110 protein-coding genes and 4 tRNA genes (2 of these 114 cut by a window edge) are annotated in these 112,035 nt (G+C 65.6%); 53 read left to right on the forward strand and 61 right to left on the reverse strand.

The annotated features are described in order from the left end of the window. Positions 1 to 502: the 5' portion of a tRNA (guanine(26)-N(2))-dimethyltransferase gene (locus HALRU_RS13035; RefSeq protein ID WP_015301855.1), read on the reverse strand. Its footprint begins 644 nt before the window's first position; the window shows 502 of its 1,146 coding nt (coding positions 1-502); the start codon lies at positions 500 to 502; its stop codon lies beyond the left edge, outside the window. A gap of 84 nt (positions 503 to 586) precedes the next feature. Between HALRU_RS13035 and HALRU_RS13040 the strand changes: the two genes are divergently transcribed. Continuing rightward, positions 587 to 943 carry a metal-binding protein gene (locus HALRU_RS13040; protein ID WP_015301856.1) on the forward strand — a complete coding sequence of 119 codons (357 nt, stop codon included), beginning with the start codon at positions 587 to 589 and terminating at the stop codon, positions 941 to 943. A gap of 57 nt (positions 944 to 1,000) precedes the next feature. On the opposite strand, the gene HALRU_RS13045 is transcribed toward HALRU_RS13040, so the two are convergent. From HALRU_RS13045 to HALRU_RS13070, 7 genes are all read right to left on the reverse strand, one after another. Continuing rightward, positions 1,001 to 1,462, reverse strand: a complete 462-nt coding sequence (locus tag HALRU_RS13045; RefSeq protein WP_015301857.1) for a phage tail protein — start codon at positions 1,460 to 1,462, stop codon at positions 1,001 to 1,003. Between the two features lie 37 nt (positions 1,463 to 1,499). Next, a complete protein-coding gene (locus HALRU_RS13050) occupies positions 1,500 to 1,769 on the reverse strand; it encodes a DUF6760 family protein (RefSeq protein ID WP_015301858.1) in 270 nt (89 codons plus the stop codon). Further along, positions 1,766 to 2,293 (reverse strand): hypothetical protein, encoded by a 528-nt coding sequence (locus HALRU_RS13055; protein ID WP_015301859.1) that lies wholly within the window; start codon positions 2,291 to 2,293, stop codon positions 1,766 to 1,768. The genes HALRU_RS13050 and HALRU_RS13055 overlap by 4 nt, the downstream gene beginning before the upstream one ends. Continuing rightward, positions 2,290 to 2,457, reverse strand: coding sequence for a hypothetical protein (locus HALRU_RS15760; RefSeq protein WP_015301860.1), 168 nt, complete (start codon positions 2,455 to 2,457; stop codon positions 2,290 to 2,292). The genes HALRU_RS13055 and HALRU_RS15760 overlap by 4 nt, the downstream gene beginning before the upstream one ends. Further along, on the reverse strand, positions 2,454 to 2,906 hold the full coding sequence (locus HALRU_RS13060; RefSeq protein ID WP_007702220.1) for a phage tail protein: 453 nt from the start codon (positions 2,904 to 2,906) through the stop codon (positions 2,454 to 2,456). The genes HALRU_RS15760 and HALRU_RS13060 overlap by 4 nt, the downstream gene beginning before the upstream one ends. A gap of 42 nt (positions 2,907 to 2,948) precedes the next feature. Next, positions 2,949 to 4,673, reverse strand: a complete 1,725-nt coding sequence (locus HALRU_RS13065; protein ID WP_015301861.1) for a phage tail sheath family protein — start codon at positions 4,671 to 4,673, stop codon at positions 2,949 to 2,951. Between the two features lie 307 nt (positions 4,674 to 4,980). Further along, the gene (locus tag HALRU_RS13070) at positions 4,981 to 6,225 is read right to left on the reverse strand and encodes a hypothetical protein (RefSeq protein WP_015301862.1); all 1,245 of its coding nucleotides are present in this window, start codon (positions 6,223 to 6,225) and stop codon (positions 4,981 to 4,983) included. Between the two features lie 304 nt (positions 6,226 to 6,529). On the opposite strand from HALRU_RS13070, the gene HALRU_RS13075 reads away from it, so the two are divergent. Both HALRU_RS13075 and HALRU_RS13080 read left to right on the forward strand, forming a co-directional pair. After that, positions 6,530 to 7,540: a hypothetical protein gene (locus HALRU_RS13075; RefSeq protein WP_015301863.1), complete on the forward strand. Its 1,011-nt coding sequence runs from the start codon at positions 6,530 to 6,532 to the stop codon at positions 7,538 to 7,540. Positions 7,541 to 7,666: 126 nt separating this feature from the next. After that, positions 7,667 to 8,659: an alanine dehydrogenase gene (locus HALRU_RS13080; protein ID WP_015301864.1), complete on the forward strand. Its 993-nt coding sequence runs from the start codon at positions 7,667 to 7,669 to the stop codon at positions 8,657 to 8,659. Between the two features lie 50 nt (positions 8,660 to 8,709). On the opposite strand, the gene HALRU_RS13085 is transcribed toward HALRU_RS13080, so the two are convergent. From HALRU_RS13085 to HALRU_RS13115, 7 genes are all read right to left on the reverse strand, one after another. Beyond that, positions 8,710 to 9,189 (reverse strand): cupin domain-containing protein, encoded by a 480-nt coding sequence (locus HALRU_RS13085; protein WP_015301865.1) that lies wholly within the window; start codon positions 9,187 to 9,189, stop codon positions 8,710 to 8,712. Between the two features lie 82 nt (positions 9,190 to 9,271). Further along, on the reverse strand, positions 9,272 to 10,120 hold the full coding sequence (locus HALRU_RS13090; protein WP_015301866.1) for a YqjF family protein: 849 nt from the start codon (positions 10,118 to 10,120) through the stop codon (positions 9,272 to 9,274). A gap of 53 nt (positions 10,121 to 10,173) precedes the next feature. Next, positions 10,174 to 10,710 (reverse strand): GNAT family N-acetyltransferase, encoded by a 537-nt coding sequence (locus tag HALRU_RS13095; protein ID WP_015301867.1) that lies wholly within the window; start codon positions 10,708 to 10,710, stop codon positions 10,174 to 10,176. Positions 10,711 to 10,834: 124 nt separating this feature from the next. After that, on the reverse strand, positions 10,835 to 13,486 hold the full coding sequence (gene leuS / locus HALRU_RS13100; RefSeq protein ID WP_015301868.1) for a leucine--tRNA ligase: 2,652 nt from the start codon (positions 13,484 to 13,486) through the stop codon (positions 10,835 to 10,837). A gap of 202 nt (positions 13,487 to 13,688) precedes the next feature. Continuing rightward, entirely contained in the window at positions 13,689 to 14,114 is a 426-nt protein-coding gene (locus HALRU_RS13105) for an Hsp20/alpha crystallin family protein (protein WP_015301869.1), read from the reverse strand. A 115-nt stretch (positions 14,115 to 14,229) separates the two neighbouring features. Then, complete coding sequence (gene pheA, locus HALRU_RS13110; RefSeq protein WP_015301870.1) at positions 14,230 to 15,036, reverse strand: prephenate dehydratase; 807 nt, start codon at positions 15,034 to 15,036, stop codon at positions 14,230 to 14,232. A 186-nt stretch (positions 15,037 to 15,222) separates the two neighbouring features. Further along, a complete protein-coding gene (locus HALRU_RS13115; protein WP_148680698.1) occupies positions 15,223 to 15,531 on the reverse strand; it encodes a non-histone chromosomal MC1 family protein in 309 nt (102 codons plus the stop codon). Between the two features lie 412 nt (positions 15,532 to 15,943). On the opposite strand from HALRU_RS13115, the gene HALRU_RS13120 reads away from it, so the two are divergent. Then, positions 15,944 to 16,141: a hypothetical protein gene (locus HALRU_RS13120; protein WP_007702190.1), complete on the forward strand. Its 198-nt coding sequence runs from the start codon at positions 15,944 to 15,946 to the stop codon at positions 16,139 to 16,141. Positions 16,142 to 16,320: 179 nt separating this feature from the next. Beyond that, positions 16,321 to 17,529 (forward strand): carboxylate--amine ligase, encoded by a 1,209-nt coding sequence (locus HALRU_RS13125; protein WP_015301872.1) that lies wholly within the window; start codon positions 16,321 to 16,323, stop codon positions 17,527 to 17,529. A gap of 55 nt (positions 17,530 to 17,584) precedes the next feature. Here HALRU_RS13125 and HALRU_RS13130 read toward each other — a convergent pair whose 3' ends face one another. After that, positions 17,585 to 19,453, reverse strand: coding sequence for a phenylalanine--tRNA ligase beta subunit-related protein (locus tag HALRU_RS13130; protein WP_015301873.1), 1,869 nt, complete (start codon positions 19,451 to 19,453; stop codon positions 17,585 to 17,587). Continuing rightward, the gene (gene pheS, locus HALRU_RS13135; protein ID WP_015301874.1) at positions 19,453 to 20,988 is read right to left on the reverse strand and encodes a phenylalanine--tRNA ligase subunit alpha; all 1,536 of its coding nucleotides are present in this window, start codon (positions 20,986 to 20,988) and stop codon (positions 19,453 to 19,455) included. The genes HALRU_RS13130 and pheS overlap by 1 nt, the downstream gene beginning before the upstream one ends. A gap of 353 nt (positions 20,989 to 21,341) precedes the next feature. On the opposite strand from pheS, the gene rimI reads away from it, so the two are divergent. From rimI to HALRU_RS13155, 4 genes are all read left to right on the forward strand, one after another. Further along, positions 21,342 to 21,818 carry a ribosomal protein S18-alanine N-acetyltransferase gene (gene rimI / locus HALRU_RS13140; protein WP_015301875.1) on the forward strand — a complete coding sequence of 159 codons (477 nt, stop codon included), beginning with the start codon at positions 21,342 to 21,344 and terminating at the stop codon, positions 21,816 to 21,818. Between the two features lie 101 nt (positions 21,819 to 21,919). Beyond that, the gene (locus tag HALRU_RS13145) at positions 21,920 to 22,423 is read left to right on the forward strand and encodes a DUF5810 domain-containing protein (protein WP_015301876.1); all 504 of its coding nucleotides are present in this window, start codon (positions 21,920 to 21,922) and stop codon (positions 22,421 to 22,423) included. Positions 22,424 to 22,448: 25 nt separating this feature from the next. After that, positions 22,449 to 22,865: a DUF5809 family protein gene (locus HALRU_RS13150; RefSeq protein ID WP_015301877.1), complete on the forward strand. Its 417-nt coding sequence runs from the start codon at positions 22,449 to 22,451 to the stop codon at positions 22,863 to 22,865. A gap of 57 nt (positions 22,866 to 22,922) precedes the next feature. After that, the gene (locus HALRU_RS13155; protein ID WP_015301878.1) at positions 22,923 to 23,483 is read left to right on the forward strand and encodes an NUDIX hydrolase; all 561 of its coding nucleotides are present in this window, start codon (positions 22,923 to 22,925) and stop codon (positions 23,481 to 23,483) included. Positions 23,484 to 23,546: 63 nt separating this feature from the next. Here HALRU_RS13155 and HALRU_RS13160 read toward each other — a convergent pair whose 3' ends face one another. Continuing rightward, positions 23,547 to 24,167 carry a hypothetical protein gene (locus HALRU_RS13160; protein WP_015301879.1) on the reverse strand — a complete coding sequence of 207 codons (621 nt, stop codon included), beginning with the start codon at positions 24,165 to 24,167 and terminating at the stop codon, positions 23,547 to 23,549. A 148-nt stretch (positions 24,168 to 24,315) separates the two neighbouring features. Here HALRU_RS13160 and HALRU_RS13165 point away from each other — a divergent pair, with 148 nt between their 5' ends. Beyond that, positions 24,316 to 24,669: a rhodanese-like domain-containing protein gene (locus tag HALRU_RS13165; protein WP_015301880.1), complete on the forward strand. Its 354-nt coding sequence runs from the start codon at positions 24,316 to 24,318 to the stop codon at positions 24,667 to 24,669. A 203-nt stretch (positions 24,670 to 24,872) separates the two neighbouring features. Here the strand turns inward: HALRU_RS13165 and yciH are convergent, their stop codons facing one another. The 6 genes from yciH to HALRU_RS13195 form a co-directional block, all read right to left on the reverse strand. Further along, positions 24,873 to 25,166 (reverse strand): stress response translation initiation inhibitor YciH, encoded by a 294-nt coding sequence (yciH, locus tag HALRU_RS13170; RefSeq protein ID WP_015301881.1) that lies wholly within the window; start codon positions 25,164 to 25,166, stop codon positions 24,873 to 24,875. Positions 25,167 to 25,254: 88 nt separating this feature from the next. Continuing rightward, a complete protein-coding gene (locus HALRU_RS13175; protein WP_015301882.1) occupies positions 25,255 to 27,504 on the reverse strand; it encodes a transglutaminase TgpA family protein in 2,250 nt (749 codons plus the stop codon). After that, positions 27,501 to 28,565 (reverse strand): DUF58 domain-containing protein, encoded by a 1,065-nt coding sequence (locus HALRU_RS13180; protein WP_015301883.1) that lies wholly within the window; start codon positions 28,563 to 28,565, stop codon positions 27,501 to 27,503. The genes HALRU_RS13175 and HALRU_RS13180 overlap by 4 nt, the downstream gene beginning before the upstream one ends. Further along, on the reverse strand, positions 28,562 to 29,560 hold the full coding sequence (locus HALRU_RS13185; protein WP_015301884.1) for an AAA family ATPase: 999 nt from the start codon (positions 29,558 to 29,560) through the stop codon (positions 28,562 to 28,564). The genes HALRU_RS13180 and HALRU_RS13185 overlap by 4 nt, the downstream gene beginning before the upstream one ends. 238 nt (positions 29,561 to 29,798) lie before the next feature. Then, entirely contained in the window at positions 29,799 to 29,993 is a 195-nt protein-coding gene (locus HALRU_RS13190) for a cold-shock protein (RefSeq protein WP_015301885.1), read from the reverse strand. Between the two features lie 170 nt (positions 29,994 to 30,163). Further along, positions 30,164 to 30,556, reverse strand: a complete 393-nt coding sequence (locus tag HALRU_RS13195) for a DUF7573 domain-containing protein (protein ID WP_015301886.1) — start codon at positions 30,554 to 30,556, stop codon at positions 30,164 to 30,166. Positions 30,557 to 30,658: 102 nt separating this feature from the next. Here HALRU_RS13195 and HALRU_RS13200 point away from each other — a divergent pair, with 102 nt between their 5' ends. Beyond that, positions 30,659 to 30,853, forward strand: a complete 195-nt coding sequence (locus HALRU_RS13200; RefSeq protein ID WP_015301887.1) for a hypothetical protein — start codon at positions 30,659 to 30,661, stop codon at positions 30,851 to 30,853. 14 nt (positions 30,854 to 30,867) lie between these two features. On the opposite strand, the gene HALRU_RS13205 is transcribed toward HALRU_RS13200, so the two are convergent. Together HALRU_RS13205 and HALRU_RS13210 are read right to left on the reverse strand one after the other, a co-directional pair. Next, positions 30,868 to 31,935, reverse strand: coding sequence for a 5,10-methylenetetrahydromethanopterin reductase (locus HALRU_RS13205; protein WP_015301888.1), 1,068 nt, complete (start codon positions 31,933 to 31,935; stop codon positions 30,868 to 30,870). Further along, positions 31,932 to 32,768 carry a coenzyme F420-0:L-glutamate ligase gene (locus HALRU_RS13210; RefSeq protein ID WP_015301889.1) on the reverse strand — a complete coding sequence of 279 codons (837 nt, stop codon included), beginning with the start codon at positions 32,766 to 32,768 and terminating at the stop codon, positions 31,932 to 31,934. The genes HALRU_RS13205 and HALRU_RS13210 overlap by 4 nt, the downstream gene beginning before the upstream one ends. Before the next feature lie 136 nt (positions 32,769 to 32,904). Between HALRU_RS13210 and HALRU_RS13215 the strand changes: the two genes are divergently transcribed. The 3 genes from HALRU_RS13215 to HALRU_RS13225 are packed head-to-tail and all read left to right on the forward strand — an operon-like array spanning position 32,905 to position 34,961. Beyond that, positions 32,905 to 33,150, forward strand: coding sequence for an antitoxin VapB family protein (locus HALRU_RS13215; RefSeq protein ID WP_015301890.1), 246 nt, complete (start codon positions 32,905 to 32,907; stop codon positions 33,148 to 33,150). Continuing rightward, the gene (locus tag HALRU_RS13220) at positions 33,147 to 33,539 is read left to right on the forward strand and encodes a PIN domain-containing protein (RefSeq protein ID WP_015301891.1); all 393 of its coding nucleotides are present in this window, start codon (positions 33,147 to 33,149) and stop codon (positions 33,537 to 33,539) included. The genes HALRU_RS13215 and HALRU_RS13220 overlap by 4 nt, the downstream gene beginning before the upstream one ends. 30 nt (positions 33,540 to 33,569) lie before the next feature. After that, entirely contained in the window at positions 33,570 to 34,961 is a 1,392-nt protein-coding gene (locus HALRU_RS13225; RefSeq protein ID WP_015301892.1) for an NUDIX domain-containing protein, read from the forward strand. 216 nt (positions 34,962 to 35,177) lie between these two features. Here HALRU_RS13225 and HALRU_RS13230 read toward each other — a convergent pair whose 3' ends face one another. Further along, positions 35,178 to 36,095 (reverse strand): DMT family transporter, encoded by a 918-nt coding sequence (locus HALRU_RS13230; protein WP_015301893.1) that lies wholly within the window; start codon positions 36,093 to 36,095, stop codon positions 35,178 to 35,180. 233 nt (positions 36,096 to 36,328) lie between these two features. On the opposite strand from HALRU_RS13230, the gene HALRU_RS13235 reads away from it, so the two are divergent. Together HALRU_RS13235 and HALRU_RS13240 are read left to right on the forward strand one after the other, a co-directional pair. Continuing rightward, the gene (locus HALRU_RS13235) at positions 36,329 to 37,183 is read left to right on the forward strand and encodes a hypothetical protein (protein WP_015301894.1); all 855 of its coding nucleotides are present in this window, start codon (positions 36,329 to 36,331) and stop codon (positions 37,181 to 37,183) included. Positions 37,184 to 37,187: 4 nt separating this feature from the next. Then, positions 37,188 to 37,901, forward strand: a complete 714-nt coding sequence (locus HALRU_RS13240) for an HAD family hydrolase (RefSeq protein ID WP_015301895.1) — start codon at positions 37,188 to 37,190, stop codon at positions 37,899 to 37,901. Between the two features lie 185 nt (positions 37,902 to 38,086). On the opposite strand, the gene HALRU_RS13245 is transcribed toward HALRU_RS13240, so the two are convergent. Next, on the reverse strand, positions 38,087 to 38,500 hold the full coding sequence (locus HALRU_RS13245; RefSeq protein ID WP_015301896.1) for a DoxX family protein: 414 nt from the start codon (positions 38,498 to 38,500) through the stop codon (positions 38,087 to 38,089). A gap of 271 nt (positions 38,501 to 38,771) precedes the next feature. Then, a complete protein-coding gene (gene engB, locus HALRU_RS13250; RefSeq protein ID WP_015301897.1) occupies positions 38,772 to 39,389 on the reverse strand; it encodes a GTP-binding protein EngB in 618 nt (205 codons plus the stop codon). Between the two features lie 170 nt (positions 39,390 to 39,559). Between engB and HALRU_RS13255 the strand changes: the two genes are divergently transcribed. Beyond that, positions 39,560 to 40,981: a TIGR00341 family protein gene (locus tag HALRU_RS13255; RefSeq protein ID WP_015301898.1), complete on the forward strand. Its 1,422-nt coding sequence runs from the start codon at positions 39,560 to 39,562 to the stop codon at positions 40,979 to 40,981. 45 nt (positions 40,982 to 41,026) lie between these two features. After that, entirely contained in the window at positions 41,027 to 41,476 is a 450-nt protein-coding gene (locus HALRU_RS13260) for a flagellar protein G (RefSeq protein ID WP_015301899.1), read from the forward strand. Positions 41,477 to 41,540: 64 nt separating this feature from the next. Here HALRU_RS13260 and HALRU_RS13265 read toward each other — a convergent pair whose 3' ends face one another. Beyond that, positions 41,541 to 42,593 carry a guanosine monophosphate reductase gene (locus tag HALRU_RS13265; protein WP_015301900.1) on the reverse strand — a complete coding sequence of 351 codons (1,053 nt, stop codon included), beginning with the start codon at positions 42,591 to 42,593 and terminating at the stop codon, positions 41,541 to 41,543. A 260-nt stretch (positions 42,594 to 42,853) separates the two neighbouring features. On the opposite strand from HALRU_RS13265, the gene HALRU_RS13270 reads away from it, so the two are divergent. Next, positions 42,854 to 43,354: an acyl-CoA thioesterase gene (locus HALRU_RS13270; RefSeq protein ID WP_015301901.1), complete on the forward strand. Its 501-nt coding sequence runs from the start codon at positions 42,854 to 42,856 to the stop codon at positions 43,352 to 43,354. A gap of 66 nt (positions 43,355 to 43,420) precedes the next feature. Here HALRU_RS13270 and HALRU_RS13275 read toward each other — a convergent pair whose 3' ends face one another. The 3 genes from HALRU_RS13275 to HALRU_RS13285 all read right to left on the reverse strand — a co-directional run bounded on the left by HALRU_RS13275 (position 43,421) and on the right by HALRU_RS13285 (position 48,445). Continuing rightward, a complete protein-coding gene (locus tag HALRU_RS13275; protein WP_281098742.1) occupies positions 43,421 to 44,452 on the reverse strand; it encodes a ribonucleotide-diphosphate reductase subunit beta in 1,032 nt (343 codons plus the stop codon). A gap of 9 nt (positions 44,453 to 44,461) precedes the next feature. Then, positions 44,462 to 46,978: a ribonucleoside-diphosphate reductase subunit alpha gene (locus tag HALRU_RS13280; RefSeq protein ID WP_015301903.1), complete on the reverse strand. Its 2,517-nt coding sequence runs from the start codon at positions 46,976 to 46,978 to the stop codon at positions 44,462 to 44,464. A 420-nt stretch (positions 46,979 to 47,398) separates the two neighbouring features. Beyond that, positions 47,399 to 48,445: an NOG1 family protein gene (locus HALRU_RS13285; RefSeq protein ID WP_015301904.1), complete on the reverse strand. Its 1,047-nt coding sequence runs from the start codon at positions 48,443 to 48,445 to the stop codon at positions 47,399 to 47,401. Between the two features lie 133 nt (positions 48,446 to 48,578). Here HALRU_RS13285 and HALRU_RS13290 point away from each other — a divergent pair, with 133 nt between their 5' ends. Together HALRU_RS13290 and HALRU_RS13295 are read left to right on the forward strand one after the other, a co-directional pair. Continuing rightward, a complete protein-coding gene (locus HALRU_RS13290) occupies positions 48,579 to 48,947 on the forward strand; it encodes a DUF5518 domain-containing protein (protein ID WP_015301905.1) in 369 nt (122 codons plus the stop codon). A gap of 53 nt (positions 48,948 to 49,000) precedes the next feature. Beyond that, positions 49,001 to 49,348: an SHOCT domain-containing protein gene (locus tag HALRU_RS13295; protein WP_015301906.1), complete on the forward strand. Its 348-nt coding sequence runs from the start codon at positions 49,001 to 49,003 to the stop codon at positions 49,346 to 49,348. 77 nt (positions 49,349 to 49,425) lie between these two features. On the opposite strand, the gene HALRU_RS13300 is transcribed toward HALRU_RS13295, so the two are convergent. The 4 genes from HALRU_RS13300 to HALRU_RS13315 all read right to left on the reverse strand — a co-directional run bounded on the left by HALRU_RS13300 (position 49,426) and on the right by HALRU_RS13315 (position 54,255). Further along, positions 49,426 to 50,529, reverse strand: a complete 1,104-nt coding sequence (locus HALRU_RS13300) for a glycosyltransferase (RefSeq protein WP_015301907.1) — start codon at positions 50,527 to 50,529, stop codon at positions 49,426 to 49,428. Further along, positions 50,526 to 51,527 carry a glycosyltransferase family 4 protein gene (locus HALRU_RS13305; RefSeq protein ID WP_015301908.1) on the reverse strand — a complete coding sequence of 334 codons (1,002 nt, stop codon included), beginning with the start codon at positions 51,525 to 51,527 and terminating at the stop codon, positions 50,526 to 50,528. Before HALRU_RS13305 ends, HALRU_RS13300 begins: the two co-directional genes overlap by 4 nt. 97 nt (positions 51,528 to 51,624) lie before the next feature. Beyond that, entirely contained in the window at positions 51,625 to 52,488 is an 864-nt protein-coding gene (locus HALRU_RS13310) for a hypothetical protein (RefSeq protein WP_015301909.1), read from the reverse strand. A gap of 138 nt (positions 52,489 to 52,626) precedes the next feature. Beyond that, the gene (locus HALRU_RS13315) at positions 52,627 to 54,255 is read right to left on the reverse strand and encodes a sulfatase (RefSeq protein ID WP_015301910.1); all 1,629 of its coding nucleotides are present in this window, start codon (positions 54,253 to 54,255) and stop codon (positions 52,627 to 52,629) included. Positions 54,256 to 54,558: 303 nt separating this feature from the next. On the opposite strand from HALRU_RS13315, the gene HALRU_RS13320 reads away from it, so the two are divergent. Both HALRU_RS13320 and HALRU_RS13325 read left to right on the forward strand, forming a co-directional pair. Continuing rightward, positions 54,559 to 55,578, forward strand: coding sequence for a lysylphosphatidylglycerol synthase transmembrane domain-containing protein (locus HALRU_RS13320; RefSeq protein WP_015301911.1), 1,020 nt, complete (start codon positions 54,559 to 54,561; stop codon positions 55,576 to 55,578). 192 nt (positions 55,579 to 55,770) lie between these two features. Then, complete coding sequence (locus tag HALRU_RS13325) at positions 55,771 to 56,247, forward strand: metal-dependent hydrolase (protein ID WP_015301912.1); 477 nt, start codon at positions 55,771 to 55,773, stop codon at positions 56,245 to 56,247. Between the two features lie 75 nt (positions 56,248 to 56,322). Here the strand turns inward: HALRU_RS13325 and HALRU_RS13330 are convergent, their stop codons facing one another. After that, positions 56,323 to 56,784 carry a metal-dependent hydrolase gene (locus HALRU_RS13330; RefSeq protein WP_015301913.1) on the reverse strand — a complete coding sequence of 154 codons (462 nt, stop codon included), beginning with the start codon at positions 56,782 to 56,784 and terminating at the stop codon, positions 56,323 to 56,325. A 169-nt stretch (positions 56,785 to 56,953) separates the two neighbouring features. Between HALRU_RS13330 and HALRU_RS13335 the strand changes: the two genes are divergently transcribed. Continuing rightward, positions 56,954 to 57,490 carry a DedA family protein gene (locus tag HALRU_RS13335; RefSeq protein WP_015301914.1) on the forward strand — a complete coding sequence of 179 codons (537 nt, stop codon included), beginning with the start codon at positions 56,954 to 56,956 and terminating at the stop codon, positions 57,488 to 57,490. An 80-nt stretch (positions 57,491 to 57,570) separates the two neighbouring features. Here the strand turns inward: HALRU_RS13335 and HALRU_RS13340 are convergent, their stop codons facing one another. Then, positions 57,571 to 58,986, reverse strand: a complete 1,416-nt coding sequence (locus HALRU_RS13340) for an aryl-sulfate sulfotransferase (protein ID WP_015301915.1) — start codon at positions 58,984 to 58,986, stop codon at positions 57,571 to 57,573. A 159-nt stretch (positions 58,987 to 59,145) separates the two neighbouring features. On the opposite strand from HALRU_RS13340, the gene HALRU_RS13345 reads away from it, so the two are divergent. After that, a complete protein-coding gene (locus HALRU_RS13345; protein WP_015301916.1) occupies positions 59,146 to 60,066 on the forward strand; it encodes an NAD-dependent epimerase/dehydratase family protein in 921 nt (306 codons plus the stop codon). 120 nt (positions 60,067 to 60,186) lie between these two features. On the opposite strand, the gene hisE is transcribed toward HALRU_RS13345, so the two are convergent. The 4 genes from hisE to HALRU_RS13365 form a co-directional block, all read right to left on the reverse strand. Next, complete coding sequence (gene hisE / locus HALRU_RS13350; RefSeq protein ID WP_015301917.1) at positions 60,187 to 60,528, reverse strand: phosphoribosyl-ATP diphosphatase; 342 nt, start codon at positions 60,526 to 60,528, stop codon at positions 60,187 to 60,189. Between the two features lie 40 nt (positions 60,529 to 60,568). Then, positions 60,569 to 61,036: a bifunctional nuclease family protein gene (locus HALRU_RS13355; protein WP_015301918.1), complete on the reverse strand. Its 468-nt coding sequence runs from the start codon at positions 61,034 to 61,036 to the stop codon at positions 60,569 to 60,571. A gap of 165 nt (positions 61,037 to 61,201) precedes the next feature. Further along, positions 61,202 to 61,807 carry a pyridoxal 5'-phosphate synthase glutaminase subunit PdxT gene (gene pdxT, locus HALRU_RS13360; RefSeq protein WP_015301919.1) on the reverse strand — a complete coding sequence of 202 codons (606 nt, stop codon included), beginning with the start codon at positions 61,805 to 61,807 and terminating at the stop codon, positions 61,202 to 61,204. 147 nt (positions 61,808 to 61,954) lie between these two features. After that, positions 61,955 to 62,116 carry a preprotein translocase subunit Sec61beta gene (locus HALRU_RS13365; RefSeq protein ID WP_015301920.1) on the reverse strand — a complete coding sequence of 54 codons (162 nt, stop codon included), beginning with the start codon at positions 62,114 to 62,116 and terminating at the stop codon, positions 61,955 to 61,957. Between the two features lie 283 nt (positions 62,117 to 62,399). Between HALRU_RS13365 and HALRU_RS13370 the strand changes: the two genes are divergently transcribed. Both HALRU_RS13370 and HALRU_RS13375 read left to right on the forward strand, forming a co-directional pair. After that, entirely contained in the window at positions 62,400 to 63,257 is an 858-nt protein-coding gene (locus tag HALRU_RS13370) for a hypothetical protein (RefSeq protein ID WP_015301921.1), read from the forward strand. A gap of 127 nt (positions 63,258 to 63,384) precedes the next feature. Continuing rightward, positions 63,385 to 64,632, forward strand: a complete 1,248-nt coding sequence (locus tag HALRU_RS13375; protein ID WP_015301922.1) for an aminotransferase class V-fold PLP-dependent enzyme — start codon at positions 63,385 to 63,387, stop codon at positions 64,630 to 64,632. A gap of 388 nt (positions 64,633 to 65,020) precedes the next feature. Here HALRU_RS13375 and HALRU_RS13380 read toward each other — a convergent pair whose 3' ends face one another. Next, positions 65,021 to 65,293 (reverse strand): hypothetical protein, encoded by a 273-nt coding sequence (locus HALRU_RS13380; RefSeq protein WP_148680537.1) that lies wholly within the window; start codon positions 65,291 to 65,293, stop codon positions 65,021 to 65,023. Between the two features lie 665 nt (positions 65,294 to 65,958). On the opposite strand from HALRU_RS13380, the gene HALRU_RS13385 reads away from it, so the two are divergent. Then, complete coding sequence (locus HALRU_RS13385; RefSeq protein ID WP_015301923.1) at positions 65,959 to 66,357, forward strand: FxLYD domain-containing protein; 399 nt, start codon at positions 65,959 to 65,961, stop codon at positions 66,355 to 66,357. A 126-nt stretch (positions 66,358 to 66,483) separates the two neighbouring features. On the opposite strand, the gene HALRU_RS13390 is transcribed toward HALRU_RS13385, so the two are convergent. Further along, positions 66,484 to 67,776, reverse strand: coding sequence for a hypothetical protein (locus HALRU_RS13390; RefSeq protein WP_015301924.1), 1,293 nt, complete (start codon positions 67,774 to 67,776; stop codon positions 66,484 to 66,486). A 184-nt stretch (positions 67,777 to 67,960) separates the two neighbouring features. Between HALRU_RS13390 and sufU the strand changes: the two genes are divergently transcribed. Continuing rightward, on the forward strand, positions 67,961 to 68,401 hold the full coding sequence (gene sufU / locus HALRU_RS13395) for a Fe-S cluster assembly sulfur transfer protein SufU (RefSeq protein WP_015301925.1): 441 nt from the start codon (positions 67,961 to 67,963) through the stop codon (positions 68,399 to 68,401). A gap of 118 nt (positions 68,402 to 68,519) precedes the next feature. Here sufU and HALRU_RS13400 read toward each other — a convergent pair whose 3' ends face one another. From HALRU_RS13400 to pspAB, 3 genes are all read right to left on the reverse strand, one after another. Further along, on the reverse strand, positions 68,520 to 68,915 hold the full coding sequence (locus HALRU_RS13400) for a hypothetical protein (RefSeq protein WP_015301926.1): 396 nt from the start codon (positions 68,913 to 68,915) through the stop codon (positions 68,520 to 68,522). Between the two features lie 181 nt (positions 68,916 to 69,096). Further along, the gene (gene radA, locus HALRU_RS13405; protein ID WP_015301927.1) at positions 69,097 to 70,131 is read right to left on the reverse strand and encodes a DNA repair and recombination protein RadA; all 1,035 of its coding nucleotides are present in this window, start codon (positions 70,129 to 70,131) and stop codon (positions 69,097 to 69,099) included. 205 nt (positions 70,132 to 70,336) lie between these two features. Continuing rightward, entirely contained in the window at positions 70,337 to 70,969 is a 633-nt protein-coding gene (gene pspAB / locus HALRU_RS13410) for a PspA-associated protein PspAB (protein ID WP_015301928.1), read from the reverse strand. A 247-nt stretch (positions 70,970 to 71,216) separates the two neighbouring features. On the opposite strand from pspAB, the gene HALRU_RS13415 reads away from it, so the two are divergent. Next, the gene (locus tag HALRU_RS13415; protein ID WP_015301929.1) at positions 71,217 to 72,506 is read left to right on the forward strand and encodes a glycosyltransferase; all 1,290 of its coding nucleotides are present in this window, start codon (positions 71,217 to 71,219) and stop codon (positions 72,504 to 72,506) included. A 123-nt stretch (positions 72,507 to 72,629) separates the two neighbouring features. Here HALRU_RS13415 and htpX read toward each other — a convergent pair whose 3' ends face one another. After that, on the reverse strand, positions 72,630 to 73,514 hold the full coding sequence (gene htpX / locus HALRU_RS13420; RefSeq protein ID WP_015301930.1) for a zinc metalloprotease HtpX: 885 nt from the start codon (positions 73,512 to 73,514) through the stop codon (positions 72,630 to 72,632). Between the two features lie 393 nt (positions 73,515 to 73,907). On the opposite strand from htpX, the gene HALRU_RS13425 reads away from it, so the two are divergent. Further along, on the forward strand, positions 73,908 to 75,056 hold the full coding sequence (locus tag HALRU_RS13425; protein WP_015301931.1) for a 60S ribosomal export protein NMD3: 1,149 nt from the start codon (positions 73,908 to 73,910) through the stop codon (positions 75,054 to 75,056). Between the two features lie 62 nt (positions 75,057 to 75,118). Next, the gene (locus HALRU_RS13430; RefSeq protein WP_015301932.1) at positions 75,119 to 76,312 is read left to right on the forward strand and encodes a class I SAM-dependent methyltransferase; all 1,194 of its coding nucleotides are present in this window, start codon (positions 75,119 to 75,121) and stop codon (positions 76,310 to 76,312) included. A 306-nt stretch (positions 76,313 to 76,618) separates the two neighbouring features. Here the strand turns inward: HALRU_RS13430 and HALRU_RS13435 are convergent, their stop codons facing one another. Then, the gene (locus HALRU_RS13435; protein WP_015301933.1) at positions 76,619 to 78,472 is read right to left on the reverse strand and encodes a helicase C-terminal domain-containing protein; all 1,854 of its coding nucleotides are present in this window, start codon (positions 78,470 to 78,472) and stop codon (positions 76,619 to 76,621) included. A gap of 171 nt (positions 78,473 to 78,643) precedes the next feature. Between HALRU_RS13435 and HALRU_RS13440 the strand changes: the two genes are divergently transcribed. After that, positions 78,644 to 78,733: transfer RNA gene (locus HALRU_RS13440), tRNA-Gly, on the forward strand. A gap of 442 nt (positions 78,734 to 79,175) precedes the next feature. Beyond that, positions 79,176 to 80,171, forward strand: a complete 996-nt coding sequence (locus HALRU_RS13445; RefSeq protein WP_015301934.1) for a YkgJ family cysteine cluster protein — start codon at positions 79,176 to 79,178, stop codon at positions 80,169 to 80,171. Positions 80,172 to 80,279: 108 nt separating this feature from the next. Here the strand turns inward: HALRU_RS13445 and HALRU_RS15765 are convergent, their stop codons facing one another. Continuing rightward, a complete protein-coding gene (locus tag HALRU_RS15765; protein WP_007702017.1) occupies positions 80,280 to 80,453 on the reverse strand; it encodes a DUF5786 family protein in 174 nt (57 codons plus the stop codon). Between the two features lie 188 nt (positions 80,454 to 80,641). Here HALRU_RS15765 and HALRU_RS13450 point away from each other — a divergent pair, with 188 nt between their 5' ends. Then, the gene (locus HALRU_RS13450; RefSeq protein WP_148680538.1) at positions 80,642 to 81,649 is read left to right on the forward strand and encodes a DUF5784 family protein; all 1,008 of its coding nucleotides are present in this window, start codon (positions 80,642 to 80,644) and stop codon (positions 81,647 to 81,649) included. A gap of 22 nt (positions 81,650 to 81,671) precedes the next feature. Here HALRU_RS13450 and HALRU_RS13455 read toward each other — a convergent pair whose 3' ends face one another. Both HALRU_RS13455 and HALRU_RS13460 read right to left on the reverse strand, forming a co-directional pair. Beyond that, positions 81,672 to 81,869, reverse strand: a complete 198-nt coding sequence (locus HALRU_RS13455) for a hypothetical protein (protein ID WP_015301936.1) — start codon at positions 81,867 to 81,869, stop codon at positions 81,672 to 81,674. A gap of 75 nt (positions 81,870 to 81,944) precedes the next feature. Next, a complete protein-coding gene (locus tag HALRU_RS13460; protein ID WP_015301937.1) occupies positions 81,945 to 82,232 on the reverse strand; it encodes a DUF5789 family protein in 288 nt (95 codons plus the stop codon). A gap of 229 nt (positions 82,233 to 82,461) precedes the next feature. On the opposite strand from HALRU_RS13460, the gene HALRU_RS13465 reads away from it, so the two are divergent. From HALRU_RS13465 to HALRU_RS13470, 3 genes are all read left to right on the forward strand, one after another. Next, positions 82,462 to 83,334 (forward strand): PHP domain-containing protein, encoded by an 873-nt coding sequence (locus tag HALRU_RS13465; protein ID WP_015301938.1) that lies wholly within the window; start codon positions 82,462 to 82,464, stop codon positions 83,332 to 83,334. 101 nt (positions 83,335 to 83,435) lie between these two features. Beyond that, entirely contained in the window at positions 83,436 to 83,600 is a 165-nt protein-coding gene (locus tag HALRU_RS15770; RefSeq protein WP_007702009.1) for a DUF6757 family protein, read from the forward strand. A gap of 244 nt (positions 83,601 to 83,844) precedes the next feature. Beyond that, positions 83,845 to 84,429 carry a peroxidase-related enzyme gene (locus tag HALRU_RS13470; protein WP_015301939.1) on the forward strand — a complete coding sequence of 195 codons (585 nt, stop codon included), beginning with the start codon at positions 83,845 to 83,847 and terminating at the stop codon, positions 84,427 to 84,429. 12 nt (positions 84,430 to 84,441) lie between these two features. On the opposite strand, the gene HALRU_RS13475 is transcribed toward HALRU_RS13470, so the two are convergent. Then, a complete protein-coding gene (locus HALRU_RS13475) occupies positions 84,442 to 85,011 on the reverse strand; it encodes a hypothetical protein (RefSeq protein ID WP_216086538.1) in 570 nt (189 codons plus the stop codon). Between the two features lie 322 nt (positions 85,012 to 85,333). On the opposite strand from HALRU_RS13475, the gene HALRU_RS13480 reads away from it, so the two are divergent. Next, a complete protein-coding gene (locus HALRU_RS13480) occupies positions 85,334 to 85,516 on the forward strand; it encodes a hypothetical protein (protein WP_015301941.1) in 183 nt (60 codons plus the stop codon). A 20-nt stretch (positions 85,517 to 85,536) separates the two neighbouring features. Here the strand turns inward: HALRU_RS13480 and HALRU_RS13485 are convergent, their stop codons facing one another. After that, positions 85,537 to 87,183 carry a heme-binding protein gene (locus HALRU_RS13485; RefSeq protein ID WP_015301942.1) on the reverse strand — a complete coding sequence of 549 codons (1,647 nt, stop codon included), beginning with the start codon at positions 87,181 to 87,183 and terminating at the stop codon, positions 85,537 to 85,539. A 147-nt stretch (positions 87,184 to 87,330) separates the two neighbouring features. Between HALRU_RS13485 and HALRU_RS13490 the strand changes: the two genes are divergently transcribed. Continuing rightward, complete coding sequence (locus tag HALRU_RS13490) at positions 87,331 to 87,852, forward strand: PadR family transcriptional regulator (RefSeq protein ID WP_015301943.1); 522 nt, start codon at positions 87,331 to 87,333, stop codon at positions 87,850 to 87,852. Positions 87,853 to 87,984: 132 nt separating this feature from the next. On the opposite strand, the gene HALRU_RS13495 is transcribed toward HALRU_RS13490, so the two are convergent. The 3 genes from HALRU_RS13495 to pyrH form a co-directional block, all read right to left on the reverse strand. Next, positions 87,985 to 89,787 (reverse strand): site-2 protease family protein, encoded by a 1,803-nt coding sequence (locus HALRU_RS13495; RefSeq protein WP_015301944.1) that lies wholly within the window; start codon positions 89,785 to 89,787, stop codon positions 87,985 to 87,987. Between the two features lie 124 nt (positions 89,788 to 89,911). Then, positions 89,912 to 91,744 (reverse strand): lysine--tRNA ligase, encoded by a 1,833-nt coding sequence (gene lysS / locus HALRU_RS13500; protein WP_015301945.1) that lies wholly within the window; start codon positions 91,742 to 91,744, stop codon positions 89,912 to 89,914. Then, entirely contained in the window at positions 91,741 to 92,466 is a 726-nt protein-coding gene (gene pyrH, locus HALRU_RS13505) for a UMP kinase (RefSeq protein ID WP_015301946.1), read from the reverse strand. The genes lysS and pyrH overlap by 4 nt, the downstream gene beginning before the upstream one ends. A gap of 832 nt (positions 92,467 to 93,298) precedes the next feature. Between pyrH and HALRU_RS13510 the strand changes: the two genes are divergently transcribed. Together HALRU_RS13510 and HALRU_RS13515 are read left to right on the forward strand one after the other, a co-directional pair. Further along, positions 93,299 to 98,782: a S8 family serine peptidase gene (locus HALRU_RS13510; RefSeq protein WP_015301947.1), complete on the forward strand. Its 5,484-nt coding sequence runs from the start codon at positions 93,299 to 93,301 to the stop codon at positions 98,780 to 98,782. 96 nt (positions 98,783 to 98,878) lie between these two features. Beyond that, positions 98,879 to 99,520, forward strand: coding sequence for a PGF-CTERM sorting domain-containing protein (locus tag HALRU_RS13515; protein ID WP_015301948.1), 642 nt, complete (start codon positions 98,879 to 98,881; stop codon positions 99,518 to 99,520). Positions 99,521 to 99,643: 123 nt separating this feature from the next. Here the strand turns inward: HALRU_RS13515 and HALRU_RS13520 are convergent, their stop codons facing one another. After that, complete coding sequence (locus tag HALRU_RS13520; protein WP_015301949.1) at positions 99,644 to 100,360, reverse strand: DUF726 domain-containing protein; 717 nt, start codon at positions 100,358 to 100,360, stop codon at positions 99,644 to 99,646. 219 nt (positions 100,361 to 100,579) lie between these two features. Then, a tRNA-Arg gene (locus HALRU_RS13525) sits at positions 100,580 to 100,652 on the reverse strand. 176 nt (positions 100,653 to 100,828) lie between these two features. On the opposite strand from HALRU_RS13525, the gene HALRU_RS13530 reads away from it, so the two are divergent. The 4 genes from HALRU_RS13530 (at position 100,829) to HALRU_RS13545 (ending at position 104,527) form a co-directional block, all read left to right on the forward strand. After that, entirely contained in the window at positions 100,829 to 101,410 is a 582-nt protein-coding gene (locus HALRU_RS13530; protein ID WP_015301950.1) for a hypothetical protein, read from the forward strand. A gap of 161 nt (positions 101,411 to 101,571) precedes the next feature. Then, entirely contained in the window at positions 101,572 to 103,002 is a 1,431-nt protein-coding gene (locus HALRU_RS13535) for a single-stranded DNA binding protein (RefSeq protein WP_148680540.1), read from the forward strand. Between the two features lie 72 nt (positions 103,003 to 103,074). Next, positions 103,075 to 103,506 (forward strand): histone, encoded by a 432-nt coding sequence (locus HALRU_RS13540; protein WP_015301952.1) that lies wholly within the window; start codon positions 103,075 to 103,077, stop codon positions 103,504 to 103,506. Positions 103,507 to 103,513: 7 nt separating this feature from the next. Next, complete coding sequence (locus HALRU_RS13545) at positions 103,514 to 104,527, forward strand: histone deacetylase family protein (protein ID WP_015301953.1); 1,014 nt, start codon at positions 103,514 to 103,516, stop codon at positions 104,525 to 104,527. A 64-nt stretch (positions 104,528 to 104,591) separates the two neighbouring features. On the opposite strand, the gene cca is transcribed toward HALRU_RS13545, so the two are convergent. After that, the gene (gene cca, locus HALRU_RS13550) at positions 104,592 to 106,004 is read right to left on the reverse strand and encodes a CCA tRNA nucleotidyltransferase (RefSeq protein WP_015301954.1); all 1,413 of its coding nucleotides are present in this window, start codon (positions 106,002 to 106,004) and stop codon (positions 104,592 to 104,594) included. 133 nt (positions 106,005 to 106,137) lie between these two features. Here cca and HALRU_RS13555 point away from each other — a divergent pair. From HALRU_RS13555 to HALRU_RS13585, 7 genes are all read left to right on the forward strand, one after another. Then, positions 106,138 to 106,210, forward strand: a tRNA-Asn gene (locus HALRU_RS13555). Between the two features lie 422 nt (positions 106,211 to 106,632). Next, positions 106,633 to 108,207, forward strand: coding sequence for a hypothetical protein (locus HALRU_RS13560; RefSeq protein ID WP_148680541.1), 1,575 nt, complete (start codon positions 106,633 to 106,635; stop codon positions 108,205 to 108,207). A gap of 97 nt (positions 108,208 to 108,304) precedes the next feature. After that, the gene (locus HALRU_RS13565) at positions 108,305 to 108,895 is read left to right on the forward strand and encodes a MogA/MoaB family molybdenum cofactor biosynthesis protein (RefSeq protein ID WP_015301956.1); all 591 of its coding nucleotides are present in this window, start codon (positions 108,305 to 108,307) and stop codon (positions 108,893 to 108,895) included. Between the two features lie 56 nt (positions 108,896 to 108,951). Next, positions 108,952 to 109,056, forward strand: a tRNA-Ile gene (locus tag HALRU_RS13570). Between the two features lie 648 nt (positions 109,057 to 109,704). Continuing rightward, the gene (locus HALRU_RS13575) at positions 109,705 to 110,169 is read left to right on the forward strand and encodes a hypothetical protein (RefSeq protein ID WP_015301958.1); all 465 of its coding nucleotides are present in this window, start codon (positions 109,705 to 109,707) and stop codon (positions 110,167 to 110,169) included. Between the two features lie 184 nt (positions 110,170 to 110,353). Continuing rightward, positions 110,354 to 110,641: a hypothetical protein gene (locus tag HALRU_RS13580; RefSeq protein WP_015301959.1), complete on the forward strand. Its 288-nt coding sequence runs from the start codon at positions 110,354 to 110,356 to the stop codon at positions 110,639 to 110,641. Positions 110,642 to 110,644: 3 nt separating this feature from the next. Beyond that, a protein-coding gene (locus HALRU_RS13585; protein WP_015301960.1) for a DUF7845 domain-containing protein crosses the window boundary here: on the forward strand, positions 110,645 to 112,035 show its 5' portion. Its footprint extends 235 nt past the window's final position; the window shows 1,391 of its 1,626 coding nt (coding positions 1-1,391); the start codon lies at positions 110,645 to 110,647; the stop codon falls past the right edge of the window.

Consider the following 112,035-nt stretch of genomic DNA (forward strand, 5'->3'; position numbering starts at 1 on the left):
CACTCTGAAGGTGGGCACCACACAGCGGGGCAGTGTCGGTCGCCGTCACGCAGACCAGATTCCGTGCGTTCGCGAACGCGGCGTCCGCGAACGGCATCGGCGTCCCGTACGGATCGAGATCGATCACGTCGAGCGCCCGGTCCATGTCCCGCCCACAGCCGTACATGAACGCGTTCGCACCCTCCTGCACCACGTCGAACGTCTCCTCCACGTCGTTTCGCGCCGCGTTCTCCCGCGCCAGCGACACGGCCCGTTCGTCCGTGTCGACACCCATCGCCGTCCACCCGTTCGCCGCCGCTCGAATCCCGCGGACGCCGCTGGCCGTCATCGCGTCGAGATACGTCGCCGCACGCGGCTCGCACTCGTCACGGAACGCATCGAGGACGGCGATAGTCAGATCCCGGTTCAGTTCCTGACGCGGATTGTAGAAGACCGCCCCTTCGACACCGTCGGTCGATTCGGCCGGGACTGTCAGTTCGACGCCGCCCTCCGAGACGCGCATACCCGGGTTCGGGCCGCCCGGGCGAAAAACGCCGCGGTTCGGCCATCCCAAACCGATTTTACACCCCGGCCCAGATGACAGGGTGTGACGAAGCACGGACCCGTCGAGCGATGGCAGGCCGACCTCGCCGACGTCGGCGAACTCACTCCCGAGCTCGTCGAGCGCATCTCACGACTCCACGGCGACCGGGGCGTCCGCGCCATCGAGGCCGTCGCCGAGCGACGGGTCAAGGGCTACCGCGACTTCACCGTCGTCGTCGGCCACGCAGACGAGTACGTCGTCGAAGACGGCACCTGTACCTGTAAGGACGCCAGATACAACATCGATCCCGACGATCCCACCGACGAGTGCTGGCACGTCCTCGCCGTCCAGATCGCTCGGCGAATCGGGCACGTCGACGTCCACGACATGTGGTACTCGGACGTCCGCGAATTTCTGTAAGTCGATCAATAATACGACCAGGACTTCGTGCGCCGGCCACTCGATCGCAGTTCCCGGTTACTCCGGCAGTCCGGACATCCGAGCAAAGCGCTCGTAGGCGAGTTCGATCGTCTCGATCGCCATCCCCTGATTGGTGCTGACGAGGTCGGGGCCACGCCACATCGTCGGATAGGCGCGTTTGAACTCCCAACCCCAGACGCGATCCCCCTTGAACCCGTTCTGCAACTTGACGACCACGTTCTTCCGGGTCACGTTCCCGCTCATGACGTCCTGAATCCACTCCCAGAAGGCCACGTCGGTAGTCATGCCACGCTGGAGGACCAGGTCGGCGTGGGCGAACGTTCCCGGAAGCGTGTGGACGTGGTCGTTGACACCACCTTCGCGGTACTGAACGGTCTCGAGTTGCATCGTGATGCCGGAGACCTCGGCGAATCCGGCGACCGCCTCGCCGTCTACCTGCACCTCGAAGTTGTACTGTGAATATGGGTTGTCGTCTGCCGTATAGGGTTGCTCTGCCATTGTGTTCGTCTCCGTAGCGCCGTACTGACCGGCTCACTCACTCCGCGTCGAACGAGTTCTGGAGGATGATCCCCTCCCCGTCTCCGTCGATGAACGACCCCTGCGTCGACTCGGACGACCCACGGTCGGTGGGCTCGGCCAGTTCCGTCGGTTCGTTCATCCGTTCGTTGATCTCACTGATCTCCGCACACCACCGCCGCCGTTCCCAATGTGGGAGCGAGAGGACCTCCTCGTGACTCCACCCGAAGTGGTAGGCCACGAAGGCGACCTCCGCGAAGAGGTCCTCGGGATCGACGACGCCGGTCACTCGTTCGCGTTTCCCGCTTCGACCTCCGACGGTGACTCCAGATCGGCGTCGTCGGTCGCGCCGACGGCGTCGCCTTCGATCGGTTCGCCGTCGTCGGTCGTCCCGATGGGTGCGGCCTCGTCGGCCGCCGAACCCGCAGGCGGGTCGGCGAGTGAGACACCGGACGTCGCGTCGACGTCGAACGTCTCGCCACAGTCCGGACAGGTCGTCGTGACGGCATTTCTGCCCCGGTTGTTGACCCGCTCGTACATCGCCTGCAGGTACTCGAGGTCGGCGACGAACAGGTTCTCGACGACGTCGATATCGACGGTTTCGAGCGTCCCCAGTTCGGTCACGACCCGAGACAGGAGGACGATCGTCAGGTACGATGAGTTCGACTGCACGTGTGGTTCCGACAGGGGCTGAATCTCGTCGGCAGCAGTCGCGAGGCGCATTCGGCCCTCGCGATGGAGCGTCCCCTCGCCGTCGACGTACCCCCGCGGCAGGGTGAACTCGAACTCGGTCTGTAACGTCTGGTCGGTCATCGGTGAGCCTCCAGCTGGTCCGACAGCACGCGAAGTCGGCTCGATTCGACGAACGATCCGTTCGTCCCGGTGTGAAGGTACCCCTCCTCGTCGACTCGCCACGTCGTCTCGAGACGCGAGCGGGAGATGGCGAACGGCCGAAGCGGCTCACTCGATCGCATCATACGTTCTTGCGCTTCATCTCCTCGAACTCGACGGTGTAGGTCTCGACGGCGATGGCGTTCTGGCCACCGCTGGCCTGGGCGTTCAGCGTCGGCGGATCGTACTTGCGGATCCAGGCGTTCGTGAACTCGAATCGGATGACAGAAGTGCCGGCCTGGTCCTTGAGGACGACGGCGATGTTCTTTCTGGCATCCTCGCCTTTGCCCTCCTCGACGGCCTTCCGCCAGTCGTCGAGTCGCTTGTTGTCCTCCTCGGCGCCCCGAGCGAGAACGAGCGGCGAGTACCGCGTATCGCCGAAGAGCTTCCGGGAGTGTTTGGCCTCGTCACCCTCGCGGTAGTCGAGCTGGTCGGTCTCCTGTGTCGGGAGCTGTACCTCGAGGAATCCAGGGACGTCGACGCCGTCGAGCTCGACGGTGAATTCCGTGCTTGGCAGCGGTCCGTGTTCTGGCATGTATTATCGTGAATGTGAACTGTCGTCTGGTGGTCGGTGCGCTCAGGCCTCGCCGGTGTCCTGGCTGATGCGGAAGATGACGAACTCGGCCGGCTTGACCGGAGCGACGCCAATTTCGACGATGAGTCGACCGTTGTCGATGTCGTCTTCGGTCATCGTCTCCTCGCCACAGCGGACGTAGAAGGCCTCGTCTGCCGTCGATCCCTGCAGGCCACCCTCACGCCAGACGGTGGTCAGGAAGTTCTCGACGGACTGGCGGATCCGGGCCCACAGGTCCTGGTCGTTCGGCTCGAAGACCGACCACTGTGTTCCCTCGTCGATGGACTGTTCGATGAAGAGGAACAAACGGCGGACGTTCAGGTACTTCCACTCGGGGTCGCTCGAGGTCGTGCGGGCGCCCCAGACGCGGATGCCGCGGCCCTGGAAGCTCCGGATGCAGTTGATACCCTTCGGGTTGAGGACGTCCTGTTCGCCCTTGGTGACGTCGTGTTGCAGGCCGACGACACCGCGAACGGTCTCGTTCGCCGGAGCCTTGTGCACGCCGTGCTGGACGTCGCTTCGCGCGTAGATACCGGCGATGTGGCCGCCCGGCGGAGCGAGTTTCTCACGGTTGGTCACCGGATCGAGCACGGAGACCCACGGGTAGTAGTATGCCGCGTACGAGGAATCGACCGGCGTCTCCAGTTCGGAGACCGGACCGGGGTTCTGCTCGGCCTGCAGGACGGCAAAGCGATCGCCCATGTTCTCGCAGTGTGCGACGATCGAGTCCGTCAGTCCCTGCACGTCGTTCTCGTCGGGAACGCAGACGATCGAGATATCGTCGAGTGCGGTAAAGGCTGCGAGGCCGGTTCGGAGCCCCGGTTTGTCGATACCTTCGTAGTCGTTGAGCGACACTTCACCCTCGGCGTCGGGCTTGGTCGGCTCCTCGGTGACGACTTCGACATCCACGTCGACTTCGCCCGATCGGATGTCGTCGAGTTGCTCGATCAGGTCGTCCTTCGATGGGTTGCCCTCGGTCTCGAAGGGGCGAGCGATTCCCTTGAGATCGTTGTACTTCAGTTCGTCCAGATTGTCCGGGATGTAGACGACAGTTTCCTCCTCCGCAGCCTCCACGAGGCCACCGTCAGCCGCGGCTGTCGGCGTGTCGCGGTTCAACCAGGTGAGGCCGGGAACCGGGCGACCGTCCTCGACGTACTCGACGTCCACGAGGACGGAACTCGAGAGTTGCTTCTCGTAGAACTGGCTCGACTTCGGATCGGACGAGAGTCCGTCGAAAACCTCCTCGACGTCCGGGGCCGGTTCCGGACGCGCGGCGTCCGGCTGGCTGACCTCCTCGAGATCACACGACCAGTACCGGACGACCATATCGAACTGATCGCCACGCTGCCCGTCGCGAACGATCACGGCGACCGAGTTGCCCCAGGAGCCGGGGCCGTTTGCTTCGACGTTCAGGACGTTCGACTGATCGTCGGCAACCAGTGTCGTCGTCGCGACGTCGTTCGGATCGGCTGGAGTGACGCGGCCGACGTAACATCGGCCACCGCCGTTCTTGAAGTAGCCGTCGAGCGCGACATCGAGATTCGAGTGCTTCGGACTCGACCCGTAGAGTCGCTCGAACTCGGTGTAACTCGTGACGAGTTGTGGTTCGACGGGACCGCGATGGGTCTGCCCGAGGAACCCAGCCGTGCTCGTGCTGACACCTTCGACAGACTTGCTTCCGCTACTTACCTCTTCGACATACACGCCGGGGGATTGATATTCTGGCATTCCAGGTGACCTCCTAAATTTGTCTCCCTGTATCTGAGTTTTTACAGTGAATTAATATAAATCTTTCTTAGTGATAGTATTTTTGCATTGTTTAAACAGATGGCCGAATGGACCAAGGAAGATTAGATGCGGCAGCCAATAAGCAGAATATAATAAGATTGGGGACGGGTAAAGTGTAAATTTCCGATATATACGGTGATTGGATTACATCCCAGTCCCCGGCCAGCGTATCCGGCAGGGATGCAAGAAGCGACCACCGGACAGTGTCGGACCACGTCGATCTCGTCGAACAGTAGAGAGCGCAAATTCAGTCTTCAGGGACGACGTCGACGAGGATCTGGATCGAGTCCGCCGCCTCGCTGACCTGATCGTGGGCATCGATCAATTCGAGGAGCGGTTCGTCGGAGTCGAGTGCCGACTGGAGACGGGATACCGACTTGAGGTATCGTTCCAGGCTCTCCTCGGTCGTCACTTCCTCGAGGGGTTCACCCAGTTCGATCAGCAGATCGAGGAGTCGGTCGACCTGTTCGCGGTAGGATTGTTCGCGGTCGTCGGTCGATTTGAGATCCTCACGGGAGAGTTCCGCGATGTCGCGTGCAATACGTGCCCCCTCACCCGTGTGCGGTTCGAGTCGATCACTCAGCGCGGTAAAGAACCGAACACGGTCCTTGACCGTCTTTCGCAAGGCGTAGGTCACGAGTGTGCGCCGCTCGTGTTTCAGGTCGGTCACCGTCTCTTCGAGCGAGCCAACCCGTCGAGCGATTCCCTCGAGGCCGTCCGGGCGCTCTTCGGGTTCCTGTCTGACCGGTGTCCGGTGCGGGTTCTCGTCGTCCGTCAGGTGCTGAACGACGAGCGCGAACAGCAACTCGGGGTCGTACACGAACGAACGGCCGGGCTGGTCGTCAATCGTCTCCCAGCCCCCACCCGGCGTCCGCTCGAACGAGCCGAGAAACACCGCCGGATCGGCGTCGTCGGCCGGCTCGCTGCGGTGGGTCTCGTGATACTGTTCGGCCAGCTGGCTGGCCACTGCCTCGACGTCATCGTCGTCGGGATCGACGACGGAGAGATCGATCGACGGAACCGACGCGTCCGCTGGCGGCGTTTCCCGGTGTGTGAACTCGAACACTTCGACGGTTCGGTTCGCCACGGCGTCGCTGTCGATCGCACCGTCGGTGTCGGCGACGGGAACGGTCTCTACGGCCACCTCGCTGAACTGAATAAAGAGGTGTATCTCGTCGGTCGACGGGCTCGGAAGCGTCTTCGTGGTCACCTGCTCGACGACGATCGGCCGACCCCTGCCGTCGATCGCGAACCCGGCATCCACGGTGACGTCGAGTCCGTCGTCGGTTTCCGAGACGTCGTGGACCGCGAGCCCGCAGACGATTCCCGAGCCGTTCACGTAGCGAGTGAGCGTGTGCAACCGCTCGGCGTGGTAGGTCTGTTCGGCCTCCATGTCGCGGGGCGTCATCAGCTTGCCCTTGAAGAACCGGTTCTTCTCGAACTGGGAGAAGCCGGTCGCATCTCGTTTCGTATAGTCCGCTTCCGGAGTCATGGCGAGAGTGTAGATATATAATGAGTGTCCGTTAGTATAAAATATCCGATCAGCGGGTGCAAGGTCCCGGCACCGTCACGGGAGCGCAGCTGGTGGCCAACGGGTGGCACGAACCGGCGTCGAACGTCGCCGGCTCGCGGCGAACAACCGACAGAAACCAGCGAGAGAAGGCCACGGAGCGTCCGTGTCTCCCCAACATCGCCATAGTTATCACCCCCAGTTCCACATACATCGACACGAAAGACGTATCAATTATGGTAACGAGGTTCGAATCGTTTCGGCGGTCGAGGTGAACGGACGAGCGATGAAGGCAGCGATCGAATCCGAGACGGGAAACCAGCTGGTCGTCAGCGTGCTGGACAACGCCGACGAACACCATCGGATAACCCTCGACCGAACCGGCACACTGCACAGCCACTCGTGTGGCGACGAAGCGCGGAAGGCAGCCGCACTGTCGGGCGAACAGGCCATCCGTGCCCGTCGAAGCGTGCGATTCGCCAAGTACTACTGTTATCGCACGCACGAGATCGCGGCGATCGACGCGTACGGAGCCGACCAGATCACCTACCCTGAGCGGCTCGCTGCGACCGCGCTCGTTCTTGCCGCACTCACGCCGGAGACGATCGAGCGGCTGTTCGAGACGGTGTCGAACCGGTTCGAGGAGCCAGCCGACCACGTTGTCGAACCGCCGGCAGTAGACCCCGACGCCCAGTGGACGCGCATCGAACAGGACCTCCTGCTCGACGGAGCGCGCGAACGACTGCCGACCCTCGCCGACGCGACGATCGAACTCGAGGCGATCGGCGCCCTTCGCCAGCTACTCGATCGCTACCCCGACCGACGGAGCGACCGGCTCCCACGTCGGCTCGCCACGATACTGGGGTCGAACCACTCGGAAGATATCAACCACGACAGGACAACCGCTCCCGGGTGGTCGATCGTCGATACCGGAACCCCGCACGTGCACTGGGAGGGAGGCGAAGTGACGCCTGGACCGGATACTGACGGAGCCGACGACACTGGCGTAGCCAACGACACTGACTGGATCCACGGCGCGCGGATCCAGCTTCCGTGTCCCGAGCGACCGGTTCGGACGCCGGCAGGGTTGCAACGGCACCTGCTCGATCACCTCCGGTGCCAGCTTCGGGACTGCTACGTCGGTATGGGACTCGCGCCGCCCAGCGATTGCCGCGTGCGCGGTCCCGGGATCGCCCGGTGTACCGAGCTGTACGAGACACACCCGACCGAGCAGCGGTATCACGATCCCGACGCGGTCATCGACTGGACGCAGTTCGCGCCGGTCCCGCAGTTGTAAGAGCGACCGGACGGCGACGGGCGTGACCTGACGGACGGACTCCGCGCGATTGTGGAGACACGCGCCTCGCTCGCCTGAAGAAGGAATTCGGTACGTACTAAGTGTCCGCCCGCAAGAGTTGCCGCCATGAACACGTTGCTCTGTTCGAACGAAGACGTCGACGAGTACGCGCGCATGCCGGCCGTCATCGACGCGCTGGAAGCTGCCTTCGCTGCCTACGAACGCGGAGATGCGCTGATGCCGGCGAAGTCCTACGTCGACCTACCACAGTACAACGGCGACTTCCGGTCGATGCCGGCGTACCTCTCGACAGACGACTGGGACGCAGCCGGGCTGAAGTGGGTCAACGTCCATCCCGACAACCCCGACGACCACGGACTCCCGACGGTCATGGGGACGATGATCTACTCCGACCCGGAGACGGCCTACCCGCTCGCGGTCATGGACGGCACCGAACTGACGATGAAGCGCACCGGTGCAGCGGCAGCCGTCGCGACCGACCACCTCGCCGTCGAGGACGCCACCTCGATGGGCATCGTCGGTGCCGGCGTCCAGGCCTACACGCAACTCGAGGCGATCAGCGAGATCCGCCCCATCGAAGAAGTCGTCGTCAGCGACCTCGACGACGAACGCGTCGAGCGCTTCGTCGACACCTTCGCGGACGAGTTCGACATCCGCAGCGGTTCGATCTCGGAGGCCGGCCACTGTGACGTCCTCTCGACGGTGACGCCCGTCGAGAACCCCATCGTCGGTCCCGACGACGTCGGCGAGACCACCCACGTCAACGCGATGGGTGCCGACGCCGAGGGCAAGCACGAACTCGCCGACGACCTCCTGCTCGACGCGACGATCGTCATCGACGACCACGAGCAGTGCACCCACTCCGGCGAGATCAACGTCCCGTACCACGATGGGACACTCACGGACGACGACATTCACGCCGAGATCGGCCAGATCGTCGTCGGCGACGAGGTGGGTCGCACCGGCGATACGGGCGTGACGGTCTTCGACTCGACCGGGCTCGCGATTCAGGACGTGGCCGCCGCCCACGTCGTCTACGAGGAGGCGAGCGAGCACGAAGGCGGCAGTCCGTTCGACCTCGTCGGCACCGGCAACTGAGTTCCACCGTACGACACGCGCCGCACCGCCGCGTCGGACCTACTGTCCGCTCACGAGGGTTCGACTTCGACCGCGACCTCGCCGCACTCGGTGCAAATTCCCTCGAACACGCCCGTCTCGCGGTTTAATTCGAGTTCTTGCAGTGTTTCTTCCCCGCACGTGGGACAGTTCCGCTGGTACTGAATCTCGCGACTTCCCCGCGGCGCGCCGAGGGCGAGCAGCGTCGCTCGCTCGTCGTCCGCGTTGTGAGCGAGCTGGAACTCGTCGGGTGCGAAGCGGATCGCCTCGTTCTCACCGACGGCGACCTCGCCGGTTTCGGTCTCGAACGTCACCGTCCCGCTCGTGACGACGAAGAGCTCTTCCTGGTCGCGATGGCGGTGGTAGTCCATCCCCAGCTGTCCGCCCGGTTCGAGTTCGGCGTAGTTGATCGCCAGATCCTCGGTGCCGAGCGGTTTCGAGAGGCGGTTGTACACGTCGGCCGGAGAGATCGATGGTCCCCTGCCGTCTTCCTGCAGGTCGACTTTCTCCATGTCGTCTTCGCCATCGGGCCCCGAGTGAATAAATCTAGACGCCGGAGAGCGTTGCTCGCCCAGCACCCACCGACCGGGACGGTCACCGATCCCGGACCCGACGCGGAATCGACGCCGTCATCCGGAGTTCGGGACAGTACTGGGCGATCGGTTCCGCCTCCGGGGCTGGAAGGTCGTAGGCGGCGAAGAGGGTGTTCTCGTGGAGCGTCGCGGCTGCCGACTGGAGCGGCCAGGGCGCGTGGGCGATCTCGCCGACGAAGACGTTCGGGCGCCGCGTCGTCCTCGCCGTCCGAGCGCCGTCGGGTGCGTAGAATCGCCGGCGATCGGTCAACCACTCGGCGCGCGTCCCGGGTTCGGCGAAGGTGATGGCGTCGTCGGGTTCGTACGTCACCGCGAACCTGGCCGCGGACGTACCCGGCTCGTCCGGGCCAGACCGAACACCTGGTTCGGTCGTCCCGTCGCGCGTGCTCGCGAACGAAACCGAGTTCCCGCCGTGGGGCGCCGTTCCCTCCGTTCGCGAGACGTGCATCCGGGCGCACCGGACTGGCAATCGGGTGAAGCGACCGACCACGGACGCGATCGCGGCGCTGTCGACGTCGACGCCGAAGAAGTACAGCCCCGGCTCGCCGCGGTAGGTGACGTACGTCCTGACGTTCAGCTCCGCCGTCGTGTACCGCAGGAATCGTGGCGTGTATCTGATTCCGGCGTTCGACGCGACGAAGGGAACGACGCTCACCCAGGCCCGGCCCCTCCAGGTGTCGAGGGCCAGGGGGTCGGGGATATGGGGCCGCAACACGTCGGAATCGACTGGCCAGTGAAGGAAGAGACCGTCGCGCCAGGTGAGCGTGAACGGGTGCGGGAGGCGCCCGATGGGTCCGCCGGCACTCACCGGGAGCCGGTCCGTCTCGCGAACAGAATCACCGCGGCTCATGGCCGTGCTCCGACGACGACGGATAAAAAGGCGGGTTCCACACCTCGTGACCGTCACGCCTCGCTGGCTTCGAGTTCGAGGGAGTAGACGAGGGTCGGATACGCCTCGTCGCCGATCTCGTGTGACGCCTCGTCGGTCACCTCGAACCCCTTCGCCCGGTAGAACTCGTGGCCGATCTCGTTGCCCTCCAGCATCTCCAGCCTGAGCGTCTCGACGGCTTCCGGCAGGATCGAGATGCCGCGTTCGAGCAACGCCGTCCCCACCCCGTTCCCCCAGCTGTCGGGATCGACGTAGATCGACTTCAGACCGGCCTCGTTCTCGTCGACGAACGCCTTCGTCTCGGCGTCTCCCCACCGGAAGTCCGCGAACCCCAGGCGCTCGCCCGTCTCGTCGACGGCGAGCAGGACGCCCTGTCGATTCGCCGTGAGCGACTGGTGCCACCCGGCGACCGTCTCGTCGTCCGGATCGGGCGACTGGCTGGCGAGCACGTCGGCGGGAAGGAGATCGGCGTACGCGTCCATCCAGGCCCGCGCCTGGATTCGGGCGATCGCTCGGGCGTCTGATCGGTCCTCGTACTGCCGGACGTGCATGGCTGACCGATTATTACCTGGCAGCCACCTATAGTTTTCTCCGGTGGCGACACTGCGTTCGCGAAAACCGTCCGAAGACACTTCTGTTCCGAGCGAGACGGGCACAGCGTCCCGCGGTCGATGCTCACTCCACGATGTCGATACCGGGCCGACCGGGTTCGGCGTTTTTCACCGTCCCCTCGTCGGCCTCCGCAGCGTCGATCACCGTCACGGGCGTGTCGAACTCACGTTCGATCAACCACGCCGCCGCCTCCAGCGCCTCCCGTTCGGCGTCGGGTGCGAGTGGCTCCTGCAGTGCCTCGCGCTCGGCCTGTAAGTCCTGGCCGTAGCTCGCGGCGGCGTCACCCTGCTCACGGATGTGATCTTCGCCCATCAGCTCGCCGATCAGGTTGGGCGCGTCGCTCTCGATGGCGATCTCCAGGGCGTCGTACTTCCAGTCGGGAGCGACGACGACGTCGATCCGCTCGGGGTCGGCAATTCCGGCGACCTCGACGATGTCGCGGACGTCCTCGCGGGTGTTCTCGACCAGCCGGCGACGGCGTTCGACGCCCTCGCGGTCGACCGCGGCCGTCGGCCACTCGGCGTCGGCGACGAAGCCGTCGTGGCCCAGTTCGTCCCACAGCTCCTCGGCGAGGTGCGGGGCGACGGGTGCCAGTAGACGCACGACCGCGGTGAGGCCGCGTTCGAACGTCTCCGGGTCGGGGTCGGCGTACTCGGCGTACTGGCGAAGCGTCCGGACCAGCTCCTGTGCTTCTCTTAGTGCGCGATTGAACTGCAATTCCTCGTACTCCTCGCCGGCGATGGCGACTGCGGCGTCGATCTTACCGCCGACGTAGCGCGAGACGGCGTCCGCAGCCCCGGTCGGCGGCTCGGCGACGAACGACTCGACCATCCCTTGCAGACGCGTCAGGAATGCGTACGTCGAGCGGACACCCTCTTCGCTCCAGTCGAAGGCGGTGTCGGGCTGGGCGGCCTGCATCATGAACAGGCGAGCCGTGTCCGCGCCGTACTCGTCGACGATCCGCTGGGGCGAGACGACGTTGCCCTTCGACTTCGACATCGCAGAGCCGTCGAGCTGGACCATTCCCTGGGCGAGCAGGTCCTCGAACGGTTCGCGGAACTCGAGGCCCTCGTGGTCGGCGAGCACCTTCGTGAAGAATCGCGAGTACAGCAGGTGCATCACGGCGTGTTCTTCCCCGCCGACGTACTGGTCGACCGGCAGCCAGTCGTTGGTCCGGTCGACGTCGAACGGCGCCTCGTCCAGGTCGGGCGAGACGTACCGCAGGAAGTACCACGAAGAGTCGACGAACGTGTCCATCGTGTCCGTCTCGCGCTCGGCCGGGCCGCCACACGTGGGGCAGGTGGTCGCCTTCCACTCCTCGGCGGCGTCCAGCGGATTCCCCGTCGTGTTGATGAACTCGGGGAGTTCGACCGGCAGGTCCTCGGCGGGGACCGTGACGGGGCCGCAGTCGTCGCAGTGAACGATCGGGATCGGCGTCCCCCAGTAGCGCTGCCGGGAGATCCCCCAGTCGCGCAGCTGGTACTGGGTCGCTTGCTCGGCGCTCTCGATGTCCTGGGTCAGCCGGTCGCGTGCCGCCTCGCTGTCGAGGCCCGAGTACTCGCCGGAGTTGACGAGGACGCCGTCGTCGGTGTATGCAGATTCCGAAACGTCCGGTTCAGCCGGTTCCGAATCCTCATCCTCCGGCTCCTGTGCGATGACGGGGACGATGTCGACGCCCATCTTCTCGGCGAAGGCGTGGTCGCGGTCGTCGTGACCGGGAACGCCCATCAGCGCGCCCGTCCCGACGTCCGAGAGGACGAAATCGGCGACGAAGACCGGGATCTCCTCGCCGGTCGCTGGGTTGGTCGCCGTCAGGTCCGTCGCGACGCCGTTCGGCTCGTCGCCCTCGGGGTCGGCCTCGTTTTCGACGAAGTGGCGGACGTCCTCGTCTTCCTCGGCGAGCTGGTCGCTGATCGGGTGGTCCGGCGCCAGGGCGAAGAACGTCGCGCCGTAGATGGTGTCGACGCGGGTAGTGAAGGCCTCGACGGGGCCGTGCTCGGAGATGGAAAATTCCAGTTCCGTTCCGTACTGGCGGCCGATCCAGTTGCGCTGCATCTGGCGGACGGAGTCGGGCCAGCCCTCGAGGTCGTCGATGTCCTCGAGCAGTTCGTCCGCGTACTCAGTTATCTTCAGGAACCACTGCTCCAGTTCGCGCGTCTCGACAGGCGTGTCACACCGCCAGCAGAGTTCGGCCTCGCCCTCGACCTGTTCGTCGGCAAGCACGGTCTCGCACTCGGGACACCAGTTGACCTCGGCGGCCCGACGGTCGACCAGCCCCTCCTCGTGGAACCGGGAGAAGAGCCACTGGTTCCACCGGTAGTACTCGGGGACGCAGGTGGCGACCTCGCGGTCCCAGTCGAAGCCCAGCCCGATCGACTCCATCTGCTCGCGCATGCGATCGATGGAGTCGAACGTCCAGTCCCGCGGGTTGGTGTCGCGTTCCTTCGCAGCGTTCTCCGCGGGCAGGCCGAACGCGTCCCATCCCATCGGGTGGAGGACGTCATCGCCACGCATCCGACGGTAGCGGGCGTAGGCGTCCGTTATCGTGTAGTTTCGCACGTGGCCCATGTGGAGCTCACCCGAGGGATACGGGTACATTCCGAGGACGTACGTCGGATCGTCGACGTCGTCCGGAGTCCGATACACGTCCGCATCGTCCCACGCGTCCTGCCATCGCCGCTCGACGGCCGCGTGGTCGTATCCCTGGTCGCTCATCAGTATCTACACGTCGAGAGACGGGCGACCCTATAACTTTCCATGCAGGTGCCCGCGGGTGGATCTGGGCCGTGGGTTGTGCCCAACACACACACACACACACACACACCTATCGGTGGCAAACAGTCTCACAGGGTTAAAAACGCGAACGCGATCCGGGCCGCACCGCGGCTTCGTTCGCGACAGGCGCTCACTCGGATCGTCAGCTAATGTCGATCTCGTGGCCGCCGCCCTCGCTCCCGGCGAGTTTCGGGAGTGTCACGGTGAGAACGCCGTTGTTGTACGTGGCCTCGACGCCCTCCTCGTCGACCGGTTCCGGGATGCGGATGCGACGGTCGACCGTTCGCTGGGTCCGCTCGCGGCGGATGTAGTCACCATCCTCGGTGGTCTCCGTCCCGCTCCGACTGGCTTCGAGATGGAGCGCGCCGTCGACCAGCCGGAGATCGACGTCTTCCGTGTCGTAACCGGGCAGGTCGGCAGTGACGACGTACTCCTCACCTGTGTCGGCGACGTCCACGCCGATCGTTCCGGGAACGGCCAGTCCGCTCTCGCCGGCCATCGTGTCCTCGAACTGGTTGCTGAGACGGTCGAACAGTTCTTCGAGATCGTCGAACGGGTTTCGGCGCATACGCGGCTATAGGGGCCGAGCGGAGATAAGTTCCCCCCACGATCGTCGAACGCAACGCCGACTACCTGTCTCGGACAGTGCGCAGGGCTCCACCAATCCTGATCCGAGCTGCCGGTCACTCGACCGCGTGTTCCACGTCGTAGGAGCCGAGCCAGCGCACCCAGCCGTCGTCGAGGACGGCTTCGACCGCCTCGACGGCCGCCTCGATTCGCGGCTCGTACAGTCCACCCTCCAGGTCGAGATGAAAACGGTAGTCGCCCAGTTGCTTCCCGCTCGGTCGGGATTCGATTCGCGTGAGGTTGACGCCCCGCTCCTCGAACGGGCCGAGAAGTTCGTACAGCAGCCCCGGGTGGTTGGACGCCGGATAGATGACGATCGTCGTCTTTCCGCCGGCCGGCGAACGAGCCGACTCGGGCCCGAGCACGAAAAATCGCGTCTCGTTCGACGGACGATCCTGGATCTCGGTCGCGAGCACGCGAAGGGCCTGCTCGGCCGTACTCGGGTGTGCAATGGCCGCGACGGACGGATCCTCCCGGGCCAGTTCGACGGCCGCCGCCGTACTGGCGACGGATTCGCGCGCAACGTCTGGATACTGGTCGGCGAGAAACGACCGACACTGGGCGAGCGCCTGGGAGTGGCTCGTGACGGTCTCGAAATCCTCAGCCTGGGCGAGCAACGCGTGTGTGATCGGGGTGACGACCTCGCGAACGATCGAGACGTCCCGCGCCGCGAGTGCGTCGAGCGTCTCGGTGACGCTTCCCTCGATGCTGTTCTCGATCGGGACGACGCCGCGATCGAACGACCCGTCGGCGACCGCCTCGACGATCGCCGTCACCGACGGCCGGAACGCGACCGAATCGCTCACGGTGCGAGCGGCCCGGTGGGAGTACGTTCCTTCCGGACCGAGCGTGACGGTGTGCATACCCCTGCTAGGCCGTCCCCCGAGAAAAGACCGCGGATCGACCCATCGGGTATCGCCGAACGGAGGATGGTTGACGGGAGGGAGGAACTCCAGGCTGCAGCGTCGGCACACAGCGTACACAGTACGAGAAGCGTCGCTCGTCGCGAACTATCGGCGCAGTAGAAGGGGGCTCAGTACGCCGTCCGATTACTCCTCAATGTGTTCGATACCCTGCTTCGAGACGTTCGCTTCCGTGATCTCCTGGGGCATCCAGTCGGGCTTGTCGTCGGGAGCGGTCTCCTCCCACGCCCAGCCCTCGTAGATGTGTACCTTGTCGGTTCCCTTCTCCCGGAGTTTGAGTTCGACCCGGTCCGCACTCGATTCGCTCGAGCCCGGTTCGAGCCGGCGGGCCGCCTTCAGGGCGGCCTGTCTCGGCGTATTTCCGGAGAAAACACTCGATTCGTCACCGCTTCCTTCGCGAAGTGCGAAGTTTCGCTTACCATCTTCACGTACCATGGTTCCAGCCTCCATGCCAACTCAGCGCACAATATGACATAAAGATATCCCCGACAATCAGCCGACAGCGGCGGTACGTTTAAGTGACGGGCGCGACCACCCTCTTGGGTATCACCGGCTTCCCGCCGAAACCGGGCGACGACGTCGGCTGTACACGGTGTTTCAGGTGGATCGATGGACCCTGTTCGAGCCCGGTCGCCAGCACGGGGCGCCGCCCGATCGGGACACGGCCGGCGTGGACCACCCGTAGTCGATCCGACCACCAATGTGGATCGACCCGACGTCGATTCGCTCCCAGCGTGTCCCTCCTTGTCGTGAAACCCCTCACCGGCGAAAAAACCGGGACCGCCACGCCGTTGCGTAGAAAACACTTAAGTATATCCTACGGCGAACCTCTCAGTAGAACCCCGCGATGGTCCGGAAAAAGAAGCTGAGTCCGAGTGGTGCCAAAGACGAGGACGGCAACTATCACAACGTACACCTCAACTTGCACGAGGACGAACTCGCCGTCGCCGGCATGGACATTGGAGACGACGTGTTCGTGCGCGTCCGCGACGGCAAGATCATCATCCAGAAAGCAGACGAGGACCAGCTCGACCACGAATTCTAGCCGCTCCGAGAGATCCCGTCGCTGGCTCCCCGACCTGACCGGGACGGGCCGACCACTACGAGACCTCGCCGTCAGCGACAGTTAATCACCCGACGGCTCGCCGGTAGGCTCCTGCTAGGGCCATCGCGCGGCCGGCAGTCGCCGCATAACTACGCCGGGTTGTCGATTTTTGCTCGGTAATGGAGTCCGACGTGAGCGCCGACGACGAGTCGGCGTCGGTGGTCGTCCCCGCCATCGACGCACCGAGTAGTGTCGCGTGCCTGCGGTCGCTCGGTCGGCGCGGCGTCCGAACCGTCGTCGTCTCCGAGACGCCGACGGCGCCCGCCGTCCACTCGGCGTACTGCGACGAGGTAGTTCCGGTCCCGGCCCCGCAGGACGACCTGCTTGGGTATCGGGACGCACTGCTCGATCTGGCCCGTCGCGACGCAGTCCACGCGATCGTCCCCGTCCGGGAGGCCGACGTGTACGTCCTCTCGCGCTATCGCGAGGAGTTCGCCGCCGAGATCGAACCGCTCTGGCCGGCGCTCGAGACCCTCCGTCGCGTCCAGGATCGGTGTGCGCTCTTCGAGGCGGCCGAGACCGCTGGAATCGACGCACCGGAGACGCGCCTCGTCGGCGAGATCGACGACCCCGATCGCGAGTGGATCGTCAAGCCGCGCTACTCGATTCTGGCCGACGCCTACGTCGACTGCGACCCGGCTGACTGTACGGCACCGCCGACGACGACCTACCTGCCGCCAGGGACCGAGCCAGACGTCGCGGCGCTCACCGCCGAGATGGGCCACGAACCCATCTGTCAGGAGTACGTCCACACGCCCCACGAGTACGGTTTCTTCGCGCTCTACGACGAGGGCGAGCCCGTCGCGACCTTCCAGCACCGCCAGCGCCGCGGCTACAGCTACGCCGGCGGCCCGAGCGCCTTTCGCGAGTCGGTCGACATCCCTGCGCTCGAAACCGCCGGCCTCGCCCTGCTCGACGAACTCGACTGGCACGGCCTCGCCATGGTGGAGTTCCTGCGCGACGAGGAGACAGGCGAATTCAAACTCATGGAGATCAACCCGCGGTTCTGGTCGTCGCTGCCGTTCACCGTCCAGGCAGGCGTCGACTTCCCGTACTACTACTGGCAGCTGTGCAACGGCGGCGGCGAGATCGCCGCGGCGTACGACGTCGGCGTCGCCGGCCACCTCCTCCGCGGAGAACTGCTCTACCTCCACTCGATCCTCGCCGACGACGTCGACCTGGTCGACCGACCCTCCTTTCCGATCGCGGTCGGCTCAGTCGCCCGCTCGCTCGTCTCACATCCCCGGTTCGATTACCTGCAAAAAGACGATATCCGACCGTTCGTGCAAGACCTCCGAAACGCGGTCGGCTCGCTGCGAACACGATAACGGCGAGAGATCGACTTGTGCTAGAAACGAAAGCGTCCTGTCTCGAAATCGGCGCTCACTCGGCTCCGAATCCGGCCAGATCGAACTCGAACGCGGCGACGGGAACCTCGAGGTCGTGCTCGACGAGCACCGCGGGGTGCAGTTCCCCGATCACGCCCACCGTGTTGCCGTCGACGACGACGCTCGCGGCCCGGCCGTCGACGAACGACGGGTGGTCGGTCGGCGGCGTCTCCAGGTCGACGTCGAACGCGCGACAGAGTGCCTGGAGGCGGGACTTCGCGTCCTCGTAGGCGGCGTCGTGACGAGCGAGGACGCCCGCGACGTGGCGCGACTCGGCGACGCCGGTGGCGGCTGTCTCGTCGACCTCGGCGACGAAGCCGACCTCCGCCAGGTCCTGCGGGTACGCCCGGTGGGTGTTGTTCTCGAGCACCAGGAGGAGCGAGGGGAGCGCCCAGGGGCGGACGATCCCGAAGTCCTCGCTGTAGGGGTTCTTGATCCGGGCGGGTTCGCCGCCGCCGAGGACGTCAGTTCCGGGGTCGACGCCCATGCGGTCGTAGGCGTCGGCCTCGCCGATGAGGTGGAAGTCGAGCATGTCCTCGAACCCGAGCCCGACGAGCGTCTCGCGGACGGCCTCCTCACGCCGACTCCGCTCGTGACGGCCGCCGACGGTACCGATCTCGGGGTAGTTCGGCGCCAGTTCGTTGAAGCCGTAGGCCCGGCCGAGGTCGTCGATCACGTCCAGCGGGTGGAGGACGTCCACGCGGTACGGCGGGATCGTCACGTCGTAGGCGAGTCGACCGGTCGACTCGGCGTCAGTCCCGTTTCCGGTAGTCGATTCGTCGGCCTCGTCCTGGACAGTCGCCTCCAGGCCGGCCCGTTCGGCCAGATCCTGTACCTCCTCCGGGTCGAGTTCGATCCCGAGGATGGACTCGATCCGGTCGTGGGTCACGGTCTTGGTCTTCGTCGAGAGCTCCGGTCGGACGAGAACGGGCGACCCGGTGTCGGCCTCACTGGCTTCGGCGCGCCCGTTCTCGACTGCCTCGCTGTCGCCGGCCTCGTCGCGGCCGTCGCTCTCCTCGATGGCCGCCGCGGCGACCGACGGATCGGCGTACTCGACGGTGACGTCCTCGATAGTGGCGCCACGGGCGTCGAGCGCGTAGCAGATGATCGCACACATCCGGTCGATCGTCCACTGGTCGGTGCCGGTCAGTTCGACGAACAGGTCGCGCGAGTCCGTGGAGACCTCCGTCCGGCGACCGTTGATCACCGGCGGGAAGGAGAACAGCCCGATGTCGTCGTAGATCGCGGGCATCGCCTCGTAGTCGTCGACGACGGGGGCGTACTCGCGACCCGTCGGGTGCTCTTCTAAGACCTCGCCGGGCGTCAGTTCCCGATCCGAGTCGAGGGGGACGAAGCGCTCGCCATCGGGGGCGACGCCGGTGTAGCGGATCGTCGGGTTACCCTCGGTTGCGGGTGCGCCGCGGAGCATCGTCAGGTCGTGGATCCCGATCGCGCCCTTCACCCGGTTGCGGCCCATCGTCGCGTGGAGCTTCTCCTGGAGCTGGATGAGCGAGTCCAGCGACTCCTCGTCCAGATCGACGCCGCGGATCACCGCGCCGGTGACGTACGGCCGCTCGGCGGGGACGGCCTCGTCGACCCGGATCGTCCAGTCGGCCTCGGTCGTCGTCGGGACGTAGACGCCGCGGTCCTCGCCGTACTGGTAGCGCAGCGAGCGGGCGATTCCCTCGACGGAGAGCCGATCGAGGCGGTCAGGCGCGAACTCGAGTTCGAAGTCGCCGTCCTCGGTCTCGCCCTCGTACTCCAGGCCGAGCGCGAAGAGGTCGTCTTTGAGCTCGTCGTCGGCGACGTCCGTCACGTCGGCGAGCGTTCGCAGTTCGTCGGGATCGATGTCGACGGTTGGCATCAGTAAATCACCTCCGCGTTCCGCAGGAACTCGAGATCGGCCAGCGAGCCGTGGAGGTCGCGAATGTCCTCGGCGCCGGTGACCAGCATGGCCAGCCGTTCGAGGGCGAGCCCCCAGGCCATCACGTCGGCCTCGACGCCCAGCGGTTCGAGCATCTCCTCGCGGAAGATGCCCGAGTTGCCGATCTCGATCAGTTCGCCCGTCGTCGGGTGGGTGCCGAACAGTTCGAAGCTCGGCTCCGTGTAGGGGTTGTAGTGCGGTTTGAACTCGATGTCTGTGATCCCGAACTGGGCGTAGAACTCCTCGAACGTCCCCATCAGGTCGCGTACGGAGAGTTCGTCGGCCATCACCCAGCCCTCGATCTGGAAGAACTCGAGCAAGTGTGTCGAGTCGAGCGTGTCGTTGCGGTAGGCCTTCTCCACGCTGAAGAAGCGCGCAGGTGGCTCGATCTCACCAATCTGGTGGCCCGAGAGGTGCCGGGTCGAGAGCGACGTCGTGTGGCCCCGCAGCGCGAGCGCGCGGGCGAAGTCTTCGTCCCAGGGCGAGTGGTAGCCCTCACCGTCTTCACCGACACCCTCGCGGTGAGCGCGTTCGACCCGCTCGACGAGGTCGTCGGGCAGGTCGTCGATGTGACTCGGCTTCTCGAGGGCGAAGCGGTCCCAGTGAGTCCGCGCCGGGTGATCCTGGGGCATGAAGAGGCAATCGTTGATCCAGAAGTCGGCGTCGACGTGCGGCCCGTCCATCTCCTGGAAGCCCATCCCGACGAGGACCTCCTTGACGCGCTCGGCGGTCCGCCGGAGGACGTGCATCCGGCCGCCGTGTCTCTCCTCGGCGTCGGCTTCGACGTTGTACTCGGCGAACTCGGCGTCGCGCCAGTCGCCGCTCGTGAGCAGGTCAGGGGTGAGCTGGCCCACGGTCTCGGCCGTCTCGACGCCGGCCATGAGCTCGGTCACGCCGGCGTCGGTGAGCGTGGCCGACCGCGTCGTCGACTCCTGGCGCTCGAGCAGGTCCCGCCGTTCGAGCTGGTCGACCACCTCGTCGTCCAGCTCGAGGTCGTCAGCGGAGACGCCATCGTCCCCCTCCGCTGGGGCGATCGCCAACAGCGCGGCGGCCTCCGGATCGGAATCGGGATCTGCGTCCGAATCGGCGGTAAGTTCGCCGCTGTCGATCGCGCCATAGCCCTTCCGCGCGTAGTTCGAGAGGGCGATGTCGACCTGCGGACCCTCGAGCCCGGACGCGCCGATGACCTGGCCCATCTGGGCGGGTGTGTCGTCGGCGCCGGCGTCGAGGGCCGCTTCGTAGAGGCGCACCTCGGGGAGGCCGTCGGCCTCGTACGTTTCTCCCTCCTCGGTGAGGGTGATCGATTCCTCGACGTGCTCGGAGACAGCGACCAGGCCCTCCTCCTCGAGGGCGAACAGCGCACCCGTGACCGTCTCGGGCGGCAGGTCGGTCGCCGCCGCGAGGGCGTCGACGGACTGTGCATCGTCTGCGCTCGCAGCCTCCAGGACCGCGAGCTGTGCCTGTGGCAATTGCATTCGCTTGTGTAGTAGCGTGCTCGTCTGTCAGTTAGCGCTTCCGACTCCCGGCGCGCGCCGTGCGCGCGGTCCGATCGGACGGTTTCGCCCCACGCCGCCGATGTGGCCGCGTGGCGATCCACCGTGCCCGTCACCGGGCGAAGAAGAACGCGAATCCCGTCCGCGACTGCAGCGGCTTCTGGGCGACACACCGACGGCGGGATTCGCTCGTCATGTCCACGACACCGTCGAGCGCCGGCAAAAAGTTTGCGAACGGGTCGCGAACAGTTGGGTGGGAACCGGTGGCAAAATGCGGTCCCTCCCCTCACGAGGGAGCAAGGCCTTTCTTGTACTCGAGGCCCGTATCCCTGACCGTGACGGTACCGCGTTCCGAGGCCGACGGTGTGACCATCCGGCGCGCGGAGCGAGCGGACATCCTCGCCGTGGTCCGGATCGAGTCCGCCTCGTTCCCGCAGCCGTGGCCGACGAACGCGTTCGAGGCCTTTCTCGGCGAACCGGGGTTTCTGGTCGCCGTCGACCCGGAAAACCGCGTCGTCGGCTACGCCATCGCCGACGTCACCCCGACCCACGGCGGGCTCCTCGGCCACCTGAAGGACATCGCCGTCCATCCGGAGCGACGCGGCAACGGCATCGCGACGGCGCTTCTCGGTCGCGTGTTCACGCTGATGTACACGAGCGGGGCGGACAGCCTCAAACTCGAGGTTCGCGAGTCGAACGAGCCGGCGATCGAACTCTACCGTTCGGCCGGGTTCGAGCCGCTGCGTCGCGTCGACGGCTACTACGCCGACGGCGAAGACGCCATCGTGATGCTCCACGACCTCGACGGGTGACCGGCCGGACGGCGGGCTGACAGCCACGAACGACGAGTGTCAGACGAGAATCGAGACTCGGGAGCGCCGTCGTTTTCTGCCTCGCGCCAGTACGACCAGGTATGGGATACGCCTGCCCGGTCTGTGGCGCCGAACAAGCCGACGGTGTCCACCTCGCGAACCACCTCGCCGTGACGGCGTCGCTCGGCCGCTCCGACCACGAGGCGTGGCTCGCCGAGTACGCACCGGACTGGCGCGACGACTCGCCCGACGAACTCGCCGACAGAGTCACTCCCCACGCCACGGAGATCGAGACGCCCGCGTTCGAAACCGACGACGGCAGCCGCCCACAGACGGGCTTCGAACACGAGCTGGCCGCCCAGACGCGCGGTTCCGGCCGCGGCAGCCACACGGCTACGACTGCCGGTCACGGAACGGGAGCGGACCCGCTGACAGACACCACCACTCGATCGGCTGACGTCGAGTCGGTCCTCGCCGAAGCACGCGAACTGACCGAGGAGATCCGCGCAGGCGCCGACGACGAACGGGACGGCACCGAAGACGGCGACGATCACGAGGAGGCCGCCGACGGTCCCGCACCGACGGACGGAGACGAAAACGCGTAACTACCGTCCAGCCGACCGGACAGGTATGGAACGGAGAGGACTCTTCGCACCGGAGACGATCGAGGAGGCACGCGAGTACTTCGAAGCCGTTGGTCCAGCAGCCCAGACGAGCGTCCGCGAGGCCGCCCGCGTCATGGGATTCGGCCAGGACGAGTATCGCGATCGCGTGACGAGCGAGGTCGTCACGACCGCCCGCGACGCCACCTTCGCCAGTTTACTCGAGGTCACCGTCGCCGACCGCGAGGCGTTCGACGACTGGCGAGCAACGTACGATGGCGACGTGCAGGTCAACGGGCACGAGGCTGTCGACAACGTCGTCTGGCACGCCGGCCCCACCGACCAGGCTGTCGCCGCGACCTTCCAGGACGAGCCCGACGCCGCCGTCGCGACGCTGCGCCGGCAGGCGTTCGGACGGATTTACCGGGAACTGTTCGAGGAGTGACCGCCGAGACGGTCCCGAACCGCCACCTTCTATCACGTCGCCCGCGTCGGAACGCCCATGAGCGATTCGGCTCCGTCCGACGACCCCCACGCCCACGACTGGCCGGTGCGCGAGTCGGCGATCGAGTACGAGACCGGCTGGTACGACGGTGGCTACGACCTCGTCACCCAGCCCGACGGCAGCGAGAAACGGTACTACTGGGCCGACCTCCCGCCCGCCGTCGTGGTCGTCGCGAACACAGGGGAGGAGATCTGCTTCGTCGAACAGTACCGGCCGGCGACTCACGAGACCCACCTGGAGTTGCCCGCCGGCATCGTCGAGGACGGCGAGTCCTACACGCAAGCCGCGGCCCGAGAACTCGAGGAGGAGACCGGCTTCCGGCCGGAGACGACCGTCCTCCTGCAGGAGTACGCCGTGGCGACCGGCGTCCTTCGACACGACCGCGGGATCGTCTACGCCGACGGCCTCGTCCCCGGCGAGCGCGAACTCGACTCGAACGAGTTCCTAACCGTCACGACGATTCCGATCGACGAAGCACTCGCTCGGGCGCGCGAGCCGCCGGCCAACGACGCCTCGATCAGCGCCCTGTTGCTGGCGAGCGAAGACGGGTTCCTGTAGCCCAGACACCGGCCAACGCCTCGGTTTCCGGTCGGATACTGATGCCGATCGGCGCAGCGACGGTCAGGAATCGGCGGGTTCGAGGTCACGAGTCAGAATCGTGCGCTCACCGGGAAGCGACGCGCCAGCGAGCGTCAGCTGCGGCACTGATGGCCGATTCGACCCGCTCCGATCGAGTTCGAGCGCGGACACCTCGCCGAGGACTGCGTCTAGCTCGTCTCGAACTGATTCAGGTTCCGGAACCGCGAGGACGATAGACGAGAAGTGCCCGTCCGTCGGCGAGTCGAGTGACGACGCGACGGGGCCGTCGGTCGGCTGGACCTCGATGCGAAAGCCCCACGGCGTATGGAGGAAGGTCCGGTTGGTACCCACGTTGACGTGCCAGCCGCAATCGCGCGCTCGCTGGAGAACCGTCTCGAAGTCAGGAACGATAACGCCGAAGTGATCGAATTCGAGCCCCGGCCCGGGCGCGAGCGTCACGTTCGCGGTCCCCAACTGAGCGCCCTGTAGTCGAAGTCGGAACCCATCCGGCTGTGGTTCGCCGGCCGGAATCGAGCGAGATTCGTCGTCGACGCGTCCATAGCGGCGGTGTGGTTCTACCCCCTGATCGGCCAATGCGGCCGCCGCGTGCGAGACATCCGGCACCTGAAAGTGAAGGTGAAAGAGCCGCTCCGTGAGAGCCATACCGATTCGACACGGGCAAGCGACGTAACCATTTGCTGAAACGGGGTTCAGTTGCCTCGGTGAGAGATTCTGATCAAACACGAGTGGTCGAGACGAACCGACCGAACCCGTCGGCCTTATTCCCCACTGGCCCCACGTTCCGGCATCGATGGACGGAGAGACGACACCCGACGAACTCGCCGACGTGCTCGAGACTGACGACGACGTTCGCGTCGTCGACATCCGCAACCCGGTCAGTTTCACCCAGGGGCACATCCCCGGCAGCGAGAACGTCCCGTTTCAGGAGTTGCCACAACGGGTCCAAACTCTCGCCGACGCCGAGCACATCGTGACGGTCTGTCCGCACGGCAAATCGAGCGTCCAGGCCGCCAGGCTCATCGGCTCCTACGAGGGCTGCGCCGACGCGACGGTCGAGAGTCTGGCCGGTGGCCTGACCGCCTGGCGCGACCAGTACGATCTAGAACAGGCGGACGAAGCCGAGACGACCGAGTCACCGTTTTGAGAGACAGCCGAGTCACCGTTCTACGACGCTCCAGACCGGCGCACCGCCGAGGTCGGCCGGCGAGGCTGAGACAACACACACACACACACACACACACACACACACACACACCGACCGCACGGTCGGTCGTGCTGACCGGTGGCGCCGCTGGGTCGATCACGGCCATCGACAAGCGCGAGAAGAACGAGGTCAGATCATCGGGGTCAGGCGACGTTGAAGCCGCGATCGCGGAGGAACTCTTCGATGCGACCGGTGTGATTGCCCTGGAGTTCGATGTGGGAGTCCTCAACGGTCCCGCCACAGGCGAACTTCGATTTGAGATCCGACGAGAGACTGTCGAGATCGACGTCTTTCGGATCGAACCCTTCGATGATCGTTACCTCTTTGCCGTACCTGCGCTCGTCAATGCGGATTGTGAGCTGCTGCTGGCCCTTGGCGACGTCCTCACAGACGCAGAGCTCGTCAGGCAACCCGCACGTCGAGCAGACTTCCGACATTACATCAGGGCGTACGAAAGGGGCATATTAAACACTATCGGGACCGAGACGCCGTCAGGTGGTCTTTTTTCCGTCAGACCCGGTCGACTCACTCGTCACGGCCGCCGATCGGCCCGTACCGACGGACGAGTTCGTCGACGGCCTCCCGCGCGTCGGTGGCAGCCGCCGAGTCGACGCCCGACCCGTAGGTCGCCCGTTCGCGAGCGAGAGCGACGTCGTACACGCGGTCGTCGAGCGCCGTCTCATGGTCGAGCGCCGCGAGATAGGCGCGCGGCGATTCGGCCGGTCGTCTGGGCCGATACCGGCGGCCGAGCAGGATCTCGAGGCGTCGGAATGCACGCTCGGCGTCCGTCGCCGGATCACCGCTCGGTCGCTGCCAGTAGAGCCTGACCGTCCGTACCAGCGCCCGATCGACGCCCGTCCGGTGGGCGGCGGCCGCCAGTCCGACCGCGATCAGCCCGCCGAACGCGAGTTGGTCACGAGAGGGAAGCGGAATCGAGCCGCCGGTATCGCCGTCAGATCCGCCGCCTCCGGTCGTCGCCCCGGTGTCGGACGAGTTAGTGTCGGGCGCTGACGGGGGCGACTCGTTGGTCGGGTCCTGCTCCGGATCTTGCTGGTCCGGGTCGTCCGATCCAGGGTCTTGCTCAGCCGGGTCGTCCGGTTCGCTCTCGTCGGTGTCGACGGCGGGGTTCCCGTTCTGACGCGCCTGGTCGACCCGGTCCTGATGGACGGCGTCGCGCTCGCCGGCCGGCGTCGGTTCGAACGGAACCCAGCCGATGTCCGGGAAGTATACTTCGGGCCAGGCGTGGGCGTCGGTGCCGCGGACGACCCACGAGTCCGACCCGGTCTGCTGTCCTTCGGTGTAGCCCGTCGCGTAGCGGGCGGGAATACCCTCCTCCCGGAGCATCATGACCATCGTCGTGGCGAAATGGACACAGTAGCCTTCGTCCATTTCGAGGAGGAACGACGAGGCCACGTCGCCGTCGGGGCGGCCGACGGAGAGCGAGTACGACTTCGAGTTGCGAAGGTGGGATTCGATCAGTTGTGCTTTCTCGAACGGCGTCTCCGCCCCTTCGACGACAGCGTCGACACGATTCGAGAACACGCCGGACTGACTGTCCGGCTGTTGTCCGTACCGTCGTTCGACCGAAGCCGGATAGTCAGTGCCAGCGCGGGCTAGCGAGCGCGACGATGGGTCCACGATCGCGCTCTCGACCGTGTACCGATCGCCCTCCCGCAGGGTGACCGATGGGTACAGTTGCCCCTGGTCGCTCACCTCCGTGTAGGCCGCCATATCGCCCTCGACAGAGAGGGGTGCGCCAGCCGTGGGCATCACCTCTACCGGACTCTCGACGGTCACCGTCTGCGTGATGCGAGACGTCCTGCTCGCCGGTGGTGGGTCGAGCGGTTCGTCGTACGGACGCAACTCGCCGGTCCGAACCCACTCGTCGCCGGTGAACCGATCGTAGATGCCCGTCCGCCAGTAGGACGGAGCCTCACTCTCGATCGTAAACCGAACCTCGGGGGAGAGTTCGACGCTCCCGCCGATCGCCGACCGATCCGGCGACCCGGCGATGCTCCCTTCGAGGGTTCCGGCACCGGTTCCGTGAATGAGACTCGAATCGCTCGATCCGCCGGGCACGAATGGGACGAACAGCGAGCAGACGATCATCGTCACCAGCACGACCGTCAACACGTCGACCGACTCGAAGCCGGCATCGCGTCGAGCGAGTTCGCCGAACGCGACGACGCCGGTGCCGGCGACGGCACCGACGAGCGTGGTGGTCGGCGTCGCGTCCCCGGTGAGTACCAGAAACACGAGGGCCAGGCCAGCCGGCACGACCGCCGCCCCGTACTGCCCTCGGAGCGCGAGATACCAGGTGAGGAAGGCCGGGGCAGGGGCGTACGCGATCGCCATCGTCTGGGCCTCCATGACTCGCATCAGTTCCATCCCACCCGCCAGCGTCAGGAAATCAGCGAGGAGGGAGTCTAACATCGACACCAGCATCCCGGGGTCGATGCCAGCTGCACTGAAGTAGAGCAAGAGGCCACCGACGGCTGCGACGCCTCCGATCGGGACGGCCACCCGTTCGGAGAGGAGCGGCGCCGCGACCAGCCCAGCACCGAGCGCGACGAGGACGATCGTCGTGAGTTGCTCCGTCCCGCCGACGATCGCCGTGAGTTCCCGGAGGACCGTCACGTACGCCCCGATCAGGACGAGCGCACAGCCGAGTGCGAGGAGGCGAAACAGTGACGATCCCGCGAGCCAGTCGGCTTGGATCCGGTCGACAGCCCCAGTCAGGCGGGTCGTCTCACCCGGGCCGGTCGCTGTACTCATGCTGTCCCTCCGGTCGCCAGCTGGGCCTCACTCGGCGAATTCGTTCCGGAGATCGCATCACCAGACCCGGTGTCGGGTGGACTCGTCTCGTACGCACACAGGTCTGCGAAGGAGACGGATCGCCCCGAAAGAGACAGGACGACGCCGTCGGCCGCGGCGTCGACGACGATATCGGCGTCCTCGCGATGGTCCGGTGCGACGGAACCCGCCTCGAGTTCGGCCAGCGCCAGAAAGGCCTCCTCGCGCGTCGCCGGCGTGGCCTCGACTCGCCGGTCGCCGGGGAGCCACAGGACGACGCCGACGTCCATCTCGAACAGGTGGTCGGCGAGCGTCGCCAGCGCCGCAGCGAGGTCGTCGGCATCGCCTTCAGCGACGGTGCCCGCCATGGTGAGTCGGTCGAGACCGTCGTCCGCGACGAACTCCTTGACGACCAGATCCCCGTCGGGTCGTTTGGCCGCCGACTTCCAGTGGACGTCGCGCAAAGAGTCACCACGTTCGTACTCGCGGAGGTGTTCGAAGACCGCCCGGTCGAACTCGGTCGCGTCCGAGACGTAGCCTTCCAACTGGGCTCTGGCGTCCGGCCGCAGTTCGTAGACGGGTGGATAGACGACGACCGGTTCGGTCTCGTCGTATCGATACCGGCGGGTCACCAGCCCGAACGGATCCTGGACGGTCACGGTGAGCGGACCGACCGATCGAACGCCACGCGATCGGAGCGAGAGGTCGTACGAGAGGTCGGTCGTTCCGGAGAGGACGCGCTCCAGCCGGTTCCCATCGGCCTCGAGGCCTCTTCCGAGCTCGTCGGTCACGGTCACGACGGTGCCGCGACGAGCCGTGAGTTCGAACGAGACCCGACGCCGCTCCCCGACGTAGCCGGGTGCGACGGGACGACGGCGAAGCGACGGCCGGGAACTGACGCCGACGATGACGATCGCCGCGACGCCAGCGACGACCAGCGGCGCGATGACGGCGTTTAGCGCCTCGCGACCACCGTTGACAGCGACGAAGCCGCCAGCAGCGATCGCCACGAGCACCGTCGCGCCTCGCAGTGTCGGTCTCATTCGACTGGCACGGTCGAGAGCGCGTCGGCGACGAGTTCGGCACCGGGCGTGTCACGGTGACCTCCAGCGCCGGTGGCGATCCGGTGGGCGAGCGTCTCCGGTGCGACCGCCTGCACGTCCTCCGGGGTGACGTAGCCGCGGCCCTCCGCGACGGCGTGGGCCATCGCGGCGCGAACGAGCGCGATCGTCCCCCGCGGGCTGACCCCGATCTCGGCGTGGTCTCTGGTGTAGGCGGCGAGTCGCGCGGCGTACTCGCGAATCGGTTCCCGAACCGTCGTCTCCGCAACCGTCTCGCGCGCCCGGAGGACGTCACGCCGGTCTGCGACCGGTTCCAGTTCCTCGATCGGGTGGTGGGCCGCCGCTCGATCGAGCAGCGCTGTCTCCTCCTCGGGGTCGGGATATCCGAGCGAGAGTTTCGTCATGAACCGGTCGAGTTCGGCGAGCGGGAGTTCGTAGGTCTGGTTGGGTTCGACGGCGTTCTGGGTCGCGATGACCGTAAACGGCGTCGGGAGCGGCCGGGTCTCGCCGTCGACGGTCACCTGTGACTCCTCCATCGCCTCGAGCAACGCGCTCTGGGCCTTCGGCGGGGCCCGGTTGATCTCGTCGGCGAGGACGACGTTGCCGAAGACGGGGCCCGGCTGGAACTCGAAGTCACGCGTCTGCTGGTTGAACACGTTCACACCGGTGATGTCGGAGGGCAGCAGGTCCGGCGTGAATTGTACGCGAGAGAATTCACAGTCGATCGACCGGGCGATAGCCCGCGTCAGCATGGTCTTTCCGACGCCAGGGACGTCCTCGATCAGGATGTGTCCGCGGGCCAGCATCGTGGTGACGACGGAACGGATGACGCCTTCGTTCCCGACGATGACCTCGGCGACGTTTCGTTCGACGGCCGCACACAGGCTCGCGGCGTCATCGACGGGGAGGGCGTCGATCGATCCGGGGCCATGTGTGGGTTCCTCTTCCTCGAGTCCGGTGCTATCAATTCCAGTCATGATGGTCTCGGTGGGCGGCAGGCGCGGATTCGTTACTAACGAGTGGGTTCCGGTACAAAATAGGCTTTGTGTTCCCTCAATATAACGTGCACGCCGAACACACCTATCACGGCCGGCGTGGTCGAGAGCGTGAGTGAGGACGTGGATTGGTGAAAACGTGTCTCCGCAGGTCAATCTGGGATCGACGGCCGCACCGCTCGTCGGACGTGACGATCGGAAACTATCCGCCGTCTCCACCTTACAGGCGTTCGACGTTCTGTGCGCGCGGGCCTTTGTCGGCCTCGACGATCTCGAACTCCAGTTCTTGCCCCTCCTCTAGGTCGGGACCGCCGATATCCTCCATGTGGAAGAACACGTCCTCGTCGGCGTCGTCAGTTTCGATGAATCCGTAACCGCCCGTATCGTTGAAGAACGCAACCGTACCTTTCGCCATTGCACGTTGACAATGGCGTGTTGACAGCTTAAAGGTTCTGGAGGACGGTACCGAGACACACAGTCACGTGCCCAGGATCGTCGGTTCAGTGGATGTGCAGACGGAATAGTGCCATCACCCGACGTCGACAAGCTGGCCAGACGTCGATACGAGAGTCGTTGGGTCGGGAGCTACCACTCGATACACGACGGACAGACGTAACCCCGATCCGTTCGCCAGCGACGGTCGGTCGAATCACCGCAGGCAGCACACGGGCCCGGCGATCCCGCGGCGAACGTCGTGACTGGTTCCCGTTCGTCCGACTGCGCGTCGCCACTCGGCTGTGCGTTCGTGTCTGTCTCGGATTCGTCGGCCGGGGAATCGTCGGCCCCCCGTCGCTCGTCGTCTGCCTGTCGCTCGTCGTCCCCCGACTCGTCGCTCCGCGCACCGTCGGTGGCAGCGCCCTGGTCGGCTTCGACGGGCGAGTCGCTCGGAGCGACGTCACTCCCGTCTGCGGTCGTCTCGGAAGACTCCGCGCCCGTATCGGCGGACTCTGCGAACTCGTCGAGCGTCGACCGTTTCACGGGAGTGCACACGAGCGCGTAGACCGTAAGTCGAACGGCTTCGCCCGCGAACCCGGCACGACAACCGATATCACCAAATAGCGCCAGGCAAAATCCGCTCCTATGTCGGACGTTCCGCCACCCACGAACGTCGGCGAACAGCTGTCGAAACTCGTCGAACTCTTCGGCGACATCGCCACCGGAGAGTTGCTGGCACCGCTGCTCTTCCTCGTCGGCGCGCTCCTCGTCGGCGGTTCCATGGCGTTCGTCGGCTACCTCGCCGCGGGGGCCGCCGTCGACGCCGTGACACCCAGTTGAGTACGAAGCTGTTCTCAGTTCGGTGACGCCGCCGACAGCGCCGTCGCCGCCCGCTCGATCGCGGCGCCGATATCCGGACCGAGCGGCGATCCGACGACGATGCCGTCGACGTGTTCGAGGATGACACGGTACCGGTCGGTGACCGTCTCGACGGTTCCCGCGACGCAGAAGGCATCGATCATCCCCGGTGTGACGTGTTCGAACGCGTCGGTGAGCGCCCCGCGTTCGAGCGCGTCGCTCACGGCGGCCGCTGCCTCGTGATCGATATCGTGGCGATCGAGGACCGGCTCCGCGGCACCGCCGGCGATGAACGCGACCGGTGGTCTGGCGGCTTCCCGCGCGGCCGCCTCGGTCTCCGCGACGCTCGTACTCGCGAACGCGAGCGTGCGAAGCGGGTCGCGATCGGCCGCGCGTTTCTCGCGTCCGCGGTCGAGCTGGTCGCTCGCCCAGGCGAGGTCGCGCGGGTGGGCGGCGTTGATCAACACGCCGTCGCCGTGGGCGGCGCTCATCCCGAGCATCCCAGGTCCCTGCGCGCCGACGAAGACGGGGACGTCGACAGGGTCGACGTTGAGCGACGCGTCCTCGACGGTGACCGCGCCATCGTGGGTGACCGTCTCGCCGGCCCAGAGGTCCCGAGCCACCTGCATCGTCTCGAGGACGCGTCGCAGGGGCCTGTCGCGGTCGATTCCGAGGGCAGCGAGCGTCGACCGGTCACCCGCGCCCAGGCCACAGACCGCCCGGCCGCCGCTCACCTCGTCGAGCGTTGCCACGGCGGACGCAAGCGTGGCCGGATGAGTCTCGTAGGGGTTGACGACGCCGGGCCCGAGGGCGATCTCGTCGGTCGCGTCGGCCATCCGGGAGAGGGTGATCCACGGGTCCCGATTGAAGTAGTGCGAGCTGGTGAACGCGGCGTCGAATCCGGCATCTTCCGCCCGTTTGGCCAGCGAAGCGAGCCGATCGACCGGATGCTCGGGCGTAAGTTCGATCCCCCACGAGATGTCGGCAGGATCGACGGACCCGAGCGTCGACGCACCGGACGACGAACCCCCGTCTTCGGCGGAGCCGGAGGAGTCTTCAGTCATTCGTACGACCACTCCCGGAGCGCCTGTCGCACCTGATCCTTCTCGACCGAGCGGAAGAGGGAGGCGCCACCGGCGTGATCGCCAAAGTCGAAGTCGCGCACGACCACCGCAGGGGTGCCGTCGTCGCCCTCGCCGGTGACGAGGTTGGCCGCCGAGGCGAGTTCGTCGACGATGGCCTGGACGGTGACGCCGAGTTCGCGCCCGTCGCGATCCGTCTCGCCGCGCCAGTCCCGACTGGCCGGCATGCCCGCCCAGCCGAGGGCGACGCCGCGCTGGCCGTGGCGGAACGGCCGGCCGCAGGTGTCGGTGACGACGACGCCGACTTCGTCGATGCCGTCGGGGACGTCCCCGTCGCTGCCCGCAGTTTCGATTCGGTCGGCCGCTTCGGCGTCGAGTCCGTCGGCGCGTTCGAGCAAGCCGGCCCGGAGCCCCGCGGCGCGGTCGGCCGGTCGCTTCGGGAGCAAGAGCAGATCGTGTTCCGGGACGTTCGAGCGGTCGATCCCCGCGTTGACGCAGGTGTGCCCGAAGCACGTCTCCGTGAGCATGAACGGGGTCTCGACGATGATCTCGGTACTCTCTTCGAGGACGGCCTGGGCAAATCGCGGATCCTTCGCCTCGCCCGTCAGCGCCTCGAACCGCTCGGCGAGTTCGACGGCCCGCGGTCCCGCCGGAAAGTCTGCGAGGTCCGCCGTCCGGCCCTGTGCCTTCGAGACGACCGTACTCGCGACGGTGACCACGTCGCCCGGCTCGATCGCGGCGCGCTCGGCGATCATCGCGGCGAGGTCGTCCCCCGGTTCGATTTCGGGCAGGTCCGGGACCGGGTGTAGTTCCATGCCCGATTCGAGGGCCAGCCGCGTAAAAAGCCCACCGTCACCGGCGATGGCGGCCGGTCGCACGCGAGTTGCGTGTCGGGGACAGCTGTCGTGACCCAGCACAACAGTTAAGCGCTCGCTGCACACACGTGTATGCATGGGCGAAACGGAGTACCGGAACGTCAGGCTTACCGCAGACGCCTACCAGCGGCTCAAAGATCGGAAACAGCCTGGCGAGTCGTTCTCGGATACGGTCGAGCGCATCGCCGGCGAACGGTCACTCCTCGAGCTGGCGGGCCTCGTCTCGGACGAGGAAGCGGCGGAGATGCGAGACGCCATTCGAACACGAGAGGAACGCTCACGGGACCAACTCGATCGCTACGTCGAGGAACTCGACTCGTGATCGTCGATACGAACATCCTCATTCGAATTCTACAGAACGACCAGCAGGCGATCGCGAAAGTCGCCGACATCGAAGCACAGGTCGGGCAGGTGCGGCTCTCGGCCATGTCGGAGTTCGAACTGTATCACAGCATCGAACGAGTCGACAACGCGACGGAACGCCGTCAGGCAATCGAGGCTGTGCTCGACACGAAAACGACGTACCCGGCCGATTCGACCGTCATGAAAAAAGCCGGTCGAATCGATGGACAGCTGACGGCCGCCGGCCGCGAGATCGGACTGGCTGATACGGTGATCGCCGCGACCGCACTGGTGCACGAGGAACCGCTCCTCACGGAGAACGTACGCCATTTCGATCGAATCGATGAATTACGTGTCGAATCCTACTGAGGAGTACGACCCGACGCCCCCAGACCGAATATGACTACAGCGCGAGACACAGCCGACGCGACGAACGACGAACCGGACCACGTCGTCACGGCGTTCCTCCGGAATCGCGGGGAGATCCTCGTCTGCAAACGGAGCGACGCCGTGGGAACCTACCCCGGCGCCTGGGGCGGCGTCTCCGGGTTCGCCGAGGACGAGCCGGACGAGCAGGTGTGGCGCGAAATCGACGAGGAGACTGGACTGACCGCCGACGAGATGTCACTGGTCCGCGCCGGGCGACCGGTGTCGGTCTCGGATCCAGAGATCGATCGCGAGTGGGTCGTCCACCCGTACCTCTTCGACGCAGCGTCGCGCGAGATCGACCTGAGCGAGGAACACACCGAGGCGGCGTGGATCCCGCCGACGGCGCTCGCGGGCGACGACGCGGCGGGCGCGTCAGGAACGACCGAGCGCGAGACCGTGCCGAAGCTCTGGGCGACCTACGAACGAGTCGCACCGACGGTTCGCTCGATCGCGGCGGACGACGACCACGGGGCCGCCTGGCTCTCCATCCGCGCGATGGAAGTGCTCAGGGACCGGGCCGGTCTCCTGCTCAGAGAGCGGGCAGCGACTGCGGACGCCGAACCTGACTCGGAATCGGCTGTGGACCCGGACGGCGAATGGGACGAACTCGCGGCGGTGGGCAACCGACTGCTCGAAAGTCGCCCCAGCATGGCCGTCCTCCGTAACCGCGTCAACCAGGTGATGGCCGAAGCGTCGACTGATGGCGAAGCCAGTGCGGAAACTGACACGCCAGACGCGGGTTCGGTACTCGAAGCCGCCGTCGACGGGATCGAACGAGCGGTCGCCGCGGATGCAGACGCGGCCGGCCGCGCGACCGAGGTTGTGACTGGGCGACTCCTGACACTCTCGTGGTCCGGAACCGTCCACGACGCTATCCTCGCGGGCGAACCCGATCGGGTCTTCGTCGCGGCGTCCCAACCCGGGAGGGAAGGTGTCGCGACGGCAGAGACGCTGGCGGACGCAACCGCCGTCACGCTCTGTCCCGACGCCGCGGTGGCGCACGTCCTCGCCGAGGAAGGGATCGACGCCGTCCTCGTCGGTGCCGACACGATCCTCCCGGACGGCCGCGTGGTGAACAAGACGGGAACGCGCGCCGCCACGCTCGCCGCCGCCCGCGAGGACGTTCCAGTCTACGCCGTCGCCGCGAGCGACAAGATCTCGACGCGTGAGACGGTCAACCTGGAGTCCGGCGATCGGACGGACGTCTACGACGGCGACGCACGGATCGACGTGACGAATCCCACGTTCGACGTGACACCCGCCGACTGCGTCACCGGCATCGTCACCGACCGGGGCATCCTCGAACCGGCCGACACCGAGCGTATCGCGGCCGAATTCCGCGAGAACGAAACCTGGAGCTGACGACTCTCGGTCTCGGACCGATCGCGTCATCCCTCCTGGGGCGGAAGCGACACACCGAAACCGGTCGGCCGCGAACGGGCCCACGGGCGGCCGTGACGAGCAGTTACCCCCACCGAGCCCCGTGTGACGAGGGATTTTCCCGAGCCGCCCGTTCCCAGACCCGCGAGCGACGGCCGTCTTCGCAGCCGGCTCCGGGCGAGCTAACGGTGGGCAACCTTACGACCGAGCGCGCGACACCTCGGCCCGGAGCGCCCGGTGTTTGACCAGGGCGAAACCGACGAGGATGACCCCGAAGCCGACGATCGTCCGGAACGTGACCGCTTCGTCGAGCAGTAGCCATCCACCGATCGCCGCGGCGACCGGCGCCGCGTACCCGACGAGGTTGACCTCGACGGGGCCGACCCGGTCCAGCAGTGCGAAGTAAATCAGGTAGCCGACGCCGGCCGCGACCACGGCGAGGTAGGCGAGACCGACGAGCGCCGACTGGGTCCAGACGGCAGCGGAAAAATCCTGACCGGGAATGGCGACCGCGACGACGTGTAGAATCGCCGCGCCGACGAGCATCATCCAGGCCTGCATGCTCTGGACGGGCAGCGTCGTCCGTGTGCGACGCGTGAGGACGGCCCCCAGGGCGAACGCGGCGGCTGCGAGAAAGACCAGGAAGCCGCCGACGCTGCGCGCCGCCGTAAGCGAGCCCGGATCGGGGTCGGCGACGACGATCGCCCCGACGAGCCCGACGACGAGTCCCGCTGCACCGAGGCGAGAGATGGCTTCCTCGGGGAGAGCGAGACGAGCGAACGCCGCGGCGAGAATCGGGTCGAGACTGACGATGACGGCCGCGACTGCGCTGGTCACGTACTGCTGGCCGGCGAAGAGGAACGCGTGATGCGCGGCGACGAACAGCAACCCGCCGAGTCCGACGTTGAGCCAGTCCGCGCGTGAGTTCGGGACCCAGTGGCGGGTCGACCACGCCGCATACCCGAGCAGGAGTAGTCCCGCCACGTCGAAGCGCAGCGCCGCCAGGAGAACCGGCGGCACGTCGGCGACCGCCGCTCTCGTCGCGACGAACGAGAGTCCCCACAGCGTCGCGAGGAGGACGAAGAGTCCGGCCGTGGCGTAGCGATCGCGGGACACGATTTCGAGTCACGCCGAATTATCAAAAATATTACCATCGTGTTGAGACGCCTCACCATACCACAGTCGAGGCGACGTGCGACCACAGTTGGAACGACGTGTGACCACAGTCGAGACGGCGTGCGACCGCAGCCCGGACAGCCCATGAGACGGCACACGGGTCACCAGAGGTCGGACCGTTCGACAGCGCCGGTCCACCCACAGTTACGTACTCAGGAAACGGAGGCGGGCACATGCACGCCGTCCTGACCGGCGACGCCGATCTCGCTCGTGAGTCACCGACGGAGTCCGTCTCGTATTTCGTCGACCAGGTCGATGGAACGCGATCGGAACCGCTCCCCGGAACCACCGCAGTCGTCGCCTGCTGGGGCGACACCGCTGCAGTCGAACGAGACCCCACACGGGCCGCCGTCAGCGTTGACGGCACCCGGGCGACACCGGACGCCGAGGGCCACCACTGGGGGACCGTCTGTCCGACCGACGAGGCCTACCGCGGGCAGTTGCTCGACCGAATCGCGACCGTAGGCGCGAACGGCGATGTCCGCCTGACGACGGTCGGCTTCCCCGGACACGAGTTCTGCCACTGCGAGCGCTGTGACGACCAGTTCGCGGCAAGCGACCATCACGATCGGGCGGGCTGGCGAGCGAGCGTACTCACGGACTTCGTCGCCGATACCGCCGACCGGGTCGGCGGTGACCTGTCCGTCACGCTGTACCCGGATCCCTACCCCGGGGCGAGCCGTGCACGGACCGGGCTCGACCCCGCGGCGCTCGAACCCCACGTCGACGAATTCGTCGTACCGCTCTGTGGAAACTACGAGACACCGTACTGGGTCGAAACGCTGGCCCGCGGGTTCGGCACGGAGCTAAGCGGGCTGGACACCAGCATCTCTGTCCAGCTTTCCGTCGACGGGACCGACGTCGACCGACTTCACGACGTAACGCGGATGGTCGAGCCCCACTGCGATCGAATCGTCTACGGAACGTTCCCCGAGGACGTCGACACCGTGGAAGCCGTGCTGGACAGACAACGTGCGAACGATGCGGTGGTACAGGCGTACGGACGGATGAGGGCGAGGAACCCGTAACGAGGTGGACCGGATCGAAACGATCACGGCGACTGACTGTGCACTCGGATTCGTGTCTGTCTACGACGCGATCCTGTTCGACAACGACGGGGTGCTCGTCGACCCCCCGGGAATCGAAACCAAAACCGCGGCGACGAAGGCGGCGTTCGCCGCGGTCGGCGTGACGGAGCCGGATCCGGCCGACGTCGACGCGATCCTCTCGGGACCAACCGAGGCCGAACTCGAGGCCTGCTGTGCCCGCTACGGCCTCGACCCGGAATCGTTCTGGCGGGCTCGGGAACGCCACGACGAAGACTCGCAACTCGAGGCGTTTCGCGCCGGGGAACGATCGGTGTACGACGATATTGGCGCTCTTCGGGACGTACGGCGCCCGCGCGGCGTCGTCAGCAACAACCACCACTCGACGATCGAATTCGTCCTCTCGCACTTCGAGCTGGAACCGCTGTTCGACTGTTACTACGGTCGCCCGATGACGATCGAGAGTCTCTCGCGGAAGAAACCGAATCCACATTACGTCGAACGCGCCGTGGCTGACCTCGGGGTGACGTCCGCGCTGTACGTCGGTGACAGCGAGAGCGACGTGGTCGCCGCCGATCGTGCCGGCCTGGACTCGGCGTTCGTCCGCCGATCACACAACCGACGCGCGGCGCTCTCCGTCGAGCCCGACTACGAGATCGAGTCGCTCCGGGCCGTGCCCGCCATCGTCTCTGGGTCGTGATCGTCGGCGTGGCGAATCATCTTCGACGCCGACGCCGCGGATGGCGGCGAAATCGGTCGGGAGTAGCAGACTATTGCAATCTCGAGCGAGAAACGAGGGGCCCGGCGAGCGGTGTGGCAGTTAGCGGTTCGATGTAGTGGGGTACTGAGTAGTGGGCTGCGCCTACGGCGGTTCGCCCGTCGCGTCTAGAGCCCGATGTTCAGTGCATAGGGCCAGGTCGCAGAGGCGACAGCGAGGAAGGCCAGCGCCGCACCGGCGCCGTAGACGTTCTTGAGGAAGGCCGTCATCTCGTTCTGGGCCTCCTCACCCTCCATGCGCCAGAAGTCGTGCATCGTCACGGCGGCGACGAGCAAGAACGCGGCGAGTGCGCCGGCACCGAGCGTCGGGAAGACACCCGCGATGAGCGAGAGGCCGCCGAGGACGAGCAGGGCGCCGCTGCCGAGCACCGAGAGTTTCGGCGCCGGGAGGCCCTTGAATTCGGCGTAGCCGGCCATTCCTTCGACATCCATGAAGTGGTTCAGGCCCATGAACGCGAGCGTCCCGCCGAAGAGGACACGAGCGAGGAGGAAGGCGACCTCCATCGGTGTGGATTCGAACATCAGTCGGCCACCTCCAGCGTGGGCGTGCTGGTTCCGTCATGGGCAGCCGATCGAGACAGGTCGAGACGATCCGCCGAGTGCGACGGACGCGTCGTGGGAACGGTCATGCAACTACTGAGAGGGGCCACGAGAGTATATACGTTCTCGGACATTTGTGAAATGAAGTAACACCGGTGTAACCGCAGGATCGACTGGAGCGATTACCGCGGGACGGGGCACCACCACCGGACGAACCGAGAAGAACGGAGGACGACCCGGGAGGAACGAAGCGCTAGAAGAATTTGAACAGGTCGTCGCGTGCCGCCTCGTGAAGGTGCGTCCGGACGGCCTCGGTGAGCGGATCGATCGACCCGCGTTTGGCACAGATGGGCGCGATCGTGTCCTGCCACTGTTTCCAGGGCGGGTGCAGGCCGAGTCGGTCGCAGAGGTCGTCGAGGCGCTCGTCGCGGTCGTCGACCTTGTCCATCTTGTTGACGGCGACGACGGTCGGAATCCCGAGGTCCCGGAGGAAGTGAAACATCTCGACGTCGTAGGGGATCGAGTCCGGCCCGGAGTGACGGTCGATGATGTCGATCACGCTCTTGCCGTCGACGACGAGCACGCCGACGAGAATGTGTTCGGCGTACTCCTCGACGTAGCGCACCACGTCGGTCTTGATCTGTTCGCGTCGCTCCTCCTCGACGCCGCTCATGAAGCCGAACCCGGGGAGGTCGGTGAGGACGAAGTCCTCCGCGGCCCAGTCGTAGTGATTGGGCTGGCGCGTCACGCCCGGTTTGCCGCCCGTTGCAACCGCGTGGCCGGTGAGTTCGCGCATGAGCGTCGACTTCCCGACGTTCGACCGCCCGACGAGAACGACCTCGGCGTCGCGATCCGGCCGACCTTCGAACATACCGGAAGACAGGCAGGGGCGAGGCATAAGTGACGCGACCGATCATCGACGCCGGTGGGCGGGCCGAACCGATCGGTTGGATGGCTGGTCCGGAACGGAACGCTCGTCATCCGGGTACCCCGGCTGGGGACCCCAACTTATGTGGGTCCCCTTCGTCTGTCCGGACGATCGTGCGACTCGTCCAGTTGACCGTGCCGACGGGCTCTCGCGAGGCCATCACTGGCGTCCTCGACGACCGTGAGATCGACTACGTCGTGACCGAGGAGACGAGCAGTCGACGCTACACCGCCGTGATCTACTTCCCGCTCCCGAAGGCGGCCGTCGAGCCGGTGCTCGACGAACTCGGCGAGCAGGGCGTTCCCGAGGACGCGTACACCGTCGTCCTCGAGGCCGAGACCGTCATATCGAGGCGGTTCGACCGACTCAAGGAGGCCTACGAGAGTGACGACGTCGACGAAGACCGCATCGCGCGCCAGGAGTTGCTGAGCGAGGCACAGTCCCTGACGCCGACGCGGTCGATCTACGTCGCGATGACGATCATCAGCGCCGTCGTCGCCACCGCCGGCCTCTTCCTCGACTCGCCGGCCGTCGTCGTCGGCTCGATGGTCATCGCGCCGCTTATCGGCCCCGCCCTCGGGGCCAGCGTCGGCTCGGTCCTGAACGACGAGACGCTCTTCCGGAAGAGTCTCGTGTACCAGGCGCTTGGCGTCGGCCTCGCGATCGCCGCTGCCACGTTCTTCGCGCTCCTCGTCAACGTAACCAACATCGTCCCATCCAGCCTCGAACTCACCGAAGTCGGGGAGATCAACGAGCGGCTCGCGCCGGACCTGCTCGCGCTGGCCATCGCGCTCGGCGCCGGCATCGCCGGGATGGTGAGTATCTCGACGGGGCTGGCGACGGCGCTGGTCGGCGTCATGATCGCCGCAGCCCTCATCCCGCCCGCCGCGGCCGCCGGCATCGCGATCGCCTGGGGCGAGCCAGCAGCGGCCCTTGGGGCGACGACGCTTGTCTTCGTGAACGTCCTCTCGGTCAACCTCGCCGGGCTCGTGACGCTGTGGTACGCCGGCTATCGGCCGGAGGGGCTGTGGAACCTGGGGCCAACCGAGAGCCGGGTCCGCCGTCGGGTGATCGGGCTCGTCGTCATCGTCGGAATCTTCGCGCTCTTCCTCGGCGGCATCACCTACGCTTCCTACCAGGTCTCGACGTTCGAACAGGATGCGAGGGAGGAGGTGGAGGCCGTCCTCGCCGAGGACGACGCCGCCCAGTTGTTAGACCTCAGCGTCGAACTCGACGAGAGCCTTCCCGTCCGCGAGCCCTCGAGGGTAATCGTCACCGTCGGCGCGCCACCTGGGGAGGTCGATCCGACGCTCGCCGCGGCGATTCGCGAACGCGTCGCCGAACAGGCGGCCAGCGACGTCTCCGTCCAGGTCCGCTACATCGCCATCGCCGAGGCCGATCCACCGGCGACAGGAGCAGACAACGAGACGAACGAGACGGCCGAATCCGTCGAACCGCCGGTTCCCAGAGCGCCGACGGGGCCGCCTCGGATCGGAGTGAGCGGTGCTCGCCCGGTCCTCGGTCCGGGCCGGTAGGCCTATACTCGTTCCCCGGCGAATCGGGACCGACGAGGCATACCCGTGCGTGAATCGATCGTCCAGTTGATACTGTTCGTCGCGATCGTCTCGGTGACCGCCGTCGCCGTGGGGACGATCGTCACACAGTCCGGCCACCTCGCGGATTCGATCGGTGGAGAGAGCGACCGGCGCGTCGCCTCGCTCGAGACGGACGTGGACATCGTCAACGACCCGGCGACGGACGCGTACGATCCCGACGCGGCCGGCGGCGACGGGGGTGTCGTCGTCTACGTCAAGAACGTCGGTGACGAGAGCCTAGAGCCCGCCTCGCTCGACGTGCTACTCGACGGCGAGTACCAGCCCGCGACGAACACGTCGGTTCCCAACGGCGATGGCTGGCGCCCCGGGACGACACTTCGCATGACGATTCCGGGCGACCCGGGTGCCGGTTCTCACCGCGTGCTCGTGCGGATTCACGACGCCGACGCGCGGCTCACGTTCGAACGTGCCTGAGTGACCCCCTAACCCCTGTCGATGTCCTGGCGGATGCCGAGACGGGTGTGTCGACCGCGACGGCTCACTCCACGACGACGTTCTCCCAATCGTGGTCGCCGTGAGCACCCTCCCGTTCGCGGGCGCTCTGGGCGACGCGGATGAACTCGGCGGACTCGCGTGCGTCCACGATGGTGTGGCCGCCCGCGTAGCTCAGTCCGGAGCGGATGCCGGCGGCGAACTCGGCCGCTACGTCGACCAGCGGACCCCTGTACTCCGTGAGCCCCTCGACGCCTTCGTCCGCGTCGGGGAGCTCGTCGGTGTCCGTCCGGGCCTCGTTCGCCGCGGTCGTCGCCATGCCGCGCGAGCGCTTGTACCGGGTGCCGTCGATCTCGACGGTCGCCGGCGGCGCTTCGGCGGTGCCGGCGAAGAGGCTCCCCATCATCACGGCGTCGGCCCCCGCGAGCAGCGCCTTCACGGCGTCGCCAGAACAGCGGATGCCCCCGTCGGCGATGGTCCGCACACCGTACTCGTCGGCTGCCTCGGCGCAGTCACTGACGGCGGTGAGCTGGGGAACGCCCGCACCGGCGACGCGACGTGTGGTGCAGTGCGAGCCGGGGCCGATCCCGACCTTGACGCAGTCGGCACCCGCCTCGGCCAGATCGGCGACGCCGGCGGGCGTCGCGACGTTACCGGCGATCAGGTCGACATCGGGGAACGCGTCGCGGATGGCGGCCACCGCGTCGAGACAGCGCTCCAGGTGTCCGTGTGCGACGTCGACCATCACACAGTCCACGCCGGCGTCGACGACCGCGTCCGTTCGCTCGATCGGGTCGCCGGCGATACCGACCGCGGCACCCACGGTGGCCTCGGCCGCGACCGCCTCGCGCACCTCGGCGGCCTGCTCCTCGATCGTCAGGAAGCGGTGGATCGTCCCCATGCCGCCGGCCTCGTCCATCGCGATCGCCGTCTCGGCCTCGGTGACGGTATCCATCGGCGCTGACAGGAGCGGCGTCGCGAGTTCGATCCCGTCGGTCAGGCGCGTCGAGAGGTCGACGTTCGAACGACTGTCCACGTCGGATCGCTGGGGGACCACCAGCACGTCGCCGTAGGACAGACCGGTCCGTAGCTCGTCCATACCGCCCCTAGTGACGGTGCTGAGCGGTAAAAGGGTGACGACGCCTATCGGCTAGCAGGATGGCTCCCGCCATCGGCCAGCGGTGGCAATACCTCGCCGACCACCCGATACAGCCCTTCCCTGACCACCGGTACGACAGCTCGCCCGATCAGCGTTGGTGACACCTGCCCCGATCACGGCCATCCCCGGAACGAATCCAATCTAACTTTCACTAATACAATTTAGAAGGAATTATTGTCGTGCTGGGTCGATGTCGACGTATGCCAGCACGACAATCCACGGACGAGACGGCGTCGCTTCGGAACTCACACACCGAGATGAGCGAGATTTTGATGCCGAACGACACGAACAACCTCGGCCGGGCGCTCGGCGGGTCCGTCCTCTCCTGGATGGACATCTGCGGTGCGATCGCCGCGCGGCGATTCTGTAATCGCCAGGTCGTCACTGCCTCCATGGACCACGTCGACTTCATCGCGCCGATCGATCTGGGGGACGTCGTGACGGTCTCGGCCTACGTCTTCGACACCGGTCGCACCAGCATGGACGTGATGGTCGACGTCCGCGCCGAACGCCCCGACGACGGCGAGCGGTGGGACGCGGCGACGTCGTTCTTCACGTTCGTCGCGCTCGACGCCGAGGAGAACCCCGCTGCAGTCCCATCCCTCCAGTGTGAGTCACCGGCCCAAGAGGAGCTTCGGGACGATGCGGTCGAGAAGCGACGAACACGTCGTCGGCGCCTCGCTGCGGCGGTCGACGAGTAAGAGAGAGAGAGAGAGAGAGAGAGAGAAAAACGGCAACGCGACGATCGAGGCAAGTCGGGTCAGTCGCTACCAGTCGAGGCTGCCGCCGCTCTGGTACTCGGTCACCTGCGTCTCGAAGAAGTTCTTCTCCTTGTTCAGGTCGACCTGTTCGGACAGCCACGGGAACGGATTCTCCGTCCCGTACTGTTCGTCCATGTCGAGTTGCGTGAGTCGCCGATCCGCGACGTACTCGACGTACTCGGCGAACTGTGGCGCGCTCATGCCGAGGACGTCGGCGGGGCACGCCTCGGTCGCGTAGATCTGCTCCAGATCGACGGCCTCGGCGATCAGGTCGGCGACCTCCGCTTCGAACTCGGGGGTCCAGACGTCCGGGTTCTCGACGCGAATCTGATTGATGAGGTCGACGCCGAACCCGACGTGGAGTGACTCGTCGCGCAAGATGTACTCGAACTGCTGGCCGATCCCGACCATCCTGTTCCGGCGTTTGAGCCCGAGCATCATGGCGAAGCCGGCGTAGAAGAAGATGCCCTCCATGATGACGTAGAAGCCGATCAGGTCGCGGAGGAACGCGCGCACGTCGTCCGCCGTCTCGATCGTGAAGTCGGCGTCGTCGATGGACTGGGTAAGGTCCACGACGAACGCGTCCTTCTCCGCGATGGACGGGACGCGTTCGTACATCCCATAGAGGTACTCGGGATCGAACCCGAGGCTGTCACAGCAGTAGATGAACGTGTCCGTGTGGATGGCCTCCTCGTAGGCCTGTCGAAGCAGATACTGGCGGCACTCGGGTGCGGTGACGTACTCGTACAGCGCGAGGACGATGTTGTTCGCGGTGAGCGACTCGGCCGTCGAGAAGAACCCCAGGTTCCACTCGACGAGCTGGCGTTCCGCGTCGGACAGCGTGTCGTCGTTCCACTGCGAAACGTCGTCCTGCATCGGGATCTCTTCCGGGACCCAGTTGTTGTTCACCCCGGCGACGTAGTACTCTCTGGCCCAGTCGTAGTCGATGGGCAGGATCTTGTTCGGATCGTGCTGGTCGTCGTTGTTGATGAGTGGCATGTGTTGGCAAGTATGTCGGGTGGTGGGTGATGCGGTGATGTCGGTTCGTCACTGGCAGGCGTCGCACGTCGGATCCTCGACGGTACACAGGTCGGTGTCACCGTCGGTCGTTCCGCCGTCCGGGTCGCCATCGATCGTTCCGCCGTCCGGGTCATCGTCCGTCGTTCCACCGTCTACGTCGTCGGCGTCCGTTTCACCCACCGTCCGCCCGTCACTGCCGGGTGCGCTACGGTGCTGGGTGTTCCCGTACTCGTCCATGTCCAGCGTGGACTTCTCGATCTGCGAGGCGCCGAGCGTCCGGAGGTAGTACGTCGTTTTCAGACCGAGTTCCCACGCCGTCCGGTAGACGTCGTCGAGCAGTGTCCCGTCAGTGCTCGGGAAGAAGACAGTGTGCGAGACCGACTGGTCGATCCACGTCTGACGGTGGGCAGTGAGCCGGAGTTGATGGCGTGGGTCGATCTCGAACGCGTTGCGATACCGTTCTCTGAGGGAGGACGGAATCGCGTCGATTTCCTGGACGGAGCCGTCGTGGTACTTGATCCGATCGATCATCTCTGCGTCCCACAGGTCGCGATCTTTCAGGTCGGAGACGAGGTGCTCGTTGACGACCGTGAAGTCACCGCTCATGTTCGATTTGACGTAGAGGTTCGAGTAGATCGGCTGGATGGAGGGTGTCGTCCCGTTGATCGTGGAGATGGTCGCGGTCGGGGCGACGGCCATCACGTTGGAGTTGCGCATCCCGTGTTCGGCCACGTGCTCGCGCACGATCGACCAATCGAGCGTCTCCTCGCGATCGGTCGGAATCGGCCGCCCTCGTTCCGCTTCGAGTCGGTCGACGGTGTCCTGCGGGAGGAGTCCGCGATCCCACTTCGAGCCCTCGTAGGACTCGTACGTGTCACGTTCCGCGGCGAGGCGTGCGGAATTGAAGATCGCGTGGTAGGAGACGAACTCCTGCCAGCGGTTGGCTTTCTCGACGGCCGCTTCGGCGTTCATCGGCACCTCGAGTTCCATGAGGGCGTCGTGAAAGCCCATGACGCCGAGTCCAACCGGCCGGTGTCGCGAGTTCGCCCGTGCCGCCTGGTCGGTCGGGTAGAAACACAGATCCACCACGTTATCGAGCATCCGCATCGCAGTTTCGATGGTGGCTGCCAGGTGCTCGCGGTCCAGTTCGCCGTCCGCGATATGCGTGGCGAGGTTGACGCTGCCGAGGTTACAGACGGCGTGCTCGTCCGCGCTCGTGTTCAGCGTCACCTCCGTACAGAGATTCGAGGAGTGAATCGTCCCCACGTGATCCTGGGGCGACCGGAGGTTGCACGGGTCTTTGAACGTGATCCAGGGGTGACCGGTCTCGAACAGCCGGGTGAGCAAGTCGCGCCAGAGCTCCTCGGCGTCGACGCGTTCGTACTGTCTGAGCTGGCCGTTCTCGGCCCGGCGTTCGTACTCGCGGTAGCGCTCTTCGAACGCCGCACCGGAGAGATCGTGTAACTCTGGCGTTTCGTCGGGGCTGAACAGCGTCCACGACTCGCCGTTCTCGACGCGCTCTACGAACAGGTCGGGGATCCAGGCGGCCGTGTTCATGTCCGGCGTGCGCCGACGCTCGTCGCCGGTATTTCGCTTCAGGTCGAGGAATGCAGGGAAGTCGAGGTGCCAGCACGCGAGGTACGCACAGGCCGCGCCGCGTCGCTTGCCCGAGCGGTTGATGGCGGCGGTGACGTCGTTGCCGATGCGGAGAAACGGAACGATACCGGTGGACTCGACGCCAGTGCTCTCGATGAGTGCGCCCGACGCTCGGAGGTTGGTCCAGTCGGTGCCGAGACCACCGGACCACTTCGAGAGCTGGGCCTGGTGCTTGTACGACTCGAAGATGTGTTCGAGGTCGTCCTGAACGGTCGTCAAGTAACACGACGACAGCTGGGGGTGGGTCGTCCCGCTGTGAAAGAGTGTGGGCGTCGACGGGGTGAACTCGAGGTTCGAGAGGACGTCGTAGAATTCCATCGCCCGGGCCTGCGGGTCGTCCTCTTCGAGGGCAAGCCCCATGGCGACGCGCATCCAGAACGCCTGGGGCAGTTCCAGGTGGTCGCCGTCCGAGGCCGTCTTCAAGAAATAGCGCTGGGAGAGCGTCTCCATCGCCATGTACGAGAAGTGTTCGTCGCGCTCGATCGCCAGATAGTCGGCCAGCGCCCGGAGGTCGAATCGGTCGGTCATGCGGTCGTCGAGCAGCTCCGCCTCGACGGCGCGCTCGACGTTCGCGACGAACGTCGCGCGGTACGCCTCGTCGAGCTCGAACCCGGTGAGGCGCTCGCCGATGACCTCCCAGTAGTACCGCTGTCGGAACACGTCGGCAGCGATGTGTCCGAACGCGGGGTCTCGTTCGATTCTGGCCGTCAGTGCCTGCGTGGTCGCGCGGTAGATCTCTTCGAGCGATGCGCCATCGTACAGGTTCCGCTCGATCGCTGCGACGAGTTCGTCACGAACGTCGTCCGGCAGCGTGGCCTCGTGACCGGTTCGCGCACGGTCGAGGATCGAACGGATCGTCTCGGCTGCAGTGGTCGTCTGTGTGGTCATGGTGGGTGTATTCGACTGTCGGGGCCGCTCGGCAGTGCATAGTTGGCACTGCTGGTGCTCTCGTCCCCTGAATGCGGAGAGTCCGTCCTCTCTGCACTATCGGGTACCGAGTGATCGACCATAAATGTGTCCAATATACTTTCAATAGTACAAGTGTATTTGTACTCCGCGAAGAGCCGCTGCAGCGCGTTCTGACGCACTGGGTGGAAGACGGTGAGAGCAGCGACAGCTACGAGGCGAAGGCCGTTCGAGATGGTCGGTCAGATAACTTCGAAGGAGTGGGCAGAGGGCTTCGGCTGGACAGGATGGAGTGCGTCGAAGCATCCGAACAAGTGTGTCAAAGTCTGTGCGGAAGCGGTCCGGATCAGGACAGGCGGTCCGAAGGGACGGACTCGACCGCGACCCGACGGCCGGAGACGGTCACCCCTCGAACGGTAACTCCGGTTCGTAGTCGATCGCGTCGATGGCGGCCTCGAGCACGGTCTCGACGTTCTCGCCGGTTTCGACGCTCATCAGGAAGTCCGCGTCGAGGGCGGGGAGCGACTCGTCGTCGGGATCGAACCGATCGACCTTGTTCGCGACGGTGATGACGGGTACCTCGATCGATTCGAACTGTGCGGCGATAGCGTCACGGAGTTCGAGCTGAGCCTCGATCGGGTAGCCGGCACCCCCACTGGGATCGAGGAAGACGAGCACGCAGTCGGCGAGGTGCTCGATGGCGCTCGCCGCCTGGGATTCGATCTCGTTTCGCTCCTCCGGTGGCCGGTCGAGCAGTCCAGGCGTGTCGACGAGCTGGTACCGGATGTGATCGCGTTCGAGGTGACCCAGTCCGACACCCTTGGTGGTGAAGGGGTAACTCGCCGTCTCGCCGCGGGCGCGCGTCACGGTGTTGACGAACGAGGATTTGCCGACGTTGGGGTAGCCCGCCACGACGATCGTCGGTTCGTCGGGGTTGATCTCGGGCAGGTCCCGCAGCGCGTTTCGCGCGTCGTTGATCGCCCGGAGGTCGACGTCGACCTGCTCGACGACGTCGGCCAGGCGAGCGAACGCCTGTTTTCGGTGCTTGCGCGCGGTGTCGACGTCGGTCTTGCGCAGCTTCGACTGGTACTCACGCTGGATCTCCTCCGTCTGCCTGGCCGCCCACGAGACTCGCGAGAGCGCCTGGCGCAGGCCATCAACACCGTTCCGATCGTCCTCGTCGTCAGCCACGGACTCCGGACCGAGCGTCACCTCCGCCAGGATCGCCTCCGCGAGTTCCATGTAGAACGGTGAGACGTCGTACTCGAAGTCCGGCCACGCCGTGACCACGTTCTCCAGATTGTCTGAGACGATGTTGCCCGCCGTCTGCAGCATCGACTGCTGGGCCTCCAGGCCCTGCTGGGCCCGCCCGGCCCGTGACGCGCGCGAAAACGCTTTGTCGATCAGCTCTTCCGACGTCGGCGTCGTCGGAAGGTCCTCGAAAATCATGCCCGTCGCTACGGGCGGCGTTCTTAAAAGCGCGTCCGTTGGCCGGCGCGAGTCCTGTCGAGTGTGTACGTGCTGCACGCCAAGCTGTCCCGGTGGCGACGCGCTTTTGCCGCCACACTCCCTTCGATCGGGTATGACAGACTGGCACGCCGTGATCGTCGGCTTCCTGGTCATGACCGTCGCGTCGATCGTCGGCCTCGCAGTGCCGGTCTTCGGCCAGCTAACCGCCGGGCTCCTCGGCGGCTTCGTCGCGGGCTACATGGCCGGGGGCGGTCTCTGGAGCGGTGCCTGGCACGGCACGCTCGCGGGCGGCCTCGGCGCTATCATCGCAGGGGTCGTGCTCGCTCTCGCCGTCGGAATCGGCGGGCTGGCACTCGGCCCAGTCGGCGCGGCCGTCGGCGGGGTCGCGGGACTGGCGATCGTCTTCCTCGCCATCGTGATCGGATTCGTGATGGCGATCGAGAGCGCCATCGCAGGGGCCATCGGTGCTGCGATCGCCTAGTCGACCCCCGTCCGGGCGAAGCGACTACGTAGCTGGCCTGTCAATACGACTGCATGGATAGCGACGATCTCCTGAAAGTCGGCCTCGTCCTGCTCGCCGTATTCGTGCTCTTTCCGCTCTTCTTCGGCGCGGTGTTCCTCCCGTCGCTGGCCGGGTTCGGCCACGTCGGGATGGGGATCGGTGGTGTCGGATTGTTGTTCTGGCTCGCTGCCAGCCTCCTCCCGCTACTCGTCCTGCTCGGCGTCGGGTACCTGTTGTACACCGTGGTGACCGGCGACGACGAGGATCGGGCCATCGAAGAACTGCGGGCCGCCTACGCACGTGGCGAACTCACGGACGAGGAGTTCGAAAACCGGTACGACCGACTCACTCGGACGGACGGCGCTGACGACGACTGGTAAGTGGCGGACGTGCCCGGGACGTGACGAACAGGCGCCGCACGCTGTCGATTCTGGCTGTAGCGACCAGGTGTCTCGACTCAGTCGAGTGAACGCTGCGAGTCGTCGGGGAACCAGCGATCGGTGGCCGTCGTCGGGAGTTCGGCGGTCGCCGACCCGGCACTCTCGTAGAGGTGTTCGAGGTGGGAGAGCGTGTGATCGATGGCGTAGCGCTCGACGGCCCCACGCGTGTCGCGGTCGGCCGCCAGACAGGACTCGATGGCCGTGACCATCGAGTCCAGGTCGCGGAGTTCGAAACGCTCGCCGTTGCCCGTCCCGATCGTCTGATCGAAGGGAGCGACGTCCGCCGCTGCGACCGGCGTCCCGCAGGCGTTCGCCTCGAGCGTCGAGAGGCCGAGCGTGTCGCCGGTCGAGGAGGTGACGAACGCGTCGAGCGACGACAGGAAGGTCGGCAGGTCCTCGCGGGGCAGGAAGTCCCGCAGTTCGACGTTGTCGGGCGCCTCACGTTCGAGCGGGCCGCGACGGGGCCCCTCGCCGACGACGACGAAGTCGTACTCGGGCAGTTCGCGGGCCGCCCGGAGGAGTTCCTCGACGTTCTTCTCCATGCTGAGGCGGCCGCTGTAGCCGATCACCGTCCGATCGGGGTACCAGTCCTCGTCGGTCGGCTGGAAGAAGTCCATATCGATGCCGACGGGGAGCGGGACGTGTTCGACGTTGCGATCGATCCGCTTGGTCGAGGCGGTGACGAGGTCGAACCCGCGCAGGAAGGCGTTCTCGATCGGAACGTACAGTTTCGCGAGGGCGGTCGCGAGCGGGCCGACCTTGATGCTCTGGTGGAAGTACTCCTCCAGTGGCGTGTGGTGGGTGTAGATCGACGGCACGTCGTGTTTCTTGGCGTACCGACGGCCGAGCCGACCCACCGGGGCCGGGCCGTGACAGTGGACGATGTCCAGCTCCGGCAGCGTCGAGAGGCGCCGGTAGAGCGGGACGCGATACCCGGAGTAGAAGGGGTTGGGCAGCGACCGGACGGGGTGTTCGCGCTCGCCCGGTTCGTAGTCGCCGTCCGGGTAGATCACGTGGACCTCGTGGCCCGCCCGCTCCAGTTCCTCGCGCCAGAGCTTGATCGTGTACGTTACGCCGTCGATCTCGGGGAAGTAACTGTCCGTAAAGAAGCCGATCTTCATTCAGCGGTCACCTCGTCGTAGAGTGCGCGATAGCTGTCCGCGACCGGCGCGAGCGAGAACGGCTCGACGCGCGCTGCGGCGGCCTCGCCGAGCGTCTCTCGGCGGGAGGCGTCCGTGAGGTCGTCGATCGCCGCAGCGAACGCCTCGACGTCCGGCTCGCCGGGGTCGGGCGAGACCTTCAGGCTGTCCTCGCCGTCGGCCAGCCAGGAGAAGGTCTCGATGTCGCGGACGACGACCGGTTTGCCGGCGGCCATCGCCTCCAGCAGGGCGATCCCCTCGTTCTCCTCGTGGGTGGGGAAACAGAAGACGTCGCCCGCCGCGAACGCCCCGCGGATGTCGTCGACGAAACCGGTGAACGTGCAGTTTTCGGGTGCGTTCTCGATCAGGGCCGTCGTCTCCCGCCCCTTCAACGAGAGGTCCAGCGGACCGAACCACGCGAAGTCGATCTCCGGACGTGCCCGGGCCAGTTCGACGAACGTCTCCAGGCCCTTGCGCTTGATAACGTGGCCCACGAGGAAGACGGTCGGTTCCGAGAGGTCGTAGCGCTCGCGGTACTCGGCCTCGAGCGACTCGAATCCCTCGAGTTTCTCGGTGTCGACGCCGTTCGAGACGACGGTCGTCGGCACGTCCGTGTACGTGTCGATCAGGTCCTGGTTGTACGCCGACGGACAGACGAGCGCGTCCGCGTGCCCGTACGCCCAGCGGAGATACGGCTTCAGCGGCCTGGCGAGCGCGTTCGTAAAACGGAAGCTGTCGCCGAAGTCCTCCGCGGTGACGTGCGTGTTCGCGACGACCGGGATCCCCTTCGACCGGGCGCGTTTGGCGTACCACACCGACCGCGGCCCCATGAGGTTGAAGTGCATGACGTCGGCGTCGAGCGTCGGCCGGGTCGTGTAGGAGACGTCCAGGCGATCGAGCATCTTGCGCTGGTGGGCGACCGACTCGCTGATCCCGCCGGTGACGTGCTCGGCGAGTTCGAAATAGTGGCTGACCAGCATGACTACGGTGTGTATCGATCATCTCGTGAGCGCCTCCAGGTGGCCGGTGTCGAGTCGGGTTCGCGAGTCGCCGTGGTCGATCGACCACGACCCTCGCTCACTCGACTTCGAGCCACGGCACCTCCATGAGCGCCGGGATGTGCGTCTCGATGTGGTGCTCCCAGACGCCCTCTTCGCCGAATGCTTCGCCGTGATCGGCGGTCACGATCACGCGACCGTCGAGTTCGGTGACGAGGTCGGCGATACTCTCCAGCACGATCCGGAGGTTCTCCTCGTAGAGCGCGAGTGCGGCGTCGCGTGTGCCGTTCTTGACGAGATCGCCCTTGTCGAGTTCGAGCCAGAGGCCCGCCTTCTGGGCGAGTTCGCTTCCTTCGAGTTTCTGTTCGACCTTTGGCCGGATCGATCCCGTGAGCGAGGAGAGCGCGCCGTCGCTCCCACCGTCGGCTGCGGCCTCGGCTTCCTCCTGTTTCTTGATCCCCTTCTGGATCTGTTTGAGCTTCGCCCCCTTCCCCCGTGAGAGATACGGTGCGTGCGGTTGCATGTAGTGCAATACCGTCCGCTCTGCGCGGTCGACGGCCGCTTGATTCTCGCGGAACGCGTCCTCGATACCCGCCGGCGGAACCGTCCCGAGGTCGTCGTCCCACCCGGTCTTCCAGACGTCGAAGAGGTCGCTGATGTGGTCGGTCGCGGTCCACTCGTAGTCACAGCTCGCCCCCCACTTCAGTTCGTTCAGCGGGATGCCGAGATCGTTGATGAACGGATTCCCGGAGAAGTACGCGAGGTCGTGGTCCCCCGTGAACGTTCGGTAGGCCCACTCGGGTGTCGACGACCCGACGCTGCGGCGCTTCTCGAGCGAGCCGTCCAGATACTCGTCGTAGACGTCCGCGAAGACGTCGTATCGACACGCGTCGAGTACCAGACAGTAGTCCCACTCCGATTCGAGAAACCGCTGGTCTTCCATTATCGGAGGCTTTCGAGTGGACCTACGTAATTGTATTGGGATCGGACAATCACGGCATCGGACCACCCGCGCCCGGCGAATCGCCAGCAGACGTCCACATGCGCCGGAACGGTCAGCCCCATGCTGCCGACGTGCCACTCACTCTAGATATCCGAGCTCGCGCAACCGGTCGCGGGTTCGGTCGTCCACGTCCGAGAGGATGTCGTCCGGGTCGGTCGGTCCGGACGCGTCGTCCCAGGTGCCGCCGACCGCAGGTTCGAACCAGGCGAGCGCGCGTTCGGCCGCGGCGACCACCTCGTCCGTCTCCGGATCGACCGGCGTCGTTTCCGCCGGGTCGAGATCGAGTCGGTACCCCTCGTCAGGGATTCGATCGGCGCGAACGTACTTGGCGACGGTACTGCGCGCCGCCCGCTGGCGCGCGCCCGATCGATGGTCCTCGGGGAGGGAGATACCAGCCTCGGACGCCTTCGCCTCGAGGTGGTGGCGCTCGATGAGTGGTCTGGCGTACTCGACGAAGGCGTAGTCGTCGGGAGCGTCGCGAACGGCTCGCTGACCGGGGTCAGGGCGAGACACGTCGTCGAACGAGCGGTACTCGTCGGCGAGCAGGGATCTGGTCGTGTCGCGGGCGACGAGAGCGGGTGGCGACGAGCCGGAAGCGGATTCACCGCCCGATTCACCAGCACCCGGTTCCAGCCCGTCCCATACCGTCGCCGGGTCGACGTCCAGCACGTCGAGGATCGTGTGGTACAGATCGAGCAGTTCGACGAGGTCGTCCCGTCGGCCCTGGTCGAGCTCGGGGTGTTTCACCAGGAGCGGGACGTTCACGAGTTCGTCGTAGAGGGCGAACTCGTGGCCGTAGAGGTCGTGTTCGCCGTGTAGTTCGCCGTGATCGGCCGCGACGACGACCGTCGTCTCCGCCCACCGACCGGTCTCGCGGAGCCACGCGAAGAGCCGGCCGAGTTCGGCGTCCATGTGGGCGATCTCGGCGTCGTAGAGGGCGCCGATTTCGTCCCACTCCTCGGCGTCGATCTCGCGCACCCCGGCGTTGTACGTCTTGGAACTCTGGCAGACGGCGTCGGGGTCGACGCCCGGCGCGAACCGGTCGCGGTACTCGGCCGGTGGGTAGTACGGCAGATGGGCGTCCATCAGGTTGACGAACGCGAACCAGCCGGGGTCGCTCGCCGTCCGCTCTCGCTCGGCTGTCCTGACGAACGAACGGGTCCGGTCAATCACAGCCGGCGTCTTCGAGTCCGCGCCGTCACCGCTCGCCAGGTAGTCGTGGGCCGTCGCCCCGGCCCTGACGAGGCGCGAGGCGACGCCGCGGAGGGGCTCCGACTCGACGATCGTTCGCCACGTCCGAGCGAGCGGCCCCGAGAGGACGTCGCTCGGGAGCACCTCGAAGAACGACCGCTGTGCGTCGAACCCGTCAGTAAGTCCCGTATAGGGCGAGATCCAGGCGTTCGACGTGAAACAGCCCGTCTCGTAGCCGGCCGCCGAGAGCGTCGCGGCCAGCGTCGTCGCGTCGTCGAGGTACGGCCGCTCCTGCGTGGCGCCGTGCTGACTCGGGTACAGGCCGGTGAACAGCGACGCGTGGACCGGAAGCGTCCACGGTGCGGGCGCGACGGCCGACTCGAAGACGGTTGCGTCCTCGGCGAACCGGGTGAGTGTGGGAGTCGTCTGGCTGTCGGCGCCGTACGGGCCCAGGTGATCCTTCCTGACCGTATCCAGGATCACGAAGAGGACGTTCCGCTGGGGACTGGCGACCATCCGTCGCTTCCACCACAGCCAGCCCCTTAAATCGGCGCTGGGTACGGATCACGAAGGCGATGGCATCTGTCGGTCTGGAACCCGTCACTGCTCGTCATCTGCCAGCGGTCGGTACCTCTCGACACCCGGCGCCTGTCGGTGTTCAGTACCTCCCGCCACCCGGAACCTGTCGGTGTTCGGCACATTCCGGCGCTTGGACCCCGCCGGCGTTCGGTGACGATCGACGCTCGCGACGCACTCGTCGTCCCGCTCTACGGCGACGATAATCGGACGCTTCAAGTCGGGGAACGAACGAGTAGGCGTATGAACGGTCGGACCCGAGCGACGTTTCTCCTCGCGGGGCTCGGGGCGATTGCGCTCATCACGATTTTGCTGTTCGTCGTCGGCACCGGCCGCGTCGTCGACGCCCTCCGTACCGCCAGGCCGGCCTACGTCGCCCTGACGTTCGGGCTCGCGCTGTGCTGGCTCGCCGCCTGGGGCCTGATGCTCCGGACGGTTCTCGGCGTGTTAGACGTCCGAATCCCGGTCGTGACCGCGCTGTTCGTCTACGCCGGCGCCGTCTTCGCCAACAACGTGACGCCGTTCGGCCAGGCCGGCGGTGAACCCGTCGCCGCGCTGATCATCTCGAAGATCACCGAGTCGCGCTACGAGACCGGACTCGTCGGCATTGCGAGCGTCGACGTCCTGAACGTCGTGCCGTCGATCTCGCTCATCTTCGTCGGCATCAGCTACTACGCGACGACCGCCGCCATCGGCCAGCGCCTCGAGACGGCGGTCACCTCCGCAGTGGTGCTCATCGGTGGCGTTATCCTCGTCATCGGCGTCGTCTGGCGCTACCGGGAACGGATCGGCGAGCGACTCCCCGCCGTCCTCTCGTCGATCGCCGGCCGACTCGGCCGCTCGCGCGTCGACGCCGAGGCCTTCGAGGCGGAACTGAACGATCGACTCGATCACTTCTTCGAGAATATCGAACGCATCGCGACGAGTCGCTGGCGCCTCGGCGCCGTCGTCGGCCTCTCGCTCACCGGCTGGCTCTTCCAGACGGCCGCGCTCGTCGTCGCGTTCGCCGCCCTCGGCCACAGCATCCCGGCCTACGTCGCGCTGTTCGTCATCCCGCTCGCCAACGTCGCCGGCGCGGCGCCCCTCCCCGGCGGCCTCGGCGGGATCGACCTCGCCTTCGTCGCCCTGCTCGTCCCGACGACCGGCATCGCGGCCTCGACCGTGACCGCCGCCGTGCTCATCTTCCGGGGCGCCGTCTACTGGATGCCCATCGTCGTCGGCGGGATTTCGGTCTCGGCGTTCGGCGTCCGCTCACTCAGTTGAGGACTCGACAACGCCGGCCGAGACGGCTCACATCGACGATTCGGCGACCAGATCGTTCAAACACCGCCACGTCGGAAAGACGGTACCATATCGGTCAGACGGCACCACGTCGGTCAGACGCAACCACGTCGGTCTGACGACACTGCGTCGTTCAGGCAACAGCGTAATGCGTGCTCATATCCCACCTCCTGCGTGTATCGCGACGGGCACGCCGGGTTGAACGCCCTGCTGTACGCGCCAGTCCTTCCCGTGGTCGCCAGCCAGTACTCGCGCTGGCTCGCGCTCGTCGGCGCCGTCGTCGCCATCGGCGTCGCAACCCTCCCCGACTTCGACGATCCGCTCCCGTTCGTCGCCCACCGCGGCCCGACCCACACCGTCTGGTTCGCCGCCCTCGTCGGGCTGGCCGCCGGTGTCGGGACGGCACTCGTCGCTCCGAGCGTCCCAGTGGCGTTCGAGTTCGGCTTCCTCGTCGGATTCACGGGCATCCTCGCACACCTCGCCGGCGACGTGGTGACGCCGATGGGGATCAGCCCGTTCGCGCCGCTCTGGCGCGCCCACGTCACGCTCGAGTGGTTCGCCTCGAAGAATCCGCGAGTCAATCGGGCGTTCCTGCTCGCCGGATCGGGCGCGTTCGCCGGCGCGCTCGTCGTCACGTACGCTGGGGGGTGACGGAAGTCGATCGGCGAGCCGGTGAAGCAAGCGCTGTGCAACTGCAGCGATCATTTCTCCGCCAAAAGTGTCGCATCAGGGCAGCCGCTCGACGAGCTGGTCGAGCACGTCGGTTCGAACGACCAGCAGGCCGAGACAACCGGCCCAGAGTACCACCGTGGCGATCGGACTGTGGATCGAGAGTCCGGGGCTCCAGTCCGTGCGCAGCGGAAACAGCCACTGGATGCCCGCCGGCGAGAGCGAGTCGACGAGCAGGTGCGAGCCGTACGCGAGCCCGACCGCGAGTCCGGCTGTCCGATCGCGAACGGCGAGTGCAGCCGCGACGAACGCCAGCCAGGCGAACGGGGAGTGACTGATCCCGCGATGGACGAACGGCCACTCGAGCGCGGCCGGAAACAGAAAGTCCGCATCCGGGAGGACGCCGAACAGTAAACCAAGTCGGGGGTCGGCCGTCGTGAACGCTCGAACCAGCGTGTAGCCGACGAACGCGTGGGTCGCGAACACGATGGCGAGGAAGACCGCCCGCGCCGGATCCATACGTGACCAGTTGGAACGCAGCGCCTAACAACGTTCGGGAGACGACCGGCTGCACAGAGCTCCGCTCGTAGGCGTGTCGATCGACGGACGGTAGCAATCACACGATGGCGTCCGACAGGCACCGGTTACCGACCAACGCTTACGTTCGATGGTGGTGTGAACTGTGTCGATGGCGACGCCCACCACGATCGTCCTCGCAGCCGACCGGACGCCCCAGTGGCTGGAGTCGATTCTCACGTCCGACGGGGCGCTGGTCGTGCTCTTCTGTCTCTGCGTCATGGAGGGGGCGATGTTACTCCGGTTCATGCCCTCGGAACTCGTCGTGCCGGCCGCACTCGCGCTGATCGGGTCGACGATCCACGACGCGGTGACGATCGTCGCGATCGCGGTCGTCGGGACGACGATCGGACAGACGACGCTCTTCGTCGTCGCCCGTCGCGCGGGCCGCGAGTACGTCCTGCGAAAGCGGTGGGTCCCGCTCACCGAATCCCGCCTCGAGCGCTTCGACGGGTGGTTCGATCGGTGGGGACGGCTCGCGATTCCGGTGAGTAACACGCTCCTGTTCGTGCGCGGCCTGCTGACCGTCCCGGCCGGGCTGTCCCGGATCGACTGGCGAACCTTCGTCACCCTCTCGGCGCTCGGGTCGCTCACGTTCCAGTCCGTGCTCGCCGGCCTCTACCTGCTCGGCGGCTACCTGCTCGTGTGAGGTACCGGACTGTCAGAGATGGATCACCAGGACCGGAGCGCTCACTCCCTCCTGACTCCGCAGAACCGGCGCGCTCACTTTCACTCTCGTCGGTAGATTGGCGAACGGAACCGCACGCCTGCGTCGTGAAGTTTCCACTTGACCTCCGCGCCGATCCAGCCCACCGCGACGAGCAGGGCAACCGCCACGACCGCGAACTCGGCCCCGCCCATCCAGGCCGGCGTCGCGAAGAGCAGCCCGTTGTAGACCCGATGAGGCAGGAGCCACTCGACGACGTCTTCGGCCATCCGTGCCGGCCTGGAGAGGACGTGATCGCTATCCGTCGAGGACTCCGCCGTCCGTGAATCCAGCCCGAGCGCCGCCGCGCTCTGCCCGCCCGCGCTCTCCGGCCCGGTTTCCAGGCGTTCGGCCTCGTAGGGGAGTGTCGAGGGGACCTCCCAGACGATCTCGCCCGACGGGTTCACCTCGATCACCCGCTGGCCGTGCGAGTCGGCGACGAGGGTGTTCCCGTTCGGGAGTCGGTCGGCGTCTCTGGGCCACTGGATCACCCGGTCCGCCCACTCCCAGGAGCGGACCCACTCGCCGTCTTCGCGCTGGAACTCCTGGACACGACCGTTCTCGGAGTCGGCGACGACGAGCGCCGGCCCGCCGCGCGATTCGGGAATGTAATCCGGGTTGTGCTGCTCGTACTGGAGGGCGTAGTCGTCCTCCGCGCCGAGCGTCCAGTCGTCGACGAGACCCTCCTCCGGGTCGATGAAGACGACCTGATCCTGATTGCGCAGGCTCACGACGAGTCGCCCATCGTTCGGATCGCCAGGCGCGTCGACGTACTCGACGTCGTTGATGTGCGCCCAGTCGCCCGGGTACGGACCGCCCCCGTCTAGGGGGAAGTCGGCCTGGGCGTCCCAGAGCCACTCGACCAGTTCCGTCTCGGTGTTCACCACGAACACCTGGTCGGCGACGATGTCGGCGATCGCGACGTGGGTGTCGTTGATGCGGGCCGCATCGTGCCACTCGCCGGCGTTCTCCTTGTAGTCGTAGCGCTCGTAGATCGTCTCGACCGCGCCGGTCTCGAGATCCACGCGTTCGAAGACGTTCCGGGTGCAGGGAGGGTCCCGGCAGGTCGGACCCGCGGTGTGGATGGTGTCCGACGCCGTGTACTCGATGGTCATCGGATCGCCCGGGACCGGGTCGGCGTCGAAGTACTTGGTCCGCTCGTTGTCGTAGTACAGCACGTCGCCGTTCGGTTCGTAGACCGTGATCGTCCCGGCACGACCGGATTCGGTGACGACCGTGTGATTCTCCGTCGGCGGCGCGCGGGGGACGTCCGTCTGCGTCGCCGTCGAGAGGTTCCCGGCCGACGCGACGACGAGGGACGCGGCTGCGACGAGGAGGACGAGCGCGAACAGGAGTCGCAACCGGTTCCGCGTGACGAGCGGACGGAGTGAGAAGCCGGAGTGGTCACTCCAGTCGGCCAGGGGCCATCGATCATCCACGTCGCATCACCCGTCGAGTCCACGGCGTGACGCACCCACCATCGAGGACGGGGCGCCCCAGTGTCGTTGCGTCGCGCCTCATATCGGTGGCGTCCAACGACCGCCCTGATGAGTGTTCGCCTCGTAACGTGTAAAAGACCCACAGTCGAAGGAGACGGTATGCAGGACGCTCGCATTCTCGTCACCGGCGGCGCGGGATTCATCGGGTCGAACCTCGCGAATACGCTCGCGGCGGACAACGAGGTCGTCGCGCTCGACAACGGCTATCTGGGAACTGCGGACAATCTCGACGACGGCGTCGAATACGTCGAGCGAGACGTCCTGGAAGACGACCTGCCGACCGACGTGGACGTCGTCTTCCACCTCGCTGCCCGCTCGAGTCGCCAGATGTTAGAGGACGAACCGCGCCAGGGCGCCCGGGTCAACGTCGAAGGGTTCGTCAACGTCGTCGAACAGGCACTCGACGACGGCTGTGACACGTTCGTCTACGCCTCGACATCATCGATCTACGGCTCCCGACGCGACCCGTCGCCCGAAGATCTAGACATCGAGGCCGCGACGGGCTACGACGCCTCGATGCTCGGACGCGAACGCTACGCCGAGTACTACAGCAACTTCCACGACGACGTCACGCTCGCCGGGATGCGCTTCTTCTCGGTCTATCAGGGCTACGGTGGTGCCGAGGAACACAAAGGTGAGTACGCCAACACGGTCTCGCAGTTTACGGACGAGATCGCGAACGGACGCGCCCCGGTTCTCTGGGCCGACGGCAGTCAGACGCGGGACTTCACCCACGTCTCGGATATCGTCGACGGACTCGAACTCGCCGCCGATCACGAGGCGGACGGCGTGTACAACCTCGGGACAGGCGAGGCCTACTCGTTCAACGAGATGGTAGACATGATCAACGAGGTGCTCGGCACCGACGTCGACCCCGAGTACGAGCCGGTCCCGATCGACAATTACGTCTTTCACACCTGCGCCGACAGCTCGAAGTTCCGGGCGGAGACCGGCTGGGAACCCGCGATCGACTTCGAAGACGGCGTCGAGCGCGTCTGCGAACCTTATCTGAACGAGTGAGGCTGAACGAGTGAGCGTTCGTGAACGGAGCGGGTTTCGAGAACCGTGACCGGTCGGCGTCCGTGGCCATGCGACACGAGGCGTCGACCGGCGCGTGTGATCCCTGAACGTCCTTCGTCCCTACCGCCGCGATTCGAGGGCCGAAAGCAAGTCCGTGAGGTCCATCTCCTTCATCGAGAGCAAGACGAGCAAGTGATAGACGAGGTCGGCGGATTCGGCGGCCAGTTCGTCCGAGTCGTCGTCCTTCGCGGCGAGGACGACCTCCGTCGATTCCTCGCCGATCTTCTCGAGGACGGCGTTCTCGCCCTTTTCGTGGTCGAACAGCGACGCCGTGTACGACCCCTCCGGTCGGGTCGCTTTCCGATCCTCGATGACGGCGAAGAGGTCCGCGAGGACCTGCGGATCCGGTTCCGACGCATCCGGCTCCGTCCCATCCGTCGATACCGGGGCGTCGTCACTCATGGCAACGCACCCTCCACTGTGCGCCCGCCGGTGGCGACACTCACGCCGCCTCACCCCCGAGCTCACGGATGTCCGTGAGTTCGTCGTACTGCGCTGGATCCTCGCTGCTCCGTTCGAACACCGACTCCGAGATTTCGATCGGCACGTTCGTCCGCGCGGCGAGCGCGAGCGAGTCGCTGGGGCGGGCGTCGATCACGACGCTCTCGCGCGGCGTGGTCAGGTGGAGATCGGCGATGAACGTGCCGCCGTCCTCGCCGCGTTCCTCGAGATCGCTCACGACGACGCGTTCGACGCGACCGCCCAGTTCCTCCATCACGTCGAGCAAGAGATCGTGCGTGAGCGGGCGCCCGATGTCCGTCGCCTCGAGCCCGCGAGCGATGCTGGTCGCCTCCTCGGCCCCCACGAAGATAGGGAGCACCTCGGTCTCGCCCGCCACGCCGAGGACGACCACCGGAACCGGTCCCGATGGCGTCCCGGCGAGGCGAACACCGTCGATACTCGCGTCCATACGGATGCGACGGGACCGACCGGGAAAAACCCCTGCGACACCGGTGAGCGACGCGAGGTCACTCGGATAGCGACGAGCGCCACGGACCGGCTCGAGCGGGCACGGCCCCCGCGATACCACTCGGGCGATCGGTCGGCCGGCTCCAGTTGCCGCGGCCCCGCGGGGTCACTCGGGCGAGCTGGCGGCCGGCTCGGGCTCGAAGAATGCGAGTTCGTGCAACCGATCGTCGGGCGTCAGTTCCGGGTGGAACGCGGTCGCCAGGATCGGTCCCTGCCTGACCGCGACGGGGCGGTCATCGACGGTCGCGAGGATCGTGGCGTCACCGACGGTGTCGATCGCCGGGGCGCGGATGAAGACGGCCGGAAACGGCTCGTCGAGTCCGGCGACATCGAGCCTGGCCTCGAAACTGTCGCGCTGGCGGCCGAAGGCGTTGCGTTCGACTGTCACGTCGAGGAGGTCGAGTTCGTCGATGCGGTCGTCCCCGGCATCGGCCGAGACGACGATCAGGCCCGCACACGTCGCGAAGAGTGGCCGCCCGGACGCGACGTGTTCCCGGATTTCGGGGGCGATCCCCGCCCGGTGGAGCGTCCGCGAGATAGTCGTCGACTCGCCGCCAGGGAGCGCGAGCACGTCACACTCGGGGATTACCCCCGGTTCGCGCACCTCGTGGACCGACACGGACCGACCACGGCGATCGCACACCCGTTCGATGGCCCGCACGTGCTCCTCGACGTCGCCCTGTACGGCGACGACGCCAGCGGTCAGTGACATGGCTGGACTTCGGATGGGGTGGATAAAAACGCCGCGTCAGCGAGCGATCGACCGCACAGGCAATCGGAGTGGACACTGCAGGTGGGAGCCGAACACGCTGCAGGTGCTACAGATCCACAGAAGGCGTCTCTCGATTCCGTTCGCCGATCAGGAAATGAACGACAGCACCTGAATGACGACGCCGAGCAGGAGCCCGAACACGATGATGGTCTTCGGGTCGATACGGATGGCCTTGTCGTCCTCCGAGTCGAAGTACCGGACCAGTCCGGCACTGGACATCAGCCCGCCCGTGTTCTGTCCTTTGTCCATGTCCCCCGTTCAGCGGTCGGCGAAACTAAACCTTTCGACCGATCGTGAACCGATTGAGCGGCTCCAGTATCACCCCAAAGTGGGACTAAACGCGGAGCGAGCGCGTCGAACGCGCTAGCAGGTGTGAGCCTGGGGCAGTCGGTCTGAGCCGGCCCGGCGATGGAGTCGCGCCGACAGAAGGTGTCTGTAATACGCCATAGTCGGCATAAATTTAGCAGTAGATATAAAATAGCATTGGTAATAAACCGGTGTGTTTTTGACGGTTACCCGTGTGCATCCGGGTATGAGCACGGCCCTCGTCAGGCTGGTCGATCGCGTTCGTCAGCCCGAGTACACCGGTGCGAATCGCTGCATTCCCTGTACGATCGTAAACGTCGTCCTGGCCCTCGCGTTTGCCATCGCCGTCGGCGGCGTCGTGGGAATCGTCGGCAGGGCGGCGACGGGCGCACTCGCGGCCAGCGTGGTCCTCGTCGTGTCGCTGCTGGCCATCTACGTCCGTGGCTATCTCGTCCCGGGCACACCAACGTTCACCAAGCGGTACTTCCCGGATCGCGTCCTGGCGTGGTTCGACAAGGAACCCGCACTGGCGTCCCAGAACGACGGGCAGACGCAGGGCGACGAAGGGAGCGGGAAGTTCGACCCCGAACGCATCCTCGTCGACGGTGGCGTCACCGTCCCCTGTGAAGACGAAGAAGACCTCTGTCTCGCCGACGGCCTGCGCGAACGCTGGCGGAGCCACGTCGTCGACGTGCGCCAGGGTGACCGGGTCGAACAGGTCGCCGCCTTCGTCGAACGCGACCCCGAGACGATCACGCTGGACGACGACCCGTCCGAAGACCGCATCGTCGCCGTCGGGACGGAGGGCGGCGCCGTCGCCCACTGGGAGTCGGAAGCCGCGCTTGTGGCCGATCTGGCCGGCGCTCGGCTCCTGAACGAGCAACTCCCAACCTGGGCTGACCGACCGCTGCACGAACGCGGGCAGATCGTCGGTGGCCTCAGAGCGTTCCTCGAGACCTGTCCGGCCTGCGACGGGCAGATTTCGATCGACGAGGAGACCGTCGAATCGTGCTGTCGATCCTACGAAGTCTACGCCGTCACCTGTGACGACTGCGGGGCCCGACTCCTCGAAGTCTCGGCGTGAGTTAACCACACGCCGGCATAGAAGGGACCAGCGAGGCCACGCGAGGACGGTTGGTCACCGTCATCGACGCCGTCGAATCGCGCCGCGACCGAAGGAGTGTTTTCCCTGCAGCCCCAACCTGCGAGTAATGAGTCACCAGCGCGTCGAGCCGCTCGACGTCGAAGCGATCCGGGCCGAGTACCCGATCTTGGACCAGTCGGTCGACGGCACGCCGCTCGTCTACCTCGATAGCGCGGCAACGGCCCAGACCCCAGATCCGGTCGTCGACGCCATGTCCGACTACTACCGGGAGACGAACGCAAACGTCCACCGCGGCATCCACCACCTGAGCCAGCAGGCGTCGGCCGCCTACGAGGAGGCCCACGACCGCGTCGCCGAGTTCGTCGGCGCCAGCGGCGGCCGGAAGGAGCTCGTTTTCACGAAGAACACCACCGAGAGCGAGAATCTGATCGCCCACGCGTGGGGGCTTCGCGAACTGGGCCCCGGCGACGAGGTCGTCCTCACGCAGATGGAACACCACGCCTCGCTGGTCACCTGGCAGCAGGTCGCGATGCGCACCGGCGCCGACGTGAAGTACATCGAGGTCACCGAGGACGGCCGCCTCGACATGGACCACGCCCGCGAGTGCATCACGGACGACACCGCGATGCTCTCGGCGGTCCACGTCTCGAACACGCTGGGAACGGTCAACCCCGTGAACGAGCTGGTCGACCTCGCCCACGAGCACGACGCGCTGACATTCATCGACGGCGCACAGGCGGTGCCGACCCGCCCCGTCGACGTCGAGGCCATCGACGCCGACTTCTACGCCTTCTCCGGGCACAAGATGGCCGGCCCGACGGGGATCGGCTGTCTCTACGGGAAGGAGGCACTCCTCGCGGAACTCGACCCCTACCTCTACGGCGGCGGCATGATCCGGAAGGTCACCTACGACGACTCGACCTGGGGTGAGGTCCCCTGGAAGTTCGAACCCGGCACGCCGCCGATCGCCGAGGCCGTCGGGCTCCACGCCGCGGTCGACTACCTGGAGGAGATCGGGATGGAGCGTGTCCAGGCCCACGAGGAGCACCTCGCCGAAGCGGCCTACGACGCCCTCTCCGACATCGACGGGCTGACCATCTACGGCCCCGAACCCGGGCCGGATCGGGCTGGCCTCGTGAGCTTCACACTGGAGAACGTCCACGCCCACGACCTGGCGTCGATCTGTAACGACCACGCCGTCGCTATCCGCGCGGGCGACCACTGCACCCAGCCGCTGCACGACACCCTCGGCGTCGCGGCGACGGCCCGTGCCTCGTTCTACGTCTACAACACCGTCGACGAGATCGAGCCGCTCGTCGAGGCGATCGAAGACGCCCAGTCGCTGTTCGCCTGAGCGGGTTCGTGTGCTTCTGCCGGTTGTCGGCCGTGAGCCAGTGGCGAGTATATCCAGTCACCGCACATCCTGGCGAGTGCCAACCGACCCAAATCACGAGCGGGCGGATCCGCTGTTCGCCACCGGCCCCGGTCCTGTATAATTCAATATCTTATTATATAGCACAAATATTATTAGGGAGGCGGTCGTATCGAGTGTCGAGGCGGCATTCCACTACATCGTCGGAATTCGGGCGTCACCCCCGATCGAGTCCAGCCGCCTATCCGGCCTCCCGATCGATGTCGTTCGAGCGACGGCGTCACGTCGGTCCCCGTGTACGACGTTCGACGAACGAGTGCGAGGACACGCTGCGGCCCGACGAGCGGAGAGAAATTGGATCGAGCGGCGGCTACGAAGACGACGAGCCAGAGAGCTCGTTGACGTCTTCCACGGCGAGCGGACAGCCACACGGGGCGGCCCGCGCGTCCATCGGCCCGCGGATCGTGAACGACACGACTGGCGTGCCACACTGCGGACACCGCGACAGGCTCGAAGCTCCCGCGTCGCCCTCCCGGCCGTCGCGAGGCCGGTCCTCACGATCGTCGCGACCACGGTCGTCGTGAGGCGGTGCCTCACCGTCGCCACGATTACCAGCGTCGCGACTCGGCGTTCGATCAGTCACGCCACCCACCCCGCGTGACCCCCACCACCGATGCGTGGAGTGACACCGAACACAGACGCGAGGCTGGTGAAAACGGGCGATTCGACGGTCGTGCGAGAGGTTTATATCTCGCGGGTGGGTACGCAATCATGGCTTCGGCCTATGCGGCTGGAAGCCACAGTCTCGGGTGCTTTGGACACCCGGGACGTTTTCGTGCCCGTCCCCCAGGCGAGTGGAGACTGTTCGGCTTCCAGCCATCAGTATGGGTTATTGTTACTTATATCTAACTAGTAACCATGTAATTAAGCATCTAAATTGAGACGGCGACGCTGTCTACGACGGGGTAAGACTGGGACGAGATTATTAGAGAGAAAGAGGATAAAGAAGGTAGATCAGTTGGTTTCATGAAATCGGCGAGATGCACACAACGACATCGTGACAGACAGCGTCCTCAGCCCCTAGGGGTCACCCCAGACAGAAGTACCCCTGGCGTCGAGGTCGATCTCGACAACTTCAGAAGGATCCTTTGGAGGTGAAAATCGGCAAAATATGGCCGAGTACGGCCGCATCTACTACCGTTTTAGACAGTTCCTTGAAGAGATACTCACAAATCCTCACGGAACGAGAGCGATAAAATGGTTTCCCGGCCAGAACCTTCATCGTAGCTTACTCTCAACCCAGATGGTATGAAACGTCGAACCTTCCTGGCTTTGGCAGGAGCATCGATCCCAGCGACACTCGCCGGGTGTACTGAGAGCGAGTCCAGCGACCGACAGTCGGGCGACGATGGCGGGTCAGGAGACGGTGACGGCCCAGTCCAGTTCATCGATCACGAGTGGTACAACAACGGCGCCTACGACGCAGGCGTTACCGGCCAACTCGAAAATGTCTCCGGGGATACGCTCAGTTACGTCGAAGTGAGTGTCTACTTCCTCGACGAAGATGGGACCCAGTTCGAGGAGAGTCTCGACAACACGAACGAACTTGCCGATGGTCGAACCTGGGAATTCGACGCGATGTTCCTGAGTGACGATCCTAGCCGCGTCGACGACTACGAAATCGAGTGGGACGTCACCGACTTCTGAGCGAATCGGGAGTACCGGCCGCGCGATTGGCACGTCGATCCTGTTGATTCTGAGAAAGCGCAACTAGTGAGACACCTCGTAGACGGCGGACGACTGGTGCAGGCAGACACCGAGAGCGACTCGCACTCACTCCAATAGATACGTCCCCGGCGTGTACCAGTCCCGTTCGATCGTCGCCCAGTCGTCGTGGTCCAGCGGGCCGTTCGAGCCGTCGGAGAAGCCGTAGTGATCGAGCGGCGCGTTGTAGTTCATGACGCTCGGGTACTCGGCGAAGGAGTACGTTTCGCTGTCGACGCCGCCGAAGTCACGGTTCGTCAGGCCGAGCGAGTGGCCGAGTTCGTGCATGACGGTCGAGCCAGTGGCGTCACTCCGCGAGTCGTCGGCGACGAGCATAGTGCCGGATCGGGCCAGCCCGAGGACGACGGTGCCGTAGCCACCCTGGTCCGAGTCGATCGAGTCGGCGATCAGGAGGTAGTGGTAGCCGTAGCCCTCGTTGTCGAAGTACGTCGACTTGATCGACGGGAGGTCGTCCTCGAAGCTGGTCGACGACGCGTGGGGGATCGAGTCGTCGCTCCGCACGAAGTGGAGGTCGACGCCCGTCGACCCGTCCGGGTTCTCGATCGGCGCATCGGCGAACTCGTTCGTCACGCGCCCGGCTTCGAGCCAGCCGAGTGACTGCCCGCTCATCTCGTCGACCTCGACGTAGACGTCGTACCGGAGCGGATCGGCGTCGGGGAGTCGATCGGAGGCGTGGACCTCCATGCCATCCCAGAGGCCGTCGCCATCGGTATCCCGGCGCTGGGGATCCGTCCCGTGCTCGACCTCCGCCCCGTCCTCCAGCCCGTCGTCGTCCGTATCGGCGACGGTCGGGTCGGTCCCGTACTCGTCGATCTCGGCTTCGTCCGTGAGGCCATCGTCGTCGGTGTCGACAGCGAGCGGGTCCGTGCCGTACTCGTCGACCTCCTCGCCGTCGTCGAGGCCGTCACCGTCCGTGTCGGCGGCGAGCGGGTCCGTCCCGTGCGTGGTCACCTCCGCCCCATCACGGAGGCCGTCGTCGTCCGAATCGGAATCCGTCGGCGCCGTCCCGTATTCGTCGACCTCCGCACCGTCAGTAAGCCCATCACGGTCCGTGTCGGCGACGAGCGGATCCGTTCCGTGCGTGGTCACCTCCACCCCGTCGGCCAGTCCGTCACCATCCGTATCGGCAACGAGCGGGTCAGTCCCGTACTCGTCGACCTCCTCGCCGTCGTCCAGCCCGTCGCCGTCCGTGTCCGCGGAGAACGGGTCAGTCCCCTGGTCGAGTTCCGCGACGATCGGCGTTGCGTCCCCGTCGACGTCGACGACGTTGGTCGTCGCCACGACGCCACTGGTGAGGAGGCCGAGCAAGAAGAGGCCGACCAGCACGCCGCGCGTATTCATCAGTACCCAACCCTGAGTGTCCTCGACGGTAAGAATTCTGGCCGACTGACCTGTAGTCGCCAGCAGATAACTCACCCCCGCCGCCGGGATCGATCCCCGCCAGCGTAACGGAGTCAAACGCCACCGACGGCGACGGTCGCCGACGGCGCAATCCTTTTTGCCGGACCGGCCGAACGGCTATCAAATGGGAACTGGCTCGGATATGTACCGACAGCAGATCCTCGATCACTACAAGAACCCCCGTAACTACGGGGAACTCGAGGATCCAACGTTCAGTCACGTCGGCGAGAACCCGATGTGTGGCGACGAGATCCGAATGGACGTCGTCCTCGACGAATCCGACGACGGGGCCACGATCGAACAGGTCGCGTTCAGCGGCGACGGCTGTGCGATCAGCCAGGCCTCGGCAAGCATGCTCACGAGCACGCTCCAGGGGAAAACCGTCGACGAACTCCTCGCGATGGAACGCGACGACGTCACCGACATGCTCGGCGTCGACATCTCACCGATGCGCATCAAGTGTGCGGTCTTAGCCGAGAAGGTCGCCCAGGACGGCGCGGAGATCTACCGCGGCGACGCGGACGACGAGAAGACGACGATCGAAGACGGCGACGGCGACGACTAACAACGAACTTTTTCCGGTTCGGGTTCGCCTTCGGCGAACCACTCACCGCAAAAACTTCGATGAAAAAGGCCGGCGGCGGAGCCGCCGGTGAACCGCGCTCACTCCGTTCGCGCGGATGCTAGCGTTCTACCGCAGTGAGCGCCGCCTGTCTGTGCTCGACAACAAGTTCGATTTCTGCCTTCTTGTCTTCGGGATCTTCCAGACCGTCGAGCCACCGGCAATCAGCGTAGAAGGTGACAAGCGCGGTGACCTCGTCGTCGGAGAGCCGACCGAGGTTGCCCCCGATCGAGGCGTAGACGGTCGGCGGTTCGACGCGTTCCGTAACCGCTTCGTACTGTCCATCACTGATCATCTCGTCCAGATAATCGTACGAGCGTAATTCAGCGGCCAACGCTCCACGAAGGCGGTCGGTTCGATCGCGCTCGCGCTTCCAGTACAGAATTCCGGACCCGACTGCGGTCGTGATCGAGCCGATGAGCGCCCCGAGCACGAAGCCGGTCGCGGTCCCGAGCATGTGGCGTCTGAGGGTGGATCGGCGGGTAGGTTTGTGGCTTGCAGCTAGACTGCTGTGCCGAGCGGTGCGGGAGACGTAGGTTCGCACCCGCGAGCGCCGTGGCGCTCGCGGCCTTTTTCATCGAAGTTTTTCAAGGAGTGGTTCGCGCGGAGCGCGAACCCGACGCAGAAAAAGTTCGGTTCTATTCCGGAACGAGACCTTCGTCCTCGACGCGCATGACGGCTTCGCCGTCGGCGAGGTTGGGTGCGTCGACGAGGCGGACGATCCGCTTGGTGCCTTTGGACTTGCGGAGGTACATGCGGAAGGTAGACTTGTGGCCGAGGATGTTGCCACCGATTGGCTGGGTCGGGTCGCCGAAGAACGAGTCGGGGTTCGAGGCGACCTGGTTCGTGACGATGACGGCGCAGTTGTAGAGGTTGCCGACCTTGTCGATGTCGTGGAGGTGCTTGTTGAGTTTCTGCTGGCGGCCGGCGAGTTCGCCACGGCCGACGTACTCGGCGCGGAAGTGAGCGGTCAACGAGTCGACACAGAGGAGTCGGACGGGGTAGTCGGAGTCTTCGTGTTCGCTGGCGAGTTCCTTCGCCTTCTCGGCCAGCAGCATCTGGTGGTTGGAGTTGAAGGCCTTCGCGACGTGGATCTTCTCGAGGACGGCATCGACGAGTTCCTCGATCGCCGCTTCGTCGTCGGCCGAACCCTCGATCTCGCGGTCCTCGAGGGCCGCCTCGATGGCCTCTTCGGGGAGGCCCCGAACCATGTCATCGATTCGCTCCGGGCGGAAGGTGTCCTCGGAGTCGACGAAGATGCACGAGCCGTGGAGGCCACCAACTTCCTTGGGGAGCTGGACGTTGACAGCCATCTGGTGGGTGACCTGGGACTTCCCGGCACCGAACTCGCCGTAGACTTCGGTGATCGACTGGGTCTCGATCCCGCCGCCGAGGAGGTCGTCGACCTCGTCGATGTGCCAGGAGAGTTTGCCGATCTTGTTGCGCCGTTCGAGGACGGTGGAGCCGGTCTCGAAGCCACCGACGTCGGCCGCATCACGGGCGGCCGAGACGATGTCTGCGGCCGTCGACTCGCCGACGTCCGCCGTGTTCGACAGTTCCGACGGGGAGGCGACCGCCAAACTCTGGAAGGAGTCGAAACCTGCATCTGAGAGCTTATCCGCCGTGGCCGGGCCGACGCCCGGTAGCGTTTCGAGGTCTACGTCTGTTGCCATACATCTCGCTTGCGCCGGATGGGGTATAAACCCTCGTTAACAGGAGGGTGAAAGTGAAAGTGCCCGGAGGCGGGGTGCTGGAGACACAGCCGACAGCGAGGGACGAGACCGCTCCAGAGAGGGAGAGCTGGGAGGAAGGGTTCGTGGAGAGGCGCGGATCGCTAGGTTGAGCTGAGAGTTGCGACACCGAGCGCACCGGCGAGGGTCACTCCCAGGGATGGATCCCGTTCTCGCTCGGCCAGAGCGGGTACCAGTACTCCTTGTCGTCCTCCACGTCGAGTTCGCCGTCGAGGACGGATTCGAGTTTGAACTCGACGCTGTGGGCACGGTCACGGTCGCCCGCGGGCGCGAAGGGGTAGAACGAGCCACGTCGGAAGGAGTAGATCCAGTAGGCCCGCTGCGACGAGGTACTGTCGCCGGCCCGCGCCTCGTTGACCTCGTAGCCGAAGACGGCGGCGAGCAGGCGTGAGCCGTAGCCCTGTTCGACGAAGGTGTCCGCGGCGAAGTGCATGCTCGTCACCAGATCTTCGGGGTCGTCGTCGGCGAGAACTACCCACTCGTAGCCGTGGCCATCGGCCGTGACGGTGAACTCGGTGCCGGTCTCTTCCTGGCCGGCTTCGAGGATCGCCTCGACGTCGTCGACGGTCTCGTGGAAACTGCTCGCGTCGACCCCAGAGAAACACAGCGCCGCTTCGCCAACCGACTCGTATCCCAGATCGGCCTGCATCGTCATGTAAGCGGTGCTCATGCCGAAGAGGTCCTCCGGGTCGGCCTCGCGACGGGCGTCCGCTTCGGCGCGAAGCCCCAGTGCCGCTCGCAAACCGTCGAGTACTCCCATACGCCAACTGGGGGATGGACATCCAAAAGGGTACGCGGATCTGTCCACCCGTCCCGTCGCTCCCACCGGCCAGCCCGCTCACGCAACAAAGGGGCCGACTCAGACAGACGTACAGAGACAGCCCGCCCATTTCCAGCCGTTCTGCGGCTGGAAACGGCGATCAGTTATAAACCAGATCGTTGATATGAAAAAATCCCTCGTGAGTAAACGGATGGATTTATACCGAAAGAGTTAGTCAGACATCACAATGACCGTGGACGTACGCCGACTTGCTGGGCTCAGCGGGTCGTTCTTCGGCACTGGGCTCTGTCTCGCATTCGGCCTCTACAACGGCGTCCAACAGTTGACGCTGATCACGACGCTCCCCTGGCTCGTCGTCGAGATCGTGACCGTCAGTGCCGTCCCAGCAGTACTCGTGTTCACCGTACTGGCAACGCTCTCGGGACTCATGCTCACGCGCGAGGTGTTCTCCAGTCCCGATCCGAACGAACGACTGTCCGAAGGGCCGCCGATCACGGCGATCGTCCCCGTCTACGGAGACGGCGACGTGCTCCCTACGAGTGTCGAGTCGCTCCTCGAATCGAACTACAGCGACGTCTCCGTCGCGATCGTTACGGAACCCGGTGACGACGAGACCATCGCCGTCGCCGAGGAACTCGCGTCACACCCGGACGTCCAGGTCCTGACCAATCGGCAGCCGGGATCGAAAGCGCGTGCGATCAACGATACCGTTGCCCGCCTCGACGCCGAATACTTCTGTGCGTTCGACGCCGACGAGTGGGTCGATCCGGACTTCGTCCCGACGGCGATGTACGCTCTCGTCGAGGAGGATCGAGACGTCTTCCAGGCACGACGGGTCCCACGAGCGAACGGGCCGGTCGAGACCCTCGCTTACTGTGAACGGCTGCTGTTTCACGCGAGTTACAAACTCGTCGAGCCGCTCGGCTTCACCTACTGCCGGAGTTCGTCGTCGGCGTTCACCCGCGAGGCCTTCGACGCCGTCGGCGGGCTCAACGACGTCGTCACCGAAGACATCGACTTCGCTCACACCTGCTTCCGGCAGGGGCTCGACGTCCGCCAGGCACGGAACCTGACGAACGAGATGGAGGCACCGCACACGATGCGTGACCTCTGGGGCCAGCGAAAGCGCTGGCGACTCGGCCACATCGAGGTCTTCCAGAAGGCGCTGACCGGCGGGTTCGAACCGACCGGACTGCGCGGGGCGGCCTCGACGCTCAGACTCGCGACGAGTCTCACCGCGAGCGTCTTTATGGTCGCGCTGGTCTCGAAGGTGGCCGTCCTCGCGTACTACGGCTACACCGAGTACGCCCTGCTCCCGCTGGTGGCCGTGGCGGCGACGGTCCTTCCCGTCCTGTATCACGATAGCCGGAAGGGCCACATCCCCGACCTCTCCTGGAGTGTGTTCCTCGCGCCGCTGGTCTATCCCGGATTCGGGATCGTGACCATCCGGTGTGCGTTCGAGTACGTCTTCAGCTGGGACGGCGAGTGGTATCAGGTCGAGAAGACCGGGGCGTAGTGAACGCGGGATTCAATTGGGGAAGCCGGTCAGCACGCATCCTTCGAACGTCGGAGCCAGTCGGGCGATCGGTTGCGAACCGCCGCCCACGCGGCGGTAATCCACCCATCGTGGGCGGTTGGCTCAGAAACTCTCCATCTCGCGTTCGAGTGATCGGAGCTGTTCGATTCGCTTCTCGGTTGGCGGGTGCGTCGCGAACAGCCGCCCGACGATGCCGGACTTGAGCGGGATGATGAAGAAGGCGTTCATCTCGGCCTCGTCGCGAAGATCGCTGTCCGGAATGTCCGCGACGCCGTCTGAGATGGAGACGAGCGCGGAGGCGAGGGCCGATGGCTTGCCCGTGATCGCCGCCGCACCACGGTCGGCCGAGTACTCGCGGTAGCGCGAGAGCGCACGCATGAGGAAGTAGCTGATGATCCAGACGACCAGCGAGATGAGGATGGCGACGATGATGCCACCGCCACCACGATTACCGCCGCGGCGACCGCCCCCGAAGAAGGCACCCCAGCGGACGAACATGAACGCGATCGTCCCCAGGAGGGAGGCGAAGGTCATCACCATCATGTCGCGGTTCTTCACGTGTGCGAGTTCGTGTGCGAGCACGCCCTCCAGTTCGTCCTGATCGAGTGTGCGAAGCAAGTCGGTCGTCACGGCGACGGCCGCGTTCTTCTGGTTGCGACCCGTCGCGAACGCGTTCGGCACGTTTTCGTCGACGACGGCCACTTTCGGTTTGGGCAGGTCTGCCTGCTGGGAGAGGCGCTCGATCGTCCGGTGGAGGTCCGGATACTCCTCGGCGGAGACCGTCTTCGCACCCATGCTCTTCAGCGTGAGCGTGTCGCTGAAGTAGTACTGGACGATCGAAAAGCCGCCGAAGAGGACGATGAAGATGAACGGGCCGCCGCTTGTGTACAGTGTGATCCCGCCGGCGAAGACGATATACAGGCCAAACAGCAGAAACATCGTGACCCCCATTCGCGCCCGAAGTCCCCAGTCCGGTTTCCATTGCATACGAACACGTACGTAGCGTGACGGGATAAACGCCGTGTTGGGCGACGACCCTGCCGCCTGCCTCGGAAGCGTCCACTCGTCCGCACAGCCCAGCCAGTGTGAATATAACCATCGGATGGAGCCGGTAGTGAACCCCTTCGTTTCGCGTGGAAACCACTCGACTCGGTGACGTCTGACGCGCCGGGGGAAACGCAGGCTGCTGGTTTCGATCCCTCGGATGGGCGCGAGATGTGCCGGGGACGTGGACGGGCACTTCCAGGCGGTGTGGCGGGAACAGAGACGGGCGTTCCCCGGCGGCTCGGTCTTCGTAGCCAATGCCGGAGACGAATCGCCCAGATGGCGATCCACCGGTCGAACGCGCCGCTTATCCGAATCCGGTCCCAATTCCGGTCCATGAGCGAGTCACGCGCGTTCTGTCCCCGATGTGGGGGGCAGGTCCCGGAACGACCACCCGACGACGAGGCGACGGAGTCACTCCGGCCGTCTGCGTCCGTCGACCTCTGCCGGTCGTGTTACTTCGACGACTTCGAGTTCGTCGACGCACCCGACGAACTCACCGTCCCCGTCTGTGCCCGCTGTGGTGCAGTTCGAAAGGGTGAACGCTGGGTCGACGTCGACGCCGTCGATTACACCGACGTCGCGATCGACGCGGTGAGCGAGGCACTCGGCGTCCACGTCGACGTCGAGGATGTCGCCTGGCAGGTCGAACCCGAACACGTCGACCAGAACACGATCCGGATGCACTGTCACTTCACCGGGGTCGTCCGCGACGAGCCCGTCTCCGAGGAGGTCGTCGTGCCGGTGACGATCGCCCGCGGAACCTGCACCCGGTGTGGGCGGATCGCCGGCGACTACTACGCCAGTCTCGTCCAGCTCCGTGCGACAGAGCGCACGCCGAGCACCGAAGAGCTAGCGCGCACGAAGGAGATCGCGAACGAGGTCGTGGCAGACATGGAGGCCACGGGCGATCGAAACGCCTTCGTCACCGAGATGGGCGAGGTCGACGCTGGCCTCGACGTGAAGGTGTCGACGACCAAGATCGGCAAGAAGATCGCCTACAAGGTGGTCGAGGAGTTCGGCGGTACCGTCACCGACTCGGAGACGCTCGTCACCGAAGACGAGGACGGCAACGAGGTCTACCGCGTCACGTTCGCCATCAGGCTCCCGCCGTACACGCCCGGTGACGTCGTCGACCTCGCGGACGACGATGACGGCCCGGTCCTCGTCCGCAGCGCCCGGGGTAATCTGAAAGGCGTCCGGCTGACGAGCGGGGAACGCTACGAAGCGGCCCACGAAGACGGCGTGAGTCCGGACGCACGGAAGCTCGGGACACAGGAAGACGGCGTCGAGACGACGCTGGTCACCGTCGAGGACGAGCACGCGATCCAGGTGCTCGACCCGGAGACCTACGAGGCGAAGACGATCGCGCGCCCGGACTACGTCGACCCCGACGCGGAGACGGTTCGCGTTCTCAAGAGCCGAGCCGGCCTGCACGTCCTGCCGGACCAACAGACCGACGAGCGAGCGAGTGACGGCGGATGATGGAGCGGGGAAAGCGGATGATTGAGCAGCTGACAGCGGATGATCGGGGCGAGTGAGAACCGATGAGTGACGAGCGTACTTCGAACGACGACAACCACGACCGTGCGTCGAGCGACGAGGTCCCCAGTCGAGTCACCGACGACGTCCTCGATCAGGTCGCCGAGAACGGCCCGCTCGCCGTCCTCGTCTCGGAACCGCGAACGGAGATCGCGATCGAATCCCTCCGCACCGAGGGCGTCTACGACGACGAGCGCGCCGTCAGCCCGTCCACTGATGGGAAGATCACACTCCCAGTGACCCGGCCGCCCACGGAGACACAGGTCGTCGACATCGTTCGACAGGTGGATCCGACGTATCGGACGACCGATCTCGACGACGTGCTCGAAGCGCGGGGCTGGACCGAAGCGGACCTCGAAAACGCCCCCGGCTCCTGGGCCGTCGTCGGGGACGTCGTCCTCGTGACGATCCCGCCAGCGTGTCCCGACGAGGAAGCCGTCGCAGACGCACTGCTCGACCTCCACGGCGGCGCGGCGACCGTCCTCGCAGACGAGGGCGTCGACGGCGTCGGACGCGAACCGCAGACCCGTCACCTCGCTGGCGAGCGGGACACGGAGACGGTCCACGTCGAACACGGCACGCACTATGCGCTCGATCCGAGCGAGGTCATGTTCTCTCCCGGCAATCAGGCCGAACGGGTCCGGATGGGCGACGTCGTCGAGACCGACGAACAAGTCCTCGACATGTTCGCCGGGATCGGCTACTTCACGCTCCCGATGGCCCGCGCCGGCGCCAGCGTGACGGCGACGGAACTGAACCCGACCGCGTTTCGATACCTGCTCGAGAACGCCGTCGCAAACGGCGTCGCCGACAGGATCGACGCGTACAACGCCGACTGTCGCGACGTCGCGCCAGGCGTGCGAGTGGACAGAGTGGTCATGGGCTACTACGGGACGAGCGCCGCCGATAGCGATCCGCACCACTCCGGAGCCGACACCTCCCGATCGAGCGAGGAACCCGAGTCGCGGGCAAACGCCGGCCACGAGTTCCTCCCGGTCGCGCTCGACGCGCTCGAGTCGGGCGGCACCCTCCACTATCACGAGGCCTGTCCGGAAAGTCGCCTCCCTGACCGACCGCGATCGCGACTCGAACGCGCGGTTGCAGACGCCGGCCGTGAACTCGTGGACGTCGAGCAACGCCGCGTCAAGACCCACAGCGCGGGCGTCGTCCACGTCGTCCTGGACGCGACGGTCGAGTGAAAATCTGGACGGCCGGTCGAACGTGACGGAGTCGTCGACACACGCCAAACGGCGGACGACGGTGCAGCCATCGGCGGCGTCACCGACAGCCAGGGGACACGGCTCGGCGGACGCGACGGGCAGGCGAGAGTCGACGCGACGCCAACGAGCGCCGCGGGCCGGTCGTGACTTTCATGAGAGTTCACCGTGTGGGCCGACCATGGACAAGAATCAGCTCATCGCGATCCTGTTCGCGTTCCTCATGGTCTCGTCCGTGGTCGCGTACAGCGCCTCGGCGCTTCTCTGAAGACGGCTCGACCGCACCGATCACCCGTCGGTGTCCCAGACGTCCGCCAGCGGGCTCGACTGTTCTCGGCGGGAGCGTCGTGTCGGGGAGTCAGTCGAATCGCTCTCGGTGCCGGGCGGCGAGCGGTCGGGTGTCGGCGCGGGGGTCGCACTCGCGTCGCCGACTGCGGCCGATGGCTCGAACGCCGGGAGGTCCGGCGTCGACATGCGATCGACCTGTTCGGCGAACCAGTCGGGCATGTCGGATCGAGCGCGGTCGAAACAATCGAGCAGGCTCTCGTCGGCGAGGTAGGTCGCCCCGTAGTCGTCGGGGGCACGGACGACGCGACCGCAGGCCTGCATGACCGTTCGGAGCGTCGCCCGGTAGTACCAGGCCCACTGTCCCTCGGCGAGGCGGTGGGCCACCCGGGAGTCACTGGTGTTCTGGAACGGGGCCTTGCAGAGGACCTGCCAGCGCGCGAGGTCGCCCTTCAGATCGAGCGCTTCCTCCATCTTCACCGAGAGGAAGACGTCGGACTCGTCCGAGGCTTTCCAGGCGTTCAGGGCGGCGTCGCGGCCGTCGCGATCGTGCGTTCGGACCCGGGCACCGACGCCGAAATCGGAGAGTGTGTCCGCGAGTTGCTCCTGGATGTCGTAGGAGTGGGCGTGAACGATCCCCTTCTCGTCGGGATGGGCCGCCATGATCCGGACGATGGCGCGGGCGATCTTCGGGAGCGTCTCGTCGCGGTGCTCGTAGGTCATCTTCCCCTGCGTGACGTCGTATAGCGGCCGGTTCTCGACGGGGAAGGTGTGGCCGACATCGACAAGCGCGACGTCGTCGGGGTCGAGGCCGACCTGTCGACAGAACGCGTCCTTGTTGAGAATCGTCGCCGAGAGCAAGGCGAACTTGTTCCCCCGATCCCAGACCGTGTGCGCGAGGTAGCGCTCGGGGTCCATCGGCTTGATCGTCACCGGCCCGCCTGCGGGTTCGTCGCCCGCGCCGTCCGACGGCCCGACAGCCTCGTCGCTCGTCGACGCGTCGGCCGGCGGGGTAGTCTGGTCGACCAGCCACGTGGTCGGACTCTGGGGATCGCGATAGTCGGAGACGAACCAGTCGAGTTCGCCGATGAGTTCCTGCAGGCGGTCGCGCTCGCGGACCCCTGCGGGCGTGAGTTGTTCCTGGGCGAGCAACTCGTCCTTGCGGCGGGTACAGACCTCGGCGAGGTTCTCGGCGTAGGTGGCCGCGCGCTCGATCGGATCGGTGTCGGCGGCGTCCAGATCTGGCACCCGAAGGTCGTCCCAGAACGGGATCGTCCGCGGGCCGAGGTGGATCGTCGCGTACATCTCGGCCCACTCGGCGAGGCCGTGGGCTTCGTCGATGACGACGACGTCGCGCTTGCGAAAGACCTCGCTGCCCGCGGTCTGCATGAAGTACGCGAGCGTCATCGCCGCGATCTCGCGATTGGAGGCGATGGCGCGGTCGGAGAAGTACGGACAGCGGTGCTTGACGTCGCAGTCGTAGCCGCGCTCGCGCACACAGGGCGCCTGGTTCACCGGCGTACCCTCTTCGCCGGGGAGGATACAGCTGTAGTTGCCCTTCCCGCGGATGATGTTGAGGTCGGCCAGCAGGTCGTCCTCGGCGACGTCGTCTAACTGAGAGACCTGCGGCGTGGTGTAGTAGGCGCCGCTGGCCTCGCTCGGCTCGGCCTCCTCGACGGTGCGCGCACAGCCGGCTATCGCGCGAGCGAGCAGGGACTTGCCGCTGCCCGTCGGTGCGCGCACGAAGACCACGTCGTTGTCGGCCGCGAACGCGTCGCGAATGTCCTGGAGGGCTCGTTCCTGATTCCCGCGGTAACTCGGGGCGGGAAAGGCGTCGAAGATCCGCGCTGGTTGCACTGTCAGAGAGGGAGGCCGGGGTCGTCCTAAAACTGACGACTGTCCACGAACGGTGACAGTCGAAAACGGTTTCCTGGCTGTCGATTTCGATCCAGCGTCCGGCGAAACCACCACCTACTGCGCAGTAACGAGCCGATTACGAATATCGAACCGGCCATCGAAGTCGAGTGCGGAAGGGTCGCTCAGCGGCAAGAGCACCGCGGTGCCATCCGGCCCGCGGCGGCCGAGAGGCCGAGTGGCGTTCAAATCCCACCCCTTCCGCTTCTCTGAGCGCTAGCGAAGGAAGCGAAGACTGTGGGATTTGAGCAGACGAGTCGCAGCCCGGGACGCGAACGAAGTGAGCGACCCGGACCGTCTCGGCGCGTTCAAATCCCACCCCTTCCGTTGCGCGGTTCGAGGACCGCAGGTCCGAGAACCGCGATACTGCGAACGGGGAGCGTAGCGATCCGTGAGCCGCGAGGCCGAGTGATAGCGAGGCCTCGTGTACCCGAAGCAACGCAGTGCTCGGGAAACGGCGCGGCTCACGAACGCGCTCCACGAAACCGTCCAAAGAACACGCACCCTGTCACGAGCGAAGACGTGCGCACCCTGTCGACGTGCGACTGCACGTCTCATTTCCCCCCACATAGCTTTCGACCGCCGAGGGGATAACTCGCTCTCCGGGCGGGGTGAGAGTTTTTGTCATCGGGGTCGATGGTCGCGTATGGAAGTGCAGTGTCGCAACTGCGCCGGCTGCTGTCTCGACTGGCGGCCGCTGATCGACGAGAGCGAATCCAATGAGACCGACGAGAGCGAGGGCGACGACGAGACGAAATCGACCGCGTCGGCGGCCGACGACGGCCAGCGTGGGCCGTTCCCGTCGTTAGACGGCGTGGCCAACCTCGTGCCGCTAGCGCGAGACGAGGTCAGGGCGTTCGTCGACGCCGGGCTGGGCGACGTGCTGACACCGCGGCTGTGGGCGGCTGGCGAAGCCGATCCACACGTCGACGTCGGCGAACGGCGGGTCGCGGCCGTGCACGGACGACCGGCCTTCTTCATCGGGTTGCGAAAATCCCCGAAACCGGTGGCCCCGTTCGGACGAACCGAGGCTGCCGTGGTCCCGGCCTGTGTTTTCCTCGACCCGACGACGTTGCAGTGTCGGATTCACGAGGACGAACTGTATCCGGCCGAGTGTGGCGCCTATCCGGCACACAACGTCGCGCTCGATCAGCCGACCGAGTGCGAGCGAGTCGAAGCGGCGACGGGTGAGCGACGGCTCCTGTCGACCGACGGCGCGGCGGCGATTTCCGGTGAGGACGGACCGCTCTTCGGCCCACAGGCGGTCGGCGGCAAGGTGTTCTGCCATCCGGATCCGAGCGCAATCGAGGGGGCGGTCGACCGGATCGCACGCGGCGAGCCGACCGCGGCCGACCGGGCCGAGTTCGTCGCCGTCGCCGCGGCATCGAGTCCCGGCACGCTGGCGCACTCCGAACCGCACTACGAGCAAGCGCGCGAGAAGACCCTCGAGACGACCTCGTGGGCTGGTTCGGCGATCGACGAGTGGGAACGGCTGGCCGCCGCAGAGCGAGATGGGGAATCGGACGCCGGTTCGAACCTGTCCCCCGCACTCGCGGAGCAGCTCGAAGTCGATCGCGGTGCTCCGGAGACACCGGGCTGGGAGGATGGCGGAGAGACGACCGCCGACGAGACGGAACCCTGACGGTCCAGAGAGTGCGTCAGACCCCGATGGAGCCGGAAACTGGAGACGATAACTGGAGCCGGCAACTACGCTCAGTGCGCCGCACTACGGCAGCCGGGAAAAACGGACTCAGTTGGATTTGATCTCCTGGAACTGGTTCAACAGCGCTTCTGCGGAGTCGCCGGAGTCGTACTCGACCTGCCCGTGGTAGATCGTCCGTTCGTCGTCGAAGTCCGTATCGACCGTCGACGCTTGCTTCTCACGACGTTCGTGTTCGTCGTCGTCATAGGCACCCATTGACATGGTAGGTATGAACACTGTAGGGCGGTATTCGATATCAATGTAACGGTCGTTCACGACAGTCCGGGCGCTGGATGAAATCGAAAGCCAGGCCAACAGGGGTCAACATGCAGGTTCAACCCGAGTTGGTGGGCAACCGGACGACCGTGAGAAAGCGAAGACGTATGAATCTCACCGGCGTAGTTTTGATCGTGGCACGGCCGCTTCGCTTTCGATACTCGCCCAACGCCTGGAGCCCGGGGCGCGTCGACCGGCAGGTTCTCCAGCCCCTCCAGGAGAACATCGGCGCCAGCGACGTCGACACCCGATTCGACGTCGGTGGCGAGTGGCGAACCTACCGCTTCGAGATGGACAACGGGGACGTCGCCCTCTTCGCCAGCAGCGACGACGAGGCCTACTGGATGGGCAACACGGAGACCCCACAGGCGCTCTGGCGAACGAACAAGATCGGCTGGGACGATGCCCCGTATCGTATCGCCCGCTGGGCGAGACGCGAACTCCTCGAGACGCTCTACGACGAGGACCCGTGGCTCGAATCGTACCCGCACCTCTCGTGGTTCTTCCTCCCCGTATTCATGTCGAAGGACGGTCGCGATTCGACCCGGACGTTCTTTCGCGAGTACGACGGCGGCTTCCCCGATACCGACCGCGACACCGTCCTCCAGTACTTCGAAGACCTCCTCCGGCCGGGCACGCTCGATCCCTACCGACACACGATGGCCGGGAAACTCGGAACGAGCGAACACGTCGACGACGTTCGGATGAGCGCCGCCATGGCGGAGTTCATCGCCGCCAGGATCCTCACGGACGCCGGCTACGGCCTCACGCCGGAGATCGAGGTGACGACTGGTCACTCGCTCGACTTCCGCGCCGAGGGTGACGAGACCAACGTCCTCGTCGAGGTGACGCGACCGCAGGCACCCTCGACGCGCGCCGCATCGGGGCCGATCGCCGCGATCCGGGATACCGTCCAGACGAAGACCAGCGGCCAGCTCTCGAAACACGGTGGTGGGGCCGTCCTCTTCGTCGACTGCTCGTCGTTCCCCGACGACGCCTGGGCCGCCATCCGCGGCGAACGCCCCGACGTCCGTCACCGACCGGCCGTCGTCTATCGAGCCCGACCGTCGGGACATGTCGAGGGGTACCGCCGGGGATCGGTTCCAATCGATCTCGCGCCGGCGGTCGACTTCGTCGGCTGAGCGACGATCGGACCCGTTGCAGCTATCCTGCCGATTCGTGACCGGGAGCTGGCGTGGCTAGCACGGCGAGCCACAGCCCGACGATGCCGGCCAATCCCAGTACGAGGCCAGCGTAACTGATCGGGTTCAGGCCGCCGCCGATGAACAGACCGGCGACCAGCACGACCATTCCGAGGAGTAAGGCGAGCGTCGGAAGCTGAAAGCCAACGGACGGAGCCATAGCGATCGCACCACGACCAGCCACAAAAGCGTGCGCTGCGGCCGATCAGCGTCGGAAGTCGCGAGAGAAACCGCCTCAGAAAGAGAGTTGCTGGGGCTGGTAGACGCTCCCCGGTGGATTCGGATCCCGGTCGCTGTAGCCGACGCGGCCGACCGCCTTGTCGCTCAGCGCGCTCTGGAGCGTGAGCCGGAATTCGTCGGGCGACTCGAACGTCTCCCGGGATATTCGGCCGAGCGCGTCGCCGACCGTCTCGGTGCCGTTCGGGAGTTCGATCGGCTGGTCGCCGTACGCAGCGATCAGTTCGTCCGTCGTCGCCGGGTACTCGAGTTCGTCCGCGAGCGTGACGGTGCCGGGCAAGTGCATTGCGACGGGATCCACACCGACCCCAACCTTAACTATTGTCCATTATAGATATCGAGAGAGAGAGAGAGAGAGAGAGAGAGAGAGAGAGAGAGAGAGAGAGAGAGAGAGAGACGGCAGTCTTCACCGACCCGACAGACGGCGAGTTGCTCCAGCCTACCCACCCTGCGGTCGACACGCCATCACGTACGGAGACCCAATGGCTTTGGCGCCAGCACGCGTCGGCACAGCCATGACGGCGACGCGAACGGCGCCCTACGCCGATCTCCACGTACACACGACGCGGTCTGATGGTTCGCTCGATCCCGAAGCGGTCCCGACGGTAGCGGCGCGAGCGGGGCTCTCCGTCGTCGCCATCACGGACCACGACGTCGGGGCGCCGTTTGCGGGACCGACGATCGAGGCCACCGAGTGGACTGATGCCGACGCCGCACCGGCTGGACCTGGCGAGACCACAGCCAGTGAGACGCCTCCTGAGGGCGCCGACGTGACACTCGTGGCCGGAATCGAACTCCGGGTCGAACCCGCCGACGGCGAGGCCGTCGACCTGCTCGGCTACGGGCTCCGACGGACGAGCGCACTCGAGTCGACGATCGATCGGATCCAGCAGAACCGACGCGAACGCGGTCGAGCGATCGTCGACTGCGTCGCGGATCGACTCGATATCGACCTCGACGTGTCGATCGACGACGGGTTCGGTCGCCCACACGTCGCGCGTGCGATCGACGACCACCCCGACACCGATCTCGACTACCAGGAGGCGTTCGACGACCTGATCGGCAGCGACGGGCCCTGTTACGTCTCGCGGGAGCTGCCGAGCTTCGAGCGCGGCCGACGACTGCTCGCCGACGCCTGCGACGTCGTCGCGCTCGCCCATCCCCTTCGCTACCGCGACCCGAGTGCGGCGCTCGACCTGGCGAGCGAACTCGATGCCGTCGAACGCTTCTACCCCTACGGTCGGACCGTCGATACCGCGGTCGTCGAACGGGCGATCGAGCGACACGACCTGCTCGCGACCGGCGGGAGCGACGCGCACGGCGATCGGCTCGGGCTCGCCGGACTCGACCGGGCACAGTACGACCGTCTCGCCCCACCAGGCTGGTGATCGAGCGGGCGACATCGCTGCCGGGCGCCAACGTGATCGGTGATAGCGGCAGGGTCGGTCCCGAGCGGTGGGTTCAAATCGGTCGGGGATCTAGGCGGGGTATGCACTGTCATTACTGCGATCGACCGGCGGCGTTCGCCGCCGAGTCGGACGGAGTGACGGTGGGTCTCTGTGAGACGCACTTCCAGGAACGCCTGGAGGAACTCGCCGACGCCGACGGTCTCGACGCCCTCAAAGAACACGTCGACGTCGATCGAACGGAGTAACGGCCAGCGACGTCCCTCACCGCTCACTGTCTCGCCCTCAAGCTGCACTCGACACACTGTCTCCCGCTCACTAGCCCCGACAGCCGTCCCCCCGCTCCGTTTCAGGCCCCGAACGACGGTCAGCCGGCTCCCAAGCAGTAGTCCCCGACCGGGTCGAGTTGACCGCAACCACCGACCAATCACTGGTCGTGCTCCGTCGTCGAGCGACACAAACATTAAGCGACGGCCGACCCCACCCGGCGGTATGGTCGACCTCTCAGCCGACGCCATGGGGAACTTCCCGGTACCCGAATTCGAGGATCTCCCCGAGGACCTTCGAGAACGCATCGCCGAGGAGACCGAGCGCGCGGGCTTCACCCCGAACGTCTTCGCCGGGTTCGCCTACAAGCCCTCACACTTCCGGGCCTTCTTCGCGTACCACGACGCGATCGTCGACGACGCCGCGCTCGCCCGGGAGGAGATCGAGATGATCATCGTCGCCGTCTCCGGCGTCAACCACTGCTACTACTGCAACGTCGCCCACGGCGCCCTCGTGCGCATCTACGCCGAAGACCCACTGCTGGCCGACCAGCTCGTCGCGAACTACCGAACGGCGGACATCAGTGACCAGCACCGGACGATGCTCGACGTCGCCGTGAAACTCACCGAGCGACCGGCCGAAGTCACTCGCGAGGACCTCGACGAACTCGCCGACGCTGGCTTCTCCGAGGAGGCAATCTGGGACATCGGGGCCGTGACGGCGCTGTTCAACCTCTCGAACCGGATGGCGATGTTCGCGGACATGCGTCCAAACGAGGAGTTTCACACGCTGGGACGCGGCGGAGAATAGTCAGTCGCAATCTCACTCTGGATACGTCACGCTCCCGTTCGACCAGTGGACAGGCCGGTCTTCGTACAGCCGGAGACACCCGGTGTCAGGCCCCGAGCTGGACCCACCGCAGGCCTGGAATCGCCCGTCGATATAGCGCTCGACGCGCATCGCGTCCGCCGCGTCGGGGTAGGGAGTATCGTACTCGACCCGAAAGACGATCTTGCCTGGACAGGATTCGTTTCCGGCCGTCGTGTTGTGGGTCTCGAGATGGACGCGATACGCCGCGACGGTCGCCTCCGGTCGCGTCGCACGCCGAATCTCCGCCGAGACGTCGGTGTCGACCGACGTCTCGTTGATCGTGCCGACCCAGAGACCGCCGGTCGAGGAAGCAGCTCGTCCACGAACCTCGTCGTGACACCCCGCGTCGACCACCGAAACGGATTCGATACGCGGCTCCGGTGGGTCCCCACCGTCGCCGAGAGGTAACTCTCCTACGACCAGAAGCGTTGCGAGCACGGCGACGAGGGCAACGAGCAGCATCCGAACGACCGAACTCCGGAGGGATGAGCGGAATCGTTCTCCCGGATCGATAGCGGACATTAGCATTCGTTCATCCGACATAAGCGTTCAAATATCCTCCGTCTCCACTCAGGAGTCCTCGAGAGAGAGAGAGAGAGAGAGAGAGAGAGCGATAACCACCGCGAACCCGTCTAGCAGCCGGCAAATGAGCGGAGCTCGGCAGACCTCTCGATAGCAGGTATCGGAGGGGAGGGTGTTCAGCTCCCCTGATGACGTCGATACGGTTGGCCGGACGAGGACGAACGGGAGCCGACTGACGTGCGCCGCGCGATCTGTGACACCAAAACTCGCCACAGCGTTTCGAAACCGCTTAGGAACGACACCACCGACCTCCGGAGACGAGATGCAACTCCAAAGTTTCGTCCTCGCGACGGCCGTCGCCCACGTCGGACTCGCGATCTTCGTCACCGCGCACGCCCACCTGAGCGGCGAGGATCGCGGCAACTGGCCGTTGATCACGCTCTTCCTCGGGATCGCGGGCGTGGCCGGGTACTTCTTCTACGAACCGGAAAACGAGCGAATATAGCTATCGACGGCGACAGCCGATCAGGCCAGGAACACGTGCCGCGGTCGTTCTTCTAAGACGTCACGACCGTACTCGACGGTCTCGGCGAAGTCGTCGCTGCGGAAGAACGCCATCGCGTCCTCGCGCGAGTCCCAGCGGCTGGCGATGAACATGTCGTTCTCGTCCTCGCGATTGGCGAGGAGGTCGGTCTTGCGGTGGCCGTCCATGCCCGAAAGCGCCTCGCCGACGTCGGCGAAAGTGTCGACGAAGTCCGTTCTGTAGTCGGGTTTGACGGTGTAGAACATCCCCATCGTTCCCCAGGAATCGTCGTTCGCGGGGCGATCGCCCCGCTCACCATCGGCGCCAGCGGGCGCCCTGTCCCCTGCCTGCCGTACTACCTCGGGCAAGTCCGCGAGGAAGCCGGCCGCGGTCTCCGCGGCGCTCTCGGTCTCCCAGAGGCTAGCGACGGCGGTCTCGGCGTCCTCACTCGCGACCTCGGTGGGTTCGTACACTGCGGTCATCACGTGCGTGTCGTAGTGGTCGAAGTTGGTCCGGAGGCCGTCGACCTCGGAGAAGAGTTCGTCGGGGTCAGCCGCGGAATAGAGGACGACCGCGTGGACGTCCTCGCCGTGGGGCTTCCCGGCGTAGACGCCGAGGTCTTCGAGTTCACTCCGGACGCCGTCGGGCGCGCCCCCGGCGTCGTCGCCGTGTGCGTGGTCACCGCCGTGGTCGTGCGATCCGTCGCCGTGATCGTGTGTTCCGTCGTCGTGACCACTGCCATGGCCGTGTCCGCCGCCGTGGGGCCTCCCCGACTCGTCGCCGTGTGGAAAGCCGTCCGCTTCGCCGCCGTGTTCGCGGCCCGTGCCGGTCGCGTGCGGCGAGTCGGTGGCCCCCGACGGCTCGCCGGTCAGCGAGTCGCCGGCCATGTACGCACCGAGCTTCGCGGGCTCGAACTGCCGGCCAATGCGGAAGCGGCCGAATTCGGCGAACTTCGAACTGGAGGGATCGAAGCGCATCTCGTAGAGCAGGTCCTTGATGTCAGCCGGGTCGTCGGCGAAGAGGGTGACGCCCCACTCGTGGTCGTCGAGGCCGGCGCTGCCGGAGATGATCTGGCGAACTTTGCCGGCGTAGGTCTTGCCGATGTCGCCGTGACTCGACATGTGCTCGGCACGCTCGTCGAACGGCAGGTCGTACCAGTTGTACTCGGAATCGCGGCGTTTGTCCATCGGGTAGAAGCTGACGTAGTCCGCGTCGGGGATGTCGGGGTGGAGTCGCGACTCGATGTAGCGCTTCATGCCCGGGTCGGCCTCGGCATCGGGGTCGAAGTAGTCGTTCGCGCCGCCGTAGCCCGAGGCCTCCGTCACCGAGACGTACGAGTCGCTGTGCTCGGTGAACGCCGCGAGTTCGGTGCGCTCGAACCGGCGTTCGAGTGCGTTTAGATCCGAGAGCGTCGGTCGGAGGTGGATGAAACACAGATCGGCCTCGTGACCGAGAACGGCGACGCTCGTCGACCCACCCGAGTCGGCGTCGGCGACCGCCTCGGCGGCCTCGAGATAGGCGACACCGTCCGCGAGCGCCCGTTCACGTCGTCGAGCGGGCGCCTCGCGCCAGGCGTCCCAGTCGACGGTCCGAAAGTCGTGGAGCATGTACCAGCCTTCCGCGGTATCTGGTGGCGTCCGTCGGTCCATACGAAGACCTTCGGACGGCATCGTCAAGAAAGACCGGTTTTCGCCCGGTCACCCAGACCGCCACGCGTCGGGGGAACGGCCGCCGAAACCGATGGTTTTGCAGGGTACCGAAACGCTTTACCAACTTCCGTTTCAAACGAGAGCCGTATGCGGAAAAGTGGACCACCGAAGGGACTCATCGCCTATCTCGTCCTCGAGCTACTCGAAGAGAAGCCACGGTACGGGTACGAGATACTCAAGGAGATCAAGGATCTGAGCGGTGGCCACTGGGAACCGTCCTACGGATCGGTCTACCCCATCCTCTACAAGTTCGAGGAGAAGGGCTGGGCCGAGCGGATCGAACGCGAGGACGAACCGGATCGCAAGTACTTCGAACTCACCGACGACGGCGCCGAGGAACTCGCAGACCGGCGCGAGGAAACCGCCGACAACGCCCGCGAGTTCGCCGACGTCATCCTCGGCTTCTACCACGTCTACGCGGTCATCGCGACCGACGAGCGCTTTACCGTCCCCGAACTCGAGAACACCTGGCACTTCGACGAGGACTTCAGCCGCTGGATCGTCGAACAGGTCGCCAGACACCACGAACACTACTTCGACGCCGACTTCGATCGTCTCGACGAGACACCGACGGAGTTCTACGAGCGCCACGGCCTCGACGAGGAGTGAGGGAGTTGACGTGACGCCGGCGGGGTAGCGCCGGAGATACGACACCAGACCAGCCATGGCATCGCCGCGGCGACTCCCCGTCGAGAATTGAGACGGAAATTCCAGCGATACCGACGAGCGACCACGCCGGCCTCAGTGAAGCACCGTGGGAGCGAAGACCATCACGAGGAAGGTTGCGAGCATCGTCACGCCGACGGTCGTAGTGACGACGCGGACCATCCCGCGCGTCGCCTCTATGCCGGGAATGCGAGAGAGGACGGCCTCGGTCGAGGTGCGCAGGATGTGCCCGCCGTCGAGCGGGAACGCGGGGATACAGTTGAAGAAGCCGAGGTTGAGATTGATCCAGCCGGTCCAGAACAGGATGTTCGCGATCGCGAAGACGGCCGGCTCGCCGAGGACGCTCGAAACCTCGTAGAAGTTCTCGACGCCGCCGGCGAAGCCCGCGAAGTTAAAGCGCATGCCAGCGATCGCCATGATCGGGAGCATGAGGGCGATGAAGATCTTGCCGAAGAACGTCTCTCCGAGCGAGCCGAAACCGTTCGGGCTATCGCCGCCGAGGGCACTGTGGAAGGTCTCGACGGGATAGAGCTGGACACCGATGTCGTTGACCTGCATCCCCGAGATCCCGGAGTGAACGGCGGGGCCGAACTGCGTGGCGTCCGCGTCGACCGTGACGTCGAAGCTGGCCCGTTCGCCGTTCAGAAAGCCGGTCAGTTCGACCGTTTCGCCGTCGCGCTCCTCGATCAGGGATTCGAGGGCCGAGCCGTCGTGGACGCGTTCGCCGTCGGCTGTCGTCACGACGACGAACGAGTCGACCGGAGCCCCGGCGTCTGCCAGCGGACTGCCCTCGAGTACCTGCATCGAAGCGCCGATGGGAACCTCGCGAGTCTCGGTCGTTCCGTCTGCAGCCTGAGTGGTGATCGAGACGCGTTCGGCCTGGCCGACGGCGTCGACGAGTTCCTCACGCGTCGAGACGTCCTCGCCGTCGACCGCGAGGATTCGCTCGTTCAGCCCCAGGCCTGCAGGGCCGTCGGAGAGCGTCGAGACGACGATCGGCGCCCGGTCGACGGTCGCCTCGCGTTCGCCGTCGATCGTCACGGAGATCGTCCCCGCGTCGGTTTCGTCGAGTGTGTCGATGAACTCCTGATTGTCCGCGACTGCCTGTCCGTCGACGTGGGTGATTCGGTCGTGCTCACCGATGCCGGCTGCCTCGGCGGGCGAGTTGTCGACCACGCCCCCGATGGCTGCACCCGGAGCGACGGCGACGACGGAGCCCACGAGCCAGAACAGTGCGAGGAACGCGAGGATCGTCACGGCGAAGTTGTTGGTGACGCCGGCGGCGAACATGCGCGTCTGGCCGCCCCGACTCGCCGCGTCGCTGCTCTCTTCGTCCGGCTGGACGAACGCCCCAATTGGCAACACGGCGAGCATGGCGACGCCCATCGAGTCGATGTCGATGTCCTCGACCCGACAGAGCAGGCCGTGGCCGCCCTCGTGAACGACGAGGCCGATGAATAGCCCGGCGACGATACCCGGCGTGGCCGACAGCGGGAGGAAGTCGTTGACGCCGGGGATGACCAGGACGTTCTGGGGTTGCTGAATGCCGGTCGGCTGCGGCGCCAGCAGAGCGCTGATGGCCGAGATCAGCAAGAACACGAACATCCCCACCATCGCGACGAGTGCGATACCGACGCCGAGGTTCGTCCACGCTCGCCAGAGCCGCTTCGGCTGAGCCAGCCAGTCGAGGAAGTCGCGACCCCGTTTCGTGTGGAACGTCACGATCGGCCCCTGCGTCCCGATCCACTCGGGCAGGACGCCGCGCTGTTTCAGGGCGAGGAGTCCCGCCCAGTAGAGCCCGATCCCGATCAGCACCCAGGTCACGAGCGTCGATCCGAAAAGTTCGGGGACAAATCCGGCAGAGAGGGCAGCATGCATTGGTCGTCGTCCGTCCTCACGGTTTCGAGTGATTTGGGTCTGGCGCTTCGGGACTCCGTCACACGCAACTCGCTCACAGGGCCGAGGATTCGTTCACGAACGAATGGATCTGCTGACCGGACAGTCACCGCTCTCGCCGGAGGCGATCGACCACGAAGTCGCGATCGAGTTTCGCGAGGAACTGGCCGAGTTTCGGCCCCTGCTCGTCGTCGAAGAACAGGCGGTAGCCCGCGGCGAAGAAGTCGCCGACAGGAACGTCGTGGCGCTTGGCCGTCTCGTAGATCTCGCCTTGCAACTCCTCGGGGTCGTCGCCGCCGTCGGCCACGAAGTCGGCGAGGTCGGCGAGCGCCGCCCCGGTCGCGTCGTCGAAGTCGTGGGCCGGGATCGCGGCGCGTTTGAGTTCGTAGTCGAACTCGTTGCCCGTCCGTCGGGCCCACGCCTGCGCGTGTTCGACCCGATCGAGGGCGGCGTCGACGGCCCACTCGGGCGCGTCGTCGGGGATGTGGCCCTCTGTACGAGCGATCTCCTCGCGGATCGACGGGTCCTCAGTCATGCCGAGGACCGCGGCGAAGGTGTAGGAGAGGCGAATTCGGTCCGGATCGGGCTCGGAAACGACGAGCGGGTAGACCCGCTCCGCGAAGCGTTTCTCGTCTTCGCTCGCGTCGATCTCGCCGAAGTAGATGCGCTCGAAGCGATCGAACTCGTCGACCAGCTGGTCGAGCCGTTCGATGCTGAAGTCGCGGGCCTTCGAGGGATCCTTCGCGAAGAAGTATCGGAGTACCTCGGGTTCGATCAGTTCGAGGACCTCGGAGACGAGGACGACGTTGCCCGCCGAAGAGGAGAAAGGTTCGTCGTCCAGGGTGAACCACTCGTAGACCATCGGGACCGGCGGCTCGTTTTCGAGAACGGTCCTGGCGATGTCCTCGCCGCTCGGCCAGGAGCCCTCGGCGTGGTCCTTGCCGAACGGTTCGAAGTCGACGTCGAGCGCCTCCCACTGGGCGGGCCACTCGAAGCGCCAGGGGAGTTTGCCCTCGCGCAGGGTGGCCGTGCCCTCGTGGCCACAGCCCGCGATCGTCTGCTCGCCGGCCTCCAGGTCGGTGCACTCGTAGTCGACAGTTGCCGCGGTAGTGGTCTCGCGGGTCGCTTCGCTCCCCGCTCGACTATTCGAGGCGCTTCGCGCCTCGCTATCAACGTCGACGCTCGTCACCGTCTCGGTGAGCTTCCCGCAGTTCGCACAGATCGGGTTGAACGGGACGTAGTCGCCGTCGGCGTCGACCGAGTCCTGGTAGTCGGCAAGGACCTCGCGTGCGCGGTCGCGGTGTTCCAGAAGGTAACGGGTGACGGCCTCGAACGTGCCGTCCTCGTAGAGAGCCGTGTTCGAGAGCAAGTCGATGGGGACGTCCATCGCGTCGGCACTCTGTGCGATGATCGTCGCGAAGTGGTCGCCGTAGGAATCACAGCAGCCGAAGGGGTCCGGGATGTCGGTGTACGGGTGACCGAGGTTGCGCCCGAGAGCGCCAGCGTTCACGTCGCCAAGATCGACGAGGTTGCCGTCGAGATCGGCGAGCGTGCGGGGAAGTTTCCGGAGCGGGTCGCGATCGTCGGCCGTGAAGACCTGTTTGACCTCGTGTCCGCGCTCGCGGAGCACCTCGGCGACGAAGTAGCCGCGCATGATCTCGTTGACGTTGCCGAGGTGGGGCACGCCAGAGGGGGAGATCCCGCCCTTGACGACGATGGGATCGTCGGGGTCGCGCTCGCCCGACTCGATCCGACGCTCGATTCGGGTTTCCACCCGGTCGGCGACGGCGTCGGCCCAGAAGACGTGGTGGTCGTCGGTCCCTTCCTCGCCGTCGCCGCGCTGGAGCGTGTACGGGTTCGTTTCGGCGGCCCCGCCGTCGCCCGAAGAATCAGCTGCGGCGTCGGCTCGCGGATCGGCTGTGGCGTCGTCTGCGCTCATCGGTCGTCGAGCGCCCAATAGGAAGGTTCGTCGCCGGCGCTCGTTGGGATTACGTCGGTTCCGTCGTGCGATCCGGAGCGGACGGCGCGGGCGATCCGGTCGGGGTCGGTGCCGTCGATGACGATGGTTCGCATCCCCGAGCGCTGGATGATCTTCGACGCGAGCAGGTCCACGGGTGCGGACGCGCCCGCGGTCATCTCCAGATCGGCGACGACGTCGACGAGGTCGCTCGCGGTCAGTTCCTCGAACTTCGTGGCGCCGTCGTGCTCGTTGGGATCGTCGCTGTAGACACCCGGAACGCTGGTCGCGTAGACGAGGAGATCGGCGTCGATGTACTCGGCGAGGGCGGCACTCACGGCGTCGGTCGTCTGGGCCGGTGCGACGCCGCCCATGACGGAGAGTCCGTCACGCCGGAGCGCCTCCGCGGCCTCCTCGTAGTCGTGGGCCGGCGCAGTAACGGAATCTTCGCCGAGCGCCGCGATCAACAGGCGTGCGTTCAGGCGCGTCACGTCGATGCCGAGCTGGTCCAGTTCGATCTCGTTCGCGCCGAGATTCCGCGCCGCCCCGATGTACTCCCGGGCGACGCCGCCGCCTCCGACGACACAGCCCACGCGACAGCCCTCGGCGACGAGGTCCTCGACGACGGCTGCGTGTTTCGACACCCGCTCGGAACCGGGTTCGGGCATCAACACGCTGCCACCGATGGAGACGACTACTTTCATGCTGTCGCGTCGTAACTCGGTTGGAATCTTAAGGGTTGTCAAGTGCGTGGATCCGAGCGAAGCGAGGATCCACGGTTATCGAGCGGGGAACGAAGTGACCCGCGAAGTGCGTGGACGCGAGGGGACCGAGAGTCCACGTTTATCGAACGGCGAACGAAGTGAGCCGTGAGATGCGAGAGGGCCTGAGCGCACGCGAAGGCCCTCGACTTTCTGAGCGGCGACCACCGGGAGCCGCGAAGTGGGCGGCCCGGAGTAACGCTGAGGGCCGCCACCTGCCGAACGGAGAGCGAAGTGACCCGAAAGGTACGAGGCGAAACCGGAGAAGCTGCAGTAGACCCCGATTTCTGCGGAGACAACTGGGTGAGTGAGCAGCCCAACGGAAGCAGAACCTCGCTAGCGACCATACCCAACAATAGCTATAGAGAATCTGTTCCAGGTACTGCTTTAAGTCATTAGGAACAGTATAAACCGAACAAAAATTGTTAACGGCTAGTTTTACCACGGTAACGGACGGGTAAATGGGCACAAGTGTTCATTATTGATTATTATCTGGATTAGCTGAATAAAAGAATATGTCCAAATATACCTATAGTTATGTCCCCCAGACAAGTAATTTCCAGATTGTAAGTGAATTAAGACGTTTCGTTGGGCCTGTAGAACGTGATGAATATAACCAGAGTCGTCCATCGCGAAATAAATAATAACCAATGGTAGACAAGTTCACGAATAGTTAATACAAAAGTTGTGATGGATGTCACGATGTGTGTCACGGGATGTCGACACACGCTGCAGAGACATGAGAGGTACACACCACTCGACCCTGATCAGGGTCATGGCACTCGTGTTCGCGTTCCTCATGGTGAGCTCCATGCCCGCGATGGCGTTCGCGGGAGGCAGCCTCGGAGGAGCAACGACACAGGCAGATCTCGACAGCGGTGTCGGGACGGAGAGTATCGAATCGGACGCCACGACGGCGTCCGTAGACATTTCAGAAGAGTTGCTAGAATCCGAGGAGCGGATCGAGGCGATCGTCCGCTTCGAGGATGCAGACCTGGCTACGGCATCGTCAGCCGTCGAAGCCCAATCCCTGCTCAAGACGCAGGCCCAAGAGACACAGGGAGACTTCGTCGATTGGGCTCAGGAGACGCCAGGGGTTGCGGTCCAGAACGATTTCTGGGTCACTAATGCCGTGTTGATATCGGTCGACACCGACGCGGCAAGGGAGAACGACCTGTTCGAGAAAATGGCGAATCAGCCACACGTCGAACGGATCCACGAGAACATGGAGTTCTCGCTCCCAGGTGGCGAATCCGCCGACGGCGCCCAGGCTGGTGGATCGGCCAGTGCTGCCGAAACCAGCCCGTCACCCCAGAACGAGAACGTCACGTACGGACTCGACCAGATCAACGTGACTGAAACCTGGTCGCAGTTCGGTACCAAGGGTGACGGCGCGAAGATCGCCGTCCTCGACACGGGTGTCGACGTCAGTCACCCGGACCTCGACCTCTACACCGAGGACGAGTCTGACCCGACCTACCCGGGCGGGTGGGCGGAGTTCGACTCCAACGGTAACCAGGTCGAAGGCTCCGAACCGCACGACAGCGGCGAACACGGGACGCACGTCACCGGCACCGTCTCGGGCGCCGAAGATCCCGCGGGAGACGTGCCAACCTACGGCGTCGCACCGGAAGCCGACGTCATGCACGGGATGGTCCTCCCCGGCGGCGGGGGCTCGTTCGCCCAGATCGCCGGCGGCATCGAGTGGGCGGCCGAAGAGGACGCCGACGTCGTCTCGATGAGTCTCGGCGCGACAGGTAAAAACGGCGAGCTCATCGACGTCGTCGAGAACGCCAACGACGCCGGCACGCTCGTCATCGCGGCGATCGGCAACCAGGGCCTGTTCGACCCGGACCCGCCGGGCTACAGCGCCTCCCCGGGTAACTACTACTCGTCGTTCGGCGTCGGCGCGGTCGACGCCAACGCGGACGTCGCGTCGTTCTCGCTCGGCGAAGAGATCGACACGGCGAGCGCGTGGGGATCCGACGCACCCGATTACTGGCCGGACCAGTACACCGAACCGGCCGTCTCCGCACCCGGTGTCGACGTGCTGAGTTCGGTCCCCGGTGGGAACTACGACGGCTCCTTCTCGGGCACGTCGATGGCCACGCCGCACGTCGCCGGCGCGGTCGGGCTGATGGTCTCGGCCTCCGGCGACGCTGCCAGCAACGAGATGATGGTCGACGCGCTCGAGGAGACGGCCTGGAAACCCGACGACTGGGACCAGCCGGCCGACGAGCGTGACAACCGCTACGGCAGCGGGATCATCGACGTCCCCGCCGCGACCGCCCTCGTGGCGCTCGACAGCGGGGTCAACGGCACGGTGACCGACTCGGCAGGCGAGCCGATCGAGGGCGCGACCGTCTCCCTCGACGCCGGTCGAACCGCCCAGACGGACGGAAACGGCAGCTACCAGCTGCTGGCTCAGCCCGGCACCTACGAGGTGACGGCGAACGGCTTCGGCTACGCCGAGACGAACGCGACCGTCGAGATTCCGGACAACGAGACGGTCGTAGAGCAAGACTTCGAACTCGCCGACGGGCTCGGAACCGAACTCCTGTCGGGACAGCCCGAAGACGTCAACCGGGGCGAGTCGTTCACGGTGACCGCCGACGTGGCGAACGTCGAGACGATCACGATCGACAACCTCGGTGGCTACGACGGTGACCTCACCCTCACCGTCAACGGTGACGAAGTCGCGGTGGGCGAACCGCACGACTTCGACGAACCGTTCACCGGCGAGCTGACGGTCGACGTCCAGACCGATTCGCTCGGCGTCGGGGACATCGAACTGCACCACACGTTCGACGGACTCGGCGATCAGAGCGAACTGACGACCGGGCCGACGACCGTCTTCGAGGATGTCTACTCGGTCGCGGTCCTCGACGACTCCTCGTCGGCCACCGACACGCTCGTCAGTCGGATCGAGGACAACACACCCGGCTACGTCGAGGTCGACGCGGTCTACGACGACGCCGGTGATGCACTCGCCGACGATCCCGCCTCCTACGACGGCTGGATCGTCCACAATATTCCGGCAGACGACGCCGGAGCGTTCGTCGACGCGACCGACGACGCGCTGACGGGCGTCGTCTGGATGGACCAGTGGGGATCGGGCAGCGACGCGATCCCGTCGAAATCCGCAGCGGTCGGGAACCCGGCCGAGACGGATCAGGGCTTCTCCGCGCCGAACCCGAGCATGGAGATCCTGGACGAGCACCCGATCTTCGACGGCGTCGGCGAGCCCGGCGACGAGGTGCAGCTCCACACCGCCGGCTTCGCCGACACGACCTGGTTCGACGGCTACGACGGCCAGGTCATCGGGCACGTTCAATCCGGTTCGGTCACGGATGGCTCCGGCCTCGGCATCGACGCCGAGAAACAGAGCGTCCTCCTCGCGTCGTCCGGCCTCACGACCTTCGTGGACGCGGGAGACTACACGGCCGAGGCAGACGCGATCTTCGGCAACGCCGTCACCTGGGCGGCCGAGCCGCCCCACAGCCGCATCGTCGAAGACCAACCAGACCACGTCGCCGAGGGCGAGGACGTCGGCGCGACCTTCGACGTCGAGGGCCTCGAGAAGGTCTCGACGAGCCTGCACGAGTCCTCGACGATCGATCAGGACGACCTGATGCTGTATCTCGACGGGTCCGTCAACGCCTTCGACCAGTGGCGATCCTACCCCGACTACGTCACGAAAGAGGACTACTCGGTCCACGTCGAGGTCGACGAGGGTGCGGTCGGCTCCGTCGTCCTCGAACACACGTTCGTCGATCGACAGGGCGAGGAGATCGTCCTGACGACCGGGCCCACGGCCGTCTACGACGCGCCGCTAGACGTACCCGGTGACGTCGGCACGATCCAGGAGGCCGTCGACCTCGCACCCGACGGCGCCGAGATCGTCGTCGCCGACGGCACCTACGAAGAGGCCGTCACGATCGACGAGACGCAGGATCTGACGCTCACGAGCGCCGACGGCGCGATGCCAACGATCGTCGCCCCCGAGGACGCCTCGGGTGACACCGTCTCGATCGGTGCCGACGGCGTCAGCCTGAGTGGATTCGACGTCGACGCCGGTGGCAACGGCGGCGTCGCCGTCACGGCGGCCGACGCCACCGTCTCAGATGTGAGCGTGTCGAACGCCAGTAGCGCCATCTCGCTCGACGGCGCGACGGGCGCGGCCGTCTCCGACGTCAGCGTCTCGGACGCCGCGACCGGCATCGCCGTCTCGGACAGCCGGAACAGTTCCGTGACGAACGGCGAGGTTTCGGCGACCGACATCGGCGTCGGCGTCGCCAACTCCGAATTCGTCGACGTCTCCGAGACGTCGGTCGACGCGGGCGAGCACGGCATCGGGATCGATGGCGCTGACGCCATCACCGTGACGAACAACTCCGTGACGAACGCGTCGGTGGGCATCGGCGCCACCGACAGCGCCGTCGACACGATCTCCGGTACCGACGCGACCGACGTCGGCGTTGGAATCGGCATCGACGGTGGGTCGGTCGAAGCCGTCACCGAGAACGGCGTGACGGGAGCGGAGACCGCTATCGCCGTCGAGAACGACGCCAGCGTGGCCGACCTCTCGCACAACGATGTCGCCGACAGCACGGCCGGACTCTCGATCGCTGGTTCGTTCACGAGCGTCGACGCCACGATGAACGCCATCGCGGCCGAGACCGGGATCGAGACGGGTGACGTCTCGAACGACCGTGTCTCGATCGGCTTCAACGACCTCGAAGCGACCGAGACCGCCATCGCCCACACCGGCGAAGATGCGTTAGACGCGCGTCACAACTGGTTCGGCGACCGCGGCCCGGTTGCGAACAACGGCGTCAGCGGCGACGTCGTCTACAGTCCGTTCCTGACCGAGGCGCCTGACAGCGTCGACGCGAACACGACGGAGATCGCCGTCGACGTCGTCATGGACGAAGGCGGGACGTACACGATCGGCGTGCCCGGCACGACCGATCAGACCGTCAGCGACGTCTTCGGCGACGACTTCGGCGGGACGGCCTACGGCTACGATTCCGGTGACGGGAAGTGGAACCAGCTGAACGACAACCACGACCTGAGTTCCCTCTCGGCGATCCTCGTGACCGACGCCGACGCGGGCGCCGCCGTCCTCGACTTCCAGGTCGAAGACGACTTCACCCTGCCGGGCTCCGAGAACCTGAACCAGGGCTGGAACCTGGTGAGCCCGACCGCCTACACGGACACGGCGGACGGCTTCGGGAACTCGAACAGCCCCGACAACGTCCACGTCGCCTACGACCACGGGTCGAACCACCTCGGTGAGACCGTCGACGCGCTCGGCAACGAGTACGACGGCGACGCGGAGGTGAACCCGTTCGGCGGCTACTGGGTCCACATCGAGAGCGAGGACGACGAATATCAGCAAAGCGTCGACCTCGAACGGAACCCAACGACCGACGAGCTCTATTCGGAACTCAGCCTGCTGTCGTCGGACGATGACGACGGCGACGACGGGCCGACGCTGCCCGACGAGGTGAACGTGGCCGTCGTCGACGAAGCGAATTACCACGAGGGTGCGCTCGAAGGCGTCCTCGACGAGCAACTCGACAGCCGCTACACGGTCGAGACGCTCACGGCCGACCAGGTCATGGATTCGATGGGCGACTACGACGTCTTCGTCGTCCAGCGCTTCGGGAGCGACGAACTCGCCCAGGACTTCACCGATGCGCTCGGCCCCAACCAGGCGACGATTTACCTGGATTCCTACCAGGGTGGCACGTCCGAGGCCTACGCGGACGGCGTCTACCGGCTCCACAACATCCGCGAGGATCCGGCCGTCCGGACCGAGGAGGCCACGGCCACCGACGGTGAACCGGTCGAACTCGACATCAACGCGGATCACCCGATCTTCGAGGATGTCGGGAGCGCCGGCGACACCGTCACGGTCTACGACGGCTCGACGACCTGGGGCGCCTGGTTCGACGACTACGGCGGGACGGTTCTCGCCGACGGCGACTGGAGCGCCGGCATCGACGGCGAGCACGAAGGCAGCGCAGTCGCGGTGGACACGGATCGAAACGAGATCCTGAACACGGCCATCGCGCGCGACTACTTCACCGACGAAGAGAGCTTCACGGAGGCGGGCAGTCAGTTGCTCGCGAACTCCGTCGAACACGGCGCTGACCTCGCGTTCGGCGTCGCGTCCGCGGGCGAGAGCGAGACGAGCGCCCCGAGCGCCAGCGCCGCGATCGGACCCGCACCGACCGGCGCCATCGCCGGCTAGACGCACCGATTCCTGACCACCCATTTATCGATACACACCACTCCAATGCACCCAAACTCACGAATCCGAACGGTCGCCCTGGTCGTGATAGTTACCATGGTCGCGGTGAGTACGCTTTCCGCCGCCCCGATCGCAGCGAGCGACGATCCGCCGCCACCGCCACACTCGTTCCACGGCGAGGTGTACGTCGACGGCGAGCCAGCACCGCCTGGCACCGAGATCGTCGCCATGATCGACGGCGAGGAGCGTGGCGAAATCGTCGTCTCCGAGAACGGAACCTACGGCGGCCCCACGGTCGGCGACGAGAAGCTCGTCGTCCACGGCGAGGAGGGCGACGATGGGAAGGAAATCACCTTCCTCGTCGACGGCGAGGCGGTGAGCGAAACCGCCACGTGGACGGCAGGCGGCGACGACGAATTCCACCTCGTCGTCGGCGACGCGCCCAGCGGCGGTGGCGGCGGTGGATTCGGCGCCCCGCCATCGGATAGCGACGGCGACGACGGCGGATCCGCCCAGGCAACGTCTGAGGAGACGGACGGCGACGATGACGAGAACGCTGGCGATGGGACTGACGATGGAGACTCGGACGGCGACGACAGCGACGAAGCCACCAGCGAAGACGGTGACGACGGCTCCGGATCGCCAGACGACGATGCGTCGTCGATGCCCGGCTTCGGGAGTGCCAGCGCCCTCCTCGGCCTGCTCGCGAGCGTCGCCTTGCTCGCTCGGCGCCGGTAACGGCACCTCCTGACGCCCACTGTGGGCGTTTTTCGACGGGCTGATTGCCCTACTGCTATCAACGGCTCGAGACACAAACGGAGCAAAGCGCGAGCGCCGTGAGCAAGGTGGCCGAGCGGATAGTCAGCCGCACTCCCAGAGGTCCGCAGTGAGTCGATCGGCCCACCGGATGTTTTCACCGGGTTCGACATACGCCTCGTGCCCGGAGACGACGTCAGTGACGTCTACGCTCTCGAAGATCGCTGGCGGACCGGCCAGGGAGTCACGACAGTCGACTCCGCGACACCCGAGGCCGGCACTGCGCGAGAGGAGTCGATAGAGCCAGCAGACGGTCCGGTCGGTTCTGGAGTGGTAGGACAGCACCCGTGTGGCCGACTCGCGGATACCGGCTGTGTACCGGGTCCCATCGCAGACGGAATCGGCGTCGACACCGGGGGCCAGGAGGGCGACGGTATCGACGACGAGGTCGCCAGCGAGGTCGACGAGCGCCTCGAGGACCACGCGAGCGCCGAGCGAGTGGGCGAGCAAGACGAGAGTCGCGTCGGACGCCCGCGAACGAATCGTCCGAAGCCGGTCGGCGAGCCGACGGCCGGCAGCGTCCGCCCGCCGGCGCGCCCGCCAGAAGTTGACCGTGTGTGCGTCCCACTGGGCCGGGACGACCGAAACGTCGACGCCGCGGCGGTCGAACGCCCGTTCGAAGTCGGCGGCGTACCCGTCACTCGCCGTCCGCCCGAACCAGCCGTGGACGAAGAGACAGCAGGTATCACCGTCCCAGAACTCGGCCGGGGTGGTCGGGGCGGGTTCGGTCAGGTCCACCACGGGAGCGTCACCGTCGGTCATTGGATCGAACGATCGTCGAACAGCCAGCGACGTCGAGACGGGTCGCTGACCAGACAGGTTGCGATGCGCGTCGAGCGCCGATAGTCGTTTCGACGAGACGGTTGTGCTCGCTCCCGGTGGTCGCTGCGCGCACTGCCACTGGTCTGCTCAAATCTCCGTGTTAGGGTTTCCTTCAGCACAGACTGCTCGCTACGCTCGCAGTGTTGTGCTGAAGAGAAACGTCCTGACGGAGATTTGAACTCCGGTCCCTGGCTCCGCAAGCCAAGAGGATAGTCCACTACCCTACCAGGACTCGAATATTCCTATCGCGGGTTCGGTTAAAGCCCTTTCGAAACGGACACGTGCAGTCCGGTGATTGCACCGCAAATAATGTTGATACGGCACGCCCGCGAGAGGGTAAAATACAGTCGGTGAAATACCTATTTCACCCTCCAGAACAGATTTTATAATTGGCGGCGAAGTGGGGGTATGCGCCGACGCAAACTGCTCGCAGGCCTCGGAAGCACAGCAACGATCCCACTCGTCGCCGGTTGTCTCACCGACGACGACGAGGATGATGACGAAAACGAGGAGGAAGAGGAGAACTCCTCCGACGACGGCAACGAATCGATCGACGATGGGGAAAACGGCTCGGAGGACGGGAACGAATCCGATGACGGAAACGAGTCCGAAGACGGGAACGACAACGAGTCGACGACGAATTCGATCGAGACGCTCTCACAGACCGAACTCGACGACGCTGCCGAAGACGACCGAAACGTTGAGGCCACCGCGACGGTCACGGCCGACGGCGAGAGCGTCGTGATCGAAGGACAGCTCGAAGCAGCGACGCCGTGTCACGAAGCCGTCGTCACCGGCACGACGCTGGAAGACGGCACGCTGACGGTGAGGGTCGGGCTCGAGAAGACGGACGCCGACACGTGTACGCAGATGATCAGTCAGATCGACTACAAGGCAACGGTCGACATCACGGACGGTGAGGCGACATCAGTAGTCGTCGTTCACACCGACAGGGTCGACGAGACGACCGCCGCCGACACCGAGCTGTAACCAGTTCGCGAATCGCGACTATCGCCCCGCTGACGACACCCCCAGCCTCACCGCCAGATCACTTTTCTTCGCAGTTACCCGCCTCCGGGTGCCGATTCGTCGCGAACCAGCCAGCGCGTTTGACAATACTTATGCGCGGTTGCATCCTGTTCGGGCATAGCATGAGCGACATCGAGGGGATCTACGAGGATCTCGAGGCGGACGTCTCCCTCGAGAAGTTTCGCGAGGCCGTCGAGGCCAAAGTCGAGCAAATGGGCGGGCTCGCGGACGAGGAGACGGCCGCCATGCTCGTCGCCCACGAGGTGGGCGAGAGCGAGGTCGGCGGGATCGCAGACATCGAACCGGGAATGGAAGAGGTGAAATTCGTCGCGAAGGTGACGAACGTCGGGGAGGTGAAGACCTTCGAACGCGAGGGCGAGGACGACGACGGCCGCGTCGTCAACGTCGACGTCGCCGACGAGACAGGGGCCGTCCGGATCACCTTCTGGGACGAGCGTGCCGTAGCCGCCGTCGAGGAACTCGAAGCGGGACAGGTGCTCCGGATCAAGGGCCGACCGAAGGACGGCTACAGCGGCGTCGAGGTCAACGTCGACGAGGCCCAGCCGGACGACGACACGGAGATCGAGGTGAACGTCTCGGATACACACACCGTCGAGGCCCTCACGATCGGGCTCTCGGACGTCACCCTCGTCGGCGAGGTGCTGGAGACGGGTTCGATACGCACGTTCGACCGCGACGACGGCTCCGAGGGGAAGGTCTCGAACCTCACCCTCGGCGACGAGACCGGACGCGTGCGCGTCACTCTCTGGGACGAGCAGGCCGATCTCGCCACCGAAATCGACGACAGCGAGGTCGTCGAGGTGGTCGACGGCTACGTCAAAGAACGCGACGGAAACCTCGAACTCCACGTCGGCAATCAGGGAACGGTCGAGGTCGTCGACGAAGACGTCCAGTACGTCCCGGACAGCACACCGATCGAGGACGTCGAGATCGACCAGACGGTCGACCTGAAAGGCGTCGTCCGCTCGGCCGACCCGGTTCGCACCTTCGACCGCGACGACGGCTCCGAGGGACAGGTTCGAAACATCCGCGTGCAGGACGCGACGGGTGACCTCCGGGTCGCGCTCTGGGGCGAAAAGGCCGACATCGACATCGGCCCCGGCGACGAGGTCGCGCTGGCCGACGTCGAGATCCAGGACGGCTGGCAGGACGACCTCGAAGCCTCCGCCGGCTGGCGCTCCACCATCACGGTGTTGAACGCGGCCGAGACCGACGCAGGTAGTGACTCGGAAGGGGGCAGCGATTCCTCGAGCCTCTCGTCGTTCGCCGACGGCGGTGGGTCGAAGTCGTCAGCGTCGGATTCGGACGATACCAGCGAGACGAGCGCCGATCCGGCCGAATCGAGCGGCCCGGCGGACGGCGAGGAGATCGAGTTCACTGGCGTCGTCGTGCAAGCGGGCGAGCCAATCATCCTCGACGACGGCGAGACGACGATGCGCGTCGACTCCGGGACCGACGTCGGTCTCGGCGAAGAAGTGACCGCCCGTGGGCCGGTCGACGACGGCGTCATCGACGCCGAGGAACTCTTCTAGCAACCGGGTTCCCCCGATACCTGACCGGTCAGTGACGGAAGGGTTAAGGGGGTCACACGCGGCCGTTTTCGTATGAACGTCGAGTTGCCGTTCGCGCCGGTGGACACGGTTATCCGCCGAAATTCGGACGAGCTGCGCGTCAGCGCCGACGCCGCCGAAGAACTGGCACGGCGGATCCAGCTCCACGGGGCCAGCCTCGCCGAAACGGCCGCACAACAGGCCGAAGCCGACGGTAGAAAGACCCTCATGGCCGAGGATTTCGACGTCGAGACGGTGATCGACGACGACGAGTTGACGCTCCCGATCGCCCCCGTCGACCGGATCGCACGCCTCGACATCGACGACCGCTATCGAGTGTCGATGGACGCCCGGATCGCCCTCGCGGACATCCTCGAGGACTTCGCCGACAACGTCGCCCGGGCGGCGGCGATTCTCGCTCGACACGCCGACCGACGCACCATCATCGACGACGACATCGAGACCTACTTCGCCCTCTTCGAGTGACCACCTGATGCGCTTTGGGTACAGCGAGACCTGTCTGCGACACGACCCCGGCCCGCGCCACCCCGAGGCACCGACCCGTCTCGACGCGATTCGCGACCGACTCGCGAGCGTCCACGGTGTCTCCTACGTCGAGAGTGACCCCGCGCCCGTCGAGACCATCGAGGCGGTTCACGACCCGGCGTACGTCGAGGAGTTTCGCTCGTTCTGCGACGATGGCGGTGGCGAGTGGGATCCGGACACCAGCGCCGTCGAGGCGACCTGGGACGCGGCCCTGCAGAGCGCCGGACTCGCCTGTTGGGCCGCCGACGAGGCACTCGCTGGGGAGGTCGGGCGAAAGACGCCATTTTCTATCGGGCGACCGCCGGGCCACCACGCCGTCGCCGACGACGCGATGGGATTTTGCTTCTTCAACAACGTCGCCGTTGCCGCCCAGCACGCTATCGACGACGACGGCGGCGCCGATCGGGTCGCGATCGTCGACTGGGACGTCCACCACGGAAACGGCACGCAGGATCTGTTTTACGACCGCGAAGACGTCTTCTTCGCGTCGATCCACGAAGATGGGCTCTACCCCGGCACCGGCGAGGTCGACGAGACGGGCGAGGGGGCCGGCGAGGGAACCACGATGAACGTCCCGATGCCCGATTCGGCGACCGACGCCGCGTACCTGGCTGTCTTCGACGAGCTACTCGGGCCGGCACTTCGTGACTTCGACCCCGATCTCCTCCTGCTAAGCGCCGGGTTCGACGCCCACCGACACGATCCGATCTCGCGGGTCCGACTCACCACGGAAGCCTACGCGCTGATGGCCGATCGCGCCCGGTCGATCGCCGAAAGCGTCGACGCCGGACTGGCTGTCGTCCTCGAAGGCGGCTACAGTCTCGACGTACTCGCCGACAGCGTCGCACTCGTGCACGAGACATTCGACGGTCGCGAGCCGATCGAACCCGACGACGGGATCGACGAGTCGGTCGACGCACTCCTCGACGACGTGGCGTCCGCTCACGGACTGGACCGATAGGGAGTCTGTCGGGACAGGAACGACGAACCCGTCGACAGAACCCGACGTGAGTCGTGCCGACGGGTCAAACCGACGGTCGAACGTACCTCGCCAGCTCGAGCCCGAACTCTGGACAGAGTTCAGTGACGTCGTCGCCCTGCAGCACGTCGTAGCCTTCCTCGAGTGCGGTCTCGACGTGGGCGCCGAGACGAACGCCGAAGAGGGCGTCACTATCGAGGAACGCTGGGGCAGTCCGATACTCGCGTTCGCGTTCGACGACGTAGCGATCGCCGTCGAGGTACGGGCCATAGACGTCCGGGTCGTCGGCGTAGGCGTCGAAGAACCCCTCGGCGTGCTCGCGGACGTGGACCGGCGGCCCCTCGTGAGGCTCGATCGCCGGGCGCTCGGCGACGGCGAGTTCGACCCAGAGGACGGCCGTCTCGTCGGCCCAGGCGGCGCTCCGGCAGACGTCGAAGCCCTGCCGGTTCAGTGCGTCGACGAGCCCGTCCCGTGACCGTTCGAGCTGTGGGTAGAGTTGATCGTCGACGAGATCGGGTGCGTCGAACCGGATCGCGACCGGCGTGGTGGCGCGGTCGGCCAGCACGGTCTCGAGTTCGGCGGGTGTGAGCGGCTCCGGATCGGCGGATTCGAAGTGGTCGAGTTCGGGATCGGCGAGGAGCGCTCGGGCGTGGTGCTGAAAGCGAGCGACGTTCTCGGCCGAGCAGACCGCGGCGACGTTGCGGCCGGGGTCGGTCGGGTCGATGACGATCAGTGGATCGTCGAAGGGGAGGTCGACGTCGTCGACCTCCGGGTCACGAGACGGTGACGGTGCCGTCTCGCCGTGCGCTTCGGGGTCGAGGTGGACTGGCGGGTGCCAGTCGGCCGCCGCCTCGAGGAGTGGGCGAAAACCGCCGTACTCGAGGACGAGTAATTCCGTGAGGTAGCCGCTGAAGCCGCGTGTTCGGAGGTCGCTCCCGTAAACACCGATCGCTTTCAGGAACGCCTTCGCGAGGCGCACCTCTGCAGTGAGGGCGGGATCGAGTCGTTCCTGCAAGTACGTCGTGTGGAACGGCGTTCGATCGACGGCCGACCGGATGTCGGTCGCGGCATCGAGACGGTAGCATGGCACGACGTCGACCGCGAAGCCATCGCGCTCGCCGGTCACGTATGGATGCTCGGCGTACTCCTCGTGCCCGTCGGGCAGCGTCTCGTGCCCGACCGCGAGGCCATCCCGTTCGAGCGTCTCGCGGTCGGTACCTGCCGGAAAGCGCACGAAGACGTCGATGTCCCGATCCCCACTGATCCAGGTGTCCCGTGCCGTCGAGCCGACCAGCATGACGTCCGCGTCCGGATGACGCTCGGTCACCGCCGTTTCGGCCCGATCGAGCAGGGAATCGGCGACGGCGTCCAGCGCGGCTCGTTCGTTCGCGTCGGGTTCGACGCGATCAAGAACCGTCGACAGCACGTCCGCGAGCCGGTCGTCACCGTCGGTACTCATCGACTGACGCTTCGCGGGCCCGTCGGGAAAGCGTATCGAAGCGTCACGGCCCGCTCGGACGCCCTGCGTGCAACTGATTCGCAGGCCGGCAAAGCGAAAGCCCTATGAAACACTCTCGTCTACTCGAAATCGAGCCGAAGTAGCTCAGATGGTAGAGCACCTCGCTGTTAACGAGGTTGTCCCAGGTTCGAGTCCTGGCTTCGGCGTCCACTTCTCACAGTTTTCTCGTGAGGAGCGGTAGCTCCGAGCGAACTCGAGTGAGAAGCGGACGGTACAAACAGGACTCGGACACGCGAGTCGCAGCCCCGGAACGGCCGAACGGAGCGCGGTTCGGAACGAGGTGAGAACCGCGTTGCGAACGGTGAAACCGTGAGCAGTGTGAGGACGCACGCTCGAAACGTCTCGCATCTATTCGAGTCTTGGCTTCAGAACAGTTCTTTGAACAGTGCCCAAGGAAATCTGCGCGAGCTGTCGGAGTCGCGACGGAGTTTCGAATACATCATAGTAATAAGCACTAAGTACGGCCGAATTTCATGCACCTCTAATGACTAATTATTCGAAGTCCAGACGATCACTGCTGGCCGCAGTTGCGAGTGGTGCGGCAATAAGCGCAGCGGGCTGTACAGAGATGGCCGATGAGACGCCCGATGACGAGGACGATGGCGGTTCGGGCAAGGCGACGATTGCACTCTCAGAACAGTTGACAGCTACGGAGATCCGGATCGATTCGATCGAGACGGAGGTCGACGCACAACTCGAGGTCGTCGGTGAAAACGGTAGAGCAGTCGCGCAACCCGTCGTGCTCGATGCCGGTGACGAATTGACAGATTACACTATTTCGTACACGGAGGCGCTCGACGAGTCGCAGACGGTGACGGCCAAGGTCGTCGCCGATGGGGAGGGGACACTCGCGTCCGCGTCGGCCTCCGTACAGCCCGGCCTCGTCGAACTCTCGACGGAAACGGTGACGCTCGTGGACGCGTCGCCCGACCACGGATTCGAGTACCCGTACTTCGCGTACGTTCCGGCGGACATCGGCTCGAACGGGCCGGTATACGTAGAACCGAACAACACCGGAACATCCACTGACGATTTCGAGAAACACCGTTTGCGTGCCAGAGAGCTGCTCAAGTCGGAAGCCTGGCAGCGAAAGATCCCGGAACAGCTCGGCGTCCCGTATCTGGTCCCCGTTTTCCCGCGGCCACGGGACGACCCGGAGAGTTGGCGCCACTACGTACACGCGCTGGACGCGGAGACGATGTCGATCGACGACGGGCCGCTGAAACGCGTCGATTTGCAGTTGCTCTCGATGATCGATCACTTCCGTGCGTCGTTGAAGGGGTCGCTCGGGTACACGGCCGCAACTGACGTCCACCTTAACGGGTATTCGGCGTCCGGAAATTTCGTCAACCGATTCACGGCACTCCACCCGGACCGAGTACGGGCCGTCACCGCAGGTGGCGTCAACGGAACCCTGATACTCCCCCGTTCAGCGGCCAAAGACAGGTCGCTTCCGTACCCGATTGGCGTCGAAGACGTCACCGACCTGACCGGCGACGAGTTCGACGAGGCCGCGTGGACATCGGTGCCACAGTTCGTCTATCTCGGTGAGGAAGATACCAACGACACGATTCCGTACGACGACGCGTGGAACGCGGAGCTTCGAGAGATCGCACTCGACGTCTACGGCGAAGATATGCAGGACGATCGGATGCCGTACTGCGAATCTGTCTACGAGGATGCGGGGGCGAACGCTCAGTTTCACGTCTACGGAACAGTCGGTCACACCGTCGGGAGGTGGATGATTCGCGACATCTACGAATTCCACCACAATCACCTCGAGGGTGAGAGCGACTTCAAGCCGATCGACGTTCGGGATGCACCGGCGATCGATGTCGGTTTCGAAACGCCGCCGAGCGGTGGCGATACGCAGATCGACGTCCGGATCACCATCCCAGCAGACTTCATCCTCGACGGGACGTTCTCCGGCGGGTCCGTCTCTGTGATGCTGGATACGGGCACCGAAATCGAGTGGAGAAATCGCATCGGTCTCACGGGAGATCGCCACATCCTGCCGGACCAGCTACCGGCCGAAGAGGTTAGATCGTTCAGCACGGACCAAGTGCTAGAGTCCGGCACGCAGGTTACCGTCGGGTTGATGGACGGCGCGATCGTCACGGACGAAACGGTCACCGTCGAGTGATCGAGACAGGGGGAACGCACTCCAACGGACGTTACTCTCGGAGCAGCCCCCTGGTCGCTTCCCAGCCTATTTCGCAATCGGGCGACGAAGGGTCGGTATGACGCCTTCAGAGCGACGAACGACGGATCACCACGGTCACGACGTCGTCGACCCACTGTCCGTCGCGGTCGTGACGGTGTCCAGTTCACGAGCGGCGCAGCGGTCGGATCCGGACGCCGAAATCGACGATCCCGGCGGCGATACGGTCGCAACGTGTTTCGAAGGCAAGGGACACGAGGTCCGCGAGCGGGTGCTGGTCCGGGACGATTTCGCGGCGATTCGCTCTGCAGTACGGGGCCTGGCCACCCGCCACGAAATCGACGTGGTCGTGACGACCGGCGGAACGGGTGTGAGTGCGGACGACGTCACGCCAGAAGCGGTTTCGTCGCTGTTCGAACGCGAACTGCCCGGGTTCGGCGAGCTGTTCCGCATGCTCTCGTGGGAAGAAGTCGGGACGCGAGTGATGGCCTCTAGAGCGACCGCCGGGCTCGCCGCGGACACGCCGGTGTTCTGTCTCCCGGGGAGTCAGAGCGCCTGCGAAACGGCCTGCGAAGAGTTGATCGTCCCCGAAACGCCACACCTCGCTGGCGTGGCCACCGCGCATCGGATAACAGTCGAGGGAACGATGCGGGACGGCGACGAGGAGTGACGGGAGTCGCGCCGGACAGAAACTGTTACTACCGTGGCGAAATTTCCCTGAGACGAGGGCCCTTAGCTCAGTCTGGTAAGAGCGCTCGGCTCATAACGAAGCCGGTGTCTCCGGAATCGTGGGATACCGAGTGGTCGTTGGTTCGAATCCGACAGGGCCCATGCAGAAACTACTCGATTTGTGACCGCCCCGGGAAAGGCGTTTTTCGGGCACATCACCCGCATAATAACCCGTTTTCCTGATTCGGAAATCGGGAGTTCGAAAGTGGAGCCCAGGTGGCTACTACTCGCGGGTCGCCGCCGTCTTGCGATTTCTATAGCCGTAAATTGGTGGTCAGAATGAGCTCGAAATTTGCCGCAATCGAGCTCGAAACACTTCAAAAGCGCGCTTCCAGCAATCCGGCACCCGAGAAGGACCGGGAATTTCGCTGCCCGGAGTGTAACGCCCGTTGCACGCGGCTCCTCGACGGGCAATCGGAGGCGGGCCACGCGCGGACGTGTTCTCGTCGTCTAGAGCGTACAGGTTCGTATAGAGTGGGTCCGACTGTCGCTGGCGAGACGGAGGCTGGGCAATGACGGGATTCGTCCCCGCGTCGTCGCTATACAACGTCGAGACGCAGACGTCGATTCCACACCCCGCAGTCGACGAATCCACCCCAGACCGTGAGAAGAGTGAGGGTTCCCAAGGTGATTCGGCATGAGCCGTCTCGTCGAGCGAGACTGTCCTCGGTGTGGGGAGCCCGTCTCTGCATCGCGTCCCTTGTGTCCCGAGTGCTCTCGCGAGATCAACCGCGTCCGAGGTGACGTCTTGTGAGCGTCGCGGACAACGCGGACTGGGGACGGACCGTTGAGACTGCCGCGTGCGAACGCTGGCCGCTCGAGCACGTCGCCGGCGACGACAGCGAACCCGACTGGTTCGACGCGCGGTTCGTCGCGCCCCTCGAAACGGAACTCGCTCCCGTTCCGATCGTCGAGGCCGGGACGCCAGTCGAGGTCAAGTCCTGTCGACGGCGGTATCAGGGGCGATATGGACGCTGGTGGATCAAGCGTGAGAGTCACGAGCAGCTGCTCGAGGCCGGCGGCGAGTACGTTCTGGCAGTGACAGACCGATCCGGAATCGTGCGGATGTCGCTGCTGGACGCGGAGACGGTCGACTGTCTGTTTTCGACCTGGTGGGGAACAGGTAACGGTGGAAAGGACGCCGAGGAGTACCGACAGGTTCCGTGGACGGCTGTCTTCGATGACCTCGTCGGGCAAGGAGGTGAGGTCCTGTGACGCGCTGTTACGAGTGTTCCGCGTTCGTCGATTCGCAACTTGTTGCGGTGAACATTCCGCCGGACGAGGACTACGGATTCACGCTCTGTGTCTCCTGCCAGCCGTTGTATCCCCGTGACCGTCAGTACAGGCCCCGACGTCTCCCTAATCTGTCCTGTATTCCGCTTCGGGAGGGTGATCTGTCGTGAGCGTCGAGCCTGACCGGGACCTGAGTTCCGAGCTCGCGAGTCCGAAGTCGGGCCTCCAGGGCTTTCCCGTCGACGCGATCTGCACCGGCTGCCAGCGCGTCCACGTCAAGCAGGTACGCCCGGAAGACGTCGGCCAGTCGGTTAACGTCGATCCAGTGACGCTCGAGGCGGCTGCGCTCACGTCGTTCAAACACGTCTGCCACCGGTGCGGGTCGGCGACGTGGTGGAACCCGACGGCTGTGCTGTCCGGGTTGATCGAGACCCAGCGGTCCGCGGAGGAGTGACCGATGTCGCAGGTCGCGGACGCCCCTCACGAGAGCCACGGCCGGTGGAAGTGGGACGAGTGGGGCCGCGGTCCATATCAGGCGCTCTCGAAGGTGATGCTCGGACCACCGTACGAGGGATACCTCGAATTCACGACCGAAATCGACGGCGAACCCTGGTTCATCAAAGTGAAGTATTCGAAATCGGGGTTTGCACCGGCGGAGAGCGATCCGATAGATGCTCCTCGTCTCTACGAGTGGGACATTATCGGCCGTGGGCCGGGTGAATCGAAGTCCACATACAACATCTCTCCGCGGTTCACCGATATGCGCCATTGGGAGACCGGTGAACCGGTGAATCTCCCGTGGGAGAACCAATTCGGCGAGACCGAAGGCGTCGACGTCGAGTATAAGCCCTCGAACGTGACGCCCGAGCGGGCGCTCGAACTGCTGCCCGAATTCTTCCAGGCGATCTTTGCGGAGGCCGGCGAGCCGGTGTATCGCGAGTACTTCCGTGAGCCGCCACATCCAGAGTACAGCCGCGAGTGGGCACACGAGCGATACGTGCGTGCTCGACGAGAATGGGCCGAGCGGATGGCACAATCGGGTGTCCTCCAGAAGATCACGCACCACTTGGCCGATACCGAGGGCGTGAAGATGACGCTCGATATCGACAACGAGGAGGTCGTGAACCACCAGAACCGGCTTACTCTCCCGCCGTCAGCCGTGAGCGAACTGTTTCCCGGCCACAGCTACGGTCGTAAGTTCGAGATCTACCTACTCGCCGATCCGGACGCAGTGAGCAAGGATCACCCGTCCTACCACCCGAAGGTGGAGGTCCTCGTGAACCAGTCGTTCAACGACGGCGAGTCATGGGCGTGGGCCGAGCGCCAGAAGGTCGTCGAGGAGATCGAAGAAACGCTGATGAACTTCCTGGCGTGGGAGGACATCCCGCTAAATCCGGACGGCAGCGGCGTGTACGTCGCAGACGACCACTTTGCCGCGGAGACGCGAGAGAAACCTGTCGAGATCTACCAGGACCCGACGCCTGGCCTCGAAGCGAAAAGTGACCACCTGCTGGTGACTACGCTGCGCGAGATGGGCGATACGGCCGAGGAGGTCGCCGGCACGATCGCGACGGACGGCGGCCAGCGGGTCGGCGACCTGGCCGACACACTGGGGAAGCACCCCGCGACGATCTACCGGGCGATACAAGAACTCGGCGAGCTCGTCGAACTCGATTCGGGCCACGTCTCTTACCGGGCGCGGAAGTTCCAGGAGGAAATTCGTGCGCTCGTCGAGAGCGCCGAGTACGCCATCGAGAGCACGGCTGACCGACTCCAGCAGGTGATGCACCTCGCGGAGCACGTGGCTGATGTCTCGCCGTTTCAGCAGTGGGTCGCGGAGTACGGCGC

It is taken from the genome of Halovivax ruber XH-70 (assembly GCF_000328525.1).
GTDB classification, from domain to species: Archaea; Halobacteriota; Halobacteria; order Halobacteriales; family Natrialbaceae; genus Halovivax; species Halovivax ruber.

Bases quoted from the DNA above. Each gene is read 5' to 3' on its own strand.
- HALRU_RS13045 (WP_015301857.1), bottom strand. From the start codon at position 1,462: ATGGCAGAGCAACCCTATACGGCAGACGACAACCCATATTCACAGTAC.
- HALRU_RS13055 (WP_015301859.1), bottom strand. From the start codon at position 2,293: ATGACCGACCAGACGTTACAGACCGAGTTCGAGTTCACCCTGCCGCGG.
- HALRU_RS15760 (WP_015301860.1), bottom strand. From the start codon at position 2,457: ATGATGCGATCGAGTGAGCCGCTTCGGCCGTTCGCCATCTCCCGCTCG.
- HALRU_RS13060 (WP_007702220.1), bottom strand. From the start codon at position 2,906: ATGCCAGAACACGGACCGCTGCCAAGCACGGAATTCACCGTCGAGCTC.
- HALRU_RS13065 (WP_015301861.1), bottom strand. From the start codon at position 4,673: ATGCCAGAATATCAATCCCCCGGCGTGTATGTCGAAGAGGTAAGTAGC.
- HALRU_RS13070 (WP_015301862.1), bottom strand. From the start codon at position 6,225: ATGACTCCGGAAGCGGACTATACGAAACGAGATGCGACCGGCTTCTCC.
- HALRU_RS13075 (WP_015301863.1), top strand. From the start codon at position 6,530: ATGAAGGCAGCGATCGAATCCGAGACGGGAAACCAGCTGGTCGTCAGC.
- HALRU_RS13080 (WP_015301864.1), top strand. From the start codon at position 7,667: ATGAACACGTTGCTCTGTTCGAACGAAGACGTCGACGAGTACGCGCGC.
- HALRU_RS13085 (WP_015301865.1), bottom strand. From the start codon at position 9,189: ATGGAGAAAGTCGACCTGCAGGAAGACGGCAGGGGACCATCGATCTCT.
- HALRU_RS13090 (WP_015301866.1), bottom strand. From the start codon at position 10,120: ATGAGCCGCGGTGATTCTGTTCGCGAGACGGACCGGCTCCCGGTGAGT.
- HALRU_RS13095 (WP_015301867.1), bottom strand. From the start codon at position 10,710: ATGCACGTCCGGCAGTACGAGGACCGATCAGACGCCCGAGCGATCGCC.
- leuS (WP_015301868.1), bottom strand. From the start codon at position 13,486: ATGAGCGACCAGGGATACGACCACGCGGCCGTCGAGCGGCGATGGCAG.
- HALRU_RS13105 (WP_015301869.1), bottom strand. From the start codon at position 14,114: ATGCGCCGAAACCCGTTCGACGATCTCGAAGAACTGTTCGACCGTCTC.
- pheA (WP_015301870.1), bottom strand. From the start codon at position 15,036: ATGCACACCGTCACGCTCGGTCCGGAAGGAACGTACTCCCACCGGGCC.
- HALRU_RS13115 (WP_148680698.1), bottom strand. From the start codon at position 15,531: ATGGTACGTGAAGATGGTAAGCGAAACTTCGCACTTCGCGAAGGAAGC.
- HALRU_RS13120 (WP_007702190.1), top strand. From the start codon at position 15,944: ATGGTCCGGAAAAAGAAGCTGAGTCCGAGTGGTGCCAAAGACGAGGAC.
- HALRU_RS13125 (WP_015301872.1), top strand. From the start codon at position 16,321: ATGGAGTCCGACGTGAGCGCCGACGACGAGTCGGCGTCGGTGGTCGTC.
- HALRU_RS13130 (WP_015301873.1), bottom strand. From the start codon at position 19,453: ATGCCAACCGTCGACATCGATCCCGACGAACTGCGAACGCTCGCCGAC.
- pheS (WP_015301874.1), bottom strand. From the start codon at position 20,988: ATGCAATTGCCACAGGCACAGCTCGCGGTCCTGGAGGCTGCGAGCGCA.
- HALRU_RS13145 (WP_015301876.1), top strand. From the start codon at position 21,920: ATGGGATACGCCTGCCCGGTCTGTGGCGCCGAACAAGCCGACGGTGTC.
- HALRU_RS13150 (WP_015301877.1), top strand. From the start codon at position 22,449: ATGGAACGGAGAGGACTCTTCGCACCGGAGACGATCGAGGAGGCACGC.
- HALRU_RS13155 (WP_015301878.1), top strand. From the start codon at position 22,923: ATGAGCGATTCGGCTCCGTCCGACGACCCCCACGCCCACGACTGGCCG.
- HALRU_RS13160 (WP_015301879.1), bottom strand. From the start codon at position 24,167: ATGGCTCTCACGGAGCGGCTCTTTCACCTTCACTTTCAGGTGCCGGAT.
- HALRU_RS13165 (WP_015301880.1), top strand. From the start codon at position 24,316: ATGGACGGAGAGACGACACCCGACGAACTCGCCGACGTGCTCGAGACT.
- yciH (WP_015301881.1), bottom strand. From the start codon at position 25,166: ATGTCGGAAGTCTGCTCGACGTGCGGGTTGCCTGACGAGCTCTGCGTC.
- HALRU_RS13175 (WP_015301882.1), bottom strand. From the start codon at position 27,504: ATGAGTACAGCGACCGGCCCGGGTGAGACGACCCGCCTGACTGGGGCT.
- HALRU_RS13180 (WP_015301883.1), bottom strand. From the start codon at position 28,565: ATGAGACCGACACTGCGAGGCGCGACGGTGCTCGTGGCGATCGCTGCT.
- HALRU_RS13185 (WP_015301884.1), bottom strand. From the start codon at position 29,560: ATGACTGGAATTGATAGCACCGGACTCGAGGAAGAGGAACCCACACAT.
- HALRU_RS13190 (WP_015301885.1), bottom strand. From the start codon at position 29,993: ATGGCGAAAGGTACGGTTGCGTTCTTCAACGATACGGGCGGTTACGGA.
- HALRU_RS13200 (WP_015301887.1), top strand. From the start codon at position 30,659: ATGTCGGACGTTCCGCCACCCACGAACGTCGGCGAACAGCTGTCGAAA.
- HALRU_RS13205 (WP_015301888.1), bottom strand. From the start codon at position 31,935: ATGACTGAAGACTCCTCCGGCTCCGCCGAAGACGGGGGTTCGTCGTCC.
- HALRU_RS13210 (WP_015301889.1), bottom strand. From the start codon at position 32,768: ATGGAACTACACCCGGTCCCGGACCTGCCCGAAATCGAACCGGGGGAC.
- HALRU_RS13215 (WP_015301890.1), top strand. From the start codon at position 32,905: ATGGGCGAAACGGAGTACCGGAACGTCAGGCTTACCGCAGACGCCTAC.
- HALRU_RS13225 (WP_015301892.1), top strand. From the start codon at position 33,570: ATGACTACAGCGCGAGACACAGCCGACGCGACGAACGACGAACCGGAC.
- HALRU_RS13235 (WP_015301894.1), top strand. From the start codon at position 36,329: ATGCACGCCGTCCTGACCGGCGACGCCGATCTCGCTCGTGAGTCACCG.
- HALRU_RS13245 (WP_015301896.1), bottom strand. From the start codon at position 38,500: ATGTTCGAATCCACACCGATGGAGGTCGCCTTCCTCCTCGCTCGTGTC.
- engB (WP_015301897.1), bottom strand. From the start codon at position 39,389: ATGTTCGAAGGTCGGCCGGATCGCGACGCCGAGGTCGTTCTCGTCGGG.
- HALRU_RS13265 (WP_015301900.1), bottom strand. From the start codon at position 42,593: ATGGACGAGCTACGGACCGGTCTGTCCTACGGCGACGTGCTGGTGGTC.
- HALRU_RS13270 (WP_015301901.1), top strand. From the start codon at position 42,854: ATGCCAGCACGACAATCCACGGACGAGACGGCGTCGCTTCGGAACTCA.
- HALRU_RS13280 (WP_015301903.1), bottom strand. From the start codon at position 46,978: ATGACCACACAGACGACCACTGCAGCCGAGACGATCCGTTCGATCCTC.
- HALRU_RS13285 (WP_015301904.1), bottom strand. From the start codon at position 48,445: ATGATTTTCGAGGACCTTCCGACGACGCCGACGTCGGAAGAGCTGATC.
- HALRU_RS13290 (WP_015301905.1), top strand. From the start codon at position 48,579: ATGACAGACTGGCACGCCGTGATCGTCGGCTTCCTGGTCATGACCGTC.
- HALRU_RS13295 (WP_015301906.1), top strand. From the start codon at position 49,001: ATGGATAGCGACGATCTCCTGAAAGTCGGCCTCGTCCTGCTCGCCGTA.
- HALRU_RS13300 (WP_015301907.1), bottom strand. From the start codon at position 50,529: ATGAAGATCGGCTTCTTTACGGACAGTTACTTCCCCGAGATCGACGGC.
- HALRU_RS13305 (WP_015301908.1), bottom strand. From the start codon at position 51,527: ATGCTGGTCAGCCACTATTTCGAACTCGCCGAGCACGTCACCGGCGGG.
- HALRU_RS13310 (WP_015301909.1), bottom strand. From the start codon at position 52,488: ATGGAAGACCAGCGGTTTCTCGAATCGGAGTGGGACTACTGTCTGGTA.
- HALRU_RS13315 (WP_015301910.1), bottom strand. From the start codon at position 54,255: ATGGTCGCCAGTCCCCAGCGGAACGTCCTCTTCGTGATCCTGGATACG.
- HALRU_RS13320 (WP_015301911.1), top strand. From the start codon at position 54,559: ATGAACGGTCGGACCCGAGCGACGTTTCTCCTCGCGGGGCTCGGGGCG.
- HALRU_RS13330 (WP_015301913.1), bottom strand. From the start codon at position 56,784: ATGGATCCGGCGCGGGCGGTCTTCCTCGCCATCGTGTTCGCGACCCAC.
- HALRU_RS13335 (WP_015301914.1), top strand. From the start codon at position 56,954: ATGGCGACGCCCACCACGATCGTCCTCGCAGCCGACCGGACGCCCCAG.
- HALRU_RS13345 (WP_015301916.1), top strand. From the start codon at position 59,146: ATGCAGGACGCTCGCATTCTCGTCACCGGCGGCGCGGGATTCATCGGG.
- hisE (WP_015301917.1), bottom strand. From the start codon at position 60,528: ATGAGTGACGACGCCCCGGTATCGACGGATGGGACGGAGCCGGATGCG.
- HALRU_RS13355 (WP_015301918.1), bottom strand. From the start codon at position 61,036: ATGGACGCGAGTATCGACGGTGTTCGCCTCGCCGGGACGCCATCGGGA.
- pdxT (WP_015301919.1), bottom strand. From the start codon at position 61,807: ATGTCACTGACCGCTGGCGTCGTCGCCGTACAGGGCGACGTCGAGGAG.
- HALRU_RS13365 (WP_015301920.1), bottom strand. From the start codon at position 62,116: ATGGACAAAGGACAGAACACGGGCGGGCTGATGTCCAGTGCCGGACTG.
- HALRU_RS13370 (WP_015301921.1), top strand. From the start codon at position 62,400: ATGAGCACGGCCCTCGTCAGGCTGGTCGATCGCGTTCGTCAGCCCGAG.
- HALRU_RS13375 (WP_015301922.1), top strand. From the start codon at position 63,385: ATGAGTCACCAGCGCGTCGAGCCGCTCGACGTCGAAGCGATCCGGGCC.
- HALRU_RS13385 (WP_015301923.1), top strand. From the start codon at position 65,959: ATGAAACGTCGAACCTTCCTGGCTTTGGCAGGAGCATCGATCCCAGCG.
- HALRU_RS13390 (WP_015301924.1), bottom strand. From the start codon at position 67,776: ATGAATACGCGCGGCGTGCTGGTCGGCCTCTTCTTGCTCGGCCTCCTC.
- sufU (WP_015301925.1), top strand. From the start codon at position 67,961: ATGGGAACTGGCTCGGATATGTACCGACAGCAGATCCTCGATCACTAC.
- HALRU_RS13400 (WP_015301926.1), bottom strand. From the start codon at position 68,915: ATGCTCGGGACCGCGACCGGCTTCGTGCTCGGGGCGCTCATCGGCTCG.
- radA (WP_015301927.1), bottom strand. From the start codon at position 70,131: ATGGCAACAGACGTAGACCTCGAAACGCTACCGGGCGTCGGCCCGGCC.
- pspAB (WP_015301928.1), bottom strand. From the start codon at position 70,969: ATGGGAGTACTCGACGGTTTGCGAGCGGCACTGGGGCTTCGCGCCGAA.
- HALRU_RS13415 (WP_015301929.1), top strand. From the start codon at position 71,217: ATGACCGTGGACGTACGCCGACTTGCTGGGCTCAGCGGGTCGTTCTTC.
- htpX (WP_015301930.1), bottom strand. From the start codon at position 73,514: ATGCAATGGAAACCGGACTGGGGACTTCGGGCGCGAATGGGGGTCACG.
- HALRU_RS13425 (WP_015301931.1), top strand. From the start codon at position 73,908: ATGAGCGAGTCACGCGCGTTCTGTCCCCGATGTGGGGGGCAGGTCCCG.
- HALRU_RS13430 (WP_015301932.1), top strand. From the start codon at position 75,119: ATGAGTGACGAGCGTACTTCGAACGACGACAACCACGACCGTGCGTCG.
- HALRU_RS13445 (WP_015301934.1), top strand. From the start codon at position 79,176: ATGGAAGTGCAGTGTCGCAACTGCGCCGGCTGCTGTCTCGACTGGCGG.
- HALRU_RS15765 (WP_007702017.1), bottom strand. From the start codon at position 80,453: ATGTCAATGGGTGCCTATGACGACGACGAACACGAACGTCGTGAGAAG.
- HALRU_RS13455 (WP_015301936.1), bottom strand. From the start codon at position 81,869: ATGGCTCCGTCCGTTGGCTTTCAGCTTCCGACGCTCGCCTTACTCCTC.
- HALRU_RS13460 (WP_015301937.1), bottom strand. From the start codon at position 82,232: ATGCACTTGCCCGGCACCGTCACGCTCGCGGACGAACTCGAGTACCCG.
- HALRU_RS13465 (WP_015301938.1), top strand. From the start codon at position 82,462: ATGACGGCGACGCGAACGGCGCCCTACGCCGATCTCCACGTACACACG.
- HALRU_RS15770 (WP_007702009.1), top strand. From the start codon at position 83,436: ATGCACTGTCATTACTGCGATCGACCGGCGGCGTTCGCCGCCGAGTCG.
- HALRU_RS13470 (WP_015301939.1), top strand. From the start codon at position 83,845: ATGGTCGACCTCTCAGCCGACGCCATGGGGAACTTCCCGGTACCCGAA.
- HALRU_RS13475 (WP_216086538.1), bottom strand. From the start codon at position 85,011: ATGTCCGCTATCGATCCGGGAGAACGATTCCGCTCATCCCTCCGGAGT.
- HALRU_RS13480 (WP_015301941.1), top strand. From the start codon at position 85,334: ATGCAACTCCAAAGTTTCGTCCTCGCGACGGCCGTCGCCCACGTCGGA.
- HALRU_RS13485 (WP_015301942.1), bottom strand. From the start codon at position 87,183: ATGGACCGACGGACGCCACCAGATACCGCGGAAGGCTGGTACATGCTC.
- HALRU_RS13490 (WP_015301943.1), top strand. From the start codon at position 87,331: ATGCGGAAAAGTGGACCACCGAAGGGACTCATCGCCTATCTCGTCCTC.
- HALRU_RS13495 (WP_015301944.1), bottom strand. From the start codon at position 89,787: ATGCATGCTGCCCTCTCTGCCGGATTTGTCCCCGAACTTTTCGGATCG.
- lysS (WP_015301945.1), bottom strand. From the start codon at position 91,744: ATGAGCGCAGACGACGCCACAGCCGATCCGCGAGCCGACGCCGCAGCT.
- pyrH (WP_015301946.1), bottom strand. From the start codon at position 92,466: ATGAAAGTAGTCGTCTCCATCGGTGGCAGCGTGTTGATGCCCGAACCC.
- HALRU_RS13510 (WP_015301947.1), top strand. From the start codon at position 93,299: ATGGCACTCGTGTTCGCGTTCCTCATGGTGAGCTCCATGCCCGCGATG.
- HALRU_RS13515 (WP_015301948.1), top strand. From the start codon at position 98,879: ATGGTCGCGGTGAGTACGCTTTCCGCCGCCCCGATCGCAGCGAGCGAC.
- HALRU_RS13520 (WP_015301949.1), bottom strand. From the start codon at position 100,360: ATGACCGACGGTGACGCTCCCGTGGTGGACCTGACCGAACCCGCCCCG.
- HALRU_RS13530 (WP_015301950.1), top strand. From the start codon at position 100,829: ATGCGCCGACGCAAACTGCTCGCAGGCCTCGGAAGCACAGCAACGATC.
- HALRU_RS13535 (WP_148680540.1), top strand. From the start codon at position 101,572: ATGAGCGACATCGAGGGGATCTACGAGGATCTCGAGGCGGACGTCTCC.
- HALRU_RS13540 (WP_015301952.1), top strand. From the start codon at position 103,075: ATGAACGTCGAGTTGCCGTTCGCGCCGGTGGACACGGTTATCCGCCGA.
- HALRU_RS13545 (WP_015301953.1), top strand. From the start codon at position 103,514: ATGCGCTTTGGGTACAGCGAGACCTGTCTGCGACACGACCCCGGCCCG.
- cca (WP_015301954.1), bottom strand. From the start codon at position 106,004: ATGAGTACCGACGGTGACGACCGGCTCGCGGACGTGCTGTCGACGGTT.
- HALRU_RS13560 (WP_148680541.1), top strand. From the start codon at position 106,633: ATGGCCGATGAGACGCCCGATGACGAGGACGATGGCGGTTCGGGCAAG.
- HALRU_RS13565 (WP_015301956.1), top strand. From the start codon at position 108,305: ATGACGCCTTCAGAGCGACGAACGACGGATCACCACGGTCACGACGTC.